This window comes from Parafrankia colletiae (assembly GCF_001854655.1).
GTDB classification, from domain to species: Bacteria; Actinomycetota; Actinomycetes; order Frankiales; family Frankiaceae; genus Parafrankia; species Parafrankia colletiae.
The window spans coordinates 1-87,708 of record NZ_MBLM01000136.1; the positions used below are offsets into that span (position 1 = coordinate 1).

Annotated in this window: 60 protein-coding genes; 26 read left to right on the forward strand and 34 right to left on the reverse strand. The window is 72.6% G+C overall.

Annotated features, from left to right (window positions below):
* The 5 genes from CC117_RS22970 to CC117_RS22990 all read left to right on the forward strand — a co-directional run.
* On the forward strand, positions 1-3,114 hold a 3,114-nt coding region (locus CC117_RS22970), incomplete at its 5' end, for a type I polyketide synthase (protein WP_116287870.1).
* A gap of 67 nt (positions 3,115-3,181) precedes the next feature.
* On the forward strand, positions 3,182-6,532 hold the full coding sequence (locus CC117_RS22975; protein WP_071087509.1) for a type I polyketide synthase: 3,351 nt from the start codon (positions 3,182-3,184) through the stop codon (positions 6,530-6,532).
* Complete coding sequence (locus CC117_RS22980; protein ID WP_071087511.1) at positions 6,525-7,331, forward strand: arylamine N-acetyltransferase family protein; 807 nt, start codon at positions 6,525-6,527, stop codon at positions 7,329-7,331. Before CC117_RS22975 ends, CC117_RS22980 begins: the two co-directional genes overlap by 8 nt.
* The gene (gene mhpA / locus CC117_RS22985) at positions 7,328-9,259 is read left to right on the forward strand and encodes a bifunctional 3-(3-hydroxy-phenyl)propionate/3-hydroxycinnamic acid hydroxylase MhpA (protein ID WP_084132617.1); all 1,932 of its coding nucleotides are present in this window, start codon (positions 7,328-7,330) and stop codon (positions 9,257-9,259) included. Before CC117_RS22980 ends, mhpA begins: the two co-directional genes overlap by 4 nt.
* A 423-nt stretch (positions 9,260-9,682) precedes the next feature.
* Positions 9,683-13,102, forward strand: a complete 3,420-nt coding sequence (locus CC117_RS22990; protein ID WP_241830340.1) for a helix-turn-helix transcriptional regulator — start codon at positions 9,683-9,685, stop codon at positions 13,100-13,102.
* Between the two features lie 56 nt (positions 13,103-13,158).
* Here CC117_RS22990 and CC117_RS22995 read toward each other — a convergent pair whose 3' ends face one another.
* Positions 13,159-14,001, reverse strand: a complete 843-nt coding sequence (locus tag CC117_RS22995; protein WP_071087514.1) for an SAM-dependent methyltransferase — start codon at positions 13,999-14,001, stop codon at positions 13,159-13,161.
* Between the two features lie 290 nt (positions 14,002-14,291).
* Between CC117_RS22995 and CC117_RS23000 the strand changes: the two genes are divergently transcribed.
* From CC117_RS23000 to CC117_RS23020, 5 genes are all read left to right on the forward strand, one after another.
* Positions 14,292-15,500: a macrolide family glycosyltransferase gene (locus CC117_RS23000; protein ID WP_071087516.1), complete on the forward strand. Its 1,209-nt coding sequence runs from the start codon at positions 14,292-14,294 to the stop codon at positions 15,498-15,500.
* A 60-nt stretch (positions 15,501-15,560) separates the two neighbouring features.
* Positions 15,561-16,448: an SDR family NAD(P)-dependent oxidoreductase gene (locus CC117_RS23005; RefSeq protein ID WP_071087518.1), complete on the forward strand. Its 888-nt coding sequence runs from the start codon at positions 15,561-15,563 to the stop codon at positions 16,446-16,448.
* A 382-nt stretch (positions 16,449-16,830) separates the two neighbouring features.
* Positions 16,831-19,680 carry a family 78 glycoside hydrolase catalytic domain gene (locus tag CC117_RS23010; protein ID WP_071087597.1) on the forward strand — a complete coding sequence of 950 codons (2,850 nt, stop codon included), beginning with the start codon at positions 16,831-16,833 and terminating at the stop codon, positions 19,678-19,680.
* On the forward strand, positions 19,677-20,705 hold the full coding sequence (locus tag CC117_RS23015; protein WP_084132623.1) for an SDR family NAD(P)-dependent oxidoreductase: 1,029 nt from the start codon (positions 19,677-19,679) through the stop codon (positions 20,703-20,705). The genes CC117_RS23010 and CC117_RS23015 overlap by 4 nt, the downstream gene beginning before the upstream one ends.
* A gap of 54 nt (positions 20,706-20,759) precedes the next feature.
* Positions 20,760-21,605, forward strand: coding sequence for a CmcJ/NvfI family oxidoreductase (locus CC117_RS23020; protein WP_071087522.1), 846 nt, complete (start codon positions 20,760-20,762; stop codon positions 21,603-21,605).
* 28 nt (positions 21,606-21,633) lie between these two features.
* Here the strand turns inward: CC117_RS23020 and CC117_RS23025 are convergent, their stop codons facing one another.
* Both CC117_RS23025 and CC117_RS23030 read right to left on the reverse strand, forming a co-directional pair.
* Positions 21,634-22,089 carry an NUDIX hydrolase gene (locus CC117_RS23025; RefSeq protein WP_071087523.1) on the reverse strand — a complete coding sequence of 152 codons (456 nt, stop codon included), beginning with the start codon at positions 22,087-22,089 and terminating at the stop codon, positions 21,634-21,636.
* 70 nt (positions 22,090-22,159) lie between these two features.
* On the reverse strand, positions 22,160-23,683 hold the full coding sequence (locus tag CC117_RS23030) for a multicopper oxidase family protein (RefSeq protein WP_084132625.1): 1,524 nt from the start codon (positions 23,681-23,683) through the stop codon (positions 22,160-22,162).
* 657 nt (positions 23,684-24,340) lie between these two features.
* Here CC117_RS23030 and CC117_RS23035 point away from each other — a divergent pair.
* From CC117_RS23035 to CC117_RS23050, 4 genes are all read left to right on the forward strand, one after another.
* Complete coding sequence (locus CC117_RS23035; RefSeq protein WP_084132637.1) at positions 24,341-25,258, forward strand: ABC transporter permease; 918 nt, start codon at positions 24,341-24,343, stop codon at positions 25,256-25,258.
* A complete protein-coding gene (locus CC117_RS23040; protein WP_071087527.1) occupies positions 25,255-27,135 on the forward strand; it encodes a dipeptide ABC transporter ATP-binding protein in 1,881 nt (626 codons plus the stop codon). The genes CC117_RS23035 and CC117_RS23040 overlap by 4 nt, the downstream gene beginning before the upstream one ends.
* A 99-nt stretch (positions 27,136-27,234) precedes the next feature.
* Positions 27,235-28,893: an ABC transporter substrate-binding protein gene (locus CC117_RS23045; protein ID WP_071087528.1), complete on the forward strand. Its 1,659-nt coding sequence runs from the start codon at positions 27,235-27,237 to the stop codon at positions 28,891-28,893.
* Positions 28,894-28,995: 102 nt separating this feature from the next.
* Positions 28,996-30,384 (forward strand): cytochrome P450, encoded by a 1,389-nt coding sequence (locus CC117_RS23050; protein WP_084132627.1) that lies wholly within the window; start codon positions 28,996-28,998, stop codon positions 30,382-30,384.
* On the opposite strand, the gene CC117_RS23055 is transcribed toward CC117_RS23050, so the two are convergent.
* From CC117_RS23055 to CC117_RS23065, 3 genes are all read right to left on the reverse strand, one after another.
* The gene (locus tag CC117_RS23055; protein ID WP_071087530.1) at positions 30,332-31,297 is read right to left on the reverse strand and encodes an ABC transporter permease; all 966 of its coding nucleotides are present in this window, start codon (positions 31,295-31,297) and stop codon (positions 30,332-30,334) included. The two genes, CC117_RS23050 and CC117_RS23055, sit on opposite strands and share 53 nt — an antisense overlap.
* A gap of 123 nt (positions 31,298-31,420) precedes the next feature.
* Positions 31,421-32,752, reverse strand: a complete 1,332-nt coding sequence (gene rfbH, locus CC117_RS23060) for a lipopolysaccharide biosynthesis protein RfbH (protein WP_071087532.1) — start codon at positions 32,750-32,752, stop codon at positions 31,421-31,423.
* A 108-nt stretch (positions 32,753-32,860) separates the two neighbouring features.
* Positions 32,861-33,865, reverse strand: coding sequence for a Gfo/Idh/MocA family protein (locus CC117_RS23065; protein ID WP_071087534.1), 1,005 nt, complete (start codon positions 33,863-33,865; stop codon positions 32,861-32,863).
* 367 nt (positions 33,866-34,232) lie between these two features.
* On the opposite strand from CC117_RS23065, the gene CC117_RS23070 reads away from it, so the two are divergent.
* Positions 34,233-35,150: an SDR family NAD(P)-dependent oxidoreductase gene (locus CC117_RS23070; RefSeq protein ID WP_071087536.1), complete on the forward strand. Its 918-nt coding sequence runs from the start codon at positions 34,233-34,235 to the stop codon at positions 35,148-35,150.
* 19 nt (positions 35,151-35,169) lie between these two features.
* Here CC117_RS23070 and CC117_RS23075 read toward each other — a convergent pair whose 3' ends face one another.
* Together CC117_RS23075 and CC117_RS23080 are read right to left on the reverse strand one after the other, a co-directional pair.
* Positions 35,170-36,039: a CmcJ/NvfI family oxidoreductase gene (locus CC117_RS23075; protein WP_071087538.1), complete on the reverse strand. Its 870-nt coding sequence runs from the start codon at positions 36,037-36,039 to the stop codon at positions 35,170-35,172.
* Positions 36,040-36,073: 34 nt separating this feature from the next.
* A complete protein-coding gene (locus CC117_RS23080; RefSeq protein WP_071087539.1) occupies positions 36,074-38,917 on the reverse strand; it encodes a family 78 glycoside hydrolase catalytic domain in 2,844 nt (947 codons plus the stop codon).
* 478 nt (positions 38,918-39,395) lie between these two features.
* Between CC117_RS23080 and CC117_RS23085 the strand changes: the two genes are divergently transcribed.
* The 7 genes from CC117_RS23085 (at position 39,396) to CC117_RS23115 (ending at position 48,441) form a co-directional block, all read left to right on the forward strand.
* Positions 39,396-40,853, forward strand: coding sequence for an NDP-hexose 2,3-dehydratase family protein (locus CC117_RS23085; protein ID WP_084132629.1), 1,458 nt, complete (start codon positions 39,396-39,398; stop codon positions 40,851-40,853).
* Between the two features lie 126 nt (positions 40,854-40,979).
* Positions 40,980-42,149 (forward strand): HAF repeat-containing protein, encoded by a 1,170-nt coding sequence (locus tag CC117_RS23090; RefSeq protein WP_241830342.1) that lies wholly within the window; start codon positions 40,980-40,982, stop codon positions 42,147-42,149.
* Positions 42,150-42,195: 46 nt separating this feature from the next.
* Positions 42,196-42,684, forward strand: coding sequence for a PPOX class F420-dependent oxidoreductase (locus tag CC117_RS23095; RefSeq protein WP_116287874.1), 489 nt, complete (start codon positions 42,196-42,198; stop codon positions 42,682-42,684).
* Positions 42,685-42,869: 185 nt separating this feature from the next.
* Positions 42,870-43,310, forward strand: a complete 441-nt coding sequence (locus tag CC117_RS23100; protein ID WP_071087542.1) for a TIGR03618 family F420-dependent PPOX class oxidoreductase — start codon at positions 42,870-42,872, stop codon at positions 43,308-43,310.
* Between the two features lie 54 nt (positions 43,311-43,364).
* Entirely contained in the window at positions 43,365-44,411 is a 1,047-nt protein-coding gene (locus CC117_RS23105) for an LLM class flavin-dependent oxidoreductase (RefSeq protein WP_071087544.1), read from the forward strand.
* Positions 44,408-46,615, forward strand: a complete 2,208-nt coding sequence (locus tag CC117_RS23110; protein ID WP_084132638.1) for a hydantoinase/oxoprolinase family protein — start codon at positions 44,408-44,410, stop codon at positions 46,613-46,615. Before CC117_RS23105 ends, CC117_RS23110 begins: the two co-directional genes overlap by 4 nt.
* The gene (locus tag CC117_RS23115) at positions 46,612-48,441 is read left to right on the forward strand and encodes a hydantoinase B/oxoprolinase family protein (protein WP_241830343.1); all 1,830 of its coding nucleotides are present in this window, start codon (positions 46,612-46,614) and stop codon (positions 48,439-48,441) included. The genes CC117_RS23110 and CC117_RS23115 overlap by 4 nt, the downstream gene beginning before the upstream one ends.
* Here CC117_RS23115 and CC117_RS23120 read toward each other — a convergent pair.
* The 10 genes from CC117_RS23120 to CC117_RS23165 form a co-directional block, all read right to left on the reverse strand.
* Positions 48,333-49,772, reverse strand: coding sequence for an amidohydrolase (locus tag CC117_RS23120; RefSeq protein WP_084132632.1), 1,440 nt, complete (start codon positions 49,770-49,772; stop codon positions 48,333-48,335). The two genes, CC117_RS23115 and CC117_RS23120, sit on opposite strands and share 109 nt — an antisense overlap.
* Positions 49,769-52,435 (reverse strand): xanthine dehydrogenase family protein molybdopterin-binding subunit, encoded by a 2,667-nt coding sequence (locus CC117_RS23125; protein WP_071087550.1) that lies wholly within the window; start codon positions 52,433-52,435, stop codon positions 49,769-49,771. Before CC117_RS23125 ends, CC117_RS23120 begins: the two co-directional genes overlap by 4 nt.
* Positions 52,432-52,917, reverse strand: a complete 486-nt coding sequence (locus tag CC117_RS23130) for a (2Fe-2S)-binding protein (RefSeq protein WP_071087553.1) — start codon at positions 52,915-52,917, stop codon at positions 52,432-52,434. The genes CC117_RS23125 and CC117_RS23130 overlap by 4 nt, the downstream gene beginning before the upstream one ends.
* Positions 52,910-53,839 (reverse strand): FAD binding domain-containing protein, encoded by a 930-nt coding sequence (locus CC117_RS23135; protein WP_071087611.1) that lies wholly within the window; start codon positions 53,837-53,839, stop codon positions 52,910-52,912. Before CC117_RS23135 ends, CC117_RS23130 begins: the two co-directional genes overlap by 8 nt.
* A gap of 272 nt (positions 53,840-54,111) precedes the next feature.
* Positions 54,112-54,744 carry a GTP-binding protein gene (locus CC117_RS23140; RefSeq protein ID WP_206744824.1) on the reverse strand — a complete coding sequence of 211 codons (633 nt, stop codon included), beginning with the start codon at positions 54,742-54,744 and terminating at the stop codon, positions 54,112-54,114.
* A 69-nt stretch (positions 54,745-54,813) separates the two neighbouring features.
* Positions 54,814-55,239 carry a DUF742 domain-containing protein gene (locus tag CC117_RS23145; protein WP_198541955.1) on the reverse strand — a complete coding sequence of 142 codons (426 nt, stop codon included), beginning with the start codon at positions 55,237-55,239 and terminating at the stop codon, positions 54,814-54,816.
* 73 nt (positions 55,240-55,312) lie between these two features.
* Complete coding sequence (locus tag CC117_RS23150) at positions 55,313-55,762, reverse strand: roadblock/LC7 domain-containing protein (RefSeq protein WP_071087555.1); 450 nt, start codon at positions 55,760-55,762, stop codon at positions 55,313-55,315.
* Positions 55,763-55,769: 7 nt separating this feature from the next.
* Positions 55,770-57,638 (reverse strand): ATP-binding protein, encoded by a 1,869-nt coding sequence (locus tag CC117_RS23155; protein ID WP_071087556.1) that lies wholly within the window; start codon positions 57,636-57,638, stop codon positions 55,770-55,772.
* Between the two features lie 623 nt (positions 57,639-58,261).
* Complete coding sequence (locus CC117_RS23160) at positions 58,262-59,047, reverse strand: hypothetical protein (protein WP_071087558.1); 786 nt, start codon at positions 59,045-59,047, stop codon at positions 58,262-58,264.
* A gap of 160 nt (positions 59,048-59,207) precedes the next feature.
* A complete protein-coding gene (locus tag CC117_RS23165) occupies positions 59,208-59,645 on the reverse strand; it encodes a hypothetical protein (protein WP_071087560.1) in 438 nt (145 codons plus the stop codon).
* 472 nt (positions 59,646-60,117) lie between these two features.
* On the opposite strand from CC117_RS23165, the gene CC117_RS39955 reads away from it, so the two are divergent.
* A complete protein-coding gene (locus CC117_RS39955) occupies positions 60,118-62,409 on the forward strand; it encodes a BTAD domain-containing putative transcriptional regulator (protein ID WP_071087562.1) in 2,292 nt (763 codons plus the stop codon).
* Position 62,410: 1 nt separating this feature from the next.
* Here CC117_RS39955 and recQ read toward each other — a convergent pair whose 3' ends face one another.
* The 8 genes from recQ to CC117_RS23210 form a co-directional block, all read right to left on the reverse strand.
* Positions 62,411-64,288, reverse strand: coding sequence for a DNA helicase RecQ (gene recQ / locus CC117_RS23175; RefSeq protein ID WP_071087564.1), 1,878 nt, complete (start codon positions 64,286-64,288; stop codon positions 62,411-62,413).
* 137 nt (positions 64,289-64,425) lie between these two features.
* A complete protein-coding gene (locus tag CC117_RS23180) occupies positions 64,426-65,445 on the reverse strand; it encodes a phosphotransferase family protein (RefSeq protein WP_071087565.1) in 1,020 nt (339 codons plus the stop codon).
* 119 nt (positions 65,446-65,564) lie between these two features.
* Positions 65,565-65,813 (reverse strand): hypothetical protein, encoded by a 249-nt coding sequence (locus CC117_RS23185; protein ID WP_071087567.1) that lies wholly within the window; start codon positions 65,811-65,813, stop codon positions 65,565-65,567.
* An 88-nt stretch (positions 65,814-65,901) separates the two neighbouring features.
* Positions 65,902-66,942: a LacI family DNA-binding transcriptional regulator gene (locus CC117_RS23190; RefSeq protein ID WP_071087569.1), complete on the reverse strand. Its 1,041-nt coding sequence runs from the start codon at positions 66,940-66,942 to the stop codon at positions 65,902-65,904.
* Positions 66,939-68,444 (reverse strand): GH1 family beta-glucosidase, encoded by a 1,506-nt coding sequence (locus tag CC117_RS23195; RefSeq protein ID WP_071087570.1) that lies wholly within the window; start codon positions 68,442-68,444, stop codon positions 66,939-66,941. Before CC117_RS23195 ends, CC117_RS23190 begins: the two co-directional genes overlap by 4 nt.
* Positions 68,441-69,280 carry a carbohydrate ABC transporter permease gene (locus CC117_RS23200; RefSeq protein ID WP_071087572.1) on the reverse strand — a complete coding sequence of 280 codons (840 nt, stop codon included), beginning with the start codon at positions 69,278-69,280 and terminating at the stop codon, positions 68,441-68,443. Before CC117_RS23200 ends, CC117_RS23195 begins: the two co-directional genes overlap by 4 nt.
* A complete protein-coding gene (locus tag CC117_RS23205; protein WP_071087574.1) occupies positions 69,277-70,332 on the reverse strand; it encodes a carbohydrate ABC transporter permease in 1,056 nt (351 codons plus the stop codon). The genes CC117_RS23200 and CC117_RS23205 overlap by 4 nt, the downstream gene beginning before the upstream one ends.
* Positions 70,333-70,424: 92 nt before the next feature.
* Positions 70,425-71,693, reverse strand: coding sequence for an ABC transporter substrate-binding protein (locus CC117_RS23210; RefSeq protein ID WP_241830344.1), 1,269 nt, complete (start codon positions 71,691-71,693; stop codon positions 70,425-70,427).
* A 415-nt stretch (positions 71,694-72,108) separates the two neighbouring features.
* On the opposite strand from CC117_RS23210, the gene CC117_RS23215 reads away from it, so the two are divergent.
* The gene (locus CC117_RS23215) at positions 72,109-73,296 is read left to right on the forward strand and encodes an ABC transporter ATP-binding protein (RefSeq protein ID WP_071087577.1); all 1,188 of its coding nucleotides are present in this window, start codon (positions 72,109-72,111) and stop codon (positions 73,294-73,296) included.
* Between the two features lie 21 nt (positions 73,297-73,317).
* On the opposite strand, the gene CC117_RS23220 is transcribed toward CC117_RS23215, so the two are convergent.
* Positions 73,318-73,956 (reverse strand): TetR/AcrR family transcriptional regulator, encoded by a 639-nt coding sequence (locus CC117_RS23220; protein WP_071087579.1) that lies wholly within the window; start codon positions 73,954-73,956, stop codon positions 73,318-73,320.
* Between the two features lie 105 nt (positions 73,957-74,061).
* Here CC117_RS23220 and CC117_RS23225 point away from each other — a divergent pair, with 105 nt between their 5' ends.
* A complete protein-coding gene (locus CC117_RS23225) occupies positions 74,062-74,859 on the forward strand; it encodes an SDR family NAD(P)-dependent oxidoreductase (RefSeq protein WP_071087581.1) in 798 nt (265 codons plus the stop codon).
* A 68-nt stretch (positions 74,860-74,927) separates the two neighbouring features.
* Here CC117_RS23225 and CC117_RS23230 read toward each other — a convergent pair whose 3' ends face one another.
* Positions 74,928-75,800 (reverse strand): helix-turn-helix transcriptional regulator, encoded by an 873-nt coding sequence (locus CC117_RS23230; protein WP_071087583.1) that lies wholly within the window; start codon positions 75,798-75,800, stop codon positions 74,928-74,930.
* 120 nt (positions 75,801-75,920) lie between these two features.
* Here CC117_RS23230 and CC117_RS23235 point away from each other — a divergent pair, with 120 nt between their 5' ends.
* On the forward strand, positions 75,921-77,447 hold the full coding sequence (locus CC117_RS23235) for an MFS transporter (protein WP_084132633.1): 1,527 nt from the start codon (positions 75,921-75,923) through the stop codon (positions 77,445-77,447).
* Here CC117_RS23235 and CC117_RS23240 read toward each other — a convergent pair.
* From CC117_RS23240 to CC117_RS23270, 6 genes are all read right to left on the reverse strand, one after another.
* Positions 77,434-78,075, reverse strand: coding sequence for a class I SAM-dependent methyltransferase (locus CC117_RS23240; RefSeq protein ID WP_071087617.1), 642 nt, complete (start codon positions 78,073-78,075; stop codon positions 77,434-77,436). The two genes, CC117_RS23235 and CC117_RS23240, sit on opposite strands and share 14 nt — an antisense overlap.
* Positions 78,076-78,521: 446 nt before the next feature.
* A complete protein-coding gene (locus CC117_RS23250; RefSeq protein WP_071087587.1) occupies positions 78,522-83,633 on the reverse strand; it encodes a diguanylate cyclase in 5,112 nt (1,703 codons plus the stop codon).
* 224 nt (positions 83,634-83,857) lie between these two features.
* Positions 83,858-84,595, reverse strand: coding sequence for a DUF4232 domain-containing protein (locus CC117_RS23255; RefSeq protein ID WP_071087589.1), 738 nt, complete (start codon positions 84,593-84,595; stop codon positions 83,858-83,860).
* 238 nt (positions 84,596-84,833) lie between these two features.
* Positions 84,834-86,075, reverse strand: coding sequence for a hypothetical protein (locus CC117_RS23260; RefSeq protein ID WP_071087591.1), 1,242 nt, complete (start codon positions 86,073-86,075; stop codon positions 84,834-84,836).
* 280 nt (positions 86,076-86,355) lie between these two features.
* A complete protein-coding gene (locus CC117_RS23265) occupies positions 86,356-86,502 on the reverse strand; it encodes a hypothetical protein (RefSeq protein WP_018635162.1) in 147 nt (48 codons plus the stop codon).
* A gap of 149 nt (positions 86,503-86,651) precedes the next feature.
* Positions 86,652-87,620, reverse strand: a complete 969-nt coding sequence (locus tag CC117_RS23270) for a pirin family protein (RefSeq protein ID WP_071087593.1) — start codon at positions 87,618-87,620, stop codon at positions 86,652-86,654.
* Positions 87,621-87,708 lie beyond the last annotated feature (88 nt).

An 87,708-nucleotide genomic window follows, 5' to 3' on the forward strand; every position in this document is an offset into this window, starting at 1 on the left:
GCGGAGCCTGCCGGTGCCGGTGCCGGTGCCGGTGCCGGGGTGGGGGTGGGGCCGGATCTGCCGACCTATCCCTTCCAGCACGAGCGCTACTGGCTGGAACCGGCCGCCGGCAGCCGCGGAGATGTTCGCGTGGCGGGGCTGGATCGCGCCGACCACCCGTTCCTCGGCGCGGCCCTCGACCTGGCGGGCGTGCCGCTGACCGTCCTGAGCGGGCGGGTGGGGCTGCCGGACCATCCGTGGCTGGCCGACCACGCCGTCGCGGGCACCGTGCTTCTCCCCGGAGCCGCCCTGGTCGACCTGGCCCTGCACGCGGGCACCCGCACCGGCCATCCCCGGCTCGCCGAGCTGGTGATCGAGAACGCGCTCGTCCTGCCCGACCAGGGCAGTGTCCGGTTCCAGGTGCAGGTCGGTGAGCCGGACGGGTCAGGACGTCGGCCGGTCGAGATACATGCCCGCGGCGCGGACACGCCGGACGCGGCCTGGACCCGGCACGCCACCGGCCACCTCGCGGTGTCTGCCACGGCGGTGTCTGCCACGGCGGTGTCCGGCACGGCGGAGGACGAGACGGGGGTGGGCGACTGGCCACCCGCCGGGGCCGAGCCGCTGCCCGTCACGGAGTTCTACGCGCGGCTGGCCGCCGGCGGCTACCGGTACGGCCCCGCCTTCCAGGGCGTCGAGGCACTCTGGACACGCGGCGGCGAGGTCTTCGCCRACATCGCGCTGCCGGCGGAACTGCGGGTCGAGGCCGACCGCTACAGCCTGCATCCGGCCCTGTTCGACGCCGCACTCCAGGCGACCAGTGCGGCCGGGCTCACCGCGGCGGAACCCGGGCACCTCCTGCTGCCGTTCGCCTGGACGGGCGTGACTGTCCAGTCCGCGGGTGCGGCCCGGCTGCGGGTGCGGGCGGTACCGACGGGGCCGAGCAGCTTCGCCCTCACCCTGCTGGCCCCCGCGGACGTGGACCCCGCGGGCGGTGCCGCGGACCCGGTCGTGGCCACGGTGGACTCGCTGGTGCTACGGTCCGTCGCCGCCGACCGACTGGCCGCGGACCGGCCGGTCGGCGCCGGGCCGCGGGCGGCCTCGCTGTTCCGGCTCGGCTGGAACCCGCTGCCGTCGACGTCCACGACGCCGGGCGTGCCCACGCGGGACGGGGAGCCGGAGACGGCGCCGCGCGGGCTGTCTCCGGAGCGCGTCCTCGACCTGAGCGCACGGACGCCGGTAGTCGACCCGGGCGCGGCCCGGGAGCTGGCCGCCCGTGCCCTCACCTGGTTGCAGGATCGGCTGCTCGGCACACCGGCGCAGCCCACCGCCGCTGGCCTGCCCGGCCCACCGCTGGTCGTCGTGACCCGGTGGGCTGTCGACGGCCCGGATCTGGAGCCCGCACCGTCCGACCCCGCCGCCGGTTCCGGCGGGGCTGTCGACCTCGGCGCGGCGGCGGTGTGGGGACTCGTGCGTTCCGCGCAGGCGGAGCATCCCGGCGAGATCATCCTCGTGGACGTCGATGCTCCGGTCGGGATCGAAGGCTCCGACGGGATCGAGGGCTCTGGCGGGATCGAGGGCTCTGGCGGGGTCGGCGGCTCCGGTATCGGTGGCATCGGCGGTGTCGTGGCCGAGGCGGTCGCGGCGGGTGAGCCACAGCTGGCCGTGCGGGCGGGCCGCGGGTTCGTCCCGCGGATCGTTCCGGTCGCCGGCCACGCACCGGCGCCCGGGTCGGACGAGCCTGGCCCGGGTGCGGCGGGGCGGCCCGGGCTCGCCGACGGCACCACGCTGATCACGGGCGGCACCGGTGTCCTGGGCACCCTGGTGGCCCGGCACCTGGTGCGGGCGCACGGAGTCCGTGACCTGGTGCTGCTGAGCCGGCGCGGGCTGGCAGCCCCCGGCGCGGCGGACCTGGTCGAGGAGCTGGCCGGGCAGGGTGCGCGGGTCCGGGTGGTGGCCGCCGATGCCGCCGACCGCGGGGCGCTCGCGGAGGTGCTCGCCGCCATCGGACCGGACCGTCCGCTGACCGGGGTGGTCCACACCGCGGGGACGTTGGATGACGGCGTCCTGGCGGCGCAGACCGCCCACCGCCTGGACGGAGTGTTCCGGCCCAAGGCGGATGCGGCGTGGAACCTGCACGAGCTCACCGCCGGCACGGAGCTGGCCATGTTCATCCTGTTCTCGTCCGGCGCCGGGGTGTTCGGCAGCGCCGGGCAGGCCAACTACGCGGCCGCGAACGCCTACCTCGACGCGCTCGCGCGGCTCGCCCGGAGGCTGGGGCGCCCGGCGGTGTCGGTGGCGTGGGGCCTGTGGGAACGGGCCAGCGGTCTGACCGGCCATCTCGACGAGGCGGGCCGGGACCGGCTCGGTCGGGAGGGGCTGCGGCCGTTGCCAGACGACGAGGCGCTCGCACTCTTCGACGCCGCCGTCGCGGCGGCCGCCGAGGGCACAGCTGGCGCCGAGGGCACAGCTGGCGCCGAGGGCACTTCCGGCCGCGGGGGCACCCCTGGCGGCGGTGGTCCCGCGGGTGACGGGCTGCTGGTGGCGAGCGGGTTCGACGCGGCGGCGCTGGCCGGTCAGGTGGCCGAGGGACGGCTGCCGGCGCTGCTGCGCGAGGTGGTGGGCACCCTGGCCGCGGCGCCGGCGCGGCGGGCGCCGCAGGTATCGCTGCGCGAGCGGCTGACGGGACTGGAGCCGGACGAGCGCGACCGGCTGCTGCTGGCAGTCGTGCGCCGGCACGCCGCGACGGTGCTGGGGCACCGTGGCATCGAGCAGGTCGGCGCGACCCGGGCGTTCCGTGACCTCGGCGTGGACTCGTTGGCGGCCGTCGAGCTGCGCAACCGGCTCTCCGCGGAGGCGGGGATCCCGCTGCCCGCCACGCTGGTCTTCGACCATCCGAGCCCGGTCGCACTCGCCGCCCGGCTCGCCGCCGAGCTGCGGGCGGACGAGGCCGGGCAGGCCCCCGGCCCGGCCGACGTCCCGGCACCCGCCGACGTTCCGGTACAGCAGAGCGTCCCGTCACAGGCGGGCGGCGGCAGCCGTACCGGTGCCGAGGGCCTGTCGGACGAGGCGCGGCTGATCGCGGGGATGGACGCCGACGCCCTGATCGCGCGGGCCCTCGGGCGGACCGCCTGACGGCCGCTGCCCCGCGCGCCCCGCGCCGTTTCCACCCAAGCCGTCCAGCCGAGTTCCGGAGAGTCCCATGGCGACGTCCCACGACACCCTCGTCGAGGCGCTGCGCGCCTCGTTAATGGAGAACGAACGGCTGCGGCGCGAAAACGACGGCCTGAGCAGTGAGAACAGCCGGCTGGCCGCGCCCGAGGCGCGGGCGCCCGACCTGGTCGCGATCGTCGGCGCCGGCTGCCGGCTGCCGGGCGGGATCGGCTCGCCCGAGGACCTGTGGCGGCTGGTGGACACCGGTGGTGAGGGCCTGGCACCCTTCCCGACGGACCGCGGCTGGAACCTCGACGAGCTCTTCGACCCGGATCCCGACCGGCCCGGGACGTCCTACGTCCGCACCGGCGGCTTCGTGGACGCCGCGGCGTTCGATCCCGGGTTCTTCGGTATCGCGCCGCGTGAGGCGTTGGCGATGGACCCCCAGCAGCGCCTGATGCTGGAGGTCTCGTGGGAGGCGGTCGAGCGGGCCGGGATCGACCCGACGTCGCTGCGCGGGCGCAGTGTCGGCGTCTACACGGGGGTGATGTACCACGACTACGCGGCGGACGTGACCGACGTCCCGCCGGAACTGGAGGGGCTCCTCGGGACGGGCAACTCCGGGAGCGTGGTGTCCGGGCGGGTCTCCTACGTGCTCGGGCTGGAAGGGCCCTCGGTCACCGTCGACACAGCGTGCTCGTCGTCGCTGGTCGCCGTCCACCTGGCCCTGCGCGCGCTGCGGGCCGGGGAGATCGAGCTGGCGCTCGTCGGCGGGGTCGCGGTCATGGCCCGACCGGGCCCCTTCGTCGAGTTCTCCCGGCAGCGCGGCCTTGCCCCGGACGGGCGGTGCCGGTCGTTCGGGGCGGGTGCCGACGGCACGGCATGGTCGGAGGGGGCGGTGGTCCTCGTCCTGGAACGCCTCGACGACGCGCGGCGCGGCGGCCACCCGGTGCGGGCGCTGGTGCGCGGCTCGGCGGTGAACTCGGACGGGGCGTCCAACGGGCTGACCGCGCCGAACGGTCCGGCGCAGCAGCGGGTGATCCAGCAGGCGCTCGCTGACGCCGGTCTCACCGCCGCGGACGTGGACGTCGTCGAAGGCCACGGGACGGGTACGCCGCTCGGCGATCCGATCGAGGCCCAGGCCCTGCTGGCGACGTACGGACGCCGGCCGGCGTCCCACCCGCTCTGGCTGGGATCGCTGAAGTCGAACATCGGTCACACCCAGGCCGCCGCCGGGGTGGCCGGGATCCTCAAGCTGGTCGGGGCCCTGGCGCACGCGGAGCTTCCGCGGACGCTGCACGCCGACGTCCCGTCCGACCAGGTCGACTGGACGTCGGGGGCGGTCCGCCTGCTGCACGAGCGGCAGCCGTGGCCGGAGCACGGTCGGCCTCGGCGCGCCGCGGTCTCGTCCTTCGGCGTCAGCGGCACCAACGCCCACGTCATCCTCGAACAGGCCCCGGCCCCGCCGCCCGCGCAGTTCGCCCCGCCCGGGGACGGAGCGGCCGGGAGCCCAGCGGCCGGGAGCCCAGCGGCCGGGGACGGCCCGCGGGGGGGCACCGCGCCCGTCCCGGTGGCCTGGACGGTGACCGCTGCCAGCCGCGGGGCGCTGCGGACACTGGCCGGGGACCTGCGGACCGCGCTGGAGACCCAGCCGCACCTGCCCGTCGACGCGATCGGCGCCGCCCTGCGCACGACACGGGCGACGCTGCGCCACCGGGCCGTGGTGATCGCCGAGAACCGTGGATCCGGCCTCGCGGGGCTCGCCGCGGCGGCCGCGGCCGAGCCGGCGGTGAACCTCGTCACCGGGACGGCGGACGTCGACGGCCCGGTCGTCTTCGTCTTCCCCGGCCAGGGGGGCCAGTGGGCTGGCATGGGCGCGGAGCTGCTCGACACCTCGCCGGTGTTCGCCGACGAGGTCGCGAAGGCGGACGAGGCGCTGCGCCGGCATGTGGACTGGTCGGTGCGCGACGTGCTGCGCCAGTCGCCCGGGGCGCCGTCCCTCGACCGGGTGGACGTCGTGCAGCCGGTGTCCTTCGCCGTGGCGGCCGGGCTGGTTCGCCTGTGGGCGCAGGTCGGGGTCCGCCCGGACGCGGTGGTGGGCCACTCCCAGGGTGAGATCGCCGCCGCCTACGCCGCCGGCGCGCTGAGCCTTGCCGACGCCGCGGCGGTGGTCGCACTGCGCAGCCAGGCCATCGCCGGCGGGCTGGCCGGGCACGGCGGCATGGCGGCGGTCGCCCTGTCGCCCACCGCCGCCGCCGAGCGGCTCGCGCCCTTCGCCGACCTGGTGGAGCTCGCCGCGGTCAACGGGCCGGCCTCGGTCGTCCTCGCCGGTGAGCCGGACGCGCTCGACACACTGGTGGCGTCACTGGACGGCGAGGGGATCCGGGCCCGCCGCATCCCGGTCGACTACGCCTCGCACAGCCGGGGCGTCGAGAAGATCTCCGGCCTGCTCGACGCGGCGCTCGGCGGCCTCGACCCGCGCCAGCCCCGGGTGCCGTTCTTCTCGACGGTGGAGGCCGGCTGGATCCACGACACCCCGCTTGACGGCCGGTACTGGTACCGCAACCTGCGCTGCCCGGTGCGGTTCGCTGCCGCCACGCGGAGCCTGCTCGACGAGGGCTACCGGGTGTTCCTGGAGGTCAGCGCCCATCCCGTGYTCGCGCCGGCCGTCGCCGAGACGGTGGACCAGTGGGACGGGCCGCCCGTCGCGGTGCTCGAGTCGCTGCGCCGCGACGACGGCGGACCAGGCCGCTTCGCCCGGTCCGCGGCGGCCGCGTTCGTCCGCGGTGTCCCCGTCGACCTCGTCGCGGCGGCACGGGTGGTCACGCCCCCGGCACCCGCCGGTCCGACGGATGCGGCCGGCGGTCCGGCGGGTTCGGCGGATCGGGCGTGGGCGGTCGACCTGCCTACCTATCCGTTCCAGCACAGGCACTACTGGCTCGCTCCGAGCGCGCCGGGGGCCGGCCGCGGCCGCGGTGATGTGCCCGACGAGAACTCCGGAGGTGGCCCTGTGACCGATGAGGTGGCTGGCATCGCCGTGCCTGGCGCTGATCTGCCCGACACGCCCGACGCGGTTCCGCCGGACGACGACCGGGACGCGGGCCRCGAGCTCGTCGAACGCCTCGCGCCGCTGACGGCGTCCGAGCGGACGGCCGTGCTCATCGACCTCGTGCGGGCGCACGCGGCCGCGGTCCTCGGTCATCCCGACACCGACGAGATCGGGCCGGACAGCGCCTTCTTCGACATCGGGTTCAGCTCGCTGACCGCGGTCGACCTGCGTAACCGCCTCGCGGCGGAGTCCGGTCTGACGCTGCCCGCGATGCTCCTGTTCGACTACGCCGTCCCCCGCGAGGTCGCGGTGTTCCTGCTCGACCAGCTGGAGGTCGACACCCGTGTTTGACGTCGACGACTACCTCGCCGCCCTCGGCCACCACGGCTCCGTCGGCGTGGACCGGGAGACGCTGCGCCGCCTGCACCACGCCCACCTGCGGACCGTGCCCTACGACAGCGAGCTGAACACCGCCCGCGGGACGGATCTGTGGAAGGGCGTCGACATCGACGACGACGCCGTGTTCGACGCGGTGATCCGCCGCGGGCGGGGTGGTGTCTGCTACGAGCTCAACGGCCTGTTCCGCCGGCTGCTGACCGACCTCGGCTACGAGACCGGGGTGTTCGCGGCCGGTATCCGCCAGGTCGACGGGTCCTTCGGGCCGGACCTGGAGCACATCTTCAGCTTCGTCCGCCTCGACGGTGAGCTGCTGCTCGTCGATGTCGGCTTCGTCGGGCCGTCGTACCTGGAACCGCTGCGCCTCGGTCCCGAGGAGCAGCACCAGTTCGGCACCACGTTCCGCATCGTGGCCGGTGCCGACCACCACGTCCTGCAACGTCGAGGCAGCCGCGGTGAGTGGGCCGCGGTCTACCGGTTCCGCCCGGTCGCCCGCGAGCTCGCGGCCTGGGCTCAGCCGTCGGAGGAGCTCGCCGCGTTCGCGCGCGCGCTCGCCGGTGCCGGCACGCTGGTCCGTGGCCGGGCGACCGCCGGCGGGCAGCGGATCCTCATCGGCAAGCGGCTGGTGACCGTCGAGGACGGACAGGAGAGCATGCGCGTGCTCACCGATCCCGCCGAGCACGCACGCGTCCTCGCCGAGATCCTCGGCCGCGGCGCGGGCCCGGAGCCCGTGCCGTCCGGCGGCGCCCGGTGAGCGGCAGTGGTCCCGGTCCCGGTCCCGGTCCCGGTCCCGGTCCCACGAGCTCTGCCGGGACAGCCCGGCCTCCCGCGGACGTTCCAGCCCAGGTCGCGGACGTCGCGATCGTCGGGTACGGGCCGGTGGGCCAGACGACGGCCATCCTGCTGGCCAGGCGCGGCTGGCGGGTCACGGTGCTGGAACGGTGGCCGCGGCCGTACCCGATGCCGCGGGCCGTCTCGTTCGACGGCGAGTCCGCACGCATCCTCGGTGCGGCCGGCGTGGGCGCGGCAATGGGCCGGTTCGGTGAGCCGTCCCGGGACTACACCTGGCGCAACGCCGCGGGCGACGTGCTGCTGCACGTGGACGTCGCCGAGCGTGGACGTTCGGGCTGGCCGGACTCGACGTCCATGTACCAGCCGGCGCTGGAGGAGGCGCTCGCGCTGCGCGGCTCCAGCCTGCCCTCGCTGCGGGTGCTGCGCGGGCACCAGGTCGTCGCGCTCGCCGACCGGGGTGACGAGGTCGAGGTGACCGCGGCACTGGACGGCGTGCCGGGGGCGACCCGGCGGTTCCGGGCCGGCTGGGTGGTGGGGTGCGACGGCGCGAACAGTTTCGTGCGCGCCGCCGCGGGGATCCCCGTCTCCGACTTCGCCTACTTCAACGACTGGTTGACCTGTGACGTGGTGCTGCACGAGCCGGCCGTGCACACGCCGAACAACCTGCAGATCTGCGATCCGGCCCGGCCGCGGACGGCGGTCTCGGCCGGGCCGGGCCACCGGCGCTGGGAGTTCATGCGGCTGCCTGAGGAGCCGGTCGAGCGGTTCGGACGTCCGGAGTCCGCGTGGGAGCTGCTGGGCCTGTTCGGCCTGCACCCGGGCAACGCCACTCTGGAGCGGCACGCGGTGTACCGGTTCCAGGCCCGCCACGCCGACCGTTGGCGGGCCGGGCGGGTGCTGGTCGCCGGGGACGCCGCGCACCTGATGCCGCCGTTCGCCGGGCAGGGCATGTGCTCGGGCTTCCGCGACGCGGCGAACCTGGCCTGGAAGCTCGACCTGGTTCTCGCCGGCACGGCGCCGGTGGAGCTGCTCGACACCTACACCGCGGAGCGGCGGGCACACGTCCAGCACGCCATCGGGATGTCGATGAACCTCGGCCGGGTGATCTGCGAGACCGATCCGGCCGCGGCCCGGGACCGGGACGAGGTCATGATCGCGGTCAGGGCGCGTGGGCTGCGCCAGGACGACGCGCGGTCCTCGGTCGCGCCGCTGACGGACGGCGTCCTGCGCGGCCGGGCACTGCGCGGCCGGGTACCGCGCGCGGAGACACCCGACAGCCAGGCTGCCGACAGCCGGCCGGCGGGCGGCCCAGGCCGGCCGGGCGGGCTGGGCCGGCCGGGCGGGTCGTCTCGCGGGACCTCGCCGGCCGGCAGGGTTCCCGCCGGCGACCTAGTCCCGCAGGGCCGGGTCGCCGTCGGCAGCCGCACCGGGCTGTTCGACGAGTTCGTCGAACCGGGCTTCGTGCTGCTGACCACCGGCGAGCCAGCCGCGCTGCCCGGCCCGCGGGCGCGGGACGCCTTCGGGCGCCTCGGTGGCCGGGTGGTGCGGGTTCTCGCGGCGCCCGGCCCGGCACCGGCAGTGCGGGAGGCACCTGCTGCACCGGAGGCACCGGAGGTCGAGTCCGGAGCCGCGGCGGCGGTGCTCACGGTGATCGATCTCGATGACGTCTATCTGCCCTATCTCGCCGCCGCGGATGCCAGCGCCGTTCTGGTGCGGCCGGACTATTACCTCTTCGGCCGCGTCGCGCGCCCCGGCACCGCCGCCGCCTCGGATTCCGCCGCCGTCTCGGATTCCGCCGCTGTCGATTCCACCGGTCCGGACAATGCTGACCGGCTGGTGCGGGACCTGCTCGAAGCCCTCGGCGTGGCGGTGCCTGCCGGCGGGCGCTGACCTGGCGCCAGACGACGCTGACCCCACCCCGGGGTGTCCGGTGGGGCCGCAATGGGCGCACAGTTCCCGTTCGGTGGGCGGCACCGTTGACAATGGACGGAACCGCTGTGCCCAGCGGGGTTCCGTCAGTCCGCCTCGATTCCCGGAAACCGGGAGCCCGCGCGGAGAAGTCGCGGGAGGCAACGCAGCATCCTGCCAGGTGCGCATCTACACGGCCCGGTCCAGGGTGCGTAGACGCGTGCCGTTATACCGACCGCGGCTTATCGGTATCTGCGCGGAAAGGCGATCCGGCCGAATTTCGGAGCTGGCGGCCTGTGTCGACACACAGGCGGCGGGCCCCGAAGTCCGCGCCGTCGGAAATTGTCCATCCAACGGTTACGGCGCGGGTGCTGACCCGGCCGTGGACGACACGAGGGGCGCTCAGTGATTCTGGTTGAACGCGACGATGTTCTCCGTCAGCTCGACCTGGTCCTGGCGCAGTGTTCGGCTGGCCAGGGACGGGTGGTTCTCCTCGACGGTCCGGTCGGCACCGGTAAGACGGAGCTCGTCCGTTACAGCGGCCGGGTGGCCGCCCGTGCCGGCGTGACGGTCCGTTCCGCCACCTGCGCGCGGGTCGAGCACGTCCTGCCGCTGGGGGTGGTCGACCAGCTGCTGCGGGAGGCCGGTCCCGTGGGGCGGGATGTGGCGGGCGCCGCGGACTCCGTCACCGGCTTCGTCTCTCCGGATCTCGTCTCCGCTGGTCTGGTCCCGGCGGGTCTGGTCTCCGCCGGGCTCGTGCCCGCCAGCCCGGTCTCCGCGGGCCGGGTTCCCGCGGGTGTTGGTCCGGCGGGCGTGGTTCCGGCGAGCGTGGTTCCCACGGGGGTCTTCCCGGGTGGTCTGCTCCCCGACGGTTCCGCGCCGACCGGTCCGGTGCCCGTCCGAACCGCTCCGGTCGGTCTCGCGCCGGGCGCCCCACGTGGCCTGGGCGGCCCACGTGGCCGCGACGTCCCGGTCCGTGACGGGCGGCCCAACGCGGAGCGGCGTGCGTCCCTCATCGCCGAGCTGCTCCGGGCCGGGTCGGCCCGCGCGGCCGTGCTCGGCCCCGGCCCGGACCGTGAGCTGGCCCTGGTGTACCAGGAACTGACCCTGCTGCTGCTCGACCTCAGTGAGCGCGGGCCGGTGCTGCTGTCCGTCGACGACGTCCAGCACGCGGACGTCGCCTCGCTGCACTTCCTCCTGCATCTGGTGCGCCGCATCGGGTCGACGCGCATCGCCGTGCTGCTCGCCGGCGATCTGGCCTCGCGTCCCCTGGACCTGGCGTTCCGTGCGGAGCTCGCCCGGGCACCCGAGTTCCGGTCGCTCCGGGTGGGTCCGCTCTCCCCGGCCGGTTCGCTGCGGCTCGTCGCCGCGGCGCAGGCAGGTACCGCCGTTCCGACGCGGCTGGTGGCCCTGCCGGCGCCGGCAGGGCCGGTGGACGAGGCGCCGTCGGACGGCAGGTCGACCCACCCCGCACCGCTGGACAGCGCGACGGTGCGGGAGGTGTCGGCAGCGGACGCGCCGCAGGTGGCCGGGCCGGAGATGGACGGGCCTGCCCCGGAGCTGGATCCATACCGGCTCACCGGGGGCAACCCGTTGCTGCTGACCGCGCTGGTCCGGGACCAGCGCGGATTCGCCCAGCCCCGCCCCGAGGGCTACGGGCTGGCGCTGCTGAGCTGCCTGCACCGTGGTGAGCCGGTCGCCGTCCAGGTGGCCCGCGCGCTCGCCGTGCTGGAGTCGGCCCCGGACGGGACCGCCCCCGACGAGCCGGCGGAACCAGCATCCCTCGCGGGGATGATCGGCGCGGACGCCGCCGCCGTCGCCCGGGCGCTGGACGCGATCGGCGCGGCCGGGCTGCTCGACAGCGGCCGGTTCCGGCACCCGGTCGCCCACGCGGTCGTCCTGGACGACCTGACCGCGTCCGAGCGGATCGACCTGCACCGCCGCGCGGCGAGGCTTCGTCACCAGCAGGGCGCCCCGGCCGCGGTGGTGGCCATGCATCTGGTCGCCGGCGACGACGTCCGGCCGCCGTGGGCGACCGGAGTGCTCGTCGAGGCGGCCGAACAGGCACTGCTGGACGGACGGCCCGAGCGCGCGGCCACCTGCCTGCGGCTTGCCGTCCGGTGCGCGGTGGGTGGGCGGGAGCGGGCCGCGATCCGGGCCCGGCTGGCGCATGCCGAGTGGCAGACGAGCCCGGCGGTGGCGGCACGTCACCTCTCCCCGCTGCTCGCCGCCGCGCACGCCGGCCTGCTGGACCGGCGCACCAGCGCGGCACTGGTACGCCAGCTGCTCTGGACCGGGCGGTCGGCCGAGGCCGAGGAGCTGCTGGACCGGCTGCGGGCCGCGGCTGCGGCGCAGCCCGGCGAGGACACGGCCGAGGTGCACGACCTGGAGATCTGGCTCGCCACCGTTCATCCGCCGCTGGCCCGCCGCCGCGGGCCGGTGCCCGGCGGGGCGGTGCCCGCGACCCCGGCGGCCGACTCGTGGCTGCGCTCCGTGGCGCTGCTCGCGGACGCGGTGGCCGCCGGCGGCTACCGGGCGTCCCGCGACGCGGGGCCGGCAGCCGCCGGCACGCTGGCCGGGCACGGCCACAGTCGCGGCCAGGGCCTCGGTCAGAACCACGGCCTGGCGTACGGACAGGGTCTGGTACAGGGGCAGGGCCGCCGGTCGGCCGCCGGGCCCGCGGGCCCGGAACGGGCCGAGATCATCCTGCGTGACCTGCACCTGGCCCGGGCCGACCCGTGGGCCGCGGAGGCGGCGCTGCTGTCCCTGCTGCTGTTGACGCGGTCGCCGCGGATGGAGGCCGCGGTCGCCTGGTGCGAGCGGTTCCTGGCCGATCCCGGGCTGGAGGACCAGACCGCGCGGGCGCTGGTGACCGCGGTGCGGGGATCCCTGGCGCTCGAACAGGGTGATCTCGAACCGGCCGCCGCCTATGCCCGCGCCGCCCTGCGCCAGCTGCCGGCCAAGGCCTGGGGGGTGGCGATCGGCCTGCCGCTGGGCACCCTGGTGCTGGCGGCCACCCGGTCCGGGGAGCTGGAGGAGGCGGCGCGGCATCTGGTCCAGAGCGTCCCCGAGGAGATGCTTGCCAGCCGGTACGGGCTGGACTACCTGCACGCCCGCGGCCACTACCACCTGGCCGCGGGGCATGCCCACGCCGCGCTCGCCGACTTCCTCGCCTGCGGCGACCTGGTCCGGGGCTGGGGTCTGGACGCGACGGCCCTCGTCCCGTGGCGCGTCGGAGCGGCCGAGGCGTGGCTGCGGCTCGGCAATGTCGACCAGGCCCGCCAGCTGGCCCAGGAGCAACTGGGGCGTTCGGGAGCCACCTGGGCCCGGGGCCCGGCACTGCGGCTGCTCGCCGCGGCCAGTGCGCCGGGACGTCGGCTCCAGCCGCTCACCGAGGCGCTCGAACTGCTCGAGGCCAGCGGTGACCGGTTCGGGCAGGCCCGGGTACTGGCCGACCTCAGCCGCGTGCACGACCACCTGGACCAGCGCCGCCGGGCACGTCTGCTGCTGCGTCGGGCACTGCACATCGCCACCATGTGCGGGGCCCGCCCGCTCGCCCAGGAGCTGCTCGCGATCTCCGGGGAGGGCCGGCCGGTCACGGCGGTCGGAGCCGACCAGGAGGTGATCACCGGCCTGACCGACTCCGAGCGGCGGGTGGCGTCGCTGGCGGTCATGGGTTACACGAACCGGGAGATCGCGCTGCGGCTCTACGTCACCCCCAGCACCGTCGAGCAGCACCTGACCCGCGTCTACCGCAAGCTCAACGTCAAGCGCCGGCAGGATCTCCCCATCGACCTGTGGACGGACGTCACCCGCACCGGCTGAGCGGCCGCCTGGCGCGGGCCCCGCACGGCCCGCGCCAGGGGCGTCTCGCACTACGGCTACGGCGTCTCGCCGGGGCGCTCGGCGACGACCAGCAGGTACCCCAGCTGCCAGGTGTCGGCAAGGGCGAGCGCGTCAGCCCGGCTGATCGTCTCGCTGCTGAAGGCCCCGGCGTAGTTGTCCGGGTCGTCGCCGATCATCTCGGCCGCCTTCAGCAGGCTGCGCCGGACGGTCTGCTCGCTGATGTCGACCAGTTCGACCAGGCGCAGCCCCGCCTCGCGCAGCAGCGTCGGGTAGGTGTCGATCAGGCCGGCGTCGGTGGTGACATGGGTGCGGTAGAACTTGTCGACGACGCGGCGCCGCTCGCCGTCCAGCGGGCCCCGCTCGAAGAAGTCGGTCAGCCCGAGACGTCCACCCGGCTTCAGCACCCGGGCGATCTCCCGCAGCACCACCGGCCGATCCATGTGGATCAGCGACTCCAACGCCCACGCTGCGTCGAACGACCCGTCCTCGAACGGCAGCGCCGACGCGTCCGCGTACCGGAACGACAGCCGGTCGGCCAGCCCCACGGCCGTGGCCTGCCCGTTCGCCCGCCGCACCTGCTCGTTGCTGACCGTCACCCCGACCACACTCGCACCGGTGTCCCGACCGACCTGCAGCGCCGGCGCGCCAACTCCGCAGCCCACGTCGAGGGCCCGGCTGCCCACCCCGATCCGCAGCTGCTCGGTCGTCACCTCGGTGAGTCGCTGGCAGGCCTGCTCGAACGACCGGTCGTCGTCGGGGGTGTCCCAGTACCCGAAGTGCAGGTTCAGGGCGTCGCCGAGTTCCGCGGTGCTGTAGCCGGCCATCTCGTCGTAGAAGCGGCCGACGTCCTCAGCGGGGGGTGTTCCCGTCTTCGTCATTCTCTGCCTTCCCATCGTGTCCGGAGCGCCGGAAGTGCGGCTGGCCGAGATTTCCTCCAATTATGGGATGATTCGTGGTGCCGTCGAACCGGTATTCGGTGCGGCGGACCGGAACAGGGGGGTGTAAGGGGTCCGGTGCGAGGGCTGAGAACAGGGGTGGCATATGGGTGGGGAGTAAGCGCCAGAAGGGACATCATAGGGGTTGGCCAGGAGCGGGCACCGCGTTTTCCGGTGCATTCGTGCACCGGCCCGACCCGGCTCCTCCGGCATCGACAGAAACGGAGAAATCCGTGGGCTTTCACATTCTCGTCCTCGACATCCCCTCCAACGGCCATGTGCTCCCCAAGGTCGGCCTGGTCGACGAGCTGGTCCGCCGCGGGCACCGGGTGAGCTACGTGGTCGCGGACCGGCTGGCCGACCGGGTCCACCGTTTCGGCGCGGAGGTCATCGGGTACCGGTCAGCCGATCCGCTGGCCAGCCTCGCCGAGGACGACCCGGCGGCCGCGACGAGCGCCTTCTTCCGGGAGAACCTGGACATCCTGCGGGCCGCCCGGGAGCACTTCGGCGACGACCGCCCGGACGCCGTCGCCTACGACGAGGCCGCCTTCCAGGCCGGCCGGATCCTGAGCCGCCTGTGGGACGTGCCGCCGATCCTGCTCTCGGTGAGCGTGGTGTCCAACGCGCACTACTCCTACTTCGACCACATCGAGCGCCTGGTCCCGGGCCACCGGCTGCAGGACCCGGTCGAGGAGATCACCGCCGCGCTCGCCGGCTTCGGCCTCGCCGACCAGGTCGAGGACTTCCTGTGGACCAGGCGCCAGGTCGGCGAGTTCACCATCGTCTTCGTCCCGCCGCGGTTCCAGCCGGCGTACGAGACGTTCGATCCCGACCAGGTCGTCTTCGTCGGGCCGAGCGTGGAGAAGCGCGACTTCCTCGGCGCCTGGGACCCGGGCCGCGCCGCTCGGGCGGACGGCACCAGACCGCCGGTCGTGCTCGTCTCCCTCGGCAGCGTGCGCAACAACGACCCCGGCTTCTTCCGGACGGTCGTCGAGGCGTTTGTCGGCCAGCCCTGGCACGTCGTCGCCTCGGTGGGGGACAGCCTGCCCACCGCCGAGTTCGACCAGCTCACCGGGCTCGCGCCGAACGTGGAGATCCATCGGTGGGTCTCCAACATCGGTGTGCTCGAGCACGCCCGGGCGTTCGTCACCCACGGGGGGAACGGCTCCCTGCTGGAGGCTCTGCACACCGCCACCCCGGTTCTCGTCGTGCCACCGGCGCCGGACTTCCTGCCCTACTGCGACACCGTGCGTGAGCTGGGCGTCGGCACTGTGGTCGCGCCGGCGGAGCTGACCGGCGAGCGGGTGCTGGCGGAGGTGGCGGCGCTGGTGGGCGACGAGAAGGTGCAGCACCGCCTGCGCGACCTGCAGGAGCACACCCGGGCGGCGGGAGGGGCCCCGCGTGCGGCCGACGCCGTCGAGGCCTACCTCGGCCGCCGCTGACCCGGGCCGCTGCCGGCCGCGAAGAGCAAGCCCCGAAGAACATCGGAGAGGACGTCCCCCGTGACGACAGGCCCGCCGGCCGGAGCGGTCATCATCACCGGCAGCGGCTCGGGAATCGGCGCCGCGACCGCGGTGATTCTCGCCCGGCGGGGCTACCGGGTGGTCGCCGCGGCGCACTCCCGGGACCGGGTCACCCAGCTGCGGGAGTGGATCGACGGCGCGGCCGCCGACGGCGCGGGCGCCGTCGCTGCCCGGGTCGACATCGACGAGCTGGACGTCACCGACGAGGCGGCGATCCCGTCGTTCGTCGAGCGGGTCGTGGCCCGGCACGGCTCGCTGCACGCCGTCGTCAGCAACGCCGGCGTACACGGTGTGGAGACCTTCGAGGACGAGGATCTGGCCAGCTACCGACGGGTGTTCGACGTCAACGTGTTCGGGCCGGTGGCGCTGCTGAAGGCCGCGTTCGGGCACCTGCGGGCCAGCCACGGGAGGATCGTCGCGGTCGGCAGCGTCGCCGGGGTCGTCGGCCTGCCCTTCATGGAGGCCTACTCCGGCTCCCGGTTCGCCCTGGAGGGCGTGCTGGAGAGCCTCGCGCCGGTGGCTCGCCGGGTCGGTGTGGCGGTGTCGATCGTGTCCCCGGGGCCGACCGGCGCCGACGCGGCCAGGAAGCTGGACTGGCCGCGTATCCTCGGCGCGGCCGGGCCCTTCGAGGCGGTGCTGCGCCAGTACGTCGACAACGCCGAAGCCTCCGCCGGCCCGCTGCCGGGGCTGCCCGCGACGCAGACGGTGGAGGCGGTGGCCACGGCGATCGCCGACGTGTTGGCGGCCGCCGACCCCCCGTTCCGTCAGCCGACGGCACCGGACACCGCCGCCCTGCTCGCCCGCAAGTTGCGCGACCTCAACGGCGACGAGGTCCAGTCCCTCGTCGCCGGCTGGCTCGACCCCTGACCGCCGCCCGCCCGGAGAACTGTGGCCCGGKCGTCCGCCGGTGCCACAGTAAAGGGGGGTAAAGGGGGTATGTCGCGGTGTCAGCACTGCTACCGTCGCGTTACGGGCGCTGCACTGGACGAGCAGACCAAAAGCCCCGCACGACGCCACGAATCTCCCGGTCATCGCCACCGTGAATGCTGATGGAAGTCCACATTCGTCAATCGTCCTGATTAATGGGAGTGGGGACGTCCACTATTTTGTGGGCACAGGTGGGGCGACGGGTGAGCGGAATATCTCCCGCGACCGGCGGAACAATCTCCGGGGCACGGTGTCGGGTGCCACCAAGCCAGGCCTCCTGACAGACCGCAGCGACCGGGGCGACTGAGAGAACGAGGTGACGGTGTCCGCGCCGAGCAATCTGCGGGTCGAGCATCTGGTGACTCCGCTTGGCCTGACCACGCCTGCCCCGCGGCTGAGCTGGTGGCTCCCGGCGGGAGCCACCGCCCAGCGGGGCTACCAGCTCCGGGGCGAGGTGGGCGGCGCGGAGTGGGACAGCGGCCGGGTCACGTCGGGCCGCAGCCTGTTCGTTCCCTACCCCGGGCCGGTCCCGCGCTCGGGGGAGCGTGTCACCTGGGCGGTGAAGGTCTGGTCGGACTCCGGGGAGAGCGAGTGGTCGCCGGCCTCCTGGTGGGAGGCCGGTCTGCTGGCCCCGCGGGACTGGACGGCCTCGTGGGTCGGGCCGGACGAGGGCGGCGGCATTCCCCCCGCCGGCTCGCGCCCCGGCTACCTGCTGCGGGGGGAGACGGTCGTTGACCGCCCCGTGACGCGGGCCCGGCTGTACACCGCCGCCCACGGCGTCTACGAGGTGTTCCTCAACGGCATCCGAGTGGGCGACGCCGAGCTGGCCCCCGGGCCGACCGCCTACCGCAGCCGGATCCACGTCCAGGCCCAGGACGTCACCTCGCTGGTGACCGCCGGTGCCAACGTGCTCGGCGCGGTGCTCAGCGACGGGTGGTACCGCGGGCGGACCTGCTATCACCGGCTGCCGGACGGTTTCGGCGAGCGCGTCGCGTTCCTGGCCGAGCTGCGGATCGAGCATCCCGACGGAAGCGTCACCGTCGCCGGTACCGGCCCGGGCTGGCGTTCGGYGGCCGGGGCGATCACGGCGGCTGATCTCTTCGACGGTCAGGAGACCGACTTCCGTCGCGACCGGCCGGGCTGGAACCTGCCCGGCGCCGACGTCTCCGGCTGGTCCCCGGTGCACGTGGCCGGTGCGCCGGCGGATGGCACCCACCTCGTGTCATCGCCGGCGGCGCCGATCCGCCGCCTCGCCTGGCTGCGTCCGGTGGCGATCAGCCGCCCGCGGCCGGACGCCCAGGTCGTCGACTTCGGGCAGAACATCCACGGCTGGGTGCGGCTGGGCCGGCTCGGGCCGGCCGGGACGTCCCTGCTGCTGACGCACGCCGAGGCGCTGAACCCGCTGACCGGCGATGTCGACCCGTCCAGCGCGCAGGCCACGCTGCGCTGGTATGAGCCGCCCCGGGGCGTGCAGGGTGACCGGGTGATCTCCGCCGGCCGGCCCGGTGACGTCTTCGAGCCGCGGCACACCCGCCACGGCTTCCGGTACGTGCGGATCGACGGGCATCCGGAGGACATCACCGCGGACGATGTGTCCGCCGCCGCCATCGGCTCCGATCTTCCCCGCACAGGGTGGTTCCGGTGCAGCGACGAGCGGATCAACCGGCTGTACGAGACCGCGTTCTGGACGCTGCGTAACCAGCAGTGGGGCACCCCTACCGCGGAGATCACCCGCGAGTGTGCCGGGTGGGTGGACTGGGGGACCAACGTGCCCGCGGCCGCGCTGTTCCACGACGTCTCCGGCTTCAGCGCCTCGTGGCTGCGCGATCTCGCGGCCGACCAGTGGCCCGACGGGCGGATCAGGAACTACGCCCCCGACCCGCTCGGCCCGAACAGCGCGACGGCGCACCTCGCGCTGCCGCAGGGCCAGGCCGGGTGGGCGGACGCCGCCGTCCTGGTGCCCTGGGAGATGTGGCGGATCTACGGGGACGAAGGGGTGCTCGCGGAGCAGTACCCCTCCATGCGGGCATGGGTCGAGCACGTGGCCACCGTGGCCCGGGAGCAGCGCCATCCGACGCGGGCCGCCGCCCGGCCCGAGCCCGCGCCCCACGAGGAGTTCCTCTGGGACACCGGCCACCAGTGGGGCGAGCTCTGGGAGACCATCCGCCTCGGGCTGCGCCCCGTGTCGGCGCCGCCGCCGGGCGCCACGCGGCGCCCGGGCGACCGTGACACCCCGCGCGCTCCCGGCATCGACCCGCCCTCCCCTCCGTACGACTGGCTGGGGCACGTCCACTCCCTGACGGACCTGGACCACCTCGTCGCCGCCGAGGTCGCGCGGGTGGCCGCCCGTGACCACGCGGTCTTCTCGACGGCCTACTTCCACCACTCCGCCGGGCTGCTGGCGCGGATCGCCTCGGTGCTGGGCCACGAGGCGGACGCCGAGCGGTACCGGGCGCTGGCAGCCCGGGTCCGCTCCGCGTGGCAGGCCGAGTTCATCGGTGCCGACGGTGCGCTGACGCCGGACACCCAGGCGACACATGTGCGGGCGCTGGCATTCGGGCTGGTGCCGGACGAGCTGCGGGAACGCACCGCCGCCCGGCTGGTCGAGCTGATCCGGGAGGCGGGGACCCACCCGGGCACCGGGCTGTCCTCGACCCGGCTGTTGCTGCCGGTGCTGGCCGACACCGGGTATCTGGACGTCGCCTACGAGCTGCTCCTGCAGGACACCGAGCCGTCCTGGCTGACGACCTTCGAACGCGGCGGCACCACCTTCTGGGAGGCCTGGGACGGCATCGGCGCCGACGGGTCCCTCCGGCTGGCGCTGAACTTCCCCACCCGGGCGAGTGTCGTGGAGTTCCTGCACGGTCACGTCGTCGGGATCCAGACCGCGGACGACGGCGCCGAGCAGGTCGGCTACCGCCGCTTCCGGGTGGCCCCACGCCCCGGCGGCGGCCTGACCTGGGCCGAGGCCCGTTACGACTCGCCCTACGGGCGGATCGAGGCGTCCTGGCGGGTCGACGGCAACCGGTTCACACTCACGGTCGCAGTGCCGCCCGGCACCTCCGCCGAGGTGCTCCTGCCCGATGGCTCGCGTGCCGAGGCCGTCACCGGCACCTCGGCTCACACCTGTTCCCTGCCCGTCCCGCTTCGGCCGGAGGCTGTGCGCTCATGACGACATCCCCTGCTTCCGCGTCCCCTGCTTCCGCACGCTCCGGGCCGCGCCCGCCGGGAGCTGTGCTGATCACCGGGAGCGGGTCGGGGATCGGCGCGGCCACGGCCGTGGCGGCGGCACTCGCCGGCTACCGGGTCGTGGCCTCCGTGCACTCCCTCGACCGCGTCGACGACCTGCGCTCCCGGATCGCGTCCGCCGAGGCCGGCGTGCTCGACATCGAGTTCCGGGAGCTGGACGTGACCAGCCAGCAGGCCGCTGCGGCTCTGCTGGCGGACATCGTGGCCAGGTACGGCGCACTGCATGCCGTGATCAGCAACGCCGGGATCACGCGGATGGGAACCTTCGAGAACGAGCCTGTCGAAAGCTACCGGCGGGTCTTCGACGTGAACTTCTTCGGCCCGATCGCGCTGCTCAAGCGGGCGATGCCGCACCTGCGGGCAAGCCATGGCCGGATCATCGCGGTCAGCAGCCTCAACGGAGTGGTCAGCACACCGTTCCAGGAGGCCTACAACGCCTCCAAGTTCGCCCTCGAGGGCGCGCTGGAAAGCCTCGCCCCGGTCGCCCGCCGGGTGGGTGTGGACGTCTCCGTCGTCGCCCCCGGGCCGACGTCCGACACCCACATCTGGCAGACGATCGACATCGCGGGGTTCCGGGCCGCGGCGACGAGCCCCTACACCGAGGTGATCGACCGGTACTTCGCCAACGCCGCCGACGGGCTGCTCACCGACCTGCCCGCCGGCCAGCTCGCGGCGGAGGTCGCCCAGGTGATTGTCGGCGTGCTGGGCAGCGACGAGCCCGCCTTCCGCTACACGACGTCCACGGTGGGAACCGAGCTGCTCGCCCGCAAGCTGGTCGACCCGACGGGCGACACCCTCGTCGCGCGGACCGGCAGCTGGCTTGACCGCCAACCCACACCTGCCGCGCTCGCTGACCCGGTGCCTGCTGACCCGGTGCCTGCTGACCCGGTGCCTGCTGACCCAGTGCCTGCTGACCCGGTGCCCGCCGGCCCGGTGCCCGCCGAGTGAGAGCCGCGAGCCGCACGACCGCCTGATCATCCGGAGCGAGTGAGGAACGGAACGATGGATACCGCGACATCCCAGGTGGCCGATCTGCCTCGGGTCTCGGCTGAGATCAACTATGCGGGAGACATCCGCGGCCAGGCACGGTTCGACCACCTGAACCCGTCTGGGACGAACGTCGTGTGGGCGTCGGCCACGGTCGAGATCCGTGACGTGCGGCCGGTCCGCGACCAGCTGTCGCTGGACCGGGAGGGGTTCGTGCTTCTGACCCACGAGAGCGTCCTGGCCGGTGCGGCGGACCCCGAGCCGCTGGTCGACGACTACCTGGCGGAGACGACCGACCTGATCCGGCGCGTGACCGGGGCCAGCCATGTGGCGCCGCAGCCGACCTGGTGGAACGTCCTGATCCGCTCCACCGGCAACGCCCTGGGGACGGCCCGGCCCCGGCCGGGCCGCTTCGTCCACCTGGACTACAGCGAGGCCGACGCGTACCGGTTCGCCGACCACATCCGCCGCAGCGGCGGCGACCGGGTGCCGGCGCACGGCCGCTTCGCGGTGTACCAGACCTGGCGCTCCCTGTCCGGGCCGCCGCAGGACAGCCAGCTGGCCCTGACCGACGGACGGAGCGTGAGCCGGTCCCGGACGCGGGTCGTCGAGCACGTCATCGGCCCGCGTGAGGCGTTCGGCGGCGTCTTCGAGTCGCTGCTGTGCGACCGCGACGACGCGCACCGCTGGTACTACTTCTCCGACGCCCGCCCCGACGAGCTGGTGCTGTTCCTGGGCTTCGACTCGGCACACCCGGGGCGGACGAACGTCGCGCACACCGCGTTCGACGTCCCTGCGGCCGGGCGCACGCTGCTGCCGCGGACCAGCATCGAGTCCCGCTACTTCGCGTTCTTCGAGTGAGGTCACACGCACCGGGCCGGCGGCGGGGTCAGGATGGCAGGGCGACGAGCTGACGCAGGAAGTCGGCCTGTTCGCCGATGGTGTCGGAGGGAATGTCGCGGAACCAGCCGATCTGCCGGCCCTCGTCGCTGCCCACGAGGTGCCCGCTGACAATGGTGGCCGCGAAGGCGAGGCCCACCGGCCAGCCCCGGTAACCGGACGCCGCTATCAGCGGGTACTCGACGTAGCCGAGCAGTTCCCCGGCGGCGACGGTGACCCCCAGCTCGCGGCCGGCCACCCGGGCCACCGCGGCCGGCAGGGACTCTCCGAAAAGCACCGTGCCGCCGGGTAGGTGCCACTGCCCCCGGGCCGGTTCGATGTCCCGCCTGACCAGCAGTACACCGTCCGGCTCCCGGATCACCACCTCCACGCACAGCCGTGGCACACGGCCGTAAATGTCGTCGAAATCGCGCCGGCTGAGTGGGAACGATGGGTGCGCTGACACGGAAGAATCCTAGCAGTTGCGTTTTCTGGCCGGACGGGAGTACCCGCCCGGCGCACGGCGGGGCCTGTCGTCATGCAATCGTCTCGAAGACGGCCATCATTCCGGTGCTGGCGTGGTCCACGACATGGCAGTGGTATACGAACTTGCCCAGGAATTCGGTGAATGTGGCCTGTACCCGCACTGTGTCACCGGGCGCGAGAAGGACGGTGTCCTTCAGTCCCCGCTCGGTCGGGCCGGGCGGGATGCCATTTCGGTCGAGCACCCTGAACTGCACCAGGTGCAGATGCAGATTGTGGTAGGTGGCGACCGGGGTGACCGGATTGGTGATGCGCCAGATCTCGGTGGTGCCGCGCTTGATCTGGAAGTCCACCCGGTTCGGGTCGAACAGGTTCCCGTTGATGGYGAAGGGGAAGGCGACCGTGTGGTACGAGAGCACGATGTCGCGGACCCGGGTGGCCGGYGGCAGCGCGGGCAGCGTGGCGAGCGCGGCGGGCACCCGGCTCGTGTCGGTCCCCTCCCGGGCCACCACGTCGAAGCGCAGGACGGGCTGGGAGATCGGCACGCTCGGGTCGAGAAGGTTACGGGTGTTGGTCARCACGACCTGGGCACCTGGCTGGTAGCGGGAGAAGTCGATCACGATGTCGGCACGCTCGGCCGCACTGAGCAGCACCGAACGGATCCGCGCCGGGGCGGGCAGCAGTCCGCCGTCCCCGGCCACCTGGGTGAACTCCTCGTTCTGGCCGAGGATCAGGTTGAATATCCGCATGTTGCTGGCGTTGAGCAGGCGGAACCGGTATTTGCGGGCCTGCACCCTGAAGTACGGCGCGGGCCGCCCGTTCGTGAGAACGGTGGTGCGGCCCGCCTCGTCCTGGACGGCGTAGACCAGCTGTCCGCTCTCGTCGAAATGCCCGTCCGACAGCAGCAGGGGAATGTCGAAATCCCCGGACGGAAGTCCCAGCGCGGCCTCGGGCGGATTTTCCAGAAGGTAGAATCCGTGCAGCCCGCGGTAGATGTTCTCGGACTCGTGATGGTGCGCGTGGTCGTGATACCACAGCGTCGCCGCCGCCTGGTTGTTCGGGTATTCGTAGGTCCGGGTCGTGCCGGTGTTGATGACGTCGGTGGGGAACCCGTCGTTCGCGGCGGAGACGTGCGCGCCGTGCACGTGGACGGCGGTCACGTGCGGCAGCTCGTTGCGGTGGCGGACGACGACCCGGCGCCCGACCCTGGCTTTGATGGTCGGGCCGACATAGCTGCCGTTGTAGCCGTGGACCTCGGCGGGGAAGCCGGGCAGAAGCTCCTCCTGGCCGACCCGGGCGGTGATGTCGTAGATATCCGAGTCGGCGGTGGTCTGCGTAGGAGCCAGGACGGGCGGCACCGGCAGCGGCACCGAGAAGGGCGTGACCGGAGGCGCGACCGAGGCCGCGACGGGGGCGGCCACGCCGTGCCCGAGATGGCCGCCGGGAACGGCGGTGGCCTGCGCGGCGCCGTCTGGGCCCGCCCCGAGTTGCGTGGCTCCGGCCACGGCCCCGACTCCGAGCACGGTGGTGGCCACCCCCGCAGTCAGAAAGTCCCTCCGAGACAGCGGACCCACCATTGACTGCTCCTCCAAGATATCTGCCGTCTCCGGACAATCACCGGACCGGCTAGCACCTTGCGCTGCGCTGTCTGGGTGCGCCTACCCCTAACAACCCCCACAGATAAAACGATGGAAAGCGGCGGGAGAACAGTCGTCCCCGCTGTGCGGGATTCGTGTGCGGGTGCGGCGCCGCGGGTGCCGGGCATCGGTCCGAGGCCGGCGGGCCGGGCGGCCGAGCCCGGGCCAGCGCCCGCCGTCCCGGGCCGACGTCCGCCGCACGGTCGCTCACTGCCTCCGTGCCTGCAACAAGGCGCGACACCGTGCGGATTCGGCGAAGAAGTGGGGAGGCATAGGGGTACTCCCACCGGTCATCCAGGTACAGAGTTCGGGACTATGAACTTCGGCCGGCGGGTGTTACCGGCCGGCGCGACGGCGGCGCACCCGAACTTTGTGTCTGTGCGTTTCATCCTGGCGTTCAACCTGCCCGCACTCTGCCAGCCTGGGAATTCCCTGTCCGTGAATCCCACGCGTTCGGATCTCACCCTCCAGAACGCTCCGATATAAGTCGCGATCTCACCCGGAGGCGTCACCCGATGTTCCGCCAGCCCGTCCTGCCCCGCCAGCCCTGACAGCCGGTCGCTGTATCCGCGTGTTCTGACAGGGGTGAGTCCGTTCATGTCCACGGTCCGCGGTGAGTCGCTGCTGGTCGAGTCGCCGCCGGTAGCCGCCGTCACCGACCCGCCGACCCGGCCCGCCGGGCGTCGGACGCCCCGGCTGCCCAGATCCGTCCTGCGCCGGCCCGGGTTGGTCCTGGCCCTGCTCTGGCTGCTGCTTCTCGTCGTCGCGACGGTCGTGCCCGAGGCGTTCACCTCGCGGGACCCGCTGGCCACCAACTCGCCGGACCGGCTGCTCGGACCCTCCTGGCACCATCTCTTCGGCACCGATCAGCTCGGTCGGGACCAGTTCACCCGCACGGTGCACGGCACCAGCCGCACGCTGCCCGCCGCGCTGCTCGCGGTGGTCATCGGCCTGGGCGCCGGCACCGTCCTCGGCATGCTCAGCGGCTTCCTGCGCGGCTGGGTCGACATCGCGGTGATGCGCCTGGTCGACGTGCTGCTGTCCGTCCCGTCGCTGCTGCTCGCGCTGGCGCTGATCTCGGTGCTCGGCAAGGGCAACACGGTCAATGTCGCGATAGCCGTCGGCATCGTCGCCGTCGCCGACACCGCCCGGGTGACGCGCGCGGAGGTGCTGCGGGTGCGGGAGAGCCTGTATGTGGAGGCCGCGCACTCCGGCGGGGCCACCTGGCGGCGGGTGCTCCTGCGGCACGTGCTGCCCAACGCCATGGGTCCGGTGTGGGCACTGACCACGCTGGTGTTCGGCGCCGCGATCCTCGGTGTCACCACGTTGAGCTTCCTGGGTTTCGGTACCCAGCCCCCGACGCCGGAGTGGGGCTCGCTGGTCTCCAGCGGCCGCAGCTATCTCGAGCAGGCCTGGTGGATGTCCATCCTGCCGGCCGTGGTGGTCGCGCTGACGGTGCTCGCCGCCAACCGGCTGTCCCAGGAGATCAACAGTGATCTGGGAGCCGACCGATGAGTGCTCTGCCCACCCCGGAGACCGCGGCGAAGCCGGCCGACGCACCGGCCGGTACCGACGCACCGGCCGGCACCGCCCTGCTGGAGATCGACGATCTGGACGTCCGCTACCGGACGCGCGGCGAGGTGGTGCACGCGGTCCGCTCGGTCAGCCTGCGGGTGGCCGCCGGCGAGACCGTGGCCATCGTCGGCGAGTCGGGATCGGGCAAGTCCACCACCGCGCACGCGGTGCTGCGGCTGCTGCCCCGGTCGGCCGAGCAGGTCGCCGCACGGATGGTCTTCGCCGGCGAGGACGTCACTCGGCTCAGCGAGCGCCGGTTCCGCGCGGTGCGCGGGCGCGACATCGCGCTGATCCCGCAGGATCCCACCACCTCGCTCAACCCGGTGATGCGGATCGGCGTGCAGGTCGCCGAGGTCCTGCTGGTACACGGACTGGCCGACCGGCGTTCCGCGGGACGGGAGGCGGTGCGCGTCCTCGCCGACGCGGGCATGCCCGAGCCCGAGCTGCGCGCCCGCCAGTACCCCTCGCAGCTCTCCGGCGGGCTGCGCCAGCGGGCCCTCATCGCCATCGCGATCGCCGCCCGGCCCCGGCTCCTGGTGGCCGACGAGCCGACCAGCGCGCTCGACGTGACGGTTCAGCGCCGGATCCTCGACCACCTCGCGACGCTCAGCGCGACCACCGGGACCAGCGTCCTGCTGATCACCCACGATCTCGGGGTGGCGGCCGAACGCGCCGACCGGCTGCTGGTCATGCGGGCCGGATCGGTGGTGGAGCAGGGCCCGCCCGCGCGGCTCCTGACCGACCCCGAGCATCCCTACACCCGGGCGCTCATCGATGCGGCCCCGAGCCTCGGGCCCTCCCCGGCCCGCAGGGCCGCCGGCCGGGGGCGGCGCGGTGTCGGCGCCGGTGTGCCCGGCGATCCGTTCGCCCCGCCACGGCCAGCCGTGGTCACCGAGCCCGCGCCGCAGGCGCCCGCCTCTCCCGGCCCCGGCCCCGGCCCCGACCCCGGCCTCGACCTCGGCCCCAACCCCGGCCCCGGCCCCGGGAACGGAGACGACGGCGCGGCGCGGCAGCGGGACGAACCACACGTGCGGGTCGAACAGCTGGTGAAGGAGTACCGACTGCCGCGCTCCGCGGACGGCCCTCGGGTGCTGCGGGCGGTCGACGGCGTGAGCTTCTCGATCCCGGCCGGTCAGACGTTCGCGCTGGTCGGCGAGTCCGGCTCGGGCAAGTCCACGGTCGCCCGGCTGGTGCTGCGGCTGACGGCCCCGGACGCCGGGCGGATCGTGCTCTCCGGCACCGACATCACCGACGTCGGTGGGGCGGCGCTGCGTGCGCTGCGCAGGCGCATGCAGATCGTCTACCAGAACCCGTTCGCGTCGTTGAACCCTCGCCTCACCGTCGAGCAGATCATCACCGATCCGCTGACGTCCTTCGGGCTGGGAACCCGCGCCCAGCGGCGGCAGCGGGCCGCCGAACTCGTCGACCTGGTGGCCCTGCCCACGGGGATGCTGCGGCGCCGGCCCACGGAGCTCTCCGGCGGGCAGCGCCAGCGGGTCGCCATCGCGCGAGCGCTCGCGCTCGCCCCCGACCTGCTCGTCTGCGACGAACCCGTCTCCGCGCTCGACGTCTCCGTCCAGGCGCAGATTCTCGGCCTGCTGGAACGGCTCCAGGACGAGCTCGGGGTGAGCTACCTGTTCATCTCGCACGATCTCGCCGTCGTCCGAAGGCTGGCCGACGAGGTCGGGGTGATGCGCCACGGGCGCCTGGTGGAGACCGGCCCGACCGAACGCATCTTCGCCGAACCGCGCGAGCCGTACACCCGGGAGCTGCTGGAGGCGATCCCCGGCCGGAGCGGGCACACCGCCGGGGCATGACCGCGGGATCGACCGCGATGGCCCGGCTGTGGCCCCGTTCGAGGCCCGGCTCCCGCGCATCAGGTTTGTCAGGCAATTTCTTCTGAGGGGGAAACCCGCATGTTCGGCCGTACCGTACGGCACCAATCGCACCGTGGACGACGGCCCGGCCGCCTTCTCGTCCTCGTTCCCGCCGTCGCGCTGCTCCTCGCGGCCTGCGGCGACGACACCACGACGGGGGAGACCGGCTCATCGGGTGAACCGAAGAGCGGCGGCACCCTCACCGTCGCGCTCAGCGGCGACCCGGGCAGTGTCTACCCGCGTGCGGTCACCCCGATCGTGCGTGAGGTGTCCCGGCCGGTCGTCGACTCGCTGGTGGCGCTGGATCCCGAAACGCGCAAGGCGGTGCCGTGGCTGGCCGAGTCGTTCGAGGCCAATGACGACGCGACCGAGTACACCTTCCACCTGCGCGAGGGGGTGACCTTCTCCGACGGCACGCCGCTGACCGCCGAGGTGGTCAAGCGGAACTTCGACGACATCCTCGCGACCAAGGCGGAACTCACCGGCTCGGCCTCGGTGACCACCCTCACGACCTCGAAGTACGAGGGGACCGAGGCCGTCGACGAGCGCACGGTCGTCCAGCGGTTCGGCAAGCCCTTCCTGGGCTGGCCGACGGCGCTGGCGGGCAGCGGGTTCGGCATCGTGGCGCCGGCCACCCTGGACCTGCCGGTCAAGGACCGCTTCGACAAGGTCATCGGCAGCGGCCCGTTCGTCCTGGAGTCGTACCAGAAGAACAGCCAGGTCGTCCTCACCAAGCGCGCCGGCTACGAGTGGGGCCCGCAGTACCGCGAACGCAACGGCGAGGCCTACCTCGACCGGCTCGTCTTCAAGGTGGTGCCCGAGGCCAGTGTGCGGACCGGCGCGCTGCGCACCGGGCAGGTGCAGGTGGCCGTCGCACTCAACCCGAGTGACATCGACGGGGTCGAGGAGGCCGGCTTCGAGATCTTCAGCCAGTCGCAGCCCCGCCTCTCCGAGGCACTCGTGGTCACCGGAGCGGACCGCGCTCCACTGTCGGACGTGAAGGTGCGCCAGGCGATCGCCAGGGCGGTCGACACCACCGAGATCCGCGACTCCGTGCTGCACCCGAGCTTCACGAACGCCACCAGTGTGCTCACCTCGACGGTGCCGGGCTGGTCCGACACCTCCGGGGTGCTGAAGCGCGATCCGGCGGCGGCTGAGCGGCTGCTCGACGAGGCCGGCTGGACGCGCCAGGGCGACGGCATCCGGCAGAAGGACGGCAAGCCGCTGCGCATCGTGTTCGGCTGGCTCGACCGGGGCAACGCCTGGGACCAGGGGCTGGTGGAACTGGTGAAGGCGCAGCTCGCCAAGGTGGGTGTCGACCTGCAGCTGCGGCTCGACACGGCCGCCGCCGCGGTCGAGGCGCTGCAGGCCGGCGACCAGTACGACGCCTTCCTGTCCGGAGTGGCCGGCAGCCTCGATGCGGAGGCCGACGTGAGCGCCTTCGCCACCAGCCCGCCGAACTTCTACAACATCCAGGACAAGGAGATCGACACGCTGCTGGGTCAGCTGACGGCGGCGAGCGATCCCGCGAAGCACAGCGAGCTCCTCGTCACGATCCAGGAGCGGATCGCCGAGCAGGGCATTGTCGTACCGCTGGTCGAGGAGACCGCCGTGGTGGCGGTGGGCAAGAACGTGCACGGTTTCCGGCTCGACGCCGACGCCCGCCTGCTCGGGCTGGCGGACGTCTGGCTTTCCTGATTCCCCTGCCGCACGGGTCCGGGGCCGCCCTGCTGGTCCTATGGTGGTCGGGTGACGGAAATGTCACCCGGCCACCGGTCTGTTGCGGGAGGAGTCGACACGATGACGGGGTTCGTGACGGGCCCGATCGTGACAGGCCCAGGCGACGTGGACCTGACGGCGGTGGAGTTCTGGCACGGGGATCCCTATCCCGCGTTCGCCTGGCTGCGCGAGCATGCGCCGGTGTTCCGACACCGCTCGACCCCGGTCACGGGCGGCCGGGAGTTCTGGGCCGTCACCCGGTACGAGGATGTCGTACGAGTCTCCCGGGCCCCGGACATCTTCTGTTCCGGCCAGGGCATCGAGATCACCCGCTGGGGCCCGGAGATGGACGAGTTCGCCGACAGCCTCGTCAACATGTCCCATCTGGACGACCCGGAGCACCGCTGGATGCGTGCGCTGGTCAGTAGAGGGTTCCAGCTCCGCGCCGTCGAGGCGCTGGAGGCCGACTGCCGCGCGCTGGTCACCGCCATCCTCGACCGGGCCGCGGGCTCCGACACGTGTGACTTCGCCGCCGACRTCGCCGCCGAGCTGCCCGCGCAGATCATCGGCGAGATGATCGGCATCCCGCCCGCCGACCGCTCTCTCCTCCAGGAATGGACCACGGTCGTGGCCCAGGACGTCCGGCGGACCCCGCAGCCGGCGACCGGTGGCGCCGCGACCGGCGGCGACCTGGTCGAGAGGGCCGGCGGGGCCGACGGGGTCGACGAGGTCGTCGGCTTCAGCCCGGTCGGCGTGCGGGCGTTGTCGGAGATGTTCGACTACCTGGCCAGCCTGGAGAAGGAGCGGGCCGGCGGGCCCGGCACCGACCTCGTGTCGGCACTGCTGCATGCCGAGGTCGACGGGCGCCGGCTCACCCGGGCCGAGCGCCGCGGGTTCTTCGTCCTGTTCTGGTTCGCCGGGCGCCAGACGGTTCGCAACGCGATCAGCGGCGGCCTGCAGGCCCTGCTCGAGCATCCCGAGCAGCGGGACCGCCTGATCGCCGACCCCGGGCTGGTCGACACCGCCACTGACGAGATCGTCCGCTGGACGACGCCGTCGACCCACTTCCGCCGCACCGCCACCCGTGACGTCGAGCTGGGCGGCCAGCAGGTGCGGGCCGGTGACTGGGTGGTGGTGTACTACGCTTCGGCCAATCGCGACGAGCGGACCTTCCCCGACCCGGAACGCTTCGACGTCGGCCGCACGCCCAACCCGCATCTCGGCTTCGGTGGCGGCGGCCCGCACTGGTGCCTCGGGGCTCCGCTGGCACGACTGCAGATCCGGGTGCTGTTCGAGGAGCTGCTGCGTCGGTTCCCCGACGTGCGGATCGTGGGGCCGGTGGAGCGGGTCCCGTCCGCCCTGCAACCGGGGATCATGAGCCTGCCGGTGAGGCTGGGTGCCCAGCGGCCGGCCGTGCTCACAGCGAGACGGTCACCGGCTGGCTCCGCGGCTGCCGGCGAACCTGCGTGATCCGTGGGTCGAGCAGCGGGTAGAGCAGGTCGACCAGCAGGTTGATGACGACGAAGATGGCGGAGCCGAGCAGTACGACGCCCTGCACCACCGGGAGGTCCTGGGAGCTGACCGCCGTCTGGGAGATCTGGCCCAGCCCGTTGCGGGAGAAGACCACCTCGGCCACGATCGCCCCGGCCAGCAGGCCGCCGACGAGAAGACCGGCGATGGTCAGGGTGGGCAGCGCGGCGTTGCGCAGCGCGTGCCGGACGTTGACCCGGACCGGACCGGCGCCCTTCGCCCTGGCGGTGTCGACGTAGTTCTGCCGCAGCTCGTTGTCGAGGCTGCGGGCGAGGATCTGGGCGATGACCGCGGCGGGCTGGATCGAGATCGTAGCCGCGGGCAGCACCAGGCTGCGCCACCCCTCGTTGCCGAGCGCCGGGAACAGGTTCCACTGGAACGAGAACCAGTGCAGCAGCAGCAGCCCGATCAGGAATCCGGGCACGGCGACACCCGCCGGCGGCAGCGTCAGCAGCACCTGGCGCAGCCACCGCCATCTGGTGAGGCTGGTGGCGAGGGCCAGCCCGACCCCGAACAGCGCACCGAGGAGCAGACCCAGCCCGGCCATCGCCGCGGTCTGCGGCAGCGCCTCGGCGATCATGTCGGAGACCGGCTGGCCGGACTGCACCGACCGGCCGAGGTCGCCCTGGAACAGGTGGCCGAGGCTGATGAAGTACTGCACCGGCACCGAGCGGTCCAGGCCGAGCTCGTGCCGGCGGATCGCGAAATCCTCGGGGGTGTAAAGATTGTTCGGGCCGAGCATGATGCTTACCGGGTCGCTCGGCAGCGCGAACAGCACCACAAACGTCAGGGTGTAGGCGGCCCAGACCACGAAGACACCCTGCAGCAACCGCCACAGGAAATAACGCGTCATGTACGTCAACCATTCTCTGCCGCGTCGGGCGACTACCTCGCCGATTGTGGCACCGGCGCATCGGCGGGAACTCCCCTAACCACCCCCTTGGGTGTGGCTGGTGACCCCGGCCAGCCAGGTTCCTTACCGGCGGCTCCTGCGCTGCGCTGCGGAGGTGACGAACTCCCAGATCGACTGGGCCACGTAGTCGATCATTTCGTTGGTGATGCCCGGGTAGACCCCGACCCAGAAGGTCCGCTCGGTGATGATGTCGCTGTTCGCCAGGCCGCCGACCACCCGGTAGTGGACATCGCCGTCGGCGAAGACAGGCTGGCGGACCAGATTCCCCGAGAACAGCATCCGGGTGCCGATGTTGCGGGACTCCAGGAAGCCGACCAGCCCGGCCCGGTCGTAGTCGGCGTCCGCGCGGACGGTGARCACGAAGCCGAACCAGCTCGGATCGCTGCCCGCGGTGGGCTCCGGCAGCAGCAGGCCGGGCACGCCGTCGAGCGCCGCGCGCAGCCGCCGCCAGTTGCGCCGCCGGGCCGCGCCGAACTCGTCCAGCCGGCGTAGCTGGGAGAGGCCCAGGGAAGCCTGCAGGTCGGTGGACTTCAGGTTGTAGCCGACGTGCGAGAACGTGTACTTGTGGTCGTAGCCGTAGGGCAGCCGGCCCAGCTGCTGGGAGAAGCGCTTGTGGCAGGTGTCGTTGGCCCCCGGCTCGCACCAGCAGTCCCGGCCCCAGTCGCGCAGGGACTCCACGAGCCGGGCGAGGACCAGGTTGTCGGTCACCACGCAGCCGCCCTCACCCATGGTCAGGTGATGGGCGGGGTAGAAGCTGGCGGTCGCCAGATCCCCGAAGCTCCCGCACGGCCGGCCCTGATAGGTCGAGCCGACGGCGTCACAGTTGTCCTCGACGAAGTACAGGCCGTGCTCGGTGGCCAGCGCGGCGATCTCGGCCACCGGGAACGGGTTCCCCAGCGCGTGCGCGATCATGATGGCCCGGGTGCGCGGACCGATCGCGGCGGCCACCCGTTCGGCCGTGGTGTTGTAGGTGCCCAGCTCCACGTCGACGAGCACCGGCACGAGCTGGTTCTGCAGGATCGGGCTGACCGTGGTCGGGAAGCCGGCCGCGACGGTGATCACCTCGTCACCCGGGAGGAGCCGGCGTTCCTCCAGCTCCCGCTGGGTGAGCGCGGTGAGCGCGAGCAGGTTGGCGGACGAACCGGAGTTGGTCAGGTGGGCCTTGCGACGGTTCAGCAGCCGGGCGAACTGGCGCTCGAACCGGCTTGTGGAGGTGCCTGCGGCGATCCGCATGCCCAGCGCCGCCTCGACCAGCGCGGCGCGGTCGTCCTCGTCGAACACGGCGCCGGAGGACAGGATCGGCGTCTCGCCCGGCACGAACTCCCCACTGCCCGCGTTGTCCCGGTGGTATTTTCGTACGCTCTCCAGGATCAGGTCGCGCTCTGCCGCACTCATCGGGGCTCCGATCGGTCGTCATCAGGCATCGGTCGTCGTCAGGCAGGGCCGTCAGGCATCGGTCGTCAGAATGCGAGTCGAGGGCCCGGCGACGGGCACCTGGCGGGCTCAGGAGCCGGTGGGCGTGCCCTCCCGGCGGGGCAGGACGAGGGCGCTGTCCCGCACCCGGTCGATCAGATCCGCCTGGGCGAGCACCGCCTTGCCCTCCAGTACCGAGGGGACGCCGTCGCGGACCCGGGCCACGAAGGCCGCGACCACGTTGCCGAACTGGTCGTCGGCGGCCAGGGTGATCTTCTCGATCCGGTTCTGCCGCTCGATCCGGATCACCGGGGGGTGCGTGGGCGGCGGGGTGAACGCCCATTCGGCGGCGATCCGTCCCGTGCTTCCCCACAGCTCGTACCGGGCGCGGTAGGCGTGCTCCGTGCCGAAGGTCAGATGCGCGGTCACGCCAGTYGGGGTGGCCAGCAGCACGTCGCCGGCGATGTCGACACCGAGCTGCTCATCCACCCGCAGCGTGGCGCCGACCACCTCGAGCTCGTCCCCCAGGAACAGCAGCGCCGTGCGGAGCGGGTAGACACCCACGTCGGTCAGTGCGCCGCCGCCGACCTCGGGGGAGTGACGCCCGCGTGCGGGTGTGGCGGGGAAGGCGAACTGGGCGGTCAGCCCGCGGACGGTGCCGATCTCACCGGTCCCGACCAGGTCCCGCACGGTGGCGTGCTGGGAGTGGGTGAGGAACATCAGACTCTCGAGGAGGGCCAGGCCGCTCGTCTCGGCCAGGGCCGTCAGCCGTTCGGAATCCGCCCGTGACGTGGTGAGGGGTTTCTCCGCCAGCACGTGCCGCCCGGAACGCAGTGCGCGTTCGACCCAGGCGGCGTGCAACCCCGGCGGCAGCGGAATGTACACCGCGTCGACGTCCGGGCGGTCGAGCAACCGGCTGTAACCGACGACCGGCTCGCCGCCGAACCGCTCGGCGAAGCGTTGCGCCTTCGCGGCATCCCGGCTCGCGACCGCCGTCAGCTCCACGTCCGGATTCGCCGCGAGCGCTGGCAGCATCCGCCGCCAGGCTATGTCGGCGCATCCCAGGACACCAATACGCAGCCGCTGGGTGCTCATGGTCAGAAAACTCCTCCGGTATCGGATTTCTCCGGCTGTTTCCCGGCCCACCGTAGGTCGGATTTTTCGGCACCGTCAACCCCAGTAAGGCGGCGCCGCGCCGGCCGGTTTCCCCTCATTACCCCCCTGTGTGTCGCCGCGGGCGGCTGGGGGTGCTGATCCCGAGGGGCGGCCGCGGAGGTCGTCGGCCGCCTTCAGGTCCCTTGTCGGCCCGTGTTTGTCCGGCGGGGGCTGAAGGTCCCGCCGGCTGTGGCAAAATCGGTGCGAGGGCCCGGTTCATCCGATGGAATCCGCCGGATGTAAATGATCTGGCCGGTGAAATCGTTCAGAGGGAATCTGTCGCTCGGATAGCTGGGATGGAAGCCGCATGACGAGGACGCCCGGCAACGACCCCGCCGCGCGGGGGGCTGTGCTGATCACCGGGAGTGGTTCGGGAATCGGGGCGGCCACCGCGGTGCGGGCCGCGCTGGCCGGCTACCAGGTGGTCGCCTCGGTGCACTCCCTCGCCCGGGTCGGGGATCTCCGGGCCCGGATGGAGGCCGCCGGGGTCGACCTCGACATCCGTGAGCTCGACGTCACCCGCGCGGAGGCGGTCGCGGCCGCCGTGTCCGACGTCGTGGCCGACCACGGTGCGTTGCACGCCGTCGTCAGCAACGCCGGAATCACGCACATGGCCACGTTCGAGAACGAGGCCCTGGAGAGTGTCCGGCAGGTCTTCGAGGTGAACTTCTTCGGTCCCCTCGCGCTGCTGAAGCGGGCCATGCCCCACCTGCGCACCAGCCGCGGCCGCATCATCGCCATCGGCAGCATCAACGGTGTGGTCAGTGCGCCCTTCCTGGAGTCCTACACCGCCTCGAAGTTCGCTCTCGAGGGCGCGTTGGAAAGCCTCGCCCCGGTCGCCCGACGGCTGGGCGTGGCCGTCTCGCTGGTCGACCCGGGTCCCGTCTCCGGTACCAACGTCTGGCGGGGCCACGACCTGGCGCGCTTCCAGACCGAGGCGGGGGAGGGCTATCGCGAGATCTTCGCSGGGCTGGCCGCCAACGCCACCGAGGGCAGGCTCACGGATGTGCCCGCCGTCCAGCCGGTGACCGAGGTCGCGGACGTCGTCGTCCGGGCGCTCGCCAGCGACGACCCGGACTTTCGGTACACCACCTCCCCGGCGGGTCACGAGCYGCTCGGAAGAAAGCTGCTTGACCCCACCGGGAACGCTCTCGTGCACCGAATCGGCGGCTGGCTGGATGCCGATCTGGCGGATGCGGCTCCCACTCCGCTCCCCGCCGGTTGACGTCCGTCGTGTCAGCCTTCTACTCGAAGAAGGCGAAGAACCGGGCTTCCAGGCTGAGTCGAGGGCGCGCCGCCGGCCCGGCATCGGGAATGTTGAACCCGGTGTGCAGGACATTGTTCGGCCGAGCGGGGTCGTAGCCGACGAAAACGATGATCTCGTTCGTTCTGAGGTGGGAGAAGTAGTACCAGCGGTGCCGTTCGGAGGCCTTCCCCGCACGCGACCTGACCGTGTTGCCCGGCTCGTCGGGGATGCCGAGAATGTTGTCATACGTGACAAGATCCTCGTCGTGGACCGATCGGCTGTCGGCGAGGGCGAGGGTGTTGTCGTGCGGCGGGTCGTTCAGCACGTGCCACGTCTGGTAGATGCCGAAACGACGGAACGGCGGCACCGCCACCCGGGGATCCGATCTGACCAGCTCCAGGAGCTCCTCGGCGGTGTGTGGCGTGTAGTCGGCGTGCGCGTTCCCCGCGGGGCGCGGAGTCACCCCCTCGACCGTGTAGTGGGTCTGCCCGTCCCGTGAGAGCTGGGCGATCACCTCGGTCGGCAGCGGCTCGCTGGTCCGCGGCAGGATGCTCCACCAGGTGGTCTGCGGGACGACATACGAGGCGCCGGTCGCCTCTCGCACGACCTCGGCGATCTCGGGTGCGTACACCCGGGCGAGCTCAGCGGGATCCTCGAGGTGGGCCGACCGGATCTCGTGCTCGGCCAGGACGAACCCCTCGCCGTCCAGCGAGAGTCCCGATCTGATCTGCCGGGCGTCGTGGACGTCGATCGTGTGGGCCACGTACCGGATCTTCTTCTCGGCCGGGCTGCTGGTCGGCGCCGCGTAGCCGATGGTCGCCCGCAGTGGTGCCTGCGGGAACCCGTCCGGCGGTGTGGCCGTGCTCATGTCGTGTCTCCTCGGCGTCTTCGGTGATGTGCTGTCAGCTCGCCGCGGCCGGCCTGGGAGTGCGAACCGTGTGGGTCGAGGTGCCGGGGCCGGCCAGGGTGCGGGAGCCGTCGGGCAGGGCGATCTCGGCGGTGGTGCCGGCGGGCACGGTCACGGTGAGGGTGAACTGGTCCCCGTCGAGGCGCCAGGAGGTCTCGATGCGTCCGTAGGGCGAGGTGTGGTGGGCTTCGGCCCAGGTGAGGCCGCCGCCGGGGCGGGGGGCGACCCGGAACCGGCGGTAGCCGGGGTTCTCGGGGTCGTCGGCGGACTGGATGCCGGCGATGTAGCCGTGCAGGAACTCGACGACGCTCGCGCGGGCGCCCACGTTCTGCGCCAGCCGGGCGGTGCCGTCGGCGCCGATGCCGTCCCAGCTCTCCGGGAAGGTCGTGCCGCCGCGGCGCAGGGTGGTCAGCCAGGACGGCTCGGTGTCCTGGAACAGCAGTTCGTAGGCGAGGTCGAGGTGACCGTTGTCGGCCAGGACGGGGAGCAGCAGCCGGGTGGAGGGCAGGCCTGTGCCGGGGTGGGTGCCGGCTGCCCGGATCAGCTCGACGAGCCGGCTGGCGGTGCGTTCCCGCAGCTCGTCGGGCACCAGACCGAACGCGAGGGCCCGGACGTAGGTGGCCTGGGTCTCGACGGTGAGCGTGCCGTCGGGGGCGATGAACTCGGCCTGCCAGGCGGCGCGGATGTCGGCGGCGAGTGTGCGGTACCTGTCGGCGTCCGCGGGCCGGTCGAGAATCGCGGCGATGYGTGCGAGCAGGCTGGCGGAGTGGTGGAAGTAGGCCGTCGCGAAGACTCCGTGGTCCACGGACTCCACATGCCGCACGACGGAGGCGGTGAGGACGTCGAGTTCCGACAACGAGTGGGAACGGAGAATCCACGAGATGTCCGCTCCCGGGCCGGAACCGCCACCCTCGGGATGTTGCCGCGGCCTGGGTTCGAGGAACTCGTCGAAGTGGTAGCCGGTGTCCCAGAGGAACTGTTCGTGGGATGCGGGGTCGGGCCGGTCCGCCTGCCGGGTGGCGTGGCGGTGGTCGCGGGCGACAGTGGCCACATGGTCGACCCAGGCGACCATGGAGGGGTACTGCTCGGCGAGTACACCCTGGTCGCCGTAGACCCGCCAGATCTCCCACGGGACGACGACGGCGGCGTCCGCCCAGCCGGCCTGCCCGTGCGGGATCGCGAGGCTCGCGGTCAGGCTACGCGGGCCGAGGGGGTCGGGGGCGTAGTTCCTGATCGTCCCGTCCGGCCACTGGTCGGCCGCGAGATCCCGCAACCAGGAGACACTCAGACCGGAGACGTCATGCACCAGCGCAGCGGCGGGAACGTTGTAGCCCCAGTCCGTCCAGCCCGCGCACTCGCGGGTGATCTCGGATGTCGGGAAGCCCCAGTGCAGGTTGCGCAGCGTCCAGAAGGCTGTCTCGTAGAGCTGGTTGATCTGTTCGTCGCTGCACCGGAACCAGCCGGTGCGAGGAAGATCGGAGCCGACGGCGACCGCGGAGACGTCGTCCGGGGTGATCTCCTCGGGATGCCCCTCGATCCGCAGGTAACGGAAACCATGCCGGGTGTGCCGCGGCTCGAACACGTCACCCGCCCGACCTGCGGAGACCACGCGGTCGCCCTGGATACCACGCGGCGGCTCGTACCAGAGCAGCGTCGCCCTGCCCGTGGACGGGTCGGCGTCACCGGTGGCGGGGTCCAGGGCCTCGGCGTGGGTCAGCAGCAGCGACGTGCCCGCCGGCCCGAGCCGGGACAGCCGCACCCAGCCATGGATGTTCTGCCCGAAGTCCACCACCTGCCGGTCCGGACCAATCCGGGTCACCGACACCGGACGCAGATACTCCAACCGGCGTACCGGCGGTGCCGGCGACGACACCAGCCGCGCAGCGGTCACACCGGCCGTCCTGCCAGCCCCGCCGGGCCTGTCAGCCCCGTCGGTCCCGCCCGGCCCGTCGGTCTGATCAGCCCCGTCGGCGGGAAGAACCGGTGACCAGCCAGCCAGGTCCGCCCCCGGCAGGTTCCAACCAGGCCGGTCGAGACCAAAATCGGTCTCCTGCCCGTCGAACAGATCAGCGGCCCTGATCGCACCCGACGCGCCAAGCCAGGCCGGACCCGTACCCACCACAGCAGTACTGCCGTCCTCGTACTCCACCTGAAGYTGGGCAAGGAACGCCGTACGCTTCCCGAACCCGTCCGGCAGACGGTGATAACACGTCCGCCCCCGATACCAGCCATCACTCAGAACCGCACCGATCACGTTCACCCCCACGGTGACCAGCTCGGTGACGTCATAGGCCTGCACAGGCAGCCGCGTCCGATAGGCAGCCGGACCCGGAGCCAGCTCGGCGTCGCCCACCCTGACCCCGTTCAGGAACACCTCGTACAGACCGTGAGCCGTCGCGTACAACCGCGCCCGGCGCACCCGCCCACCCAACAGAACATCGCCCCGCAACAGATACCCCGGCCGCCCACCAGCCGGCGGCACCACCGCACCCTCGTCAGGCCGAATCCACGACGCCACCCAGTCCGCCGACTCCAACAATCCCGTCTCCCACCACGCGGCCGGCGACCACGCACTTTCCCCCGCATCCGTCCACACCCGCACCGCCCACGTCACCCGCTGACCCGACCGCAACGGCGGACCACCATAAAGAACGAACAAACTGTCACCCGAAACGACCCGGCCACCGTCCCAGCCCACACCATCCACCGCACCACGAACCTGGTAGGCCACCTGCCTGGTGGCCCCCTCCGGGAGCCACCAGCTCAGCCGCGGGGCCGACACGGTCAGACCGAGCGGATCAACCAGATGCTCAACCCGCAGGCCACCTGGAGCGGACATCCCACCTCCTGCTTCGTCCTCGCCGCCTTTCCGGTGGCGGCCCGGACACGGGTCGACCGGAGGTGAAATTCCCGCCGGAGGGTCCGGGAACGTCCCCGGGGATGCTGCCACAGGAACCACCGTCGCCGATCAGTCCGGATAAAGTCAGGGGGTTCATAAGGGCCTTCGGGTGATCCCGTTCGTGTCGGCCGGCTCGCCCGCCCCGGCCGTACGTGACGTGCATGACGGTGGTAGCCACGTCGCTGGCAGCGCACGAGGCGCCCGCGGCGGATGCGCGGGACGGGTGTCCTCTCGGCACCCCTACCATCGACCCCAGTCGACCGGCATGTTCGGACGAGAATTCCCCTAACCCTCCCCTGTGTCTCCGGCGATTCTGGCCATGCGCTTTTCCGTCTTTCATCATTGAAAGAGCGGGGCGTCGCTACGGGCTACCGTGGCCCGGTCGGATATCTGGCCGGGCCGCAGGTGAGGAGTTTCCGTGTCCAGGATTTCGCCGACACCAGTCGCCTTCCAGACGGACAACCACAGGACGGTGYTGCGGATCACCGAGTCGGCGCTCACTCCGGAGGGGGTGCTCTCGCTGGCGGAGTTCCGGACCTGGTTCGAGGAACGCCGCCAGGTCGACGTGGCCCAGGTGCGCCGGATCGATCTTGCGGATCTCGACCGCTGGAGCGAGGACCCGCACACCGGCAACATCGGTCACGACAGCGGGAAGTTCTTCGTGGTCGAGGGGTTGTCAGTGAACCACTCGGACGGGCCCGTACCGCGCTGGACCCAGCCGATCATCAACCAGCCCGAGATCGGAATTCTGGGTATCCTGGCCAAGGAGTTCGACGGCGTCCTGCACTTTCTCATGCAGGCGAAGAACGAGCCGGGCAACGCCGGCGGCGTGCAGCTGTCCCCAACGGTGCAGGCGACCCGGAGCAACTACACCGGAGTACACGGCGGCGCCGCTGTTCCCTACCTGGAGTACTTCCGTTCCGCGGATCCGGGCACAGTCATCGCCGACGCGCTCCAGTCAGAACAGGGCTCCTGGTTCTACCAGAAACGCAACCGGAACGTCGTCGTCGAGGTTCAGGACGAGGTCCCGCTGCTGGACGGGTTCCGCTGGCTCACCCTGGGCCAGCTGCACCGGCTGCTCGCCGAGGACGACATCGTCAACATGGACTCGCGCACCGTGCTGTCCTGCCTGCCGTTCGCCGCGGTCCAGCTGGCGACCACGTTCCCGGCCGCGGTCGACAGCCTGCAGACAGCGGTGCTGCGCTCGTCCAGCCAGGAGGAGGCCGGCCGGCACCCCACCGGTGAGATCCTGAGCTGGGTGACGGACGCCCGGACCCGCAACCAGGTCCGGGCGCAGCGGATTCCGCTGGCCGACGTCACCTCCTGGCGGCACACCGCGACGGCGATCGAACACGAGGCCGGCCTGTTCTTCCGCGTGATCGGCGTCGATGTGCGCACCGGGCACCGGGAGGTCGCCAGCTGGACCCAGCCGATGATCGAACCGGTGGGAACCGGAATCGTGGCCTTCCTGGTCACCCGGTTCGGTGGGGTGCTGCACGCCCTGGTGCACGCCCGGGTCGAGCCCGGCTACTTCGACGTGGTCGAGCTCGCCCCGACCGTCCAGTGCAACGAGGAGAACTACGGGTGGCTCCCGGCGGCGGCCCGGCCCCGGTTCCTCGACCGGGTGCTGGCCGCCCGTCCCGAGGAGATCCTCTTCGAGGCGGCGCTCTCCGAGGAGGGCGGCCGCTTCTACCACGCGCTGAACCGCTATCTGATCATCGAGCTGGACGCGGGCGCCGGAGCGGCCCTGGACACCGGACCGGACCATCGCTGGCTGACCCTGCACCAGCTCGTCGGGCTGCTGCGACACAGCCACTACGTCAACGTCCAGGCCCGCAGCCTGGTGGCCTGTCTGCACAGCCTCGCCGGTGCGTGAGAAAAGGGGTGATTAGGGGAGTTCGCGGCGCGCCCGCGGTGCCACCATCGCACGATGCTCCCTACACGGATCCTGCCGTCCGAGACGGCGGTACCACCCTCGCGGTGGGTCAGGCGCCGGGCGCGCGTGGCCGGACTGGCGATCACACTGTCCCTGGTCGGCTCGGTGGCGGCCGTCGGCGGGGCCGGCGTGGCGAGCGCGGCCACCGCGCCGGCGGGCGGTGGGGCACCGCGGGTGACGGTGACCGACCTCGGCGCGCCGGACCTCCTCGCGGCCAGCCTGTTCCCGGAGGATCTCAACAATCAGGGCGTGGTGGCCGGCTACGGCCTGCTCGGCGGCCCGCAGCCCTTCCAGGCGTTCACCTGGTCGCAGGGAACCCGGACGCCGCTGCCCGCCCCGACCGCCGACCCCGGCGCGTTCAGCTTCCCGGTGGCCATCAACAACCAGGGCCAGGTGGCCGGCTTCACCACGGTCGGGGGCACCCGCCACTCGTTGCGCTGGGACGCCGGTACGCCCACCGACATCTCCGCACCCGGCGGCAACAGCCATCCGCTCGCCATCAACGACCCGGGTCAGGTGCTGCTCCAGGAGGGCGGCAGTCCCGCGCTGTGGGACAACGGAACCCGGACCGCCGTGGCGCCCTTCCCGGTCACCAACGCGGTGGGGCTCAATGACGCCGGCCAGGTGTTCGGCACCGGCCGTGGCACGGACGGCCAGGACCGGGCCTTCGTCTGGACCCGCACCGGCACGGTGGACGTCGGGTCGTTCGGCCTGACGACCACCGCCGTCGACCTCAACGACGGTGGCCAGCTCGTCGGCAACGGTGCGCTCACCCGCAGCCCGAACTACACGCACGGCTTCGTCTGGACGCCGCCGAGGAACGGACGCGCGGCCGCGCTGACGGACATCGGGACACTGGCCGGCCTGGAGACCGAGGTCCGCGACATCAGCGACGCGGGCGTGGTCGTCGGCCGCAGCAGCACCCAGACCGGGTGGCACGCGGTGCGCTGGACGAACGGCCGGCTGACCGACCTCGGTGTCCTGCGCGGCGGCAGCAGCAGCGAGGCGATCGCCGTCAACGAGTCGGGGCAGGCCGCGGGCTGGGCGAGCGCGTCCGACGGCCGTGCGCATGCCACCCTGTGGAAGAACGGGCGGCTGATCGACCTGGGGATCCCGAGCGGCTTCACGCAGAGCTACGCGGTCGACATCAACGACGCAGGCCTGGTGCTGGGCTACGCGATCCAGGACCTCACCGGTGCGGTACACAGTCTGGTCTGGACGGTGACGGGCGGATGACCGGCCATGGCCGGAGTCCCGGTCGTCCCGAGCGGGAGGCAGCCACGTGAGCACGACCGATCAGCCGGTGGCGTACGGACCGGGCCGCGGGCCGGGGCCGGTGGTCCTTGCCGAGGACGGCCTGGTGCGGCTGCTCGCCGCGCATCAGGTGGGTGCGTTGGCGACCACGAGGCGGGACGGCACCCCGCAGCTCTCGACCGTCGCCTACGTGTGGGACCCGGCGGGCCGGACGGTCCGGATCAGCACGACCGCCGACCGGCTGAAGGTGCGCCATCTGCGTCGTGATCCCCGGGCGTCGCTGTACGTCAGCACCGCCGACTTCGTGTCGTTCGTGGTGGCAGAGGGCGAGGCCGAGCTCTCCGAGGTGAGTACGACGCCGGGGGACGAGGCCGGCCGGGAGCTGYTCGCCCTGGCGCCGGCCTTCGAGGACCCAGCCGACGAGCAGGCCTTCCTGCGCAACATGGCCGCCGACCGGCGCCTCGTCATCAGGATCAGGGTCTCGCGGCTCTACGGCACCGCCCTCGACATCCCCTGAAGCGTTACCGCCTCGCGTCGCCCGTGATATCGGCCGGCAGCCGGCCCCGGTTCTCCGGAGAGAATCGGTGGGATTCGCCGTCCCTGCCGCGTCGGCCGATATGGCGGGTCGGGTGGGTGTCGGAGCGACGCGACAAGGGGGKATGAGGGGGTTAGCTCCGGGGTGGGCGATGCTACCGTCGCCCTATGGCCGCGACACTGGACGAGAAGACCAAAGAAATGCTCGACGCGAAGAATCTTCCGGTCATCGCCACGGTGAACGAGGACGGTAGTCCGCACTCGTCGATCCTGTTGGTCAAGCGGGACGGCGACATCCTCTTCTTCACAACACATGTCGGACGGCGGACCGAGCGGAACATATCCCGCGACCCACGGGTCAACCTGTCGCTCTACGACCGCGAGGACCCGTACACCTCGGTGGAGATCCGGGGACTCGCCGAAGTGCTCGAGGTGGACGGGAACCCGCTCGCCGACGAACTGACCCTGAAATACCTGGGCGAACTGCACGATGTGGACGACAATTCTCGGATCGCCATCCGGTTTGTGCCGCAGAAAGTGATCCACTTCCCGCCCCCGGGCACGGTTCCGCACGCTCTCCGCGATCCGAACACGGTTCGCCCGGCCTGACCGGCGCGCAGAGGCAACGGCGCACCGAAAAGCAGCAAGCACGGAGGTGCTCACGTGAAGTTCATCGGCCTGTCGGCACTCGCGCAACTGCCCGACCTGGCCACGGGGCGGATCCCGACCGAGACGGAGGTGCTGCGCCGGGCGGTCGACTACGCGGTGTTCTTCGAGGAGCTGGGCTTCGACGGTTTCGGGATCGGGGAACGCCACCACACACCGYTCCTGGCCACCGCCCCGACCGTGGTCCTCAGCCACATCGCCGCGCTGACGTCGACGATCCGGCTGTTCACCGGGGTGACGCTGCTGTCGGTGCTCGACCCGGTACGGGTCGCCGAGGACTACGCCACGCTCGACCACCTCTCCGGCGGGCGGGTCGAGCTGGTCATCGGCAAGGGCGCCGGGCCGCAGCAGGCCGAGCTGTTCGGGCTCACCCGCGAGCAGGCACGCGACGCGCTGAACGAGAAGTTCCGGCTGCTGCACCGGCTGTGGACCGAGCGCGACGTCACCTGGCAGGGAACGTTCCGTCCGCCGCTGCACGGGGTCACGACCCTGCCGCGCCCGTTGCAGGACCGGCCGCGGATCTGGCACGGCAGCGGCACCTCCACCGACTCGGTGGACCTCGCCGCCGAGTACGGCGACCCGGTCATGTACTCGAACGCGTCGCTGCCGACCGCGAAGTACGCCTGGCTCGCCGACCGCTACGCCGAGCAGTGGGCCGACCGCGGCCGTGACCCCGCCCGCCGCTACGCCGGCGCCGGCACCCCCGCCTTCTACTGCGCGCGTACCTCGCAGCAGGCCCTCGCCGACTTCCGGCCGGTCTACGAGGCGCGGCTGCGCACCGCCATCGGAATCGGCGCGTCGCCCGACTTTCCCACCCTCGAGGACTTCGTCGAGCGCAGCCCGGCGCTGATCGGAAGCCCCGCGCAGATCATCGAGAAGGTGCACCGCGAGGTCGAGCACCTCGGCCACCGCGCGCAGATCTTCAGCGTCGAGACCGAGGGGCTCAGCGACGCCCTTCGGCGGGAGAGCTTCGAGATCTTCGCCAGTGACGTCGCCCCGGAGCTGCGCCGCTCCATCCCCGACCCGCCGTGGCCGGCAGGATGACCGCCCCGGACCCCGGAACCGGCCCTGGCGCGGACCCCGGCCCCGGCGTCGGGTACCGGATCGCGGTCGACGTCGGGGGGACGTTCACCGACCTGGTGCTGCGCCGGCCCGACGGGACCCAGCTCGTCCACAAGACGAGCTCCACCCCCGAGGACCCGACCGTCGGCTTCGTCGCCGGCCTGCACGCCCTGGCCGCGGCCGAGGGGCGGGAGGTCCGCGACCTGCTCGCCGGCACCGACCTGCTCGTGCACGGCACCACCATCACGACCAACGCGCTGCTCACCGGCACCGGGGCCCGCACCGGGCTGCTGACCACCGAGGGCCTGCGCGACGTCATCCTGGCCCGGCAGGGCAGCCGGGACGACCAGTTCGCCTCGAAGGCGGCCCCACCGCCGCCGCTGGTGCCCCGTCACCTCATCGAGACGGTGCGCGAACGGGTCGACAGCACCGGAACGGTCGTCACCCCCCTCTACGAGCAGGACGTCCGCCGCGCCGCCGGGCGTTTCCGCGCTGCCGGGGTGGAGGCGGTCGCCGTCAGCTTCCTGTTCTCCTACCTCGCCCCCGACCACGAGCGGCGGGCGGCCGAGATCCTCGAAGCCGAGCTGCCCGGGGTGTTCGTCACCGCGTCCTGCCGGCTGGTGCCCGAGGTACGGCTGTTCGAACGGACCACGACGACCGCGCTCAACGCCTACGTGGGCCCGATCCTGCGCGGCTACACCGAGCGGCTGGCCCGCCGGCTGGCGGACCTCGGCTACCGCCGGCCGGTGCTCGTCCTGCAGTCCAACGGTGGGGTGGTCAGCCTGCCGCGGGCCGCCGAGCGGGCCGTGGAGACCCTGCTGTCCGGGCCGGCCGGTGGCCCGGCGGCGGTCGCGCCGGTCCTGGCCGCGCTCGGCCTGCCGCAGGCGATGGCGATGGACATGGGCGGCACCAGCTTCGAGGTGAGCCTGTCCCGGCGCGGGCGGACCGAGACGACGAGTCAGGGGGTGCTCGGCGGGCATTCGATCTGCCTGCCGATCCTCGACATCGCCACGATCGGGGCCGGCGGCGGGTCGGTGGCCTGGGCGACCGCGGGCGGCATGCTGCGCGTCGGCCCGCGCAGCGCCGGGGCCCGGCCCGGGCCGGCCAGCTACGGCCGCGGCGGGACGGAACCGACGGTGACGGACGCCGACCTGCTCCTCGGCTACCTCGACGAGGCGGCGTTCAGCGACGGGATCAGGCTTTCGCGGGCCGCGGCGGCCAGCGCCGTCGGCGCCCTCGCCGAGCGGCTGGGCATCGGGCTCACCGAGGCCGCCGCCGGCATCCACCGAACGGTCAACGCCGCCATGGCGGACCGGCTGCGACTGTCCACGGTGCGCCGCGGCCTGGACCCGCGGCGCTTCGCCCTGGTCGCCGCCGGCGGCGCCGGTCCGTCCCACGCGGTGGAGATGGCCCGCGAGCTCGGTGTCCCGCTGGTCGTCGTGCCGGGGGCGGCGTCGGTGTTGTGCGCCCGCGGGATGCTGCACGCCGACCTGGTCCGCTACTACGTCCACTCGTTCGCCGGGCGTGATCCGCACCCGCCCGCGACCGTGCTGGAGCAGGCCCTGAACGGGCTGGTCCAGCAGGCCGAGGCGGACCTGCGGGAACAGGGCGCCACCGGCGCCGTCTCCTACACCCGGTTCGCCGACGTGCGCTACGTCGGCCAGGTGCACGAGATCTCGGTGGCGTTCGCCGACGGCACGCGTCCGGACGCCGCCGCCGTGGCCGACCTGCTCGCCCGCTTCCACCTCGAGCACGAGGAGCGGTACGGCTACGCCCAGCCGGAGCTTGCCGTGGAGTTCGTCAACGTGCGCCTGCTCGCCCGGGCGCCCGCCGCGCCGCCGTCCCCGTCGCCGCCGCGGCGGGTGTCCGGCGCGGCCGTGCCGATCGCCCGGCGGCAGGCCTGGTTCGAGGGCGGCTACCGGGAGGTGGACGTGTACGACCTGGAGACCCTGCCCGCACATCGGCGAGTGGAGGGGCCCGCGCTGTTCGCGCATCCGACGACGACCCTGGTCGTCCCGCCCGGCTTCGTCGCCGAGCTGGCGGACGACGGCAGCGCGCTCGTCCACCCCGCCACCGAGGCCCTGGACGCCGTCCTCGACCGCCTCCGCCGCGGCGCCGACCCGCGGCCCGCTGTGCCCGCCGGCGCTGTGCCCGCCGGCGCGGTCGCGATCGGTGCGGCGCCGTGACAGCGCTGCCTGCGCCTCTCCAGCCGCCGGTGCTGCCGGCGTCGCTGGAGCCGCCGGTGCCGGGCGGCGGGCCGGATCCGGTCCTGGCCAGCGTCGTCGACAACCGGCTGCACGCGATCGCCGAGCAGATGGCCGACGCGATGCTGCGCTCGTGCCGTTCGATGGTGTTCCAGAGCCGCGACTTCGTCACCGGCATCTTCACCGCGGACGGCGACTGGGTCGCGACCAAGGACTACATCCCGGTGCTCGCCGGCTCGTTGCCCAGYGCCTACGCGGGCATCGTCGGCCGCTTCGCCGGCGACGTCCACGACGGCGACGTGTTCATCCTCAACGACCCCTACCACGGCAACAACCACCCGCCCGACATCACGATCATGAAGCCGGTGTTCCACCAGGGCGTGCTGCGGTTCTGGAGCGTGACCAAAGGGCACCACGTCGACGTCGGCGGCACCGTGGTGGGCTACAACCCGTATGCCCAGAACTGCTGGGAGGACGCGCTGCGGATCCCGCCGGTCCGGCTGTACCACCGCGGCGAGCGCCAGCGCGACGTCTGGGACCTGATTCTGCTGAACCTGCGGCTGCGCGACATGGTCGAGGCCGACCTGCTCTGCCAGATCGGCGCGGCCACCATCGGCGAGCGTGAACTGGTCACCATGCTCGACACGTTCGGGGTCGAGCCGGTGCGCGCCGCGATCGACTACCAGCTCGAGGCCTCCCGCCGGCACATGCGCGCCGAGATCGGCCGGTTCCCCGACGGGGCGTACCGGGCCGTCCGCTACCTCGACGACGGCGGCGCCCACCACCGGGAGCCGATCGCCGTCCGGCTCACCCTGACCATCCGCGGCGAGCACGCCACCTTCGACTTCACCGAGTCCGACCCGCAGGTCGTCGGCTACGCCAACTCCACCTACGCGAACACGGCCGCCTCAGTGCTGATCGGCCTGTTCGCCGTGACGGACCCGGGCCAGCGCCGCACCAGCGGCGCGCTGGCGGCGATCGACATCGTCACCACCCCGGGCACGATCGTGCACGCGGTGGAACCGGCGGCAACCTCCCTGTGCACGGTGACGGCCTGCGAGACGATCGTCGAGACCGTGTGGGCGGCGATCGCCCGGGCGGATCCGGAGGCGACGCACGCCGCCTGGTGCCGGGGCTATGCCTTCGCCGCGATGGGAGTCCACGCCCGCACCGGCCGGCCGTTCGGGGTGACCGGGGCGCTCAAGGGCGGCTCGGGCGCCACCGCCGGCTTCGACGGCTGGGACGTCGTCGGCCCGCCGGTGGCGATGGGCGGCGGGCGGGAGGTCGACGTCGAACTGCACGAGATCGCCGCCCCCACCACCGTCCTGCGCCAGGAGTACGAGACCGACTCTGCGGGTGCGGGGCAGTGGCGCGGCGGGCTCGGCGGGGTGTCCTTCTGGCGGATCGACCAGGACGACGTCGACGTCCTGTGCATCGGGTCCGGCACGCTCGGCCTCACCGCGCCGTTCGGCGTCGCCGGGGGCCACCCGGCGCCGGCGAACCGCGGCCTGGTGCACCACGCCGACGGGCGGGTCAGCGAGCCGCTGACCAACTCGCTGATCCAGCTGAACCGAGGGGACGTCGTCGAGATCCACACCTCGGGCGGCGGCGGCTACGGCGACCCGCACCAGCGGCTTCCCGCCGCGGTCGCCACCGACGTCCGCGACGGCCTGGTCTCGGCAGCGGCCGCCCTGGACGTCTACGGCGTGGTCCTCGACCCGGCCACCGGCACCGTGGACGACGCCGCCACCGCGCGGCTGCGCGCGGCCCCGCCGCCGGCCGGCGGGGCCGACGGGGCCGACGGGTAGGTCTCGGCGCCCTCCAGGGAACGCCGGGTGGCCACGTACTCGTCGCGGGACATCCGCGGGCGGGCGGCGGTCAGCGCGCGGGCCCGCGCCGCGCCGTCCCGGAGCAGCTCGACGGTCAGCAGCGCCATCGCCTTCGCCGGGGCGATGACGCCGCGGTCGGAGTCGGCGATGTAGAAGCCACTGCTGTGCGGGCCGTACCCGGGGGTGGCTCCGCCGGACAGCACGCTCAGCACGGGCATGACCCGCGCCAGGTCCGCCACGTCCGTGCTCACCCCGGAATGCCCGGTGATCTCGTGCACCCGGACCTGCCCGGCGCCGACCGCGGCCCGCGCCGCCGCGGCGGCGAGCTCCGCGCCGCCCGGGTCGGCCTCCAGCGGGAAGTACCCGGCGGCCGTGGTGATCTCCACGGACGCCCCGAGGGCCTGCGCACCGGCCCGCAGCGCCCGGTCCACCTTGCCCGAGGCGTCGCGCAGCCCGTCCACCGTCGCCGCCCGCACCATGATCTCCAGTCGGGCCTCGGCCGGCACGCTGCTGATCGCGTTCCCTCCGGCGCTGATCGTGTAGTGCACCCGGACGTGGTCGGCGTCGCGGAACGTCTCGCGCTGCGCGTCGATTGCCACGGTCGCCACGGTGAGCGCCTTCTGCGCGTCCACCCCCGCCCACGGCTCGTGGCCCGAGTGCGCGGCCCGGCCGCGGAACACCACGTGCTTGGTCACCGCCCCGTTGGCGCTCGCGCCGGCCCCGCCGAGGACCTCGATGCTCGGGCCGTCCGGCGTCGACACGGTGGCGTGCGAGGTGATCGCCAGATCGACGTCGTCGAACGCGCCGAGGCGGATCAGCTCCGGCTTGCCGATGATGAACTCCAGCCGGCCGGCGGCCCGCTGCTCCAGCCGCCAGCCGACCTCGATGGTCTCCTCGGCCGGCACCGCGAACAGCACGACGTCGCCGTCGAGGTCGCCCATCACCTCGGCCAGCCCCAGTCCGGCGCCGATCATCGCGGCGACCTGCGCGTTGTGCCCGCAGGCATGGGCGGCGCCGGTGGCCGCTCCGGCGAACGGGTGATCCGGGACGGCCAGCGCGTCCAGCTCCCCGATGATCGCGACGGTCGGCCCGGGGCAGCGCCCCCGCAGCCGGGCCCGCACCCCGGTGATCGCGAGCTCCGTCTCGGGTCGCAGCCCCATCGCCCGCAGCTCCGCCTCGACCCGGGCCGCGGTCCGGACCTCCCGGAAGCCGGTCTCGGGATCGCGCAGGATCGCCTCGCTCAGCGCTGCGATCCGTCCGGCCTGGCGGTCGATGGCGGCCAGCACCCGCGCGTGGTCGGGAGCCGTCAATCTTCCTCCTCGGTCGCGGGGCCGGTCAGCGGCCGCCGGCCGCCGGTGCTCGTCACCGCCCGGCGCAGTGACAGCAGCCGGAGGACTTCCGGCGGGGTGAGCGGGAGCCGGGTCACCGTCCCCGGGTCCGCCGCCTGCGGATCGGGCACCGGTGGCCGGGGCGTGCCGGCCGCGGCGGCGATCGCGTCGGCGACGGCGTTCGCGATCGCCGCCGTGCCGCCGATCACCCCGCCCTCACCCGCCCCCTTCACCCCGTCCGCGTTCCACGGCGTGCGCGCCGGGACGTCCGCATGGTGCACCCGCAGCTGGGCCGGCATGCCGCTCGCCGTGGGCAGCGGATAGCCGGCGGCGGGATCCACCGGTGCCCCGTCGGGCGTGTACCGGACGCTTCCGAGCAGCGCATCGCCGATCGCGAACCCGATCCCGCCGTGGACCTGGCCCGCCAGCAGCAGCGGGTTGACGACCGTGCCGCAGTCGTCGAGCGCCAGGTGGCGCAGCGGCACCACCGCGCCGGTGCCCGGGTCGACCTCGACCACCGACACGTGGACCCCGTAGCCGAACGGCGTGCCCGCCGGCCGGAACTCCACCTCGGCAGCCAGCTCCCGTTCCCCTGTCTGCGCCCCCTCCCCGGTCGTCCCGGTCCCGGTCTCGGCCTCGGTCCGGCCGCCGTCGTCGCTCCCGGCCGGCCTGTCCGGATCGGCGCGCCGGTGCGCGCGGGCGACCTCCCGCCAGGGGAGGACGGGGCCGGTTCCGTCGGTGCGGGCGAACCCGGTGCCGGTCAGCGTGACGTCCGTGACCGGCACCCCGAGCAGGGACGCCGCGACCCGCAGCGCCCGCCCGCGCAGCTCCCGGGCGGCGAGCCGAGCTGCCCCGCCGCCCACCGACGCCGAACGGCTGGCCATCGTGCCCGCGCCCCAGCGCACCCGGTCGGTGTCGCCGAGCCGGACCACGACGTCCTCGACGGGCAGGCGCAGCTCGTCGGCGACGATCTGGGCGAGCATCGTCTCGTGGCCCTGGCCGCTGGGCGCGATCCCGGCGGTGACCTCCACCGTGCCCTCCTCGTCGACCCGCACCCGGGACAGCTCCGCCGTCCCGCCGCCGCTCGGCTCGACGAACATGCCGAGGCCGATCCCCAGCGGCCACCGGCCCGGCCCGTCGGCGTCGGTGGCGGTGGCGGTGTCGGTGGCGGAACGCCGGCGGGCCTGCTCCCGGCGCAGCTCCTCGTAACCCGCCAGCTCCAGCGCCCGGCGCAGCAGGGCCGGGTAGTCGCCGCTGTCGTAGGGCGGCCAGGGGATCGACACCGCGGAAAGATGCAACGTGGTGCCGGAGTCGAACGGCATCTGCTCCGGCCCGACCAGGTTGCGCAGCCGGACCTCGGCCGGGTCGGCCCCGACCCGGGCCGCCACCAGATCGATGATCCGCTCCATCACGAACGTCGCCGGCGCGACCCCGACCCCGCGGAACGAGCCCGACGGGGTCTTGTTCGTGAACACCGCCAGCGATTCGGCGGCGTAGGCCGGCACCCGGTAGGGGCCGGGGACCGCCGCGGGAGTGCCGATCGCCTCGGACGCCGCGTTGGTGAACGAGTAGGCCCCGATGTCGCTGGCGATCCGGTCACGGACCGCGAGAATCCGCCCGTCCGCGTCATGCCCGACCTCGACGTCGTGACGCTGGTCGCGCCCGTGCGTCGTCGCCACCAGATGTTCGGCCCGGTCCTCGGCCCAGGCCACCGGCCGGCCCAGCCGCCGGCTCAGCCAGGCGACCACGAACTCCTCGGGGTAGGGCTGCATCTTCGTCCCGAACGCCCCGCCGACGTCCGGCAGCACCACCCGGACCGCGTCCGCCGGCAGGCCGAGCGCCGTGCGCACCGCGTCCTTCACCCCGTGCGGGATCTGCGTGGACGTCCACAGGGTCAGCCGTCCCGCGGTGGCGTCCCAGGCCGCCACCAGCCCCCGGGTCTCCAGCGGCGTGCCCGCCTGCCGGGCCAGCGACAGGCGGACGGAGAAGGTGCACGGCGCCGCCGCGAGCGCCGCCACCACGTCCCCGCGGACAGCCCGGACGACCTGCTCGACATTCGCAGGGCTCGGGCGTCCCGGAAATCCGTCCGCCTCGCCACCTGCCCCGGCGGGCACTCCGCCGCCTGCCCTGCCGTCTTCCGGATGCAGCACCGGGGCATCCGGCCGCAGGGCCGTGTCGAGATCCACCACGGCGGGCAGCGGCTCGTAGTCGACGGTGACCAGTTCGGCGATGTCCTCGGCGATGTAGCGGTCGGCGGCGACCACCACCGCGACCGGCTCACCGACATAGCGCACCCGGTCGATCGCCAGCGCCGGCTGGGCGGAGACCAGCCCCGGCACCGGGCCGCTGGCACTGGGCAGCAGCGGCGGGCCGTCCGGGAAGTCGGCGGCTGTGACCACCGCCACCGTTCGCGGATCCCGCCGTGCCGCGGTGACGTCCACCGCGCGCAGCACGGCGTGCGTCCGCCGACTGCGGACGAACACGGCGGTCAGCTGACCGGGCAGGCGGATGTCCGCCACGAACCGGCCGTGCCCGCGCAGCAGGCGGTCGTCCTCCCGCCGGCGCACCGGCGCCCCGAGGGGACCCGGCGCCCCGAGGGGACCCGGCGCCCCGGGGGGATCCTGCGCCCCCACGGCATCCGTCATGTCCGGCCCTCCGGCCCGGTTCTCACCAGTGAGCGGGCAGCCCGGAGAATGTTGACGTAGCCGGTACACCGGCACAGGTGGCCGTCGAGTGYGGCGAGCAGCTCCGCCTCGTCCGGCGGGGACGGCTGGTCGAGCAGGTGGCGCAGGGTGAGCACGATGCCCGGCGTGCAGAAGCCGCACTGCAGCCCGTGGTGCTCGCGCAGGGCCGCCTGTACCCGGTCGAGCGGGCCGTCCGGCGGCGCCACGCCCTCGATCGTGGTGACCTCGGCGCCGTCGGCCTGCACGGCGAGGACCAGGCAGCTGCGCACCGCTGCCCCGTCGAGCAGGACGGTGCAGCTGCCGCAGTAGCCCTGCTCGCACCCGAGATGTGTCCCGCTCAGGCCGAGCCGGTCGCGCAGCAGGTCGGCCAGGCTCAGCCGGGCCGGGACGTCGACCTCGTGCCGGGTCCCGTTCACCGTCGTCCCGATGCGGTGGTCACTCATGGGGCTCCCGCGGGGCTTCCCGGCCGGCCGGCGGGGGTGTCTGCCGAGACGGCTGCCGGTGCGCCCGCCGGACTGCCTGCCGCAGCGCCCGGCTGACCAGCTCCCCGACGACCTCACCCGGGTAGCCCGCGTTCGGGTGTTCCTCGTCCGGGTGGCCACCGCAGCTGGGGGATCCGCCGCGGAGGACGGCCCGTTCCGCCCGCCGCGCCCGCACCGGCCGGTCCGCGACGCCGAACAGCGCGATCCGGGCCGCGGTGATCGTGCCGTCGTCCCGGACGCCGACCTGGGCGAGCACCCCGCACAGTGCTGCGTTGGCCCGCGGCGCGACCTCGACACAGGCGGCTCCCACAGCCACGGCACCCTCCCCGGTGTCCGGCGCACGGCCCGGGAACCGTGGCGAGAGCGGGAGCTCGACCGCCACGGCCACCTCGTCAGGGTGCAGGGCTGTGTGGCCCGCACCCAGGTAGAAACCGGCGGCGTCGATCCGGCGGGTGCCGTGCGGACCGCGGGCGTGGACCACACCGTCCAGGGCTACCAGCACGGCGGGCAGCTCGCCGGCCGGGTCGGCATGGACCACGCCGCCGACGACCGTGCCGCGGGTGCGGGTCTGCGGATGCCCGACCCGACGGACGGCCTCGGTCAGCAGCGGGCACTCCTGCCCGACCACCTGATCCCGCTCGACCTGCCGCTGGGTCACCCGGGCGCCGACGAGCAGGGTCGCGTGTGCCGTCCGCTCGATCCGGTCCAGGTCCGGCACGGCCCGCAGGTCCACCAGCAGCGATGGGCGCAGCGCGCGCCGGGCCATGGCCGGCAGCAGGCTCTGCCCCCCGGCGAGCACCCGGGCGCCGGGATGCTCGGCGAGCGCGCGCACCACCTCGTCCAGCGACCGCGGGCTGAGGTAGTCGAACGGCGCCGGTTTCATGCCGGCCTGCACACGAACGGCTCGCCGCGGTTGATGGACATGAGAGGACCTACCCCGTGTAAGGCGTGCCCGGTTCCGAATGGCGTGGATGAGCCGCGGTCAGCTGACCGCGCAGGCCGTGCGGCGGTCGGGGGACCCCGTCCCACGTGCCCGTTCACCTTCACTCGGAGAGATCATCCGGAACACCCCTACAGTCCCCCACTTTTTGCCGTGACCTGCACGGACGGCAGCCGGACCGGAGGCACCGCTGATGGCCGCGACCGGCCCCGGCACTAGCCGCTGGATCCGGTGTCCGGCCGGTCCGCGGACCTGGCCAGCGCCAGAGTGTGAACGACCAGATCCCGCAGCACCTGCCCGGTCGAGGCCGAATCCCGGGCGTCACAGGTGACGAGGGGGACCTCCGGGCGCAGGCCGAGAGCCTCCCGGACGTCGCCGACGTCGTGCCACAGCTTTCCCTCGAAGCGGTTGACGGCGACGATGAACGGAACCGTCGAGTCGTGCTCGAAGTAGTTCAGCGCGGTGAACGACTGCTCGAGCCGCCGGCTGTCGACGAGGACGATGGCGCCCAGCGCGCCCCGTGACAGGTCGTCCCAGAGGAACCAGAAGCGTGGCTGCCCCGGGGTGCCGAAAAGATAGAGAATGAGATCCGGGTACAGAGAGATGCGGCCGAAGTCCATGGTCACGGTGGTCGTGTGCTTCGTCTCGCTCAGCGTGAGGTCATCGATGCCCTCGCCGGCCTCCGTCAACCACGCCTCGGTGTTCAGCGGCGGGATCTCCGACACCGACCGGACCAGCGTCGTCTTGCCCACCCCGAACCCGCCCGCAATGATGATCTTCGCGGAGATCGCGGGCGGAGGGTCGCCGGCGGTGGCCGTCGGAGCGGCCTGACCGGTGGAGCTGGCCACAGCCGCGGCGCTGCCGTCCAGACGGAATCCGTTCACGGGCGTCCGCCCGGGTGCCGGATCCCGCGGCCGTCAGACCGGGAGCTCACGCAGGCCACTGAGGATCCTTTCCAGAACGGTGCGGTCGTGGTGGTAGGTGTGGGCTGTGGGATGCAGCAGCACGGCTCCCTGCGCGGCGAGATCGCTGATGAGTACACGGACCACTCCGAGCGGAATGGCGAGCATCGCGGACAGTTCGGCTATCGACAGCTGCGACCGTGCCCGCTCGTAGAGCGCCCGGGACTCCGGCATCAGTGTTTCGCTGAGCGTCGGATCGTAGCGTGGAACGGAGACCATGGTTTCCATCAGGAGGTGGTGCCGGGCCCTCGTCCGCCCGCCGGTGAGGGCGTACGGCCGGATCCGCCTGCTGCGCGGGCCCGGTTTCTCCTGCTTCTCCTGCCTTTCCTGRCTCTCCCGCTTCTCCGGTGTGCTCTGCGCGGCGTCTTCGGACATGGTCATCTGTCTCACGTTCCTGGTTCGTCGCGCCCGGTGTGGTCCGCGGGGGTCTGACGCGCCGCGTTGCCGCATCCGCTCAGCTCAGGCCTGGTAGCTGCGGGCCGACCAGCACGCGGCGCAGGTCGGCGCGACGGTCCGGAGTGAGGGCGTGGCCGGCGTGCAGGACGAACTGGGTCATCTCGTAGGCGACGACCTTCATGTCGCAGTCAGGCCCGGTCAGCACCGCGAGGCCGGCCCCGTCGTTGATGCCCATGAACAGGAAGTAGCCCTTGGACATGCGCACGATGATCTGTTCACAGGTTCCCTTGGAGAACAGCTGCGCGCTGTTGCGGGCAAGGCTGATCATCGCGCTCGCGATCGCGGCGAGCTGGTCACGCTCGGCCGACGAGACGCCGTCGGACGCCGCCAGCGACAGCCCGTCGGCGGAGAGGATCAGGGCGTGGGAGACGCCATGGACCTTGCCCACGAAGTCATTGATCAGCCAGCGGAAGTCGAAGTCCGCAGGGCGATTGCTCTGATCCGTCACTGATTTCCTAGTCCCCTCGCTGGTGCCGGTGGGCAGTCTGTTCGCCTTCGGTGAAGGCATCGAGGTCCGCGAGCAGCCTTGCGTGGTCGGCGGCCCGGTCCTCGCCCGGGGTCGTCGGCTGCGTCCGATGACCGTTCAGTCCGTTGCTGCCGGGACCGTCGGGACCGGGAGCAGCCGTGTCGTGACCGGCTGAGCCGGTGGGAGCTGACGCCGTCGCATCGACGTCCTCGGCGCGGACTGGATCCGGCCCCGCGGTGTCGTTGCCCGCGCCATCCGCAGCCGCGTCACTCGCGGTCGTGTCAGCCGTGTCGGTCGGTGTCTCGGTCTCGCCCGCGTCCGGGCCGGGCGTGCCGGCCGTCGTGGGGCTGCCCGAGTCTCCGGGCGGGCCGGGGGGCTGGTCGGTGGCCGCGGTCCGCAGGCTGCGGGAGACCCGGCGGGGGAGGCCCGTCGACGTTGTCCCGCTCGTCAGCGCCTCCGTGGACGGGGGCCCGGAGAGCAGGCCGCTCCGTTGGGCGGCATCCGGAGCGGTGTCGGCGGGCGGAGAGCCTGGACCGCCGAACAGCGAGCTCGGTGACCGTCCCGTGGTGCTGTGGGTGGCGTGATCGACGGCCGCGGAGCGGCTGAGGGCCGACAGCCGGAAAGCGCCGTCGTGTGGACCGCCGTTGTGTGGACCGGAGCCAGGCCCCGCGGCGGAACCGGTGCCCGCCGCCTGGGTCGCCGCGGACTCGTCGGCGCCCCCGGTGGCGTCGTTCCGGGCAGCGTTGCCCCGCACCGGGAATCCCCTGCCCGCGGCACCTGCGGGGCGGGGCTGCACCGTCTGGGCTCCCGACCAGCTGCCCTCGGGCAGCTCGCAGATCAGGCCGGGCGGGATCAGTACCGAGGCGGTCGTGCCGTGCGGCTGGCGGGTGTCCAGCCACGTCCGCAGGCCGTGCCGGATCGCCAGTCGGTGGACCACAGCGAGACCCATGTGGCGGACGGCATCATCGTCCAGGACCGGCTCGCCGGCCAGCCGCTCGTTGATCTGCGCGAGCCGCTCCGGCGGGAAGCCGATGCCGTCGTCCTCGACGCGCAACAGCGCGCTGCCGCTTTCCGTCAGGTGGACGCCGACCCGCACCGGCGCGGTGGGCGGCGATGACCTGGTCGCGTTGTCCAGCAGTTCGGACAGCACACGCCCGACGTCCTCGGCGGCGAACCCGATGACACCGAGCGAGACCACCCTGCCGATCACCACCCGGGAGTAGTGGTCGATGGACGACATCGCCGCACGGACGACGTCGACGAGCGCGGTGCTGTCGGCAGTGTCCTCGCTGGCGTCGTGGCCTGCGAGGACGCGCAGGTTCTCGGCGTTGCGGCGCAGCCGCGCCGCGAGGTGGTCGAGACGGTACAGCTCGGCGAGGCGGTCGGCGTCCTCCTCCTTCGCCTCCATCTCCTCGAGCTGGGAGAGCAACAGGTCGACGAGGTTCAGATCGCGCAGCGCGATGTCCGCGCAGATCGCGGCGAGCGCGTCGGAGCCGCTGCCCGCCGCGCCCTGCGCCGCACCGTTGCGGACCGCGGCGGACGCGGCGCCGGTCCCCTCCCGGTGCGACCTCGCCGTGCGCGAGATCCGTCCCGCGGGCGCCGTCGGCGTGCCCGGCCGCGCGGGCGCGGGCGATGACGGCCCGCGCTGCGGTGCGCCGGCGGCGGGAACCCCCGGCCGGGTGCGGGCCCTGGCAGACGGCGGGGTCGGCCGGTCGCCGTCGCCGCTGCCGTCGCCGGCTGGCTCGGACGCCTGTTCGCGTGACTCGACCTCGGCGTCGGGCGGCGGGGACGCACTGTCGCGGGAGGCTCCCAGGAGCGCGCGTGATCGGTTGAGCAGATCTCGTGCTCGCGGCGTCATCGCGTCCCACTTGCTCTCGTCGGGTATGGGACTCTCCTGACACCGGTAGCCCCGCTGGGGAGCTATGCAACCAGAAGCACTGGTTTGTGTTCAACTGCGACTTTCTCGATCATCTGACTACGGACCTCCGGCGGAACGAGCTGTTTCTCGTTTTGATTAGCCTCGGCCGCGTGATGGGCATCCGCCGGGTCGGTTCCCACACTGGCGAGGTGGGTTCGGATCGTTGTCCTTGCTACTCCGGAACAAATTTGGGACAAGTTGTCGCCGGTTTCTGTACATCTGCTCGAACCTGGGATATTAGGATCCTGGATGTGGTCGGTTGACCGGCTGGCCGTGTTGTCCGCTTCCGTGGCCAGCTGGTCCGTATGCGTGGGTCGCCGCCGTCCGGGCCCTTCGCCGCAGGTACCGCTCCTGACGGGCACCAGATCCTGCACGGGCCGCTCGTGYCGGCGGGTGCCGCCCTGGGCTTCGGTGGTATGAGTTGGGCGTCCGCCTGGTCACTCGGATCGGGAGTGAGATCCGGCCTCCTGCTCGCGGGGTCGTCCCACGGTGGAACCGCGCCGCGGCCGCCTGGAACGAGCCGGGGGCGCGGAGATGCGGCGGGCGGGGCTGGCCGCGGGCGGTCAGTGGCTCCTGATCTCGAAGGTCGCCCGGCCGGCACCGGTGACGCCGAGTGGCCGCCGGACGCCGGGAATTCGCAGACTTATGGCGGCGGCGAGACTGTAGTGGCCGGGAGGCAGTCCGGGGCTCGCCAGATGAATCGTGACGGATGGCGCGAGAACGGCACCCTGGGAGTGCAGCGGCGGGTGTTGTCGAACCGGCGCTCCTGTGTCAACGGATTCGACGTCGATACCACCGCCGAATCCGTTCCCGTTTCCTTCTGCTCCGGGGACGTCGACGGGATCCACCCGAGCCACCGCGAAATAGTCGAGTGATCCCCAGGGTGGAAGGGCCTGGCCGCCGACGCGCAGCGCCAACCAGATGTCAAAAGGTGACCCAGCGCGCGGTGCGGCCGGCTCGACGCGCGCGTGGAGGTGGGCTCCGCCCGGCGCAGGTCCGGTGCCGCTGCCCGCGCGGTCGGCCTGCGGGTCATGGTGGACGCCCGGCATGACATGTGTCAGGTGGGCCTCGATGAACGTCGTGAGATTCGCCGGTGCCCACGACGGCCAGCGTGCCTCGATGCCCCCGCGGGAGTGCCGGACGCTGGTACTGCGCACCGCGTTTCCCTCCATGAGCAGCCGCACGACAAAGCTTTCCTCGTGCTGAAGGTCCGGGTGCCGGCGGTCCGGGTGCTCGATCGCCCGCGCACCCTCGGCCGTGTCGGCGCCGGGCAGCGGTGCTGTGCCGGTGGGCGGTGCTGTGCCGGTGGACGAGGTGGGGAGCGGGAGGGGTGGCGGGACGTCGTCCATCGTTGCCTCCGTCGCTGCCCGCCGGTGATGGTGTCGGGCACCGGCGGGGGAGGGCGTTCCGGCTGGGGGCGTTTCGGGCTGCGCGCGGCCGATGTCACCACCGGCCGCGCGCGGAGGGCGGCCTCGGGGCTGCGGGAGCCGTGCTGGGGTGAGCTGCCGACTACGGCTCGTAGATCTGGATGGTGCGGGGCTGGGTGAAGGCGGTGAGCGGGTAGCGGCGCTGCGGAAGGGGCGGCGCGTTCAGGGCGAAGGTGACGACTGCGCCGATCTGGTAGATGCCGGCCGGCAGGCTGCTGGCGGGGATCTTCTGCTCCGTGACCGCCTGGGCGTAGGTGTGCTGGCCGAAGACCGTCGCGCCGCTTCGGGTCGGGATCTGGTAGGTCGGCTGTGGCACGTCGAGGGCGTTCAGCCAGTACTTCACGGAGTAGCTCAGATAATCCTCGAGCACGTGGATCTCGTACGTGAAGAGCTCGAACTCGACCCAGACGGTGAACGGGTCGCCCACTTCGATGATGTTGGCCGGGCCAAATCCGGTGTCATCCACCACCTCCACGAATTCGCTGATCGTGATCTTGCCCTGCTGTTCTCCGTCAACCACCGGTGCATTCCCTTCGTTTCGGCGTCTGTGCCGGCGGCAGGTGCGCGCCGGGCTGTGTCCCTGTGTAGACCCGGCCGATTAATGATCATGTGACCCTGGCTTAAGAGCCGGCGGATGCTGGTTAAGTGCGGGAATCCCGGTACCTCTGGAGAAGTAATGCCTGTTCAGAGGGCTGTGGYTGGAACCTGTCCGTCGAGGGCGCGGATGCTGGCTGCTGTCCGGCCGGCCGGATGCTCCTCGCCTCGCGCCGGATGGGGCGCTGCGTGGTAGCGGCTGCCCGCGCTGCGGAAAGATGTCCGCCAGTGGTGCGGCGGGGAAGTCAAGTGGGGGTGAGCACGCCCTCGAAGGCTGGTATTCCGTAGCGTCGGACGCATRGTTGCCGGCAATCACGCGTGCCGCCGGCCGGCGGGTGATAAAGATGGCATCGGCGCTCTGATTGTTTTCGCCGACTGCTGGGCCGCATGGGGGATGCATGCTCGCGGGCAAGGTACTGGAACCCGTCAGGGGGCAGGCCGTCGCCGCGCATTCCGTATTCACCGACGCGGCGCGCGGTGGTGTGACAGTGCTTGTCGTGCCCCCGGGGCGCCTGCTCACCGAGGGCCTGACGCAGTCACTGCTGGACGCCGGGCGCAGACCCGTCTGGCTCCGCCTGGGCACCGAGGACCGCGATCCGGCGACCCTGCTGCTGACGATGGTGGCCGCGGTACGGCGTCGGGTCCCCGGCTTCGGCGTGGATCTGCTGCGGGCCTCGGCGGCGAGACCGGGCCCGATCTTCGGCTGGGACAGGCTGTACCAGGCACTGGGCGAGGCCCTTGCCGGCTCCTTCCCGGCTGACGCGGCCCTGGTGATCGACCACGCGGACCGGGTGGATCCATACGGCCCCGCCCTGGAACTGGCCTGCCGCCATGTCATCGCAGCGCTGCCCGAGCACATTCCACGGGTGGTGATCGGGCACGCGGAGCTGCCGGCGACCCGCCTGCTGCGACCCGGTCGCGCGCCGACAGCACTGCCGGCACACACCGCTTCCTGGCCCGCCCTCCGGAACTGCGGGCTCGCGCTCCCCACGGGGCAGATCCCGCAGATGTGGCCGGCTCTCCGGGGCGGCCTGGGAACAGCCCCGGATACGGGGCCGTTCCCGGCCCCGGGCCTGGGGCCGGGAACGGGTCCGAGGCTCGGAGCGGGCGCAGGCCCGGGCCGTTGGCTGCGGCGGCGGCGCGCGACCGGGATGCTGCGCGGCTCGGCCGCCGTCCGGGCGGCACTCGCCTTCGCCCGGACGTCCCTCGCCGACGCCGACGTGGCCCAGGCCTTCCGCGGCTCGTCCTCGGCCGCGGTGCTGACGTCGCTGGCCCAGGCCGCCCTGGCCCGGGCGGACACCGGCGCGCGGAGGGCGCTTGCCCACATCCTGCAGGTGGGTTATGTCGCCCCCGCAGACCAGGACGCGGTCACCGGGCCGGTCCAGGGGCCGTGGTTCCAGCCTCTCGCCGACGGCTGGTGGCGGCTGCGGACGGTGTGGCATGGCCCGCTCGTCGCCGCGCTCGGTGACGACGCCCGGCTGGACCCCGCCACGCTGCGCGGCATCTCCGTCCGCCTGCTGCGGGAGGGAGCCGCGGAGATCGCGGTCCCGATGCTGATCGCGCTCGGCGACCAGCAGCTTCTCGTCGAGGCGCTCCGCCCGGCGGCGGCGGAGATGATCGGTAACGGTCAGTGGAGCACTCTCGGACGCTGGCTCGACGCCCTGCCCGCCGAGATCATCGAGGCTGAGCCGGCGCTCCTGGACGCGGCAGCGCACGTCACGTGGTCTCGTGGGAGAGCCGATCTCGCCCGGCGCTGGTTCGACGCGCGTCTCACCACCGCCTCCGGTGCGGACCAGGCCGACCTCGGTGTCATCACGCAGCGCCAGCCCGATATCGACATCGACCGCGACAGCCGCGGCCTGCCCCGCCCGGAGGCCGGGTCATCCCGTCCGGCGGGCGGGCCGTCGGAGACGGGCGTCACGGTGCCGGGTCGGCTGGAGCTGGTCGTCCACGTGCTCGGCCCGCTGGCGGCGGCGGTGAACGGCCAGCCGGTGGGTGGCTGGGGAGCGCGGCAGCGGTCCCTGCTCGCCTATCTGGTTCTGCACCGGGCCGCCGCCCCGCCGCGGGAGGTGGTCATGGAGGCGCTGTGGCCGGGCGCGGACCCGGCCGCGGCACGGAACAACCTGCAGGTGGCTGTCCACGGGCTGCGCCGTGTCTTCCGCGCGGTGACCAGCTCCGCGATCGTCGTGTTCGACCGTGGCGTCTACCAGCTCGCGCCCGAGATGGTGGTGTCGGTCGACCTGGACGCCTTCGAGGGCCACGTGCAGGCAGGGTGCCGCCTGGTCGACGCCGGGTGCCCCGACGAGGCGATCGTGCAGTGGGAGGCGGCGATGGCGCTCTACCGTGGTGACTTCCTCGCCGACGGCCGGTCGGATGACTGGGCTGTCCCGGCCCGCGAGCAGCTGCGCCTCACCTACCTGGACGCCCTCGACCAGCTCAGCGTCCTTTATCTGGACGCCGGCCGCCCTGCGATGTGCGCCCTGCTGTGCCGGCAGATCCTGGAGCGCGACCCCTGCCGGGAGGACGCGCACCGCCGCCTCATGCGGTCCTACAGCCGCCAGGGCCAGCCGCACCTCGCTCTGCTGCAGTTCCGCACCTGCGCCGACTTCCTGGCCCGGGAGCTGCGGGTGGCCCCGGCGCCGGCGACGGCCCGCCTGCACGAGAAGGTTCGCCGCCACGAGCCGATCTGAGTCACTCCGCCCGGTTCGGGTCATCCCCGGGCGGCGGTTCCTCCTCCGTGCACAGGCGCAGGATCTCGTCGCCGTACTTGGTGAGCTTGTTCTCGCCGACGCCGTTCACGGTCGCGAGATCGGCGAGGGATGCCGGCGCGACCGTGGCGATCTCCCGCAGGGTCGCGTCGTGGAAGATGATGTAGGCGGGGATGCTCTGCTCCTTGGCGGTGGCGGCCCGCCAGGCCCGGAGCCGCTCGAACAGCGGCATCGCGTGCTCGGGCAGCTCGACCGGTGCTGCCGCGCGGCGGTTCTTCGCCGCTGCCGCGGCCTTCGCGGGGCGCTGGGGTTCCCGGCGCATCGACACGGTGCGCTCCTTGCGCAGGACCTCCCCGCTCGCATCCGTGAGCAGGAGGGTGCCGTGATCGCCCTCGACCGTCAGCAGCCCCTGGGCAAGGAGCTGACGGACGACGCCCCGCCATTCGGCCTCGCCGAGCTCGGTGCCGATGCCGAACACGGTCAGGGTGTCGTGACCGTGCTGGCCGACCTTGGGGGTGCGCTTGCCGAGCAGGATGTCGATCACATGGCCGGCGCCGAACTTCTGCCGCCGCTCGCGATGCAGACGCAACACGGCGGAGAGCACCTTCTGCGCGGGGACAGTCGCATCCCACGACTGCTGGGGTTCCAGACAGGTGTCACAGTTCCCGCAGGGCGCCGACCGCGGCTGACCGAAGTAGGCCAGCAGCCCGACCCGGCGGCACTCCACCGTCTCGCACAGCGCGAACATCGCGTCCAGGTGGTGGCCGAGCCGCCGGCGGTGTGCCGCGTCGCCCTCCGAGGTGTCGATGAGCCGCCGGAGCTGGACGACGTCCTGCAGGCCGTAGGCGAGCCAGGCGGTGGAGCGCAGCCCGTCCCGCCCCGCGCGCCCCGTCTCCTGGTAGTAGCCCTCCACCGACTTGGGCAGGTCGAGATGGGCGACGAACCGGACGTCGGGCTTGTCGATCCCCATCCCGAACGCGATGGTCGCGACCATGACCAGGCCGTCCTCCCGCAGGAAGCGGGCCTGGTGCTCGGCGCGGACCCGGGCGTCGAGACCGGCGTGGTACGGCAGGGCCGCGATGCCGTTGGTGGCCAGGAAGTCCGCGATCTTCTCGACCGAGGCGCGGGACAGGCAGTAGACGATGCCCGCGTCGCCGGCATGCTCGGTGCGCAGGAACTCGAGGAGCTGGGCCTTCGGCTCCTTCTTCGGCACCATGCGGTACTGGATGTTCGGCCGGTCGAAGTCGGCGACGACATGGCGGGCGTTCTCGAGCCCGAGCCGGGCCGTGATCTCCTTGTGGGTCGCCGGGGTGGCGGTGGCGGTCAGCGCGATCCGCGGTACCTGCGGCCAGTGCTGGCTCAGCTCGGACAGCAGCAGGTAGTCGGGGCGGAAGTCGTGGCCCCACTGGGCGACGCAGTGCGCCTCGTCGATTGCGAAGAGCGCGATCTCGCCGCGGTCGAGCAGCTCCACGGTCGACCGCAGCCGCAGCCGTTCGGGTGCCAGGTAGAGCAGGTCGAGCTCGCCCGCGACGAACGCGGCCTCCACCTCGCGGCGCGCGCTGTCGTCCTGGGTGGAGTTGAGGAAGCCTGCCTGGACGCCGAGGGCGCGCAGCGCCTCCACCTGGTCCTGCATCAGAGCGATGAGCGGCGACACGACGACCCCGGTGCCGGGCCGGACCAGCGCCGGGATCTGGTAGCAGAGCGACTTGCCGCCGCCCGTCGGCATCAGGACCAGTGCGTCGCCTCCCGCGGCGACGTGCTCGATGATCTCCTGCTGGCCGTCGCGGAACGACTCGTAGCCGAAGACGCGGCGCAGCACGTCGGTGGCGTCACGCGGGGCGCGAACGGAAGGCAAGGTCACGGGGCCACTGTAGAAGGCGCCTCCCCGGCAGTGGCGAGCCGACCGGTGCCTGTGGACAACTCGTCCTCGATGAGACGGCAGGCGCGTACCGCCGGCGCCGCCACCTCCTCGCAACGCATCAGTGCCGCTGCCGGCTCCTACGACCAGCCGGTCCGAATCCGCAGCCAGTCGAGTGCGGCTCGCCCCTGGGCGGCCTGGAACGGCCGCAGCGTCGGAAGTCCAGGCGGGGCGGGCTGGAGCGACTGCCGGACGAAGAACCCGGCCAGGGCTGCGATGGTCGCGGTCACCGCGTCCGCGTCCGCGCCGCGTGCCACCGGATGGACATCGAAGACGTCCTCGGGGGCGGGACCGCCCTGCATCCGGACACTCGGCAGCATCGCGAGCAGGTCGAACCACGGCGCCGCGGCACACGCCCATGGCCAGTCGACCACCACGACCCGGTCCGGGGTGAGCAGGAGGTTGTCGGCACGCAGGTCGGCGTGGACGAGACTGTCTCCGGTGGCCGCGTCCGTCCATCTGGTCTCGAGATCCGCCAGGGCGTCCAGGTGTCGACAGGCCCACGGGTCGAGAGTTTCAAGATCATCTTTTGTGGTGGTGGCGTCCGGTGCGCGCCCGGCCGTCGGCGAGCCGGCGGCGAGCCGGCGCCATCCGCGGAGGTCCTCGCCGAACCGCTCGACGACCGTGGGGGCCTCGAGCGGCGACGGTGTCAGTACCGCGGCGAGGTCGGCGAGGGCGGCCAGGACCCGGTCGAGCTGGTCCTTCTTCCAGGGCAGGTCGGGCGGCGCTCCATCGACGTCCTCGAACACCAGGACCACCCAGCCGTGGGCTTCGAACGTCGCGATCAGACGCGGCGCGGGCGCGGCCAGCGGTAGTCGCGCCGCGATCCTCCCCTCGGCTCGGTGGAGGATGGGTGAATCGGGGTTGGGTCGCGGCCCCACCGCCTTGGCGAACACCCGTCTGCCGTCGGCGAGCCGCAGCCTGGCAGCGACGCCGGGGGAGAAACCGCCGGTCTGGGTGGTCGCCTCGGCTACCGGGGCGCCCAGGTGGGACTCGACCATGCGAGCCAGATCCGCTGGCACACCCGACCAGGGCAGCCGCATGCCGATCGCGGGTGGGGCGCCCTGTTCGTCCGCCTGGTCTCCAGCATGTTTCCGCATCGGAGCATGATCGCTTCGTGGCGTGCGTGAGCGCAACCGGGTTTCCCGGGCATGGTCACGCCGCGGGTCGGCCCGCCACCATCGTCACCAGCCCCCTCTCGACCCCGGTCAGGCAGAAATCAGGGCGCCGGTGCCGGGTGGGCGGCGACCCAGGCCGCGGCGACGGGAGACAGCTCGGGACGGGTGCTGCCGGGCGGATTCCAGATCAGCCCGCGGCGGGCCAGTGGCCTGGCGGTGACGGTGATGTTCTCGTCGCCGATGGTGTAGCAGTCCGAGATCCGCCCGCTGCGCCACCGGTACTCCACGCGGCGTGCCGCCACCGCCCGCAGCACATGCRCCTCACCCGGGCTGATCCTGATCTCCGCCACCGCCGACCTCCTCCCGCCATTGTCCCCGGTGGCGCTGCGCGCGGTGTCCCTTGGTGGCGCTGCGCGCGGTGTCCCACCGGGCTGCTGCTCAGGCGGACGAGCGGACCACCAGCTCGGTCGGCAGTACCACGGCTACCGGCTCACCCGGGCCGTCGCCGATGCGGCGCAGCAGCAGGCGGACCATCTCCTGGCCCAGCCGCTCCACCGGCTGGCGGATGGTCGTGAGCGGCGGATCGGTGTAGGCGGCGGGGGCCGCGTCGTCGAAGCCGATCACGGCGACCTCCTCGGGGACCCGCCGCCCCGCGGCGCGCAGGGCGCGCAGGGCGCCGAGGGCCATCAGGTCGGAGGCTGCGAACAGGGCGTCCAGGGTGGGGTGTTCGGCGAGCAGCCGGGCTGCGGCCGCCCGGCCACCTGCCTCGGTGAAGTCACCTGCCGCGATCCGGGTGGCGGCGTCGGGCAGGCCGGCCTCCAGCACCGCCTCGGTGTAGCCGCGGAGCCGGTCGACGCCGACACTCATGTCCAGCGGGCCGGCGATGGTGGCGAGCCTGCGCCGCCCGGTCGCCACCAGATGGCGGACCGCCAGCCCGGCCCCGCCGACGTTGTCGGCGTCGACGGAGTCGACCACCTCCCCGGTGAGCAGCCGCCCGGCCATCACCAGCGGCACGCCCGCCTTGGAGACCGAGGTGGCCAGCGTGTCGTCGCCGTGCAGCGAGAGGAGGAGCACGCCGTCGACGTGGCCGTTGCCGACGTAGCGCAGCGCGCGGTCGCGCTGCTGGTCACCCTGCACCTGGAGCAGGACGAGCTGGAGCTGGGTGAGGCTGAGGGCCTGGTTCGCGCCGCGCAGCACACTGGCGAAGAACGGGTCGGCGAAGACGGTGTCCGGCCGCTCGTGCGCGATCAGTGCGATGGTGTCGGTGCGCCGGGTGACCAGGCTGCGGGCCGCCCGGTTCGGGACGTAGCCGAGCGCCGTGATCGCCGCGGTGACTGCCTCGCGGGCTTCGGGGGAGACCCGCTCGGAGTCGTTCACCACCCGGGACACGGTCGCCCGCGACACCCCGGCGAGCTCGGCGACGGCCTCCAGCGTCGGCGCCCGCCGCTGCGCTGCGGACGGGCCCTCGTCGACGCTCATGACTGTCCGCTTGCCTCATGGCTGAGCCGCCCGGGGTGCCCGTCGCGCTCGCTGCGTGCACCGCGCCCGGTACCGGCACTGCCCGCGCGGTGCTCGCCGATCAGCCGTGAGTACCACAGCCCGCTGGATTTCGGCGTCCGCACAAGGGTGTCGAAGTCGACGTGCACGACCCCGAACCTCATCCGGTACCCCTCCGCCCATTCGTAGTTGTCGAGCAGCGACCAGACGAAGTATCCCCGAACATCAACGCCTTCCTCGGACGCCTGCCGCACGACGTCCAGGTGCTCGGCCAGGTACCGCAGCCGGAGCGGGTCGTGGACGGTGCCGTCCGCGGCGACCTCGTCGTCGTAGGCCGCCCCGTTCTCGTGGATGTAGAAAGGGACGCCTGGGTGGTCGGCGCCGAGCCGGCGCAGCAGGCGCAGGAAGCTGGCGGGGCGGACGGGCCAGCCGAGCGCGGTGACGTCATCGGTGGTCTCGACCCGGGTCATCGCGTCCGCACCGGCGAACGGGGTCGGCGCCGGGTTGGGGTCCGGGCCCGGCGCGACGAGGTGCGGGGCGTAGTAGTTCACCCCGATCCAGTCCACCGGGGCGGCGATGAGGGCGAGGTCGCCGTCCCGGACCGGCAGCTCGGCGCCGGCGCGGGCGAAGTCGGCGATCACGTCGGACGGGTAGACGCCGCGCAGGACCGGGTCCAGCCAGAGTCGGATCTGCTGCCCGTCCACCAGCCGGACGGCGTCCTCGGCGCCGCCGCCGACACCGGAGTCGGGCCCGGTCGTCCCGCCGTCGCCAGCCGGGGGCGGCTCGGCAGGGATGAGGTTGAGGGTCACGCCGACGTCGCCTGCGCCGTGGGTGCGCAGCATCGCCGTACCGAGGCCATGTGCCAGGAGCAGGTGGTGCACGCTGCGCACGGCAGCGCGGACGTCCCGCACACCGGGGGCGTGCCGCCCGGTGAGGTGGCCCTCGAACGCCGAGCACCACGGCTCGTTGAGTGTTGACCAGTGCCGGACCCGGTCACCGAGCGCGGTGACCACGTGCTCGGCGTAGTCGACGAAGCGCAGGGCGGTGTCCCGGTTGGGCCAGCCGCCCGCGTCCTGCAGCGGCTGCGGGAGGTCCCAGTGGTACAGCGTCAGCCACGGGTCGATACCGGCGGCGAGAAGCTCGTCGACCAGCCGGTCGTAGAAGGCCAGACCGCGCGGATTCACCGGCCCCGAACCGGACGGGACGACCCGCGGCCACGCGACGGAGAACCGGTAGGCGGTCAGGCCCAGGCGGGCCATGAGCGCGACGTCCTCACGGTAGCGGTGGAAATGGTCGGCGGCGATGTCACCGTTCTCGCCGTTCCAGGTCTTTCCCGGGGTGCGGGCGAAGGCGTCCCAGATCGACGGCCCGCGCCCGTCCTCGTCGAAGGCACCTTCGATCTGGTACGACGCCGTGGCGGCGCCCCAGACGAACTCCGCCGGAAGCCCGCCGGCTATCCGCGTCACGATCGGTTCGTTCGTCAACCCTTCACCGCGCCTTCCATGATGCCGCCGATGATCTGGCGGCCGAACAGGGCGAATATCACCAGGACGGGAAGCGTCCCGAGAGCGGTCCCGGCGAGGACAAGGGTGTTGTCCCGGTAGTGGCCGGAGGCCAGCGTGCTGAGCGCGACCTGGACCGTCGGGTTCTCGGAGTTCAGCACGATCAGCGGCCACATGAAGTCGTTCCAGGCCTGCATGAACGTGAGCAGCCCGAGCACCGCCAGCCCGGGCCGCAGGGCGGGCAGCGCGACGTGCCAGTACAGCCGCAGCGTGCCGCAGCCGTCCATGCGGCCCGCTTCGAGCAGTTCGTCGGGTACTGCCTGCAGGACGTTCTGCCGCATGAAGACGACGCCGAAGGCCGTCACCGCGGTCGGCAGCACCACCGAGACCAGGCGGTTCCCCCAGCCCAGCTCCTGCATCTCGATGTAGAGCGGGATGATGCCGAGCTGGATCGGCACCATCATGGTGGCGATCACGACCAGAAGGAGCGCGTTCCGCCCGCGGAACTTCAGCTTTGCGAACGCGAAACCGGCCAGCGAGCAGAAGAGAAGTGTGCAGAGGGTGATGGTGCCGGCGACGATGAACGAGTTCATCAGGGCTTTGCCGAAGTTGACGGTGTCGAAGACCCGGGCGGCGTTCGAGAGAAAGTGCCCGCCGGGCAGGAAGGGCGGCGGCAGCTGCCCGACCGCGTCGTTCGTCCGGGACGGGATCATGAACGTCCAGTAGACGGGGAACGCGGAGAGGAACACGACCACGAGCAGGAGTGGGTAGCGCAGCGGCCCGGAACGATCACCGGTGCCACGGATGCGGGAGGTCATCGGGAACCCCTGGTGAGGCGGGAGCTGTTGCGGGTGACGATGTAGGCGCCGGCCGCGAACACCACGGTCACCAGGAACATGAGCCAGGCGATGGCGGAGCCGTAGCCGAAGTTGTGCAGCCGGAAGCTCTCCTCGTAGAGCAGCAGCGCGAGGGTCTGGAACTGGBGGCTGTTACCGCCGGAGACACTGCCCGGCGAGGTGTCGAACAGCAGTGGTTCGGTGAAGAGCTGGATCTGCCCGATGATCGAGACGAGTGCCGTGAATGCGATGGTCGGGCGCAGTGCGGGCAGCGTGATGTGCCAGAGCTGGCGCCAGGTGCCCGCACCGTCCATGGCCGCGGCCTCGAAATGTTCGCGCGGGATCGCCTGCATCGCGGCCAGGTAGATCAGGGCGTTGTAGCCCGTCCACCGCCAGATCACCATCGCCGCGATGGCGATCTTGGATGTCCATTCGCCGGCCTGCCAGTTGATCGGGTCCAGGCCGACCGTGTCGAGCGCCCAGCTGATGAGGCCGAACTGGCGGCCGAAGATCTGGCTGAACACGATGGTCACCGCGACGATCGAGGTGATGTTGGGCAGAAGAACGCCCATCCGGAACAGGGTCCGCCCGCGCAGCCGTGCGTTGAGCGTGTGCGCGAGGACCAGTGCCAGCACCAGCTGCGGAACCGAGGACATCGCCATCAGCAGGAACGTGTTGCCGGCCGCGTTCCAGAAGAAGTCGTCGGACAGCAGGTCGGTGTAGTTGCGTAGACCGACGAACTTCTCGGCGCCGGGGCGGAGCATGTCCCGGTCCGTGAGCGATATCCAGGCGGTGTACAGCATCGGGAACAGCCCGAAGGCGATGAAGAGAACGAAGAACGGGGCGATGAGCCAGTAGGGGACCGTCGCCCGCGCGGCCCGCCGCAGCGCGGGCGGTCCGGTCCGGTCGGTCCGGTCGGTCCGGTCGGACCGGTCTGACCGGTCTGGTCCCGGCAGTTGGGGCGGTGGCGTGTCCGGCCCGGAACGGTCGGTGTGCCCGTCCCGCGCGGCACCCGCCGGTGTTGCGATTGTCATCGCCCTTCTCTCCTTCCCGTTCGGCCCGCCGGGCGCGGCGTCAACCTGGTGCCACGTCCGGCGGACCACTGCCGCCCGCGGGGCGGAAGATGTCAGCGGGCGGCCCGCTCCGCCTCCGCGACGGCTTCCCGGAAGGCGTCGGCGGGAGCCTGGTCCTCCTGCTCGATGCGCTGGATGCCGTGTTCCATCGCCTGCCGGATGGCGCCGTGCTTCGGTCCCTGGTACTGCGGGGTCAGGCTGACCGCGGACTCGCCGAAGATCTTTCCGGTCGGGGCGTCGTCGAAGAACGGGTTGGTGAACGTCTGGACCGCCGGACTCTCGATCGCCTGCACGCTGGAGGGGAAGTTCCCGGTCTCCTGGAAGATGCGGGTCTGCTGCTCCGGCGCGGTGAGGAAGGCGACCAGCTCGTAGGCCAGGTCCCGGTGGTCGCTCTGAGCGGGAATCGTCAGCCAGGAGCCGCCCCAGTTGCCGCTGCCCTCGGGAATCGCGGMGATGTTCCACTTCCCGGCGGTGTCCGGAGCGTTCTCCCTGAGGTAGCCCTGCATCCAGGCCGGGCAGGTGATCGTGGCGAAGGTCCCTTCCTTCATCGCCGTCACCCATTCGTCCTCGAACGCGACCAACCCGGCGGACTGCCCGTCCGCGATGGCCTGGGCGGTGGTGTCGAAGGCGGCCCTGACCTGCGGGTTCGACCCGACGATCACCTCCGTGGTCCCGGGGGTGTAGTAGCTCTCGTCGATCTGGAAGACCTGGGCGTTGTAGATGTTGGTGGCGGCGTCGAAGAAACTGACCCCGGTGTTCTTCGCCGTGAAGTCGCGGCCGGTTCGGAAGTAGTCGTTCCAGGTCGGCCAGAGCGCGCTCACGGCGGACGGTTCGGTGGGCAGGCCGGCGGCGGCGAGCAGGTCGGTGCGGTAGCACATCGCCAGGCCGCCGACGTCGGTTCCGAGGCCGATCTGCGACCGGCCGTCGGCGGACAGTGCCGCCGCCCACTTGAACTCGGGGTAGTCGGATTCCCGGTCGCCCGCGCCGAGGTCGAGCAGGTTGACGAACTGCTCCGGCGTCGCTTTCAGCTGCGCGATGAAACCCTCGTCGACCGCCTCGACATCGGCGGCGCCGGAGCCGGCGGCCAAATGGTTGACCAGGTTGTTGTGATGGTYGTTGTACTCGCTGACGGTCTCGACGATCTCGATGTCGGGGTGACTTGCCTCGAACTCCCTGTACAGCTCCGTGTAGCCGAAGACGCCGAACGTGTTGACGGTGAGCTTGGTCTTCCCTCCGTCGTCGCCGCAGGCGCTGGTCAGTAAGGCGATGGCCAGGACGGCTGCCCCGGCCATCGCCCCATGGCGGCCTCGTCGTGCCTTCATGAAGCCCTCCCTCTGGCTTCACGCCCACCGCACTGATCGCGTGTGAGCGCTCTCATGGCTTCGAAACTGTGGGGCCCCGTTACGAAACTGTCAAGTGGTGGCCACGAACCGATGTCGTGGGCACTCTCGGTTCAACGGTGACCACGCAACGGAAAGTCTGTGGATGGGCGGGCGAACCCCTGGACGGGTCGGGGCGCCCATGCGACCCTGTGCGTCACGGCGCGTCGACGCGGATATCGGTACCTCCCTCATCCGAACGTCCGTCACGGCTGGTCGCGCGCTGTCGTTGTGGTGCCGTGTGCTCCCACCGGCGACCCACGTGGGCGAACCATGCGCCGCGGCCAGACGGCGGCGCGGTTTCCCTGCTCGGGTGCCCCGGGGAAGCCCGCGGGTGTCCAAGGGAAGAGGGAGCCCCATGTCCACGATCGAGTTACGCGACGTCACCCTGACCTACGCCGACCGGACCGGCGACGACCGGCCGACCCTCGAGGCGCTCGACCTCGAGGTCGAGGACGGGGAGTTCCTGGTCCTGATCGGCCCGTCCGGCAGTGGGARGACGACAGCGCTGCGGATCGTCGCCGGCCTGCTCGCGCCCACCGCCGGCCGGGTCCTGGTCGGCGGCCGGGACGTCACCGGCGTCCCCCCGGCGGACCGTGATCTCGCGATGGTCTTCCAGAACTACGCCCTCTACCCGCACATGACCGTGCGCCGGAACATGGAGTTCGGCCTGCGGCTGGCCCGCGTCGACCGGGCGGAACGCGACCGCCGGGTCGCCACCGCCGCCGAGATCCTCGGCCTCACCGAGATGCTCGACCGGCGTCCGAAGGCGCTGTCCGGCGGGCAGCGCCAGCGGGTCGCGATGGGCCGTGCCATCGTCCGCCAGCCGCGCGCGTTCCTGATGGACGAGCCGCTGTCGAACCTCGACGCCAAGCTGCGCGTGCGGGTCCGCGCGGAGATCGCCCGCCTGCAGCGCACCCTGGGTACGACGACGCTCTACGTCACGCACGACCAGACCGAGGCGATGACGATGGCCGACCGCATCGCGGTGCTGCACGACGGGCGCCTGCAGCAGCTCGGCACCCCGGACGAGCTGTTCAGTCGGCCGGCGAACGTCTTCGTCGCGACCTTCATCGGCAGCCCGCCGACGAACCTCGTCCCCGGTCACCTGACCCTGTCGGGGAACGCGGCGACCCTGCGGGTCGGCGCCCAGACCCTCGAGCTGCCCGCGTCGGTGCCCGCGTCGGTGCTGGCGTCGCTCGCTCCGTCGGCCGGCACCGACGTGATCGTCGGGGTCCGGCCGCACGACGTCCAGACCGAGCCTCCGACCGAACCGGCGCTGATCCTCGACCTCGAGGTCGACCTGGTCGAGCGGCTCGGCACCGAGACCCTCGCCCACGGAGAGCTCGCGATCGGTATTCCCGCTCCCGCCGCTCCTGCTGGCCCCGCCGGCCCCGGCCGGTTCACGGCGGCGCTGAATCCGCGGATCCCGGTGACCGGCGGCGGCAGACTGCGACTCCACGCCGCTGCCGACCGGCTGCATTTCTTCGACGCCGCAACCGGCGCGACCCTGCGCCGGGAGGCTGTCGCCCTCGCCGCGTCATGACGCTCCGGCGGGCGACCCCCGTCAGTCGCCGTCGCGGCGCGGCGCGGCGTAGCGGGCCGCCATCATCAGGACGGCCTCGTCCACGACGTGGAGGATGGCCGCCTCGTCTGGTGACCAGTGCGGAAGCAGCATCCGGGGCCAGAACACGAAGTTGGAGATCATTCCGAGGAACTGGGTGGTGGCCAGCTCGGTGTCATCGACCACGATGGTCCCCGCCGCGCGTTCGGCCTCCAGGTAGCGCCGGACGGAGTCGAAGTAGGGCATCTTGCCGCGGGTGAACTGGGCCTCGCCAAGCTCGGGAAAACGGTGCAGCTCGGCGATCACGATGCGGAACAGATCGGCCATACCGGGGCGGGTGAGCAGGGCGACGTAGCGGCGGCCGATCGCGGTGAGACCGCCGTGCAGGTCGCCGGCCGGCGGGTGTGTCGCATCGTCCTCGCCGGTCTGCCAGGACGCGGCCACGATCGCGTCGAACAGCGCTGCCTTGGTGGGGAACTGCTTGAAGAGGGTCGCCTTCGACACCTCGGCGCTTTCGGCGATCCTGGCCAGGGAGGTCCCGTCGTAGCCGGTGTCGAGGAACAACCGGGTGGCTGCCGCCAGGATTGCCGCCCTCTTCTGCTCGGCGAGGCGCCGATGGTAGGCCGAGGGTGCGGTCGTCATGGCGGCATTATATGCGAGGTGAGTCACTTGACTCGCCTCTCTGGAGGTGGCTACCTTCCGAGGTGAGATGAGTCGCTCGACTCGCCTACCTGGGAGGAAGATCCGATGGGACGATTCGACAACCGCACCGTGCTCGTCACCGGCGGTGCCGGCGGCCAGGGCTCCAGCCACGTCCGCGCCTACCATGCGGAGGGTGCGAACGTCGTGATCGCCGGTGTCTCGGAAGAACGCGGCCGAGAGCTCGCCGACGAGCTCGGTGGGCGAGGCGAACGCGGTGAGCGGGTCCTGTCGGTCCGGCTCGACGTCACCGACGAGGCGTCGTGGGCAGATGCGATCGCGGCGACCGAGCGGTACTTCGGCCCCTTGTCGGTCCTCGTCAACAACGCCGGTGCGCAGAACCCCGCCGCGCCGGTCGAAGCCACCGACCGCCGGGTCTGGGAACGGATCCTCGACATCAACCTCACCGGCACCTTCCTGGGAATCAGGGCCGCGGTCCCGTCGCTGCGCCGCGGTGGCGGCGGAGTGATCGTCAACATCGGCTCCACGTCCGGGATCGGCGGTACCGCGTGCTATGCGCCGTACGTCGCCAGCAAGTGGGCGGTGCGTGGCCTGACCAGGACCGCCGCCCTTGAGCTGGGCCGCGACAACATCCGGGTCAACGCCATCCACCCCGGCGTCATCGCCACCCCGTTCATCACGGAACCGGCGGCCGGAAGCGACGCGCCGATCTCGGACTTCTACTCGCCCGAGCCGTTCGCCATCCCGCGAATGGGCGAGCCCGCGGATGTCACCCGGCTCCTGCTGTTCATCAGCTCGGCGGAGGCGTCCTTCGCCACCGGCTCGGAGTTCGTCGTCGACGGCGGCCTCCTGCTCGGGCCGGCCCTCAGTTACGAGGCCGCCTGACCGCGCCGACCGCGCTGACTGAGCCGACCGCGTCCTGGCCGTTCTGACGCGCGCGGGTGCGCCGGAGGTCAGTGGTCGTGCGGGGGGCTCGCGGCCTCGGGGTGCTCGCGGATCCAGGCGATGCCGGCCCGGCTGGCGTCGTCGATCGGGGTGTAGACGATGATCCTCGTTCCGGGCTGGGCCGACAGCTCGAGGTTGGTGGAGCGGGTCGCGATGTCGCCGATCCCGGCGTAGCGGAAGACCTTGTTGCACGGCCGCGGCTGGGCGACGTTCTGCCGGGCCCACAGCCGGGCGAAGTCGGGGCTGGCCGCGCACAGGTCGTGGACGAACTCCCGCCAGCCCGGCTCGCCCAGATGCTGGCTGTAGCGGTACCGGAAGATGGCCACGTGCTCGGCGGCGAGTTCGTCGCTGTGCACGACCGGGTTGCAGGACGGCGGCGCGGTGAAGGAGAACCAGGCCGAGTTGCGCGTGTGGCCGGTCGCGCTGGCCAGGCRGGGGACGAGCGCGGCGAAGGTGGCGTTGTGGCTCAGCAGGTCGGAACGGGCGTTGACCAGAGYCGCCGGCAGCGGGTCGAGACTGTCCAGAATGGCGCGGATGTCCTGTGGGAGCGCCTGGGGATCCTCGTCAGACGCGGGCGGCGGGAGCGGCGTGTCCGCCAGGCGGTAGAGGTGCTCGCGTTCGGCGGGCGCCAGCCKCAGCGTCCGGGCGACCGCGTCGAGGACCTGGGAGCTGGCGTTGATGGGTCGCCCCTGCTCGAGCCAGGTGTACCAGGTGACGCCCACGCCGGCGAGCTGGGCGACCTCCTCGCGGCGCAGCCCGGGGGTGCGGCGGCGCAGCCCCGGCGGCATGCCGACGTCGTCGGGGGAGATGCGTGCGCGTCGGCTGCGCAGGAAGAGGGCCAGGTCGGAGCGGCGCCGCTGCTCCCTCCGCGGTCCGGGCACGCCTACGATCGTCGTCACCCCTCCAGAGTGTCCGCCGCAGGCGCGGTGTGCCAGGTGGTGCCACTACCAGTATCAGCGGGCTCTCGTTACCAGTGTTCCCGCGCCTCGAAGCTGCTGGTCATGGTTGATGCACTACGGACCCCCGCGGCAGCGGGACCCGCGAGATCCGCCGTACCCGCCGTACCCGCCGTACCCGCGGGACCCGCCGGACCCGCCGGACAGCCCCGGCCGCGGAGGTCACCCATCCCCCACCGGCCGGCCGGTGGGGCCCTGCTGGCGGTCGTGCTCCTCGGTCAGTTCATGGCGATTCTGGACGTCAGCATTGTGAACGTGGCGCTGCCGACTCTGCGCGCGGACCTGGACGTCTCCGGTGCGGGCCTGCAGCTGGTGGTCGCGGGCTACACCCTTGCCTATTCGGTCCTGCTGATCACCGGGGCGCGCCTCGGTGCTGTGCTGAGCCACCGGCGGGCGTTCCTGCTGGGCCTGGCCGGCTTCACCCTCGCCTCGCTGGCCTGCGGCCTGGCGGTCGGGCCGACCACCCTGATTGTTTTCCGGTTCCTCCAGGGCGCCTTCGCCGCGCTGATGACCCCCCAGGTCATGAGCCTGATCCAGCGGAACTTCGCCGGGGCGGCGCGGCTGCGCGCGCTCGGCTACTTCTCCGCGGTGATCGCCGGTGGCGTGGTCGTCGGCCAGGTCGCAGGTGGGCTGCTGGTCAGCGCCGACCTGTTCGGTGCCGGCTGGCGGACGGTCTTCCTGGTGAACGTCCCGATCGGCGCGGTGCTGCTGGCCGTCGGCTCCCGGGTGATGCCGGTCGACGAGGCGCGGCGCGGGGTGGACCTCGACCTGCCGGGGCTGGTCCTGCTCGCCGCGTCGGTCCTGCTGGTCGTGATGCCGCTGGTTCTGGGGCACGAGCTGGGCTGGCCGGTCTGGACGTGGGTGTGTCTCGCCGCCGGGGTCGCGGTGTTCGGGCTCTTCGTGTACGTGGAGGGGCGGGTGGCTGCGCGGGGCCGGCGTCCGCTGATCTCGGGACGGGTGCTGGCTGCTCCCGGGCTGYGCCCGGCCGCCGCGATCCTCCTGCTGGCCCCGGCGACCTGGGCCGGGTTCCTGTTCACCACCACGCTGCACCTGCAGGGCGACCTCGGGATGAGCCCGCTGATGTCGGGCCTGGCGTTCGTGCCCTGTGTCGTGGCCTTCGCGTTCGTCGGCCTGAACTGGCAGCGGGTTCCGTCCCGCTGGCAGGTCTGCCTGATCCCCGCCGGCTTCACCCTTGCGGCGGTGTCCTATCTCTTCATCGGCCCCCTGGCCGGTGGGGGAGTGCGGTACGAGGTCCTGACAGCGCTGATCGGCTTCGGGCTGGGCGTGATGTCGATCATCATGTCGGTGACGCTGGAGCACGTGCCCGTCGAGGATGCGGCCGACGCCAGCGGGCTGCTGCTCACCCTGATGCAGCTCGGCCAGGTCATCGGCGTGGCGGTGGTGGGGACGGTGTTCCTCACGGCAGCCGGCGACGGCGGCTCGACCCGCCACGCGGAGTACGCGACGGGCCGGGCACTGGCCGCCGTCGCGCTGGCCGCGGCGGTCGGCGCGCTGGTGCTGGCGCGCCGCCGCTGGGCGGGCCGGCCGGTCGCGGCGCCTACCGCCGGGTGAGCGAGGCCAGCCAGGCGGGAACGCCGGCGGGGTCGATGGTGACGGCCAGGGTGGCCGGCTCGATCGCGTCGACCTGCCAGCCGTCCGCGAAGCTGCTCCTGATCTCGGCCTGGCTGATCCGGCGCGGGCCGAGATCGCCCGGGACACTGTCGCTGAAGCAGAGCATGAAGTAGCGGCCGCCGGCGGGGACCACCGCGCCCAGGGCCAGCACCAGCGCGGCCCGGTCGTCGTCGGCCAGGACGTGGAAGAGGCCACAGTCGAGCACGGTGTCGAAGTTCTCGCCCAGGGCCGGCAGGTCCAGCACGTCCCAGACTCGGAACCGTGCCGCGAGCCCGCGCTCCGCGGCCTTGGCCTGGGCACGCCCGATGGCCACGGCCGAGGTGTCGACACCGGCGGCGTCCAGGCCGCGGCCGGCGGCCAGCAGGGCGTGTTCGCCGGTACCGCAGCCGAGGTCCAGGACCCGCCCGCGCAGCACGCCGGCGTCCGCCAGTGCCAGGAACGCCGGCTGTGGACATCCGATGTCCCAGGGCGGTGTGACCTGGTAGAACCCCTCGAAGTCGGCCGGGCGCCGCGGCCCGTGGGCCAGCCGGGACCCGGCGGTGCGCAGCCGGCGTTCCGCTGCCGTCATGATCTCCGTGGCGCGCCGGCCGTCCGCCGCCCGCCGTTTCGCGGCGACCGGCATCCGGTCGGGCTTCGGCCGCGTGTCAGAGGTCAGCCGGGCGTCCGATGCCGACCGCTTGTCCGACACAGGCTGCCTTCCAGGTGCCGGCTGCCGTCCGGGCGCCGGCCTGCCAGGCGTCGGTCGATGGCCGGGCGCCGGCGGTCTGTTCGATGCCAGCGGTACGTCCGGACGTTCGGGAACGGTCATCGCTGCCCTCCTCCGTGTGCCGCTCGGCGACTGCGGGGCAATCGTCGACTGTGAGGTAAAGGTCACTCCGGGTGCCTGGCTTCTGGAGCCTACGCGCGGGCCGGGGCCGGACTCACCGGCGTGACCGATCCGGGCGGTAGACCACATTTCACGGGTGTGCTCCCTGCTGGCGCCCTGTCGCGGGCGTCCTGCCGCGGGTGCGGGGCTCACCCCGGTCCGTGCTGCTCGAGGACCACCTCCACCCGGTTGCGTCCACTGCGCTTCGCCCGGTAGAGCGCGACATCGGCGCACGTCATGAAGTCGGCGAGGGTGTCGTCGGGTCCGGGAACGATCGCCGTGACACCGATGCTCACCGTGACGACACCGCCGGCGGCGCGCGGGTGCGCCTCGTCCAGCTCCTCGACGATCGCGCGCAGGTGGCGGGCGAGCCGCGCGGCGGCCAGCGCGTCGGTGCCCGGCAGCACCACGGTGAACTCCTCGCCGCCGAACCGCGCGGCGACCATCCGGTCGGCCAGGTTCCGGCTGAGGGCTCCGGCAACCCGCTGGAGGCACCTGTCACCCTCGATGTGCCCGAAATAGTCGTTGTAAAGCTTGAAGTGGTCGATGTCGATCATCATGAGAGCGATCGGTGCCGGCTGCCGCCGCGCATGGCGCCATTCGGCCTCGAGGATCTCGTCCAGGCGCCGCCGGTTCGCCAGCCCGGTCAGCGGGTCGGTCACGGAGAGCCGGCGCAGCTGCCGGTTAGCCGCCGCGAGCTGGCGGGTCCGCTTGGCGACCTTGCGTTCCAGCGAGGCGTACATCAGGGCGTTGTCGAGGGAGACCGCCAGCTGCCCGGCCACTGCCATGATCCCTTCGAGGCGGTCGGCCGAGAAGGCGTGGCGGATCATCCGGTTCTCCAGCATGAGCATGGCCCGGAGCCGCCCGCGGGTCGTGATCGGGATGGCGAGCAGCGAGCAGCGGTCCAGCCCGTGGAAGCACGGGTCGCGGCGGAACCGCTCGTCGGCGGCGGCGTTGGCGACGACGACCGGTTCCCGGGTGCGCTCGGCGTACCAGACGACCGACGGCGGCAGCAGGCGCCGTTGGCCCGCCTCCCGCAGCGGGATGCCGTCCCCGGCGCCGGTCGACACCGTCCAGGTCTCGCGCTCCTCGTCGCGCAGCAGCAGGTGGACGTCGGTGGCGCCCGTCATCTCCGACAGGATCGCCACCACCCGGGTCTGCAGCCCGATCACGCTCGTCTCGGAGCTCAGGGCCCGGGAGGCGGCCACGATGCCCCGCAGATCGATCGCGCCCGAGGTGAGCACCGACCGGCGGGTGGGCCGGTCCGTGAGTGCCTGGATGAACGGCTCCTCGACACCGGGCGTCGACCGCAGCGTGGGACTGCCCCAGTCGAGCAGGTTGACCTTCGCCGTGGCGCCCCAGGTCGCGTAGACCCGCCGACTCGCGGTGAGAAGCAGGCGGCCGGCCTCCTCCATCCCGTGGGCCAGGTAGAAGCGGGCCGCCTCCTCCAGGATCAGCGCCAGGTGCCACGGCCGTTCCCGCGAGACGGCCTCCCGTTGGGCGATGTCGAACAGGTAGGCGGCCTGCTGGAAGTCGCCGACCGCCCAGGCCCGCTCCGCCTGCGCCAGGCTCAGCAGGTGCAGGACGTTCTGCGGCGCGTCCGCGGTGCGCGCGGCCAGCCACGTGATCGTCTCGTCGAGCGCCGCCAGCTCGGCGCAGCTCGGCGTTCTGTCCGGGCCCGCGCCGGCGGCCGGGGCCGCGGCACCGGTCGAACCGGTGGTGCAGGGCTCCGTCTGCCCGGAACGGATCCGCCAGGCGGACGACAGCATCCGCAGCAGGACGGCCATCAGCGTCGGGTAGGTCGCCTCCATCGGGGGCCACAGCGGTTCCAGTGCGGTGAGGTGCCTGCTCAGGTCGTCCGGCCGGTCGAAGACAGCGGCGGTGAACGCCCTGGTGAGGTGGAAGTGCGCCAGCGCGCTGGAGTTACCCGCCAGCAGCGACAGATCGGCCGCCTCGTCGGCAGCGGTGTCCTCCGCCTCGCCGCGCAGCACCCCCAACAGGTGGTGGTAGGTGAGCAGCAGCTCCTCCGCCTGCTGGTTACCGGTACGGACGGTCAGCTCCACGGCTGCCTCGGCCTCGGCGAGGACGACGTCCAGCGACGGCGCGGAGTCGAGCAGGTTGAACAGCACGACGGGATGGGCCCAGGAAGCCGACTGGTAGTCACCGACCTCCAGCAGCCCCGCCAGTGCGCGCCGCGCGCCGGCCAGGTTCTCCTCCAACGGCTCGAACCAGTGGCCGGAGCTCACCGTGTAGACGAGCAGGGCCTGCCACACGGCCGGCTCGTAGCCCCGGGCGTGCCCGACGGCGAGCAGCCGCCGCACGAGCCGGTGGCCGGTCCGCCGGTCGTCGCGGCGGGCGGTCGTCACGAACGCCGCGTGGCTGGCCGGGCCGAGCAGGACCTCGGACGGACCGGACCAGGCCCAGATCTCCAGCGTCATCACCGTGAACCAGGCGCTCATCATCTGGTCGTGCAGGAAGATGGCTGGCATCAGCCGGTAGATGATCGTGGCGATGCTCAGCTGGCGCTGATCGGTCAGCTCGGGCCGGCGCACGTCGTCCGCGTCGCTGGTGTCGTTGATCCACCGGTCGAGCCGGTCCAGCCCGCGGTCGATCTCCGCGGCCAGCTCCCCGTGCTCGGGGACGCGCAGGCCCAGCAGCTGGATCTGGTCGATGCCCAGCTGGATCGCCTCGGTGGCGTGTCCGCGGAAGGTGAGACTGCTGATCTGCGCCCCGGTGGCCACGGTCCGCCGCACCGGGTCGGTGCACAGCCGGGTGATGGTCCGGTAGGCGGCGTCCGCCTCGTCCAGCCGGCCCAGGTTGTGCAGGGCGGCGTGCCGCTCCGTGTGCACGGCGAGCAGCTCGTCGACGTCCGCCGGATCGAGGAGCTCCGCCGCGGCGGTCAGGAGGCGCTCGACCTGCGCATGACTGCCGACGGTCCGGGCCTCGTCGGCGGCCCGCCGCAGCAGCGCGGCCACCCGCGGCCGCTCGTCGTCCGCCAGAGCGCCGACACTGGCAACGTCCTCCGGGACGGCCTGTGAACCGTCCGCGACGTCGACGCTGTCTGCGATGTTCATGCTGTCCGCGACGTCCAGGCCGCCCGAGGTGCCGACGTCGATGACCGCCAGGTACTGCTCGGCCGCGGCGGAGCAGTACTCCGGGTGGTCGGCCAGGGCGCGGGCCAGCCTCAGCCGCAGCCGTGCGGTCCGTCGCGGCCGCGCGGTGAGGGCCGCGAGGATGCTCTCCCGCGTGCGGTCATRCACGAAGCGCACCTCGTGCCGGCCGCCGGACGCGGACGCGATGACCAACAGGCCCGCGTCGAGTGCCGGGGCCAGACGCCGCTCGACCTCGTCCGCGGGCAGYGCCATCGCCGCGGTCAGGAGGTCGAGATCCACCTGGCCGGCAAGGCAGGCAAGCGCCGCCAGCAGCTCCGCGGCCGGGCCGGGTAACGCCCTGACCGGAGCCGCCAGCATCGCGGGGAGCCCGTCGCGGTCGAGCCGGCGGCGCACCACCTGCCGGTCCCAGCGCCAGCCGCCCTGCGCCGGGCTCAGCAGACCTTCGTACCGCAGCGTGTTGAGCAGCTCGACGGTGTCCATCGGGTTGCCCTGGGTGAACGGTGCGATGGTCTGCGCCAGGTCCGCGGCCGGCCCGTGGGCGAGGTGCAGGACGTCCGCCACCATCATCGCCTGCGCCGACGGCGAGAGATTCTCCAGCCGCAGGTGGCGTGGCGCCGCCGGATCGCGCAGCCATCGGCCGAATACCTCGGCGAGGGGGGCGGCGGGGGCGAGCACGCCGTCCCGGAAGGCGCTCACGAGCAGCAGCCCGTCGATCTCCGCCGCGCCGGTGAAGATCTGGTCGAGGGGTTCCAGCGGTGCCCGGGTGGCCCACTGGATGTCGTCCACGAAACAGACCACGGGCCGCTTCGGTGAGGCGACCGCACGCAGGCTCTCGACCGCGGCGTGGGTGGCCCGGGCCCGAGCCGACATCAGATCACCCGGTTCCGGTGACACGTCGAGCACCAGTGCCAGCTCGGGGACGGCGGCGGCGGCGAGGCCGGCGTTCGCCCCCAGCACCCGGCGCAGCCGGTCACGCAGCTCGCCGAGGCGGTCCTCCGGCTCGGCGAGCAGCAGCCGGCCGAGAGCTCTGAGTGCCTGGCGTAGGCCGTCATGCGCCTGGTCCCGGCGGTACTGGTCGAACTTCCCGGTCACGAACCAGCCGTCGCGGCCCGCTGTGATCAGTCGTAGCTCGTTCACCAGAGACGTCTTGCCGACTCCTGGCGGGCCGCTGACCAGCACCCCGCGTGTGTGCCCTGTTGTGGCCTCGGTGAACGCGGTGCTCAGCGCGTCGATCTCCGGCTCACGGCCGAACAGCAGCGTGGACACCAGCGGGCGGGTCCGCAGATCGCCGTTGCCGGGCTGCTCCGGCGGGGTGCCGCTGCGCAGCAGCGCGAGGTCGTGCAGCAGGCCCCCGGCGCTCTGGTAACGATCGTCGGGTTCCTTCTCCAGCAGGTGCGCGATGATGGCTGAAAGCTCCGGCGGCATCGCCGGATTGCGCCGCGCCACCGGTACCGGCACCCGGGCGAGATGATCGTGGATGACGCGCAGCGGCTCCTGGACGCCGAACGGGGGCGTGCCCGTCGCCAGCTCGTACAGGGTCGCGCCGACGGCGTACAGATCGGCCCGGTGGTCGGACGGGCGGCTGGTCCGGCCGGTCTGCTCCGGTGCCAGGTACGGCACCGTCCCGACGATCGCGTTGTGGTGGGTGAACTCGGGCCGGACCGAGGAATGCGTGGTCGCGAGCGCGAAGTCGATAAGGCACAGGCGGCTGCCGTCCGTGCTCACCACGATGTTGGACGGGCAGATGTCCCGGTGGACCACGCCGCGGTCGTGCACACCCGCTACTGCCCGGGCCAACGCCTCGGCGATCGTGACCAGCAGCTCCGGTGTGAGTGGCGTGACCCGCCGGGAGAGCGCCGTGCCGCCGATGTCGACCAGCAGCATGGATCCCGGGAACGCCTCCGCCCCGGCGGCGAGCTGGACGACCCCCTCGACGCCGACGAGGCAGCGCAGGGTCTCCCGCTCGTGCCGCAGCCGCAGCTCCGCGCCCCGGCCCAGCGCCTCCTTCCTGATCACCGGCCCGCCCGGCCGCAGCACCCGGGTGACCCGGGTCAGCTCGGTCTCGGCGAGCACCTCCGGCGGCGTATCCGGCAGCGGCGCTGCCACCTCCGTTTCCGGTGCTGCCGGTGGATCGCGGCCCGGAGTCATCTGCCGGCCTGCTGTTCCGCGCCGTCCGCGCGGAGTTCTGTCAGCCCCACACGGCCAGTCTGCCCCGATGGCGGGGTTGGCACCGTAATGATCAGACCTCACGCCCACCCGCCGCCCGGAGCATGCGCATACGTCCCGACCTGCACGGACGTAGGGCGGGGGCGTTCGCTCGAAGCGTCAGGCGCCGGGCTCGCAGACTGCGGGCTCGTCAGGCGCCGGCCTCGTCAGGCGCCGGGTTGCAGCGCCGAGATGTACGTCCCCGGGTGGGTGGCGCCGTCCTGGCGCAGCAGCGGCCCGCGGGTCCAGGGCACCTGCAGGGACGTCCGCTCGTCGGGTGGGATGAGCACCAGGGTCGCCGGGGCGAAGGCGACCGCGTCGCGCTGCGTGGGATCCAACGGCAGATAGCTCAGCGTCGCGTGCGCCGCCGCGCCGGGCGCCAGCACGATCCGGGTCGCGGGGACCTGCGTGGAGCGCACCAGATCCCAGACCTCACCGCCGGATGTCCGCAGCTGTGTGCCGGGGAAGCCGTGGAGGGTGCACTGCCGCGCCGAGCGGTTCGTGAAGATCACACGCGCGTGCCGCTGTGCCGTGCCCGCCTCCGGCGTGTCCGGAACGGAGGCGGTCAGGTCCGCCGTCACGCACCGCGCCGGCGACCCGGACGGCCCACCGCTGCTCGGCCGGCTGCCGGTGGTGTTCGCGGAACCCGGCCCGGCGTCCGGCCCGTCGGCGCGGACGGTCGCCTTGCCGCGGGTCGTCGAGTTCCGGGTGGACGAGCTGTCGTTGCACGCGGTCAGGAACACCAGCAGTGGCAGGAGCACCAGCAGCGGCACCGGGAGCAGCGACGGGAGCAGCAACGGGCGGCGGGGCAGCGCGGAACTGCTCCGCGGGCGGGGCCGCACCTGCCGGCGGGGCAGTACCGCGTGGGCCCGTCGCTGCAACGGTCGGTCGGTTGCCGGGCGCATGGGGTCTCCTTTGCCTGCCGGTTGATTCGTCCCGGTTCTGACTATCGCGCGGGACCCCTTCCGCCGGCGCTCGGAGAGAACGTCATCGCCGGTCCGATATCTGACACGGGTAGGGGACGCAGTGGCAATGACCGGAAGCCGCGCGCGGGTTTCACGGGCGGTCTCACGGGAATGCGCGGGTGGCCCGTCCGGCCGTCGGGGGAATCAGGTGGTCGACCGAATCAGGCGTTCGGCGGAATCAGGCGTTCGCGGAGCGGGGCCGGGGGCCGGTGGAACGCATGTTCACCAGCCGTCCCAGCAGGTCGAACCAGAACGGTGCGCCCGCCGTCAGCGCGAAACAGGCGATCGCGATACCGGCGATCTTCAACAGCCATCCGCTGGCGGAGGTCGGAACCTCCCGCGGGTCGTCGCGCCCGTCGTCCGCCTGGACCCAGCCGACCGGGATGGACAGCCCGGAAGCGTCCCGCACCGCCTCGATCGTCCGCTCGGTCGCGGCGCCGACCCCCTGCTCCCCGGCTGGCGTCTCCGCGGAACCCGCGGCAGCACCGGGCTCCCCGGCTTCGGTCGTGGTCATCTCGGTCACCTCGGACACGGCGGCGGCCACCGCGGCCTCGCGCACGGTGCCGTCCTGCCACAGGGCCCGGGTGATGGAGACCGCGTCCAGGTTGAACACCAGCGACAGCGCGATCGCGTAGCCGAGCAGGAAGGCGCTGATCCGCCGCTTGTACCAGCCGGAGAGGCGGTCCATGGCGTCGTCGTACCAGCGGGCCAGCTCGGCGACGATCTTCTCGCGGTCACCGCCCGCCTGGACGATCGCCGCGGTGAGAGCGGTCCGCGCGGGGGAGGGCGGCAACGCCGCCAGGCCCTCCTCCAGGGTGGCCACCGGGCCGGACCCGACGGCGGACACGAGAGCGGCGGCCACCACCCGCCCCGTCGGGTGGTCCGCCGGCATCGCCTCGTACAGCGCCTGGGCGGCGCGTACGTCCAGGCCGCGCCGGGCCGTCTCGTAGGCGCGCCGGTAGGCCGCGCGGAGGTCGGCCGGGACGTCGCCGGGCAGCGTGTCCGGGCGCAGCTGGTGCAGCATCACCCGGGCTGGCGGATCCACCCGGTCGAGCAGAGCCTGCGCGAACGTCGTGGACGGAAGGTAGGACGGCAGCCGTAGCCGGCGGGCGCGATGCATCGAGGCCAGCGCCCCGCCCACGGGCGGATCGTCGGCGACAGACGCCGGAGTGTTCTGGCGGCCGGTGGTCCGCATGACCCGCAGCGGGCCGTCGAGAAGCTCGGCGGTGACGTCCGGGTGGTCCGTGGCCTGTCCCGGACGGGGGGAGCCCAGCAGCGCGCGGAGCTCGGCTTCGAGGCGGTTGCCCCGGTAGTGGAACAAGGCCAGCACCGTCTCGTTGATGCGCGACACGGCAAGGCTGAAAGCGGCGAAGATGAGCGCGAGTCCGACAAGGACGTCAAGCGCGGACGACTCCGGCATGCCCCGATTCCCGCTTCTCCGGCATCCAGGTGCTGCGTGTCCGCCGGCATTCCGCGGCACCCACACATCGGGACCATCCCGACTGGACCGCGCATTTCTACACCGCAGCCGGGTAACCGTGCGGGGGATCACCGCAGTTGGCAGCGAACTGCCGAGGACGGAGACCGGTGACGACGGAGACCGGTGACGATGCGGGCCGGTGACGATGCGGGCCGCGGGCGGGCCGCCGAGGTCCGCCGGCAACCCGCGGGTGGACCTCGGCGTCCGTGGCGCCGGAACCTCAGTACGCGAGGAACAGGATCTGGTCCCGGGTGTAGTCGTGCCCCGGGTGCTTCTCGGCCAGGTGGGCCTGGGTCTTCTCCACGAGATCGTCCTCGTCCTCGCCCACGATGAACTCACCGCACGGGCAGCTGAGACGCCGCTTCACCGGTCCTCCTCTCCTGGCGGGCGACGTGCGCCGCCCACCACCTGTGTCCGCCTTCAGTCTTCCCCGTCCGGTATCGACCGCGCATCCGTTCGGCCATGGTCGCGGGACGAGGCCGGCGCTGGTACCGGGCGTGCGCTCCGCCGGCGCGGTCAGGGCCTCGCGCGGGGCCTGATCCTCGTCCCGGGCAGCGGTGGCGCCGGCAGCCAGGCGGGGCCACCGGTGTACCCCTCCACCCGGCCGAACCGTTCCGACTGGCGCTGCCACTCCTCGCGGAACGCGGCGATCTCGTCGTGGCTGCGGCCGATGAAGTTCCACCACATCACGATGTCCTCGGTGAAGGGGGCACCGCCGAGCAGCACCACGCGGACGTCCGCGCCGGTGGGGTTCGCCAGCTCCAGGCCCGCGGGGCCGGCCGCGACGAACCCCAGCTCACCGCGTGCGACCGGACGCCCGGCGAGCTCGAGAGTCCCGCTGTCGACTAGGACGCCGTGCTCGTGGCCCGGATCGACCGGCAGGCGCAGGCGCGCGCCCGGGGGCAGGACGAGCTCCGCGCCGAGCAGCGGGCTGAACGTCGGGACCGGAGACCGCTCGCCGGCCAGCTCGCCGAGGAGGACCCGCACCGCCGCGCCGTCGATCTCGACGACCGGCGGGGTGTGGTGCTCGAAGTTCGCCGGGGCGTCGCGGTGCGCGTCGGGCAGCGCCACCCAGAGCTGCACCCCGTGCAGGACAGCCGTGCCCGGCGCGGACACCTCGGAGTGGCAGATGCCGTGGCCGCCGGTCATCAGGTTCAGCTCGCCGGGCCGGACCAGCGCGTGCGTGCCCAGGCTGTCGCGGTGCTCGACCACCCCCTCGAACAGCCAGCTCACCGTCTGCAGCCCGGTGTGCGGGTGCGGCGGGACGTTCATCCCACCGCCACCGGCGGAGACGTCGTGCGGGCCGTAGTGGTCGGCGAAGCACCACGCGCCGATCATGGAACGGGTGTGCCGGGGGAGGGTGCGCCGTACCTCCAGGCTGCCGCCGAGAGGCACCCGGTGCGGGGTGATGATCTCCACCCCCGGGCCGGCGGACTTCTCGGCCTGGCACCGGATCTCGGTCGGTACCTCTTCCACATTGCTCACTGGTGCACCTTCCTCGTGTCGGAACTCGCGAATGGGAGAGTTCGGACACGCCCCTGGTCCCCACCGGGCCATCGCCCTGCTCGCTCGA

Bases quoted from the DNA above. Each gene is read 5' to 3' on its own strand.
- CC117_RS23040 (WP_071087527.1), top strand. From the start codon at position 25,255: ATGAGTGCTCTGCCCACCCCGGAGACCGCGGCGAAGCCGGCCGACGCA.
- CC117_RS23240 (WP_071087617.1), bottom strand. From the start codon at position 78,075: ATGACGGCAGCGGAACGCCGGCTGCGCACCGCCGGGTCCCGGCTGGCC.
- CC117_RS23100 (WP_071087542.1), top strand. From the start codon at position 42,870: ATGGCCGCGACACTGGACGAGAAGACCAAAGAAATGCTCGACGCGAAG.
- CC117_RS23020 (WP_071087522.1), top strand. From the start codon at position 20,760: ATGGATACCGCGACATCCCAGGTGGCCGATCTGCCTCGGGTCTCGGCT.
- CC117_RS23045 (WP_071087528.1), top strand. From the start codon at position 27,235: ATGTTCGGCCGTACCGTACGGCACCAATCGCACCGTGGACGACGGCCC.
- CC117_RS23190 (WP_071087569.1), bottom strand. From the start codon at position 66,942: ATGAGCGTCGACGAGGGCCCGTCCGCAGCGCAGCGGCGGGCGCCGACG.
- CC117_RS23035 (WP_084132637.1), top strand. From the start codon at position 24,341: ATGTCCACGGTCCGCGGTGAGTCGCTGCTGGTCGAGTCGCCGCCGGTA.
- CC117_RS39955 (WP_071087562.1), top strand. From the start codon at position 60,118: ATGCTCGCGGGCAAGGTACTGGAACCCGTCAGGGGGCAGGCCGTCGCC.
- CC117_RS23220 (WP_071087579.1), bottom strand. From the start codon at position 73,956: ATGACGACCGCACCCTCGGCCTACCATCGGCGCCTCGCCGAGCAGAAG.
- CC117_RS23055 (WP_071087530.1), bottom strand. From the start codon at position 31,297: ATGACGCGTTATTTCCTGTGGCGGTTGCTGCAGGGTGTCTTCGTGGTC.
- CC117_RS23225 (WP_071087581.1), top strand. From the start codon at position 74,062: ATGGGACGATTCGACAACCGCACCGTGCTCGTCACCGGCGGTGCCGGC.
- CC117_RS23135 (WP_071087611.1), bottom strand. From the start codon at position 53,839: ATGAAACCGGCGCCGTTCGACTACCTCAGCCCGCGGTCGCTGGACGAG.
- CC117_RS23255 (WP_071087589.1), bottom strand. From the start codon at position 84,595: ATGCGCCCGGCAACCGACCGACCGTTGCAGCGACGGGCCCACGCGGTA.
- CC117_RS23075 (WP_071087538.1), bottom strand. From the start codon at position 36,039: ATGAGCACGGCCACACCGCCGGACGGGTTCCCGCAGGCACCACTGCGG.
- CC117_RS23125 (WP_071087550.1), bottom strand. From the start codon at position 52,435: ATGACGGATGCCGTGGGGGCGCAGGATCCCCCCGGGGCGCCGGGTCCC.
- CC117_RS23180 (WP_071087565.1), bottom strand. From the start codon at position 65,445: ATGCGGAAACATGCTGGAGACCAGGCGGACGAACAGGGCGCCCCACCC.
- CC117_RS23160 (WP_071087558.1), bottom strand. From the start codon at position 59,047: ATGGACGACGTCCCGCCACCCCTCCCGCTCCCCACCTCGTCCACCGGC.
- CC117_RS23260 (WP_071087591.1), bottom strand. From the start codon at position 86,075: ATGCCGGAGTCGTCCGCGCTTGACGTCCTTGTCGGACTCGCGCTCATC.
- CC117_RS23015 (WP_084132623.1), top strand. From the start codon at position 19,677: ATGACGACATCCCCTGCTTCCGCGTCCCCTGCTTCCGCACGCTCCGGG.
- CC117_RS22995 (WP_071087514.1), bottom strand. From the start codon at position 14,001: ATGACGAAGACGGGAACACCCCCCGCTGAGGACGTCGGCCGCTTCTAC.
- CC117_RS23155 (WP_071087556.1), bottom strand. From the start codon at position 57,638: ATGACGCCGCGAGCACGAGATCTGCTCAACCGATCACGCGCGCTCCTG.
- CC117_RS23110 (WP_084132638.1), top strand. From the start codon at position 44,408: ATGACCGCCCCGGACCCCGGAACCGGCCCTGGCGCGGACCCCGGCCCC.
- CC117_RS23200 (WP_071087572.1), bottom strand. From the start codon at position 69,280: ATGACCTCCCGCATCCGTGGCACCGGTGATCGTTCCGGGCCGCTGCGC.